Annotated in this window: 102 protein-coding genes and 4 pseudogenes (1 of these 106 running past the window's edge); 51 read left to right on the top strand and 55 right to left on the bottom strand. The window is 42.7% G+C overall.

The genetic code is table 11. From position 1 onward, the window contains the following. Positions 1–721 carry the 3' portion of a flotillin family protein gene (locus tag ACOCD9_RS01900; RefSeq protein WP_419546230.1) on the top strand. The gene continues 614 nt to the left of window position 1, outside the view, so 721 of the gene's 1,335 nt are visible here — the last part of the coding sequence; its start codon lies off the left edge, out of view; the stop codon is at positions 719–721. A gap of 176 nt (positions 722–897) precedes the next feature. Here the strand turns inward: ACOCD9_RS01900 and hemL are convergent, their stop codons facing one another. Beyond that, positions 898–2,199 carry a glutamate-1-semialdehyde 2,1-aminomutase gene (gene hemL, locus ACOCD9_RS01895; RefSeq protein ID WP_419546229.1) on the bottom strand — a complete coding sequence of 434 codons (1,302 nt, stop codon included), beginning with the start codon at positions 2,197–2,199 and terminating at the stop codon, positions 898–900. 404 nt (positions 2,200–2,603) lie between these two features. On the opposite strand from hemL, the gene dnaN reads away from it, so the two are divergent. Then, positions 2,604–3,752, top strand: coding sequence for a DNA polymerase III subunit beta (dnaN, locus tag ACOCD9_RS01890; protein WP_002739977.1), 1,149 nt, complete (start codon positions 2,604–2,606; stop codon positions 3,750–3,752). 276 nt (positions 3,753–4,028) lie between these two features. Here the strand turns inward: dnaN and ACOCD9_RS01885 are convergent, their stop codons facing one another. From ACOCD9_RS01885 to ACOCD9_RS01875, 3 genes are all read right to left on the bottom strand, one after another. Beyond that, positions 4,029–6,080 carry an FAD-dependent oxidoreductase gene (locus ACOCD9_RS01885; RefSeq protein WP_419546228.1) on the bottom strand — a complete coding sequence of 684 codons (2,052 nt, stop codon included), beginning with the start codon at positions 6,078–6,080 and terminating at the stop codon, positions 4,029–4,031. A gap of 243 nt (positions 6,081–6,323) precedes the next feature. Then, positions 6,324–6,887: a Uma2 family endonuclease gene (locus ACOCD9_RS01880; RefSeq protein WP_287700368.1), complete on the bottom strand. Its 564-nt coding sequence runs from the start codon at positions 6,885–6,887 to the stop codon at positions 6,324–6,326. Between the two features lie 58 nt (positions 6,888–6,945). Continuing rightward, complete coding sequence (locus ACOCD9_RS01875) at positions 6,946–8,472, bottom strand: AAA family ATPase (protein WP_419546227.1); 1,527 nt, start codon at positions 8,470–8,472, stop codon at positions 6,946–6,948. An 836-nt stretch (positions 8,473–9,308) separates the two neighbouring features. Here ACOCD9_RS01875 and ACOCD9_RS01870 point away from each other — a divergent pair. Both ACOCD9_RS01870 and ACOCD9_RS01865 read left to right on the top strand, forming a co-directional pair. Further along, positions 9,309–11,123, top strand: a complete 1,815-nt coding sequence (locus ACOCD9_RS01870) for an EAL domain-containing protein (RefSeq protein ID WP_419546226.1) — start codon at positions 9,309–9,311, stop codon at positions 11,121–11,123. 350 nt (positions 11,124–11,473) lie between these two features. After that, positions 11,474–12,475, top strand: coding sequence for a phosphoribulokinase (locus tag ACOCD9_RS01865; protein WP_287700363.1), 1,002 nt, complete (start codon positions 11,474–11,476; stop codon positions 12,473–12,475). A 52-nt stretch (positions 12,476–12,527) separates the two neighbouring features. Here the strand turns inward: ACOCD9_RS01865 and ACOCD9_RS01860 are convergent, their stop codons facing one another. The 5 genes from ACOCD9_RS01860 to ACOCD9_RS01840 all read right to left on the bottom strand — a co-directional run bounded on the left by ACOCD9_RS01860 (position 12,528) and on the right by ACOCD9_RS01840 (position 18,103). Next, positions 12,528–13,241: a response regulator gene (locus tag ACOCD9_RS01860; protein WP_419546225.1), complete on the bottom strand. Its 714-nt coding sequence runs from the start codon at positions 13,239–13,241 to the stop codon at positions 12,528–12,530. Positions 13,242–14,210: 969 nt separating this feature from the next. Further along, positions 14,211–15,272, bottom strand: a complete 1,062-nt coding sequence (mtnA, locus tag ACOCD9_RS01855) for an S-methyl-5-thioribose-1-phosphate isomerase (RefSeq protein ID WP_419546224.1) — start codon at positions 15,270–15,272, stop codon at positions 14,211–14,213. 158 nt (positions 15,273–15,430) lie between these two features. Then, positions 15,431–15,826, bottom strand: a complete 396-nt coding sequence (locus tag ACOCD9_RS01850; RefSeq protein ID WP_287700358.1) for a helix-turn-helix domain-containing protein — start codon at positions 15,824–15,826, stop codon at positions 15,431–15,433. 298 nt (positions 15,827–16,124) lie between these two features. After that, positions 16,125–17,732: an MFS transporter gene (locus ACOCD9_RS01845; RefSeq protein WP_419546223.1), complete on the bottom strand. Its 1,608-nt coding sequence runs from the start codon at positions 17,730–17,732 to the stop codon at positions 16,125–16,127. Positions 17,733–17,815: 83 nt separating this feature from the next. Beyond that, positions 17,816–18,103, bottom strand: a complete 288-nt coding sequence (locus ACOCD9_RS01840) for a YggT family protein (protein ID WP_287700355.1) — start codon at positions 18,101–18,103, stop codon at positions 17,816–17,818. 263 nt (positions 18,104–18,366) lie between these two features. Between ACOCD9_RS01840 and fumC the strand changes: the two genes are divergently transcribed. Continuing rightward, positions 18,367–19,770, top strand: coding sequence for a class II fumarate hydratase (fumC, locus tag ACOCD9_RS01835; RefSeq protein ID WP_287700353.1), 1,404 nt, complete (start codon positions 18,367–18,369; stop codon positions 19,768–19,770). Between the two features lie 120 nt (positions 19,771–19,890). Here the strand turns inward: fumC and ACOCD9_RS01830 are convergent, their stop codons facing one another. From ACOCD9_RS01830 to map, 5 genes are all read right to left on the bottom strand, one after another. Continuing rightward, entirely contained in the window at positions 19,891–22,218 is a 2,328-nt protein-coding gene (locus tag ACOCD9_RS01830; RefSeq protein WP_419546222.1) for a WD40/YVTN/BNR-like repeat-containing protein, read from the bottom strand. Between the two features lie 134 nt (positions 22,219–22,352). Further along, the gene (gene pth / locus ACOCD9_RS01825; protein WP_287700349.1) at positions 22,353–22,979 is read right to left on the bottom strand and encodes an aminoacyl-tRNA hydrolase; all 627 of its coding nucleotides are present in this window, start codon (positions 22,977–22,979) and stop codon (positions 22,353–22,355) included. Positions 22,980–23,028: 49 nt separating this feature from the next. After that, positions 23,029–23,253, bottom strand: a complete 225-nt coding sequence (locus ACOCD9_RS01820; protein WP_002800048.1) for a DUF2811 domain-containing protein — start codon at positions 23,251–23,253, stop codon at positions 23,029–23,031. 709 nt (positions 23,254–23,962) lie between these two features. Continuing rightward, on the bottom strand, positions 23,963–24,364 hold the full coding sequence (locus ACOCD9_RS01815; protein WP_287700347.1) for a universal stress protein: 402 nt from the start codon (positions 24,362–24,364) through the stop codon (positions 23,963–23,965). Positions 24,365–24,432: 68 nt separating this feature from the next. Then, positions 24,433–25,278 carry a type I methionyl aminopeptidase gene (map, locus tag ACOCD9_RS01810; protein ID WP_419546221.1) on the bottom strand — a complete coding sequence of 282 codons (846 nt, stop codon included), beginning with the start codon at positions 25,276–25,278 and terminating at the stop codon, positions 24,433–24,435. Between the two features lie 132 nt (positions 25,279–25,410). Between map and trxA the strand changes: the two genes are divergently transcribed. From trxA to ACOCD9_RS01775, 7 genes are all read left to right on the top strand, one after another. Further along, complete coding sequence (gene trxA, locus ACOCD9_RS01805; protein WP_002739627.1) at positions 25,411–25,728, top strand: thioredoxin; 318 nt, start codon at positions 25,411–25,413, stop codon at positions 25,726–25,728. 33 nt (positions 25,729–25,761) lie between these two features. Further along, positions 25,762–26,046, top strand: coding sequence for a DUF427 domain-containing protein (locus tag ACOCD9_RS01800; RefSeq protein ID WP_004163118.1), 285 nt, complete (start codon positions 25,762–25,764; stop codon positions 26,044–26,046). Next, positions 26,043–26,516, top strand: a complete 474-nt coding sequence (gene coaD / locus ACOCD9_RS01795) for a pantetheine-phosphate adenylyltransferase (protein ID WP_002779868.1) — start codon at positions 26,043–26,045, stop codon at positions 26,514–26,516. Before ACOCD9_RS01800 ends, coaD begins: the two co-directional genes overlap by 4 nt. A 36-nt stretch (positions 26,517–26,552) precedes the next feature. Further along, complete coding sequence (locus ACOCD9_RS01790) at positions 26,553–27,212, top strand: hypothetical protein (protein ID WP_002758055.1); 660 nt, start codon at positions 26,553–26,555, stop codon at positions 27,210–27,212. Between the two features lie 124 nt (positions 27,213–27,336). After that, positions 27,337–28,134, top strand: coding sequence for a hypothetical protein (locus tag ACOCD9_RS01785; RefSeq protein WP_287700345.1), 798 nt, complete (start codon positions 27,337–27,339; stop codon positions 28,132–28,134). Between the two features lie 120 nt (positions 28,135–28,254). Further along, positions 28,255–29,097, top strand: coding sequence for a dihydropteroate synthase (folP, locus tag ACOCD9_RS01780; protein WP_419546220.1), 843 nt, complete (start codon positions 28,255–28,257; stop codon positions 29,095–29,097). Between the two features lie 48 nt (positions 29,098–29,145). After that, entirely contained in the window at positions 29,146–29,604 is a 459-nt protein-coding gene (locus ACOCD9_RS01775) for a cupin domain-containing protein (RefSeq protein WP_419546219.1), read from the top strand. Between the two features lie 17 nt (positions 29,605–29,621). Here the strand turns inward: ACOCD9_RS01775 and ACOCD9_RS01770 are convergent, their stop codons facing one another. Then, positions 29,622–29,822, bottom strand: coding sequence for a hypothetical protein (locus ACOCD9_RS01770; protein WP_104397593.1), 201 nt, complete (start codon positions 29,820–29,822; stop codon positions 29,622–29,624). Between the two features lie 319 nt (positions 29,823–30,141). Continuing rightward, positions 30,142–30,966 carry an Rpn family recombination-promoting nuclease/putative transposase gene (locus tag ACOCD9_RS01765; RefSeq protein WP_287967359.1) on the bottom strand — a complete coding sequence of 275 codons (825 nt, stop codon included), beginning with the start codon at positions 30,964–30,966 and terminating at the stop codon, positions 30,142–30,144. 58 nt (positions 30,967–31,024) lie between these two features. On the opposite strand from ACOCD9_RS01765, the gene ACOCD9_RS01760 reads away from it, so the two are divergent. From ACOCD9_RS01760 to ACOCD9_RS01690, 15 genes are all read left to right on the top strand, one after another. Continuing rightward, positions 31,025–31,912, top strand: a complete 888-nt coding sequence (locus ACOCD9_RS01760; protein ID WP_287700338.1) for a S66 peptidase family protein — start codon at positions 31,025–31,027, stop codon at positions 31,910–31,912. Between the two features lie 64 nt (positions 31,913–31,976). Further along, the gene (locus ACOCD9_RS01755) at positions 31,977–32,954 is read left to right on the top strand and encodes an SDR family oxidoreductase (RefSeq protein ID WP_287700336.1); all 978 of its coding nucleotides are present in this window, start codon (positions 31,977–31,979) and stop codon (positions 32,952–32,954) included. 23 nt (positions 32,955–32,977) lie between these two features. After that, the gene (locus ACOCD9_RS01750; protein ID WP_008201585.1) at positions 32,978–33,895 is read left to right on the top strand and encodes an NAD(+) kinase; all 918 of its coding nucleotides are present in this window, start codon (positions 32,978–32,980) and stop codon (positions 33,893–33,895) included. 155 nt (positions 33,896–34,050) lie between these two features. Next, entirely contained in the window at positions 34,051–34,839 is a 789-nt protein-coding gene (locus ACOCD9_RS01745; RefSeq protein WP_287700335.1) for an ion transporter, read from the top strand. Between the two features lie 309 nt (positions 34,840–35,148). Then, entirely contained in the window at positions 35,149–35,511 is a 363-nt protein-coding gene (locus tag ACOCD9_RS01740; protein ID WP_002739749.1) for an ATP synthase subunit I, read from the top strand. Positions 35,512–35,569: 58 nt separating this feature from the next. Then, the gene (atpB, locus tag ACOCD9_RS01735; protein ID WP_002739857.1) at positions 35,570–36,319 is read left to right on the top strand and encodes a F0F1 ATP synthase subunit A; all 750 of its coding nucleotides are present in this window, start codon (positions 35,570–35,572) and stop codon (positions 36,317–36,319) included. A gap of 230 nt (positions 36,320–36,549) precedes the next feature. Beyond that, positions 36,550–36,795 carry an ATP synthase F0 subunit C gene (gene atpE, locus ACOCD9_RS01730; protein ID WP_002740068.1) on the top strand — a complete coding sequence of 82 codons (246 nt, stop codon included), beginning with the start codon at positions 36,550–36,552 and terminating at the stop codon, positions 36,793–36,795. Positions 36,796–37,025: 230 nt separating this feature from the next. Further along, entirely contained in the window at positions 37,026–37,457 is a 432-nt protein-coding gene (locus ACOCD9_RS01725) for a F0F1 ATP synthase subunit B' (RefSeq protein ID WP_002769600.1), read from the top strand. A gap of 126 nt (positions 37,458–37,583) precedes the next feature. Next, positions 37,584–38,126, top strand: coding sequence for a F0F1 ATP synthase subunit B (locus ACOCD9_RS01720; protein WP_002750068.1), 543 nt, complete (start codon positions 37,584–37,586; stop codon positions 38,124–38,126). Next, the gene (gene atpH / locus ACOCD9_RS01715; RefSeq protein WP_002763366.1) at positions 38,127–38,675 is read left to right on the top strand and encodes an ATP synthase F1 subunit delta; all 549 of its coding nucleotides are present in this window, start codon (positions 38,127–38,129) and stop codon (positions 38,673–38,675) included. A gap of 68 nt (positions 38,676–38,743) precedes the next feature. After that, entirely contained in the window at positions 38,744–40,252 is a 1,509-nt protein-coding gene (gene atpA, locus ACOCD9_RS01710) for a F0F1 ATP synthase subunit alpha (protein WP_002795849.1), read from the top strand. Positions 40,253–40,447: 195 nt separating this feature from the next. Then, on the top strand, positions 40,448–41,395 hold the full coding sequence (locus ACOCD9_RS01705; RefSeq protein ID WP_002763363.1) for a F0F1 ATP synthase subunit gamma: 948 nt from the start codon (positions 40,448–40,450) through the stop codon (positions 41,393–41,395). A 455-nt stretch (positions 41,396–41,850) separates the two neighbouring features. Beyond that, positions 41,851–46,980 (top strand): Calx-beta domain-containing protein, encoded by a 5,130-nt coding sequence (locus tag ACOCD9_RS01700; protein ID WP_419546218.1) that lies wholly within the window; start codon positions 41,851–41,853, stop codon positions 46,978–46,980. Between the two features lie 950 nt (positions 46,981–47,930). After that, complete coding sequence (locus ACOCD9_RS01695) at positions 47,931–48,569, top strand: MotA/TolQ/ExbB proton channel family protein (protein WP_002800075.1); 639 nt, start codon at positions 47,931–47,933, stop codon at positions 48,567–48,569. A gap of 18 nt (positions 48,570–48,587) precedes the next feature. Next, positions 48,588–49,157 (top strand): ExbD/TolR family protein, encoded by a 570-nt coding sequence (locus ACOCD9_RS01690; protein ID WP_104397604.1) that lies wholly within the window; start codon positions 48,588–48,590, stop codon positions 49,155–49,157. On the opposite strand, the gene ACOCD9_RS01685 is transcribed toward ACOCD9_RS01690, so the two are convergent. After that, positions 49,158–49,508, bottom strand: coding sequence for a hypothetical protein (locus ACOCD9_RS01685; RefSeq protein WP_104397605.1), 351 nt, complete (start codon positions 49,506–49,508; stop codon positions 49,158–49,160). It abuts the gene before it with no gap. A gap of 428 nt (positions 49,509–49,936) precedes the next feature. Between ACOCD9_RS01685 and ACOCD9_RS01680 the strand changes: the two genes are divergently transcribed. Further along, positions 49,937–51,130 carry an NAD(P)/FAD-dependent oxidoreductase gene (locus tag ACOCD9_RS01680; RefSeq protein ID WP_419546217.1) on the top strand — a complete coding sequence of 398 codons (1,194 nt, stop codon included), beginning with the start codon at positions 49,937–49,939 and terminating at the stop codon, positions 51,128–51,130. Here ACOCD9_RS01680 and ACOCD9_RS01675 read toward each other — a convergent pair. Further along, entirely contained in the window at positions 51,110–51,529 is a 420-nt protein-coding gene (locus tag ACOCD9_RS01675; protein WP_287700327.1) for a GAF domain-containing protein, read from the bottom strand. The genes ACOCD9_RS01680 and ACOCD9_RS01675 overlap by 21 nt on opposite strands. A gap of 84 nt (positions 51,530–51,613) precedes the next feature. Here ACOCD9_RS01675 and ACOCD9_RS01670 point away from each other — a divergent pair, with 84 nt between their 5' ends. Further along, positions 51,614–52,948, top strand: coding sequence for an AAA family ATPase (locus ACOCD9_RS01670; protein ID WP_419546216.1), 1,335 nt, complete (start codon positions 51,614–51,616; stop codon positions 52,946–52,948). Beyond that, positions 52,945–53,637: a Rho termination factor N-terminal domain-containing protein gene (locus tag ACOCD9_RS01665; RefSeq protein WP_103111532.1), complete on the top strand. Its 693-nt coding sequence runs from the start codon at positions 52,945–52,947 to the stop codon at positions 53,635–53,637. Before ACOCD9_RS01670 ends, ACOCD9_RS01665 begins: the two co-directional genes overlap by 4 nt. Positions 53,638–53,723: 86 nt before the next feature. On the opposite strand, the gene ACOCD9_RS01660 is transcribed toward ACOCD9_RS01665, so the two are convergent. Beyond that, positions 53,724–54,440: a lysophospholipid acyltransferase family protein gene (locus ACOCD9_RS01660; protein ID WP_287700322.1), complete on the bottom strand. Its 717-nt coding sequence runs from the start codon at positions 54,438–54,440 to the stop codon at positions 53,724–53,726. Positions 54,441–54,596: 156 nt separating this feature from the next. On the opposite strand from ACOCD9_RS01660, the gene metG reads away from it, so the two are divergent. Both metG and ACOCD9_RS01650 read left to right on the top strand, forming a co-directional pair. Then, positions 54,597–56,210: a methionine--tRNA ligase gene (gene metG / locus ACOCD9_RS01655; RefSeq protein WP_419546215.1), complete on the top strand. Its 1,614-nt coding sequence runs from the start codon at positions 54,597–54,599 to the stop codon at positions 56,208–56,210. 100 nt (positions 56,211–56,310) lie between these two features. Further along, the gene (locus ACOCD9_RS01650) at positions 56,311–56,916 is read left to right on the top strand and encodes an NYN domain-containing protein (protein WP_002743578.1); all 606 of its coding nucleotides are present in this window, start codon (positions 56,311–56,313) and stop codon (positions 56,914–56,916) included. 227 nt (positions 56,917–57,143) lie between these two features. On the opposite strand, the gene ACOCD9_RS01645 is transcribed toward ACOCD9_RS01650, so the two are convergent. The 3 genes from ACOCD9_RS01645 to ACOCD9_RS01635 all read right to left on the bottom strand — a co-directional run bounded on the left by ACOCD9_RS01645 (position 57,144) and on the right by ACOCD9_RS01635 (position 59,934). Beyond that, the gene (locus tag ACOCD9_RS01645) at positions 57,144–58,340 is read right to left on the bottom strand and encodes a DNA double-strand break repair nuclease NurA (RefSeq protein WP_419546214.1); all 1,197 of its coding nucleotides are present in this window, start codon (positions 58,338–58,340) and stop codon (positions 57,144–57,146) included. A 108-nt stretch (positions 58,341–58,448) separates the two neighbouring features. After that, on the bottom strand, positions 58,449–59,606 hold the full coding sequence (locus ACOCD9_RS01640) for a HigA family addiction module antitoxin (protein WP_419546213.1): 1,158 nt from the start codon (positions 59,604–59,606) through the stop codon (positions 58,449–58,451). Then, entirely contained in the window at positions 59,599–59,934 is a 336-nt protein-coding gene (locus ACOCD9_RS01635) for a type II toxin-antitoxin system RelE/ParE family toxin (protein ID WP_002800095.1), read from the bottom strand. Before ACOCD9_RS01635 ends, ACOCD9_RS01640 begins: the two co-directional genes overlap by 8 nt. 422 nt (positions 59,935–60,356) lie before the next feature. Between ACOCD9_RS01635 and rpsL the strand changes: the two genes are divergently transcribed. The 5 genes from rpsL (at position 60,357) to rpsJ (ending at position 65,375) form a co-directional block, all read left to right on the top strand. Then, a complete protein-coding gene (rpsL, locus tag ACOCD9_RS01630) occupies positions 60,357–60,740 on the top strand; it encodes a 30S ribosomal protein S12 (RefSeq protein WP_002740176.1) in 384 nt (127 codons plus the stop codon). Positions 60,741–60,895: 155 nt separating this feature from the next. After that, a complete protein-coding gene (rpsG, locus tag ACOCD9_RS01625) occupies positions 60,896–61,366 on the top strand; it encodes a 30S ribosomal protein S7 (RefSeq protein WP_002739653.1) in 471 nt (156 codons plus the stop codon). 143 nt (positions 61,367–61,509) lie between these two features. Then, positions 61,510–63,585, top strand: a complete 2,076-nt coding sequence (gene fusA / locus ACOCD9_RS01620) for an elongation factor G (RefSeq protein ID WP_419546212.1) — start codon at positions 61,510–61,512, stop codon at positions 63,583–63,585. A 152-nt stretch (positions 63,586–63,737) separates the two neighbouring features. Next, a complete protein-coding gene (tuf, locus tag ACOCD9_RS01615; protein WP_159290811.1) occupies positions 63,738–64,967 on the top strand; it encodes an elongation factor Tu in 1,230 nt (409 codons plus the stop codon). A gap of 90 nt (positions 64,968–65,057) precedes the next feature. Beyond that, positions 65,058–65,375, top strand: coding sequence for a 30S ribosomal protein S10 (gene rpsJ / locus ACOCD9_RS01610; protein ID WP_002740287.1), 318 nt, complete (start codon positions 65,058–65,060; stop codon positions 65,373–65,375). Between the two features lie 403 nt (positions 65,376–65,778). On the opposite strand, the gene ACOCD9_RS01605 is transcribed toward rpsJ, so the two are convergent. The 4 genes from ACOCD9_RS01605 to fabI form a co-directional block, all read right to left on the bottom strand. Then, the gene (locus ACOCD9_RS01605; protein WP_287701352.1) at positions 65,779–66,966 is read right to left on the bottom strand and encodes a lipoxygenase family protein; all 1,188 of its coding nucleotides are present in this window, start codon (positions 66,964–66,966) and stop codon (positions 65,779–65,781) included. 354 nt (positions 66,967–67,320) lie between these two features. Continuing rightward, entirely contained in the window at positions 67,321–68,196 is an 876-nt protein-coding gene (gene glyQ, locus ACOCD9_RS01600; RefSeq protein WP_004162850.1) for a glycine--tRNA ligase subunit alpha, read from the bottom strand. Positions 68,197–68,346: 150 nt separating this feature from the next. After that, positions 68,347–69,270, bottom strand: coding sequence for a serine/threonine protein kinase (locus ACOCD9_RS01595; RefSeq protein ID WP_287701350.1), 924 nt, complete (start codon positions 69,268–69,270; stop codon positions 68,347–68,349). 293 nt (positions 69,271–69,563) lie between these two features. Continuing rightward, on the bottom strand, positions 69,564–70,340 hold the full coding sequence (gene fabI / locus ACOCD9_RS01590; protein WP_002740281.1) for an enoyl-ACP reductase FabI: 777 nt from the start codon (positions 70,338–70,340) through the stop codon (positions 69,564–69,566). A gap of 214 nt (positions 70,341–70,554) precedes the next feature. On the opposite strand from fabI, the gene ntcA reads away from it, so the two are divergent. Continuing rightward, positions 70,555–71,232 carry a global nitrogen regulator NtcA gene (gene ntcA, locus ACOCD9_RS01585; RefSeq protein ID WP_002793163.1) on the top strand — a complete coding sequence of 226 codons (678 nt, stop codon included), beginning with the start codon at positions 70,555–70,557 and terminating at the stop codon, positions 71,230–71,232. 7 nt (positions 71,233–71,239) lie between these two features. Then, positions 71,240–72,727, top strand: a complete 1,488-nt coding sequence (locus ACOCD9_RS01580) for a DUF3084 domain-containing protein (RefSeq protein WP_287701348.1) — start codon at positions 71,240–71,242, stop codon at positions 72,725–72,727. Between the two features lie 13 nt (positions 72,728–72,740). On the opposite strand, the gene ACOCD9_RS01575 is transcribed toward ACOCD9_RS01580, so the two are convergent. The 5 genes from ACOCD9_RS01575 to ccsB all read right to left on the bottom strand — a co-directional run bounded on the left by ACOCD9_RS01575 (position 72,741) and on the right by ccsB (position 78,348). Further along, positions 72,741–73,325, bottom strand: coding sequence for a Uma2 family endonuclease (locus ACOCD9_RS01575; protein WP_287701346.1), 585 nt, complete (start codon positions 73,323–73,325; stop codon positions 72,741–72,743). 46 nt (positions 73,326–73,371) lie between these two features. Next, a complete protein-coding gene (locus ACOCD9_RS01570) occupies positions 73,372–74,616 on the bottom strand; it encodes an ATP-binding protein (RefSeq protein WP_419546211.1) in 1,245 nt (414 codons plus the stop codon). Between the two features lie 242 nt (positions 74,617–74,858). Continuing rightward, entirely contained in the window at positions 74,859–76,181 is a 1,323-nt protein-coding gene (locus ACOCD9_RS01565; protein ID WP_419546210.1) for a serine/threonine protein kinase, read from the bottom strand. Positions 76,182–76,236: 55 nt separating this feature from the next. Further along, positions 76,237–77,130, bottom strand: coding sequence for an aspartoacylase (locus tag ACOCD9_RS01560; protein WP_287701341.1), 894 nt, complete (start codon positions 77,128–77,130; stop codon positions 76,237–76,239). Positions 77,131–77,361: 231 nt separating this feature from the next. Next, the gene (gene ccsB, locus ACOCD9_RS01555) at positions 77,362–78,348 is read right to left on the bottom strand and encodes a c-type cytochrome biogenesis protein CcsB (RefSeq protein WP_419546209.1); all 987 of its coding nucleotides are present in this window, start codon (positions 78,346–78,348) and stop codon (positions 77,362–77,364) included. A gap of 132 nt (positions 78,349–78,480) precedes the next feature. Between ccsB and ftsH the strand changes: the two genes are divergently transcribed. After that, a complete protein-coding gene (gene ftsH, locus ACOCD9_RS01550) occupies positions 78,481–80,445 on the top strand; it encodes an ATP-dependent zinc metalloprotease FtsH (protein ID WP_419546208.1) in 1,965 nt (654 codons plus the stop codon). 175 nt (positions 80,446–80,620) lie between these two features. Here ftsH and ACOCD9_RS01545 read toward each other — a convergent pair whose 3' ends face one another. The 3 genes from ACOCD9_RS01545 to ACOCD9_RS01535 form a co-directional block, all read right to left on the bottom strand. Next, complete coding sequence (locus tag ACOCD9_RS01545; RefSeq protein WP_419546207.1) at positions 80,621–82,537, bottom strand: hypothetical protein; 1,917 nt, start codon at positions 82,535–82,537, stop codon at positions 80,621–80,623. Further along, on the bottom strand, positions 82,506–82,859 hold the full coding sequence (locus ACOCD9_RS01540) for a hypothetical protein (RefSeq protein WP_287701334.1): 354 nt from the start codon (positions 82,857–82,859) through the stop codon (positions 82,506–82,508). Before ACOCD9_RS01540 ends, ACOCD9_RS01545 begins: the two co-directional genes overlap by 32 nt. 207 nt (positions 82,860–83,066) lie before the next feature. Beyond that, positions 83,067–83,618: a thioredoxin family protein gene (locus tag ACOCD9_RS01535; protein WP_287701332.1), complete on the bottom strand. Its 552-nt coding sequence runs from the start codon at positions 83,616–83,618 to the stop codon at positions 83,067–83,069. A 41-nt stretch (positions 83,619–83,659) separates the two neighbouring features. On the opposite strand from ACOCD9_RS01535, the gene ACOCD9_RS01530 reads away from it, so the two are divergent. After that, positions 83,660–84,064: an NIL domain-containing protein gene (locus ACOCD9_RS01530; protein ID WP_046663094.1), complete on the top strand. Its 405-nt coding sequence runs from the start codon at positions 83,660–83,662 to the stop codon at positions 84,062–84,064. Between the two features lie 236 nt (positions 84,065–84,300). Continuing rightward, positions 84,301–85,710, top strand: coding sequence for an isochorismate synthase (locus ACOCD9_RS01525; protein ID WP_287701329.1), 1,410 nt, complete (start codon positions 84,301–84,303; stop codon positions 85,708–85,710). Positions 85,711–85,721: 11 nt separating this feature from the next. Here ACOCD9_RS01525 and ACOCD9_RS01520 read toward each other — a convergent pair whose 3' ends face one another. The 12 genes and pseudogenes from ACOCD9_RS01520 to ACOCD9_RS01465 form a co-directional block, all read right to left on the bottom strand. Beyond that, entirely contained in the window at positions 85,722–87,098 is a 1,377-nt protein-coding gene (locus tag ACOCD9_RS01520; protein WP_419546206.1) for an aldehyde dehydrogenase, read from the bottom strand. Between the two features lie 30 nt (positions 87,099–87,128). Next, positions 87,129–88,607, bottom strand: coding sequence for a hypothetical protein (locus ACOCD9_RS01515; protein ID WP_419546205.1), 1,479 nt, complete (start codon positions 88,605–88,607; stop codon positions 87,129–87,131). A gap of 56 nt (positions 88,608–88,663) precedes the next feature. Then, positions 88,664–89,455: a TIGR03943 family putative permease subunit gene (locus tag ACOCD9_RS01510; RefSeq protein WP_287701323.1), complete on the bottom strand. Its 792-nt coding sequence runs from the start codon at positions 89,453–89,455 to the stop codon at positions 88,664–88,666. Positions 89,456–89,479: 24 nt separating this feature from the next. After that, positions 89,480–90,490 carry a permease gene (locus ACOCD9_RS01505; protein WP_287701321.1) on the bottom strand — a complete coding sequence of 337 codons (1,011 nt, stop codon included), beginning with the start codon at positions 90,488–90,490 and terminating at the stop codon, positions 89,480–89,482. 336 nt (positions 90,491–90,826) lie between these two features. Further along, complete coding sequence (gene larE, locus ACOCD9_RS01500; RefSeq protein WP_287701319.1) at positions 90,827–91,636, bottom strand: ATP-dependent sacrificial sulfur transferase LarE; 810 nt, start codon at positions 91,634–91,636, stop codon at positions 90,827–90,829. A gap of 215 nt (positions 91,637–91,851) precedes the next feature. After that, on the bottom strand, positions 91,852–92,112 hold the full coding sequence (locus tag ACOCD9_RS01495) for a type II toxin-antitoxin system RelE family toxin (protein ID WP_002780565.1): 261 nt from the start codon (positions 92,110–92,112) through the stop codon (positions 91,852–91,854). Further along, the gene (locus ACOCD9_RS01490; RefSeq protein WP_045359291.1) at positions 92,113–92,328 is read right to left on the bottom strand and encodes a hypothetical protein; all 216 of its coding nucleotides are present in this window, start codon (positions 92,326–92,328) and stop codon (positions 92,113–92,115) included. Between the two features lie 96 nt (positions 92,329–92,424). Beyond that, positions 92,425–93,117: a PEP-CTERM sorting domain-containing protein gene (locus ACOCD9_RS01485; protein WP_287701365.1), complete on the bottom strand. Its 693-nt coding sequence runs from the start codon at positions 93,115–93,117 to the stop codon at positions 92,425–92,427. A 472-nt stretch (positions 93,118–93,589) separates the two neighbouring features. Further along, a complete protein-coding gene (locus tag ACOCD9_RS01480; RefSeq protein WP_024969784.1) occupies positions 93,590–93,976 on the bottom strand; it encodes a hypothetical protein in 387 nt (128 codons plus the stop codon). Positions 93,977–94,137: 161 nt separating this feature from the next. Continuing rightward, positions 94,138–94,397: pseudogene (locus ACOCD9_RS01475) on the bottom strand (element excision factor XisH family protein); the annotation flags it as partial. A 219-nt stretch (positions 94,398–94,616) separates the two neighbouring features. Then, positions 94,617–94,997: pseudogene (locus ACOCD9_RS01470) on the bottom strand (hypothetical protein); the annotation flags it as partial. A gap of 57 nt (positions 94,998–95,054) precedes the next feature. Further along, complete coding sequence (locus tag ACOCD9_RS01465) at positions 95,055–95,969, bottom strand: DUF4351 domain-containing protein (protein ID WP_287701313.1); 915 nt, start codon at positions 95,967–95,969, stop codon at positions 95,055–95,057. 150 nt (positions 95,970–96,119) lie between these two features. Here ACOCD9_RS01465 and ACOCD9_RS01460 point away from each other — a divergent pair, with 150 nt between their 5' ends. Both ACOCD9_RS01460 and ACOCD9_RS01455 read left to right on the top strand, forming a co-directional pair. Next, entirely contained in the window at positions 96,120–97,826 is a 1,707-nt protein-coding gene (locus ACOCD9_RS01460) for a potassium channel family protein (RefSeq protein WP_287714767.1), read from the top strand. Continuing rightward, a complete protein-coding gene (locus tag ACOCD9_RS01455; RefSeq protein ID WP_002776534.1) occupies positions 97,823–98,077 on the top strand; it encodes a hypothetical protein in 255 nt (84 codons plus the stop codon). Before ACOCD9_RS01460 ends, ACOCD9_RS01455 begins: the two co-directional genes overlap by 4 nt. 108 nt (positions 98,078–98,185) lie before the next feature. Here the strand turns inward: ACOCD9_RS01455 and ACOCD9_RS01450 are convergent, their stop codons facing one another. Continuing rightward, on the bottom strand, positions 98,186–98,806 hold the full coding sequence (locus ACOCD9_RS01450) for a Uma2 family endonuclease (RefSeq protein ID WP_419546204.1): 621 nt from the start codon (positions 98,804–98,806) through the stop codon (positions 98,186–98,188). Between the two features lie 230 nt (positions 98,807–99,036). Between ACOCD9_RS01450 and ACOCD9_RS01445 the strand changes: the two genes are divergently transcribed. Next, positions 99,037–99,243: a hypothetical protein gene (locus tag ACOCD9_RS01445; RefSeq protein WP_002740011.1), complete on the top strand. Its 207-nt coding sequence runs from the start codon at positions 99,037–99,039 to the stop codon at positions 99,241–99,243. 78 nt (positions 99,244–99,321) lie between these two features. Here ACOCD9_RS01445 and ACOCD9_RS01440 read toward each other — a convergent pair. The 3 genes and pseudogenes from ACOCD9_RS01440 to ACOCD9_RS01430 form a co-directional block, all read right to left on the bottom strand. Further along, positions 99,322–101,433, bottom strand: a pseudogene (locus ACOCD9_RS01440) (pentapeptide repeat-containing protein). 7 nt (positions 101,434–101,440) lie between these two features. After that, positions 101,441–101,974: a hypothetical protein gene (locus tag ACOCD9_RS01435; RefSeq protein WP_419546255.1), complete on the bottom strand. Its 534-nt coding sequence runs from the start codon at positions 101,972–101,974 to the stop codon at positions 101,441–101,443. Between the two features lie 310 nt (positions 101,975–102,284). Further along, positions 102,285–102,416: a hypothetical protein gene (locus tag ACOCD9_RS01430; protein WP_260441992.1), complete on the bottom strand. Its 132-nt coding sequence runs from the start codon at positions 102,414–102,416 to the stop codon at positions 102,285–102,287. A gap of 290 nt (positions 102,417–102,706) precedes the next feature. On the opposite strand from ACOCD9_RS01430, the gene ACOCD9_RS01425 reads away from it, so the two are divergent. The 4 genes and pseudogenes from ACOCD9_RS01425 to ACOCD9_RS01410 form a co-directional block, all read left to right on the top strand. Next, the gene (locus ACOCD9_RS01425) at positions 102,707–102,943 is read left to right on the top strand and encodes a hypothetical protein (protein ID WP_110544353.1); all 237 of its coding nucleotides are present in this window, start codon (positions 102,707–102,709) and stop codon (positions 102,941–102,943) included. A gap of 2 nt (positions 102,944–102,945) precedes the next feature. Then, positions 102,946–103,386: a hypothetical protein gene (locus ACOCD9_RS01420; RefSeq protein ID WP_287701309.1), complete on the top strand. Its 441-nt coding sequence runs from the start codon at positions 102,946–102,948 to the stop codon at positions 103,384–103,386. 307 nt (positions 103,387–103,693) lie between these two features. After that, the gene (locus ACOCD9_RS01415) at positions 103,694–104,902 is read left to right on the top strand and encodes an RNA-guided endonuclease InsQ/TnpB family protein (protein ID WP_419546203.1); all 1,209 of its coding nucleotides are present in this window, start codon (positions 103,694–103,696) and stop codon (positions 104,900–104,902) included. A 37-nt stretch (positions 104,903–104,939) separates the two neighbouring features. After that, a pseudogene (locus ACOCD9_RS01410) lies at positions 104,940–105,173 on the top strand (VWA domain-containing protein); the annotation flags it as partial. 97 nt (positions 105,174–105,270) lie between these two features. Here the strand turns inward: ACOCD9_RS01410 and ACOCD9_RS01405 are convergent. From ACOCD9_RS01405 to ACOCD9_RS01390, 4 genes are read right to left on the bottom strand one after another with little or no spacing between them, the layout of a single operon-like run. Next, a complete protein-coding gene (locus ACOCD9_RS01405) occupies positions 105,271–107,352 on the bottom strand; it encodes a hypothetical protein (RefSeq protein ID WP_419546202.1) in 2,082 nt (693 codons plus the stop codon). 13 nt (positions 107,353–107,365) lie between these two features. Beyond that, the gene (locus ACOCD9_RS01400) at positions 107,366–110,617 is read right to left on the bottom strand and encodes a hypothetical protein (RefSeq protein WP_419546201.1); all 3,252 of its coding nucleotides are present in this window, start codon (positions 110,615–110,617) and stop codon (positions 107,366–107,368) included. A 24-nt stretch (positions 110,618–110,641) separates the two neighbouring features. Then, positions 110,642–112,108, bottom strand: a complete 1,467-nt coding sequence (locus ACOCD9_RS01395; protein WP_419546200.1) for a hypothetical protein — start codon at positions 112,106–112,108, stop codon at positions 110,642–110,644. A 28-nt stretch (positions 112,109–112,136) separates the two neighbouring features. After that, the gene (locus ACOCD9_RS01390; protein ID WP_419546199.1) at positions 112,137–112,625 is read right to left on the bottom strand and encodes a hypothetical protein; all 489 of its coding nucleotides are present in this window, start codon (positions 112,623–112,625) and stop codon (positions 112,137–112,139) included. 164 nt (positions 112,626–112,789) lie between these two features. Here ACOCD9_RS01390 and ACOCD9_RS01385 point away from each other — a divergent pair, with 164 nt between their 5' ends. Next, positions 112,790–114,226 (top strand): hypothetical protein, encoded by a 1,437-nt coding sequence (locus ACOCD9_RS01385; protein ID WP_419546198.1) that lies wholly within the window; start codon positions 112,790–112,792, stop codon positions 114,224–114,226. Positions 114,227–114,938: 712 nt separating this feature from the next. After that, positions 114,939–115,160: a hypothetical protein gene (locus tag ACOCD9_RS01380; protein WP_235194908.1), complete on the top strand. Its 222-nt coding sequence runs from the start codon at positions 114,939–114,941 to the stop codon at positions 115,158–115,160. Position 115,161: 1 nt separating this feature from the next. Here ACOCD9_RS01380 and ACOCD9_RS01375 read toward each other — a convergent pair. Then, positions 115,162–115,343 (bottom strand): hypothetical protein (locus tag ACOCD9_RS01375; RefSeq protein ID WP_419546197.1); only part of this gene is annotated, 182 nt, incomplete at its 5' end.

Genomic DNA, 115,343 nt, shown 5'->3' with positions numbered 1-115,343 from the left:
TCTCAAAATTCAAAATGTTGCCGATGACGTGGATTATCTTAACTCCCTCGGACGGGAAAGAATCGCTTTAGTCATGCGTGATGCTGAAATTGCTGAATCAAATGCCCTCAATGAAGCTGAACAAATAGTCGCGGAATGTGAGGAACAGGCAACCGTAGCTAAAACCCGCGATCAAATTATCATTTTAGAGCAAGAAAACGAGTTGAGAAAGTTAAAGGCAAAACTGGAACAACAGGCTAAATCGGAAGAAGAAATAACTATCGCCGCCGCTAAGGAAAAACGTGCTATAGTTGAAGAAAAATTTCAACAGGTCAGGGCAGAATTGGAAAGATTACGTCTCCAAGCAGATCAAGTTTTACCCGCAGAAGCGCAGCAGGAGGCCGAAACTTTCCGCGCTAGAGGACAAGCGGCAATTTTTGAAGAAAATGCTAAAGCTGAAGCCTTGGTTAACGAATTATTCGCGGAAGTCTGGCAAAACACCGGCAGCGAAGCAGAAGCAATTTTCTTGATTCAACAGTTAGAAACTATCCTGGAAGAAGCGATTAAAATTCCTAAACGATTACACCTCGAGCGAGTTAATATCGTTGATAATGGTGATGGTAAATCCCTGGCTACCCTGATCAAAGTCTATCCCGAAATCGTTAATCAATTCCTCGCCAGTGTCCATCAAACCCTCGGTATTGATGTGGTGGGAACTCTCACCAATAAAATTGAAAAATAGCAGTCAGAAAACCTACTAAACAGGCCTTCTAAAATAGATTGTAACCGAGATCGAGCAGGGTTAAAACCGCACTCGATCTCACCGATAATAATCCCCGTCTTTTGCAAGCGGGGAGATGTCAACTCATCAATACTTGGGACCCTATCAATCAATTTTCCCGGTCGAAGCAGCATTGACTATAAACTTGCTAAAACCTCCTTAGCGGCGGCCAAAGTCCGTTCGATATCGGCCTCTGTGTGAGCTAAAGAAGTAAAACCGGCTTCAAACTGGGAAGGAGCTAGATAAACGCCTCTTTCCAACATTCCCCGGTGAAAACGACCAAATTTAGCCACATCGGCCTTTTTGGCATCTTCATAATTATGCACGGGGGTGCCAGTAAAAAACATCCCGAACATGGCACTGATATGACCCCCAGAAACGCTATGACCAGCATCTCTAGCCACTTTCAGCAGCCCTTCAGTTAAGGATTTGGTCACTTTATCGAGATATTGGTAGGTGCCGGGGCGCTGGAGTAACTCGAGGGTTTTAATTCCTGCTGTCATGGCCAAAGGGTTGCCGGATAAGGTTCCCGCTTGGTACATCGGGCCGGCCGGAGCCACCATCGCCATAATATCGGCCCGACCACCGTAGGCCCCCACCGGCAGCCCACCGCCGATAACTTTGCCGAGGGTGGTTAAATCGGGGGTAATGCCGAATTTTTCCTGAGCGCCACCGTAGGCGATGCGGAATCCGGTCATTACCTCATCAAACATTAATAAGGCTCCGTATTCCTTGGTTAATTCCCGCAATCCTTCTAAAAAGCCTGCATCCGGCACGATAAAGCCAGCATTACCCACCACTGGCTCTAAAATCACCCCGGCGATAGAGTCGGGATTTTCGACAAAGAGGGCTTTTACCGCTTCCAGGTCATTGTAGGGGGCGGTTAAAGTGTTGTTAGTGGTGGTTTTGGGAACCCCCGGCGAGTCGGGTAGGCCCAGGGTGGCTACACCAGAGCCAGCTTTAACCAGGAACATATCGGCATGACCGTGGTAACAGCCCTCGAATTTGATGATTTTATCCCGGCCGGTAAAAGCCCGCATTAAGCGCAGGACGGACATACAGGCTTCGGTGCCGGAATTGACAAAACGCACCATTTCAATGCTGGGAACGGCATCAATCACCATTTCAGCGAGAATATTTTCCTGGACACAGGGAGCGCCAAAACTGGTCCCTTTGTCCAGGGCCTGGTGTAGGGCGGCAATCACTTCGGGATGGGCATGACCACAGATAGCCGGCCCCCAAGTTCCCACATAGTCGATGTATTCGTTACCGTCCACGTCGCGAATATAGGCCCCTTTGACGCTTTCAAAAACGATGGGTTGACCACCGACGGATTTAAAGGCCCGCACGGGGGAACTGACACCCCCCGGCATTAATTTTTGAGCGGCTGTAAAGATTTCTTTCGATTTTGTTGTTTGATACGAAGATGTGCTAACCAATCCTGTCTCCTTGTCTATTTGAGTCTATCGGTTTCGGGGAATGCCCGGAGCTTTGTTTTGTTAATTTCCTGCTGCTTGTTCCATTTTAAAGATCACCAGCCTACATTTTACGCAATTTTTTCCCTAAGAAAGATGCTGGTCGGCTCAAGTCTCGCTCTTCTTAACTTATAGCCCCAGGGTTAACAGCTGATAGAATTGGCTGAGAAAGGGCGAAAATTTCACTTTTGACCATTTTTCCACAATCTTTTTAGAATTGCCAGAAAAACCTAGCAATGGGCGAAGTTATTGCTATTGATAGATTTTAGACCAGAAAGAGCGATCGAAAAAAGCTCCGGTTTTCCACAGATTTTCCACAGGGGAATTCTTGCTATTATTTTTTAGCGTACAAAAAAACTATTCCTGCTATGAAATTTACCAGTAGTCAAAGCGAACTCAACAGCAATTTATCCCTAGTTAGTCGGGCCGTTGCCAGTCGTCCTACCCATCCGGTGTTGGGCAATGTTCTCTTTTGTGCCGATGAGGAAAAGGGCGAAATTAGCCTGACTGCTTTTGATTTGAGTTTAGGGATTCGCACCAGTTTTCGGGCCGAGGTGGTGGAAGGGGGTAAGATTACCCTGCCGGCAAAATTACTTAACGATATTGTCTCTCGTTTGGGAGAGGGGGAAATCACTATCTCTGTGGAAGAAAACGAGAATGATGAGGAGCATAGTCTCGCTTTCCTGAAAACTGCCTCGGCACAGTTCCAAATTCGCGGCATGAAGGCCGATGAGTTCCCAGAATTGCCCACGGTGGCCGATGGAGAAATTGTTAATTTACCTATAGTTGCCTTGACAGAGGGACTAAAAGGTGCATTGTTTGCCGCTAGTGGCGATGAAACTAAACAGGTGTTGACGGGGGTGCATTTAACTAAAACCGTCGATTGTCTAGAATTTGCCGCTACAGACGGTCATCGTTTAGCGGTGGTACAAACTCCCCTAGAGGAGGTGGAAAGTGCCTCTGGTGGCTTTAATGTCACCATTCCGGCCCGGGCCCTGCGAGAATTGGAAAGAATGATGGCAACAAAACAAAATATCGAGACTATTACTCTGCATGTGGATGATTCTCAAGTCATCTTTGAAATGGGGGAACAGAGGTTAACCAGTCGTAAGTTAGAAGGGGCCTATCCCACTTATAATCAGTTAATTCCTAAATCCTTCGAGCGTTCTTTGGTTTTAGACCGCAAACAATTAATCCGTTGTTTGGAATTAGTGGCGGTTTTATCGGACCAAAAGAATAATTTAGTCAAGTTTAGTCTCGATAGCGAAAATGACCGTTTATCCCTAGCGGTGGAATCTCCTGATTTAGGTAGCGCCAAAGAGTCCATGGCGGCGGAAATTCAGGGAGAAAGTGGCGATATTGCCTTTAATGTTAAATATTTGATGGACGGTTTGAAGGCTTTACCCAATAATGATATCCAAATGCAGTTAAATGCTAGTACCCAACCGGTTATTTTTACCCCCTTGGGAGGTTTAAAGATGACCTATTTGGTGATGCCGGTACAAATTCGTCAGTAATTTTTACCTAGCAACTAGAGAAGGAGAGGGAGACTTTTCAGCTATCAGCTTTCAGCATTTGTTTGGCAATTGATTAGGCAGTTTTCTAGTTATTAAGTAGGTAGGCGTTAAAAGTTGTCAGCTCCCCCCGCCTATCGGCACCCCCCTTATCAAGGGGGGCAGGGGGGATCGAACCTAAAATCCATTTTTAATTTAATTATAACCAGCTACTTATCACAGTCCGAGTCGCTGACTGCTGACTGCTTAAAGACTCCTGACTCCCCCAATTCCTGGTAATTAATACCAATCATCCATCGACCGGAAAATTGAGGCATCGGGGAACACAGTGGGATTACCACTAGCGTCGATTTTTTGCCGTAATTCTCGCAATTGTTGATTGCCGATGAGAAAATCACTTTCTACTAATTGATAGGGCAGTACATTATTATCTAAAGCATACACTGCCGTGATGCCAGCAGCTACCCCAGAGGACCACTCGAAGGAATGGACACGATAGGCGGCCGCGGCAATATGACTGAGAGCGATACTTTTACCCGCTATCAGTAAATTATCGATTTTTTGGGGAATTATAGCCCTTAAAGGGATCTCGAAGGGGTAAGCTTGGCCCTGTCCCTGTCTTTCTCCTGCTTTTTCTGTATTACCCGGTTTTTCGGGGGGATGTTCCGTCATGCAGGGATGAAAATCAATCGCATAGTGACCGATACCGACGGAATCGGGGTAAATAGTCGATCGCTTGCGTTTAACGGCCTGATCGGGGGATAATGTGCCATCAAGCACGGAAAATCCCTCTAATCCTGCCAAGGTGGCAATTAAGCGCCGATATTCTGCCGGAGAAAGATTTTGACGATAGAAATCGCTTTGAAAATTTTGTCGGGAAATATCGATTTCTGTGACGGTAAAACCAGTGGGGAAAGTCAGGGAAGGACGACCGATAATCCGTCTTGCTTCCCGAATATAGGGATATTTTGACAAACCGTGGGCAGTTCCCATGGGAGAATCAAAACCGGACAGATAACGGTTATTCAAATGGGGAACTTTTACCCCGTCCCCTAACTGGGAATCGGTGGTTCCTTCTACTAACCAATAATAGTAGGAAATGGCGTGTTCTTCGCCCCTGGCGAGGGTTTCTGTGCGTAATCCTCCCATCCATCCCCCCGGAGATAACTGTCCTAACTCTTGCAACTGTTCACGGGTGTAGATAAAGTTATCCTTTGCAGTCCCCGGACGATAATCATTTCCCCAAGTCCAATTCTGCATGGAGATATCCCCCGGGACGGGTTCGGTAAAAGTAATTCCCCCAAAGGTTTTCTCTTTACCCAGTTGTGGACTCCAAATACGACGATAGGTGAAAACTAGGTCAAAATCGGCTAATCGCGGCAATTCATAGCTAAAATAGGGGGCATAGCGTTCATAATAAACGGGTTTCTCGTGGGTTTGTGGTTTTTCTGTTTCCTCCATGGCGAAGGTATAGGTAAAGCCTTGGGTACAGTAGGGGTCGCCAGTGACGCTAGAGGAAGAAGGTTCGAGATAACTGCGCTTATCGACACCTAAACGGTAGGGAATATCTGATAATCCGATGATTTCCCCGGTTTCGGTCGCTTCAATCACATACCAATCTGCTAATTGATTCGGTTGGGAGGATTTGGAGACAAAACGGAGGATTTTTTTATCAAAACGGGGAGAATTTTCGTAGCGATAGATATCCTCCATTTTTTGCGATAAAAACTCGGTATTTAGGGGAGGAGTACCTTTTGCGGGACTATGTTGAATGGCAATTACACTGGTAATCTGTTGACCGGTGCCGCGATTGGGTAAAGTTTCAATATTTAATTCTTTGACTACCGTGGAGGGAAACCATTTCAGGGTTCCTTTACCTTTTTTGGCAGCGTCTTCTAACTGTTGAAATAATAATTTATGTCCGTCAAAAGGGAAAAAACAAGACCCACTTACCCAACATTCCCCGGGGTTTTGTTTGCCGTAATGTTTTCTAATTCTTTCCCTAAATTCTAGATAACCTTTCGGGAAAAATAATTTTTCTCTTTGTGTCCGTCTTTCATCTAACGCTGAGGTTCCTTGAGAAGATATCTGTCCCCCCACCCAGTCGGTAATCTCGGTTAAACAGACGGTTTTTCCTAATAATAAGGCTTCGTAGGCCGCACCGGCACCGGCTAAACCACCACCCACCACCAGAATATCACAGCCGACGCTTTGATCCGGTTCTCGTGGGGGGGCTGCTAGGGTAAGGGGAGTGAAAGCTTGTAGGAGAAATAATCCCAGAGAGAGGGATTTAAGAGGAGTAAAGTGATGATTGAAAATTTTAGGGGACATTATTGACAAATATCAATGTTGTGGCTGAGAGTTTCCTCTTTCTTTGAAGAAGTAGCCAGGGCATCTGTTCCTGAAATCCTGATGTTTTTTTTGGGCGATATTGAGAACTTTGTAGCTTGATGCTGGCTTTTGAGAGATTATACACCTTCAAGCTGACAATCGATCGCTTTTCTGGAAATGTTTTGACAAAATAGAGACATTCTGACTCGGTGTCATTCCCTTTGTTATTCCCTGTCATCCTTCCTAGGTTAAATGCAAAACAAACCCGGGTAAGACATCTTCCCCAGATAAAATCGCAGGTAAATTAATAATTTCCACACCGCTATTTAGTCGGTAGATTTCCACCTGCTGCTGTTGAGGATTAATCAACCAACCCAAACGTAAACCACTGGCTAAATATTCGCGCATCTTTTCGCGTAAAGAGGTTAAGGAATCAGTACGAGAACGTAATTCAATCACAAAATCTGGGCATAAAGGTGGGAACTTTTCTCGCTCTTCTGCGCTCAAAGCTTCCCATCTTTCCCGTTTTATCCAAGCAACATCAGGAGAACGATATCCTCCCTTTGGTAAACGAAAAATTGTCGAAGAACTAAAGACTTTACCAGAATTACTTTGACGATTCCAAATCGTTACATCAGCAATTAAATCAGCTTCTCGATTACCACTATTTCCACCCACGGGAGGCATAATTAACAATTCTCCTTTTTGATTACGTTCTAAATTCCATGTTTGATTAGCCTGACAGAGATGATAAAATTGTTCATCGGTCAGATTAACTGTCTCGATATTTAACACTACCGTTTCCATAATCACTTCTCCTTTTTGCTACTTTATAAGAATGGCTATATCGGTGATTCATCTCAACCTATTTACCTAATTGACTCTCTAAAAATTCTCGCCAATCGGGATTAGTAGTGTCTAGGGAAATTAGATAGGGTTGTTCTTTTTCATTAAAAGGTTCTGTTTTCTCAATTTGGGCATTTAAAACCTCGATAGTAGCGTCAGAAATATCACATTTTCTAGCGGCAATCCGTTGTTTTAAAACTTCTATAGGTGCGTGACAATAGACAATATGAAAAGGAATCTGTAAATTTTGGGCATAGGTTAATAAGGGTTCTCGCCAAGCATATTTATCATAGCGTGCATCGAGAATAACTGGATAACCTAAAGTTATTAAAATTCGGGCTAATTCCGCTAGTCTAGCGAAGGTTTTTTGACTCATTTCGAGACTATATATATCTAGACTTCCTGTTTGATTTAAGTCAATTCCAGCCAAATGTTTGCGAACTGCATCGGAACGAATCTGAATAGCATTAAGATTTTTAGCAATTACTTTCCCTATGGTACTCTTACCCGATGCAGAAAATCCCGACATTAGAATTAATCTCGGTTTCTGCGGTTGGGTGTACTGCCAAGCTAATTGATAATAATCTTGTGCATTTGCTTTAATTTTCTCGGAAAAACTGTCACCATCAAGCAAAAAACTATTGACTTTTGCCCTCACATATGCTTGTCTGGTCAGGTAGAGAGGCAAGACTTTTAAACCCTCCCAGTCCGCGGTTTGTTCTAAATAAGTATTGACAAATAAATTAGCGAAATCTTCTCTGCCCCTAGCGGTTAAATCCATGACTGTAAAAGCAATATCATACATGACATCAACGAAGCGAAAAGATTCATTAAATTCTATGCGATCAAATAATTGTATTTCTCCCTGCCACTGACAGATATTATTTAAATGTAAGTCGCCGTGACATTCGCGAATCATCCCTTTTATTTGTCTTTCCTCTAACCAATCTCGGTGTTCTGCGAAGAATTTATCTGTATAAGCTTTCGTTTCATCGTATTGTTTTTGGGTTTGGACAAAATTAATATATTTCTCGGTTTGTTGATAGTTTTCATCAAAAGCTTGTTTAACAATTTCCAAATTGCCAAACTGAGTAATATAGGAATTAGTCACAGCTTGCCGATGAAATTGCGCCACTTTTTCAGCCAAAGACTCGATCACTTTTTCTTTTAGTTCTCCCCGTTCAAAAATTTTACTCAGTAAACATTCTTGGGGAAACTGATTCATTTTTAAAATGTATTCTATCACTTTTCCTTTGCCATTTAAACTTATGCTACCCAGTTCATCATTAATTGACAAAACTTCCAGATAGATATTAGCGGCAACCTTTTTATTTAACTCTAGTTCCTGTTCTAGATAATATTTTCTCTTTTCTAAAGTTGAGAAATCCAAAAAATTATAATTAACTGGTTTCTTGACTTTATAGGCATAATCTCCTGTCAAGAAGATCATTGAAGCATGGGTTTGGATAATTTCAACGGGAATTTTGACAGAATGAGGATAAAAGTCGGGATTTTTTAATTCTTCGATTAATCGGTTGCTATCCATAGGGAGAACTCCTCGGTGGTACATCTCATTTTTGTCAATTTACTAAGTTAGAATTTTTAAAGGGAAAATCTCTGCTAAAATCGGGGTTTATTTCTGATTTTATCACTCAATCTAGTCCCTTGAGGCTTTCTACTCCCCAAACCCCTTGGGGAGTACAGGACTTCGCGACCCACGCGCGTGGTTTTAGATGTCCGTGGAGAAAGTGCCTCCCCTAAAGGTCAGAAAGCATTAGCTTTGCAAGTAGGATGCTTATAGACGGTTGCCCGTACATTTGTATTAGTTTGTTGCTGATAGTCGGTATTTCTGCAAATGTGAGATGCAGCAGGTCTAAATTAATGAAAACTGCATCATGCAGGATGAGAGCTTTGCCAACTCAGCTTTAAGGGACTTGCGGGAATTAGGGATGCAGTTGGTTTTAGATAATTTTGATGCCGGCTATTCCTGATTAAGTTATATTTATAAGTACACCCTCGACAGTATCAATATCGAACCTTTACCCCATCTTTACCATCAAAAACCAAGAATTTAGCCATGTTATCGACTATGATCGGCCTAGGGCAGAATTTGAATTTACGAGTTATTGTCGTTATTGCCGTCGGAGGAGAAAGTTTACAACAGTTGGACACTTGCCCACGTCTCGATTGTTAAGAAGTACAATGGTTTTGGCTGACTCGGACTTTGAACCCCGAAGATGTGACACAATTGCTGTTAAGTAACTGTTCCGAATTACCCCCAACACTTTATTGAGAAAATAAATTAACTTAAAGACGAATAAGCCACAGCTTTTGAAAGAACATATTAACTTATATTTTTAGTTTTGTCGAGGTGCTGAAAAAATGATTAATGGTTCATCCAATTCCCGTTATCTCCTGATTGTGGAAGATCCTCAAGGTAGAAGAACAATTACCCTAGAGGACATGAAATATTCTCTTGGTCGTAAGTCTGATAATCAAATTGTTCTTCGCTCCAAACACGCGTCTCGCTATCATGCGACTTTAATTAAAAAGAGTATTGATAGCCAAAAATTTTCCTATTGGATTCTTGATGGTGATTTAGAGGGAAATAAAAGTCATAATGGCATTTATGTAAATGGGTCTAAATGCTTAATTCATGAATTAAAAGATGGTGATTTAATTAACTTTGGCTGTGATATAAATGCCAGTTTTCATTTAATAGCCAGTCAAGCAAAAATAGAGCGAGAATCAGTTGAAAGTCTAGGACAGTTACAAGGGAACCCTACGGAAAATGAAACCCATTCTAGCGATAATGACCCCCATGCAAAAAGTACCTTAATTCTCCATCAAGCTCCATCGCAAATCATAAGTTTTAATAGCAAGATTCAAGAGGAATATTCTTCGGTTGTTTTCACGGATTTACCTAACCGTTCTCTCTTTAATGAATACCTCTCAAGTGCTATTAATAATGCCCAGAAAAATAATAAACTGATCGGGCTGTTATTATTGGATGTAGGTTGGCTAAAAAATTTCAACAATCAACTAGGTTATCGACTGGGAGATAAACTATTAAAAATCTTAATTGAACGTTTAAGAAAAAGTTTGCGATCAGAGGATATGGTCGCCCATTGGAGAGGGTACGAATTTATTATCCTGCTGCCACAAATTAATGCTGCTAATGATCTAGGAAAAGTTAGTCAAAGAATTATTAAAACCCTAGAAAGTAATTACGAAATCGACAATCACTCCCTGGCCGTGCGACTAAGTTTAGGTTCAGTTATCTATCCCCCCGACGGCACAGACAGGAAAGAAATATTACAGAAACTGGAGGAAAATTTAGTAGCAGTCAAAAATAATATAAATAATAACTCCCAGATAGATTCAGTTAATGTTCCCCCTAAAAATACTCGTAGTTCTAAAGTTGAATATTTTCTCTATCAGGCAATCAGAAATAATGAATTAGCTCTTTACTATCAACCGCAAGTTAATATCACTCAGGGGCAAGTGGAAGGATTGGAGGTATTATTGCGCTGGTTACACCCTCAATTCGGATTAATCCCCCCTAGTCGTTTTTTACCCTTAGTCGAAGAAAGCGAGTTAATGCTTGAGCTTAATCGTTGGGTGCTAAAAAATGCCTGTCAACAGGCACAAATATGGCAGCAGCGGGGATTATTATACACTCCCATCTCGATCAATCTGTCCCCGCACCAATTGCGCGATCCCCAGTTGCTCACCACCCTCAAAGAAGTCTTGACTGAAACCAAAATCGGGCCTTTCTTTCTGGAGGTGGAAATAACCGAGACAAGTTTACTGGAAAATAGCCGCGAAACTGGTCGAATTCTTGGGGATTTGCAGAAATTGGGTGTTAGTATTACCCTCGATGATTTTGGCAGCGGTTACGCTTCGATCGCCTATCTCGGTCAATTTCCCGTCAAAAAACTGAAAATAGAGCAGTCTTTAACAAAAAAACTGACTGATGCTCCCCAAGATACCCGTTTTATCTCGTCATTGCTGGCGATAGCGAAAAGTTTTAACTTAATAGCGATCGCCAAGGGAGTAGAAACCCAACAACAATTAGAAATCCTGCAAGAATTAGGTTGTGAGAGAATGCAAGGCAATCGCATCAGTTCTCCTCTAGCAGTGGAGGAAATGACTAAATTTCTCCACATCCACCGCACCCTCTCAGTTGGGGATTAGGAGTTAGTCCTGATGAAAAAATTTTCACCAGCACAGATGAAAGAGGTTTCTTTCCCCACACCCTCTTTCCAGTCAGGAGACAGGAGACAGCTTTTGTGTATTCTCCCCACTTGCCACTTTCCACTGATAACTGATAACTGATAACTGATAACTGATAACTGATTTTGGCCACTGATTCCGGTATGATCTGAACAGAATATCTAGTATCAAATACCTACTCATTCTAGCGTAAGGCTCTTGCCGAACCTGTCAGCAGCAGAAATTTGTGGCGGCGGGTTACTGCTGGATCCAGAGTCTGGTTTAATTACATACTATGGGTTAACAATTAGTTGTGTATTTAGAGGGAAACTATGGCCAATAAGCCAGAGCGCGTGGTTCTAATCGGTGTAGCTGGGGACTCCGGTTGTGGGAAATCTACTTTTTTACGTCGTTTGACCGATTTATTCGGGGCCGAGTTTATGACAGTGATCTGTTTAGATGACTACCATTGCCTCGATCGCAAACAGAGAAAAGAGGTGGGTGTCACCGCACTCAATCCGAAAGCGAATAACTTTGACCTGATGTACGAGCAGATTAAAGCTCTCAAGGAAGGTCAAGCCATTAATAAACCTATTTATAATCATGAAACGGGGATGATCGATCCCCCCGAAATCATCGAACCGAATAAGGTAATCGTGATCGAGGGACTACACCCCTTATATGATGAACGAGTCCGGGCCCTATTAGATTTCAGCGTTTATCTCGATATTAGCGATGAAGTCAAAGTTAACTGGAAAATTCAACGGGATATGGCCGAGCGCGGTCACACCTATGATGATGTGATGGCGGCCATTAATTCTAGAAAACCCGATTTCAGTGCCTATATCGATCCCCAAAGACAGTACGCTGACGTGGTGATTCAAGTGCTGCCCACCAAATTACTTGAAGATCACGAAAGTAAATTACTGCGGGTCCGTTTAATCCAGAAAGAAGGGGTAGAAAACTTTGAACCCGCTTATCTGTTTGATGAAGGTTCCACCATCGATTGGCGGCCCTGTGGTCGTAAATTGACCTGCACTTATCCCGGTATTAAACTCTACTATGGTCCAGATGGCTTCTTGGGAAATGAAGTGTCGATTCTGGAACTAGATGGTCAATTCGATAACCTCGAAGAAATGATCTACATCGAAAGCCATTTGAGCAAAACTGGCACTAAATACTACGGTGAAATGACGGAATTACTGCTCAAACACAAGGATTATCCCGGTTCCACCAATGGTACGGGTTTATTCCAAGTATTGGTCGGTCTCAAAATGCGTGAAACCTACGAAAAACTAATGGCAGCCGAAGCAAAAGTGGCAGCGTCAGTCTAGTTTCTAGTTTTGACCGAACTGGCATCCTATATGGTTAGGGTGCCGGTTTTTTTTAATCTACTAATCCCGATCGCAGGGCCAGCACTGCCGCTTGAGTGCGATCATCCACAGAGAGTTTATTTAAGATATTGCGGACATGGGTTTTCACCGTGCCGATGGTGATATAGAGTCGACTGGCAATCTGGGCATTACTACAACCCGCAACAATCAGATCGAGAATTTCTAGCTCTCGTTCCGTTAGGGGCGCATTTTCCAATAATTGACGATATTCTGGGTCAAGGCCGTGAATTGCCACTGTTTTCGACCTGGCAGCCCCACCCACGGGAACTGTTTGGCGCACTTGTTGCAGGATAATATTGGCGATCGCAGGATCGATCCAGGGATTGCCTTCCCAGGTGCAATAAATCGCCTCGATTAATTTGTCGACGCTGGTATCCTTCATACAGTAGGAATCAGCCCCAGCAGCAAAAGCCGCTAAAACCTGTTCTGGGGTTTTGTGCATGGTTAGGATCAGGATTTTCGTGGCCAAGCTGTCTTCGCCCTGATTTTGTTGGAAGCGTCGCACTAACTCGATCCCATCGATCATGGGTAAACCTATATCGATGATCGCCACATCGGGTTTAGTCTCCTCTAGCAGTTTCAGTCCCTGTAATCCACTGATCGCTTCCCCTACGACTTGAATTCCCTCCCGATGCTGGAGAGCCGCCACTAACCCCATGCGCGTTAGATCGTGATCTTCTACAACGACAACCCGCACTATATTCATATTTTTTGACGAGTTCCGCCGAATTGGACGTTGCTTTGCTAATTTTGAATTTTGGATTATTAGAGTCCCCCCCCAACATTGACTTCACTCCGTTCTCCCTTTCTTGAATTCCACTTTCTTATCTTCATCCGGCAATTTCCTTTTTCCAGTTGATTTTATTTCTACTTACTAAAAGTAAGGCCTGCCAAGATACTTAAATCCTCCTCAAATCTACCTAAATCTACACTTTACCGTTCGGAGCTTGGTCTTTACCCTTCCATTATAACATCGTTTAAATCTCGATTAGGTAAAGATTTAACAGGAATAAATTTTCGAGCTGCTTGGGTTTTAAGAGAATAAAACCAAGCTCTGGTTCATTTAATTTTTTTAGACTATTTCAACACAAATCTTTTAAGTAAACAAAAAGATCTATCTGGGGATTAACTAAGATTAATTAAGCTGAATATAGCGTTTCTGATTCACAAGAGGTACATTCCCGATCCTGAACAGCTTAATCAGCAAAGGTTTAAGCGTGCCGCACAGATGCGAGAACTGCTATAATAGCGTTTCCTAAGCTAGTGAGGTACACCTGTTTTTCTTCCCCTTTGCCTTTTGCCTAAAACCCATAACTTTTGTACCTCAGCAGACTGAAAAACGCTATAGATAAGCTAAGACGCATTTAACCCGCTTATTCTTAGATTAGCCGAACCTCCCCCAATCCCTTGACTGTTGCCTTTTGCCGTTCGGCTGAGCTCACGGCCGAAGCCTCTTGCCTCGTCTCAACAAGCAATTTAAATTAGGAACAGCTTAAAAGCAAATCCTAATCATTGTCTTCCTTGATGTTATGCCCCTATGCCATTTCGGTCTATTTGTCAATAGTGATCTTACCCATTTTCTCCTTGGCCGTCACCTCCAATTAGATTGAGGCGGAATTTTTCCCCACTGTGGCAATCCAGATAAAAATGGTGTGAGTGGGGAAAAAGCTCACCCCTAGTATTCCTGTAAAAAAATTAATTCAGCCGGCGTTACCGCTCCTTTTTCCGTAATGATAGCGGTGATTAAAGCGGCCGGAGTAACATCGAAGGCAGGGTTATAAAAATTAACATTTCTAGGGCAAAGGGTAGTGGTTCCCACCTGATAAATTTCGGCACTATCGCGCTGTTCGATCGGGATACCCGTACCATCCTTAAGGGAAAAATCCACCGTCGATAGGGGGGCAGCCACATAAAAAGGCAGATTATGAGCTTTTGCCACCACTGCGAGGGAATAGGTGCCGATTTTGTTGGCCGTGTCCCCATTGGCCGCAATGCGATCGGCCCCAACGATCACCGCATCGATCAGTTTTTGCTGCATACAGTGGGCCGCCATGCTATCGGTGATCACGGTGACGGGGATTCCCTCCCGCGCACATTCCCAGGCGGTTAATTTTGCCCCTTGCAGCCGCGGCCGGGTTTCGTCTGCATACACTTGTATTAATCTCCCCGCCGTCCAAGCGGAACGAATTACCCCTAAAGCAGTACCATAACTGGCCGTGGCCAGGGAACCAGTATTACAGTGGGTTAAAATTGTCAGTTTTTCTGGTTGCTCTGGCAGCGCCAATAAACCATGATGACCGATCGCCCGACAGGTTTCCACGTCTTCTTTTTGGATATTGTGGGCAGTTTCCAGGAGATTTTTGCTAATTATTGCCACTTCTGGGCCACTTTCCCTGGCCACTTTTAACATTCGCTCGATCGCCCAGAATAAATTCACCGCCGTCGGCCGGGTTTGGGCTAATCGATCGGCTATTCTAGTTAAATCGGCCAGAAACTGCTCTTTCTGGTTGGTTTTAATTTCCTGCGCTCCTAAAACCATACCGTATGCAGCCGCTACCCCGATCGCCGGAGCACCACGGACAATCATCGTTTCGATCGCCCGGGCCATGGCTTCACTGCTGGTGATCTCAACTTCCCCATACTCCATGGGTAAACGGGTTTGATCGATCAGCCAAACTTTGTTATCTTGCCAACGCACGGGATAGATTGAGTTATTCTCGGCATTGTTTGTGGTCATAATTAGTAATCTCCGTAATAGTTGCAAAATTTTGGTTTTTTTGAAGAGGTCTAGTCTCGTGCGCTCTAGTTACTTTAAGCGATCGAGCTTGGATTCTGGTCATAGCTAGATTCGAGTTTAATCTTATACATCCCGAATTTTATCCTTTATATTCTTGTCTAAGTTTTTGGACTCTTTCTATCTATTTTTCGGTCGGTTGTAGAGTTTTTTTTGCGGGTGATTCTCAAGCGTTCGGCTATTCTTGCCACTGTGGCCACACTTAACACTATACCGGTTCTTTCTAGGAATAGTTTCGATAGTTCGGCTAGAGTTGCGTCATTATTTTCCTCAATCAAATCACCGAGGGCGATCATCTGTTCTGGCGTAAGTTTTAAATGACGGCCACATCGATAAGTCTTCGGTCGAATATCTCCCGTTTCTCGAGATTGCTTCAAAAGCTTTTGTACGAAACTTAAGGTTACGCAGAATCTTTTCGCTAATTGTCTTTGAGAGATGGGTTCGTTATAATAACAGTCTAGGATTTTCTGACGGAACTCTACTGGATAGGGTTTCATTTTTTTTACAATTTAGCTATCGATAACATTATACTCATTGAAGACATTATGCTGCTGGGTCGATTGTACCCAGTAATCAGTAGTTCAAAAGTCAATACAAGTGCTTTAGGGTAAAGGTTTACTGATTTTTTTGGGCAGGAAGTTCGGGAATAAATAAAAATAATTTCCTGTCTCCTGACGGCGGACAATTGATGTTTAAGTACCTAAGCAAAATTAATTACACATATCTAACCACCTCTTGCCTCTTGCCTTTTGCCTTTTGCCTTTCTTCACTAGGAAATTTATTTTACACGACTACTTACTTTTCCGCTTGTCTTCTTGCTGCTAATTGGTCTAAAATTTCGGCGTGAACTTGGCGAGTAATTGGATAAAAATAGGCAAGAATTAAACTAATGATCAGAAAAAATGCCGGTAAAGGGGCAATTGCTAGGCGAATTGCTATTAAAGCACTATCCGGCTGCAGGGGAATTGCTTCTCCTGGTATTCTCGGTTTAAACCCCGATGTTTCTAGAGCAATACCGACAAGAAATAACCCCAAAGCTAAACCAATTTTTTGCAAAAGTACCATAAAAGCATAAAAAATACCTTCTCGACGTTTTCCTGTTTCTAATTCGTCTAATTCAATCACATCAGGAACCATTGACCAAGGAATTAAATAAGCCACAGATACGCCAAATCCCGCCAAAACCGCCAAAGTGTACATTAAAGTTATTTCTCCTGGTTGGAGCAAAAATAAACCAATTTGGGCGATAATCCAGACTGTCATCCCTAAAAAATAGACTATCTTTTTGTCTAATTTCTGACTAACTGCTTGCCAGAAAAATAACATCACTAAAGCTGTTCCCTGTACTGCTAAAGCGACTAAACCCGATTCTGCTTCCGATAGCCTCATGTAGCTGACGACGTAGTAAACCAAAATTGAGGCGGTTAATTGTACTCCTAACCAAGCACAAAGATAGATGCCAATAACGTATAAAAAGGGACGATTACCAAAAACTATTTTTAATTGTTCTTTCAGGGGAATAGTTTCAGTATTATTATCCGCTTCTCTCTGTTTAATTGCTGCGCTATCCTTGAGATGATTTTCAGTTTTACCATAGTAAATAGTTAAACCAGAAACTATCCCTTGTATTCCTAATAAAATTGTGGAAATAGCGATAAAGTCTCTGGGATTTCCCCCAATTTTTCCTACTCCATAGACCAAGGAAAGCGCACCAATAACTATAAAAGCAATTGCCAAAACTCTTTTCTGAGCGGGATTGAGAATCGCTTTTGCTCCTCGTTCTTGTAAAACTAAAGCGCACCAAATAACTGCTATAATTGAGATTAAAGCACAAACTACACCTAACAATAAAAAAGCTTTATGGAGATCATTGGCATAGGACGATGAGACGAGAATATAGAGAATTAATGAGAGAATGCTACCCCCGATCGAAAAGGCAAAACGAAAACTATTTAAGCGGGTTCTCTCATTATAATCATAAGTTAATTCAGGGGTGAGCGCCTGGTAGGGAAGATTGACTACCGTGTAGGTTAAATTAAAAATAATGCCGATAAAAATATAATATAAAAATAACCATAATTGGTTATTGGTCGGGATTAACCACAGTAAAAAATAGCTAATTCCGAAGGGAATCGACCCCAATAACATCCATGGTAAGCGACGACCCCAGATAGTACGAGTTTGATCGCTCCACATACCAATGATCGGATCGTTAATAGCGTCGAAAATTCTCACCACCATCAGCACACTACCGGCTAATCCTGCCGATAATCCTGCCACATCAGTGAGGAAAAATAGCAGGTAAAATACTGAGATATTGGCAGTGATAGCTGGTCCCAAATCGCCAGCACCATAGGCGATTTTTGTGGTTAAATTGAGTTTTTCAGAACTTAAATGAGCCATAAACGCAATTACAGAGATTAAAATAAGCTTAACTGTTCTGGGGGCATTGTCAACCTTTTTCACCCAATATCCAAGAGGTCTAATTATTTTAAGGCCATGGTAATTAAACCCTGTTGACCGAGAAGAATTTCCCGCAGCAGCGTACAAATTCCCACCCAAATAATCGGAGAAATGTCAACTCCTCCCAAGGGGGGTATGAGTTTACGCACGGGGATTAAAAAAGGTTCTGTTGGCCAAGCAATAATATTAAAGGGAAAGCTATTTAAATCTACCTGTGGATTCCAAGTCAGCACGATCCGTAAGATAAACAAAAGGGTCATCAACCCTAAGATAATTCCCAATGTCCAAATTAATGCGATCGCTGTGTCCATAGTCTCCAATCCCGTCTTTTTTACCGATTATTTTCCCTACAATATAACAGTTTTTGTCTCATAATCGCCCCAGCACCCTGCCAGTTATTCTTGTCAACCTCCCAGGTAAAAATGCCGCCAATAAAAAGTCCCCATAGGGCTTGACAAATCAGCCAGACTTGACTTATACTTTTCTTATAATGGGAATCCGTGCCGACTTGGAGACCCTCTCTTTTCAGTCCAGATAACGACCATCTTTTGCTGACCTCAGAAGTAACTTAAAGATGACAGAATTTCGCATCGAGAAAGACAGCATGGGAGAAATTCCCGTACCTACCGATAAACTTTGGGGAGCGCAGACCCAAAGATCCCTACAATACTTTAGTATCGGTGATAATCTCATGCCCCGGGAGATGATCGGGTCCTATGCCATTCTCAAAAAAGCCTGTGCGATTGTCAATCAGCAAAAAAATCGTCTCAGTCAGGAGAGAAAAAACCTTATCTGTCAAGTCTGCGATGAAATTTTAGCCGGACAACACGCAGATAACTTTCCCCTCTACGTTTGGATGACGGGAAGTGGCACTCAGTTTAACATGAACATCAACGAAGTCATCTCCAATCGTTGTAGTCAACTGACGGGGAATCCTCTGGGGAGCAAAACCCCCGTGGATCCTAACGATCATGTTAATATGTCCCAATCGACTAATGATTCCTTTCCCTCGGCCATGTATATTGCCGTTGCCTTGGCAGTCAAGGAAAAATTAATTCCCAGTCTGCAACTATTACGGAATAGTCTCGATGAAAAGGCGCAATTATGGGCAAATATAGTTAAAATTGGTCGCACTCACCTACAGGATGCCACCCCTTTAACCCTCGGACAAGAATTCTCCGGTTATGTGGGTTTATTGGATGATGGCAGCGATTGGCTAGAAAAATGTCTAGAAAAAGTCTATCGTTTATCCTTGGGAGGAACTGCCGTCGGTACGGGAATTAATGCTCCCCCAGATTTTGATCGAGATGTGGCTGCCGAAATCGCTAATCTGACCAAATTACCCTTTATTACGGCTCCTAATAAGTTTACCGTGCAAGGTTCCCACGATGCTCTGGTTTTCTTGAGCGGGGGACTGAAAACTATCGCTAGTTCCCTCTATAAAATTGCTAATGATATCCGTTTACTTAGCTGTGGTCCCCGTTGTGGAATCGGAGAATTACAGCTGCCGGAAAATGAACCGGGTTCTTCAATTATGCCGGGGAAAGTTAATCCCACCCAATGCGAAGCTTTATCGATGATAGCAGTGCAGGTGATGGCTAATGATTTAGCGGTGACGATGGGAGGCGCCGGAGGACATCTGGAAATGAATGTCTATAAACCGCTGTTGATTCATAATCTCATGCAGTCTATCCGGCTGCTCACTGATGGTTGCAGTAATTTCTGTCAGTTTTTGGTTAAGGGGATGACTGCTAATCAAAAACAAATTGAGACTTTTTTAAATCAATCCTTGATGCTGGTGACTGCCTTAAGTCCCGTGATTGGCTACCAAAAGGCTGCCTACGTCGCTCATTATGCCCTAGAAAAGGATTTAACTCTGAAAGTGGCAGCCTTGCAACTAGGATACATCGAGGAAGCGGATTTTGATCGCATTGTTGACCCCGCTAAGATGGTCAATCCCTACGTTGCCGATGGTTAATTCTCTGAAGGGATAACTGCCACAAAAATCAGAGGTCGCAGGAAGGCACAGATTCCCACTATACATATAAGTATATGGCAAGCGGCGGGATTTGTCAAGCCCCGCCGGTCAAAATTTCCGCTAAACTTGGCTAATGATAGCGAAGAAAACAAAGAGAAAAACCATAAATGCCCCTGCCATGCGGAAGAAGGATTTAGGAAGATTAATAACTTTCTCCAGTTTCAAGAAACCCACCAGAAAATAAGCGGCGATTGCCAGGAGAATCGGGATAACTAAGCGCAAGATTGTGCCAAGGGGACCAGAGAAAAATTCACCGATTTTATAGCGGGGTGTATTTTCTTCCGCGTGAGGAGGAATAGTTACACTTGTCCAAGTTTCTCCCCCATCGGTGGAACGAAAAACTGTAGTTTTAGCGCCACCAAAACCGAATAAAGTTCGATCTTGAGCGTAATTAGGAGAAAACTGGACGGAAATACCAGAAGAAGGGATACTATGAATTTTCACTAGAGGTATTTTAGGATCACCAATTGATTTAAAAGTTTCTCCTCCATCGGTAGATTTAAACAAACCATCTCCCTGTAAACTAACTATTACCGTGCGATCATTGGCATAATCAGGAGAGATAGCAATGGTTTCTACTGATGCCTGAGGATTAAACCCCGGTTTCTCTAATTTTGTCCAACTTTTAGCCCCATCTTTGGTGACAAACAAACCAGAAATTGTCCCAGCAAAAATAGTTCCATCACTGGGATAATTGGGAGACATTGCCAACTGCACATTAGGGGTTTTTGATAGAGGTGTTCCTTGGCTGACATTTTTCCAAGTTAGTCCACCATCAACACTTTGATAAATACCCTCTTTTCCCGTGACAAACAAAGTTTTATCCTTAGCAAAATCAGGGGAAGCTACCATGGCAGGGGCATAATTACCGGAAATTCTGCCCACTTCACTGATATTTTTAACCGTATTTCCTCCATCAGTAGAACGAAATATTCTACCCTGCTGATTGGTGAGAAAAAGAGTTTTATCCTTGGCAAAATCTGGGGAAGGAACTATCCTCGGACCGCGGACTTTCTGATCGATTTCGATAATTTTCCAGAAATCACCACTGTTATCGGATTTGGCAAATTTATTGCGTAAAAACCCCGCAAAAATAGTTCTATCTTCTCCATAGTTAGGAGAAAAGGCAATGTCAAAGAAACGCCGGGGATCTTGTCCTGATTCTTCGGGATCTTTACCAAGTCGATAAACCTCTAAACCGCGATTAATTGGAGTCCAAGTTTCCCCTTTATCCCGACTGATGAAGATATTGCCTACATAATTAGCCATGACGACAGTGGCATCCTGGGCATAATTAGGAGAAACCGCCATGGCGATAACTGTTGCCCGGGCTAACGTTTCTATTTCCTGCCATTGTTTGCCGCTATCTGTGGTTTTAAATAAGCCATTAAATCCCCCTAAAAACATCGTATCTTGAACTATTTTTAAATCCATAAAATGGGGAACCTTATAATCATCAGCCTGTTTATCTTTGGTTAAACCCTCGCTCATTTTTGTCCAACTTTTGCCCCCATCTTGAGAAACATACATTCCGTCATACCAAGTGATGGCATAAAGGCTTGAATTTTGGGCATACTGGGGAGAAATAACGATGTCTTCGATGATTTTATCCTTAATTCCTTCGTTAACAGCTTGGAAGGTTTTACCATCATCAACGGTTTTAAAAATACCTGCTTCTTTTGTGCCGACAAAAAAGGTTTTATCCCTGTCTAAATTAGGAGAAAAAGCAATTGTATCTACTGCCCCCATATTAGCAGGTAAGGGGAGATTCTGCCAAGTTTTTCCCCCATCGGAGGAACTGTATAATTTACCCTGTTCATCCCCGAAAAAAATGCGATCAGGATTGTTGGGAGTAATAGCTAGAGAGGTTATCAGTGCCGTGGTGGGGAAAATATTTGACCAATTTTTACCGCCATCTTCGGTTAAATAAACCCCTTTTTCTAATCCCACTGCCGCTACTATATTGGGATCGGAAGGGGCAATTTCTACGAAGTTAATAAAATTAGTTTCTAAACCCTGATTAACTTTCTGCCAAGATTCCCCCGCATCTTCACTTTTATAAATACCATTGGATCTTGAAGCTAAATAGAGAATATTTTTATTGAGGGGAGATAGGGATAGGGAACTTAATTCCCCCGTATAATCTAAACCTTGAATTAATCTTGTCCAGTTGCTGCCTCCATCCCTAGACTTATAAAAGTTATTTCGCACTAATATATATACCGTATTATCTGTCTGGAAATCGGGAGAAACTTCCAATTGACTAATCACATCATGGGGACGATGGGCAAAAGCGGGATTACCCCAAAGACAAAAAACTGTAGCGATTATCAATAAAATGAGATTAAACTTGTGGGCGCATCTCAGCAAACTTTGGCGATTAATCATAGTTAAACTGCTAATATCGAGGATAAAAATTGACCTAATCTAGCAAAGGGCGATCAAAATTTGACCAAGGGTTCTGTAAGAGTATAGACGAAAATGGCGATTATAACCATTACTAAAATCGGGCTTATTTGCTATCAGCATAGATCAGAACCAATCTCTACACTTTGATTATTGTAGAGACTCATTGCCTTTTGTAACCCTTGTTTGAGACCAAGTTCGATCGCTTTTCTGGACAAGTCTAACACTTTCAAGATCACTTGGTTTTCTTGGGGGGTGAATCGGCCTAAAACGTGGGAAATTGTCGCTTTTTCGGTTGATTTACCGATTCCTATGCGTAAACGAGCGAAGTTTTCCGTGCCAACGTGGGCAATCATTGATTTAATACCGTTGTGTCCGCCAGCCGATCCCGATAGACGGATTCTCAACCGGCCTAGGGGCAGATCCATATCATCGTAAATGACTAAAATCGACTCTGGGGCTAGTTTATACCAGTCCAGAACCGATCGCACCGATTGCCCAGATCGATTCATATAGGTTTGGGGTTTCAAGAGACGAATTTTGCCCGGGAGAGAACCGTCACCCTCGGCAATAAAACCTTGAAATCGCTTGTTTTCCTGCCAAGATAGCCCCCAATCCTGTGCTAATGAGTCCACAGCTTCAAAACCGATATTATGACGGGTGCGATCATATTTGGGTTCGGGATTGCCCAAACCGATAATTAGTTGAGGAATGATTAAATTAGGGGTTTTATCGGAATTCATAGGGAGAAATCGGGCTTTTAACCATGACCCGACTCTTATTATCCCCGAATTAGCACTCCGAGCGCTGGAACAAAGTTTCTAGATAAACCTTGGCACAGCTATTTTGCTCCTCAAAATTCATCCTTTCGGAGGATTGACAATTAAGTAGAAAAAATGATAAAGCCGCCGTAAACACACCATCTTGATCCCAACCGGGGTGGGTTTCTAGATATTGTTGTAGGGATTGGTGGAGGATTTCGGGGATTTCTGCCAAGATACTGACTGATGTATTCATATCGTTTACCTCTGAATCTGAAGTGGGGAAATCCCTGACTGGTGCAGTGGACAGTAAGGACTATTGTGAGCCAAGTTGGGGGGAGTTGCAATATTACCAGATGTAAAGGAATGCTTTAGAAAAACTTAATATTTACGATCAAATAAGGGTTAGAGCTAGATTTTATTTACTCAACTTAACAGTAACTCAGTATCTATCGATGGGAATTTTGACAATCAAGATTAATTTTTTCTCGAAGCAAGTGCCGATTCTATCGCTGTTGCCTGTGGAAAAGTCTGGGTAAACTGTGGAAAACGTGGGATTGAGTGGGGAAATACTGGGGAATGTATGGGGGAAAACATTGGGGAAAAATAAGATTTGCAAATTTTAGTCAGCAGTGCTGCTCAAGACTACTTAGGGTTTGCGGCAAAAAGTTTTTCGTGGGTGCAGGGTGTGGGGTGTGGGGTGTAGGCTTCGGCCGTGAGCTCAGCGTTCGACCGAGCTCACGCCGAGGTCCGAACGGGTGTAGGGTTTTACCGATTTTGAGGTAGTCAGTTACCTAATTTTCAGGGAAAAAGTCCAGGAATTTTACCCCCGATCACTCCAATGGTCAGCACTTTTTGAGGTCAAAAAAGTCTAAAAGCCTTATCTAACAAGGTTTTTAGATTTATTCAGCCAACCCTACTTAGGCGCTCTTGCCAGAGTACCTTTTCTAGCTGAATGCTGGCTGCTATGCTTTCACCACCAATACTGAACAGGTAGCTTCTGCCACCACGAGACTACTAACAGAATCTTCGATCACCCGTTGAACTCCCGTTAATCCCCGGCTGCCGATCACGATCAGATCAGCATGATAGATATTAGCTAAACGAATAATTTCCTCCGCTGGATCGCCAAAGATGACCTCGATTTCACTAGGGGTAGCAATCTGGGATTGATAGCAGCGCAATTGATCTTCAATGATCTCACGGGAGGGGTGAGGGCGATCCACTGCCGATTCATCTCCCTTCTTACCAAGAATATGGGTGATGATGATGGAAGAATTTGCCGTTAGAGAGAGGGAATTCAAAGCATGAAGGACTCGATGGGATGATTCCCCACAATCTAAGGCAACAACGATATTTTTAAACATTTTGACTAAATCCTGCCACTAAATAAATTTTCAATTAAGATTCCGGAGCAAAAAATCTATAGACAATTTTATAGGTTATTGCGATCAGTTAAGATTTCGTAACCTGTGGCGGTTACTAAGACGGTATGCTCAAATTGAGCGGAGAGAGCATTATCCATCGTCACCACCGTCCAACGATCGCGCAAAGTTCTGGTATGTTTGGATCCCGCGTTGACAATTGGTTCAATTGCCAGAGTCATCCCGGCGCGGAGTTTGACATTGGGTAACTGATTAGTGCGAAAATTAAACACCGAGGGTTCTTCGTGGAGATTTCTGCCGACTCCATGGCCGGTAAAATCTTCTACCACTTGGAAACCGTTAGCTTGAACGTGATCTTCGATCGCTCCCGCAATATCGAGCAGATAATTGCCCGCTTTTACCTGATTTATGCCTTTATATAAAGCTTCTTCCGCCACGCAGATTAATTTTTCGGTTTTTGGAGAGACGGAACCGATCGCGATCGTGATACAGGAATCCCCATGATAACCTTGGTAGTAGGCCCCCGTATCTACCTTTAACACAGAACCGGCCTTGAGGCGTTTTTTCGGGCTAGGGATACCGTGAACGACTTCGTTATCGACGGAGGCACAAATCGAGGCAGGAAAGCCATAATAACCTTTAAAACTGGGAGTAGCACCCATTTCGCGGATACGTTTTTCCGCATAGGCATCCAAATCCGCCGTCGTCATCCCGGGTTGAGCGATCTCGGCAATTTCCTTAAGGACTGTAGCGGCAATTTTACCCGCTTGTCGCATAATAACGATTTCTGCGGCGGATTTGGTTTCGATTCCCCGGCGGCTTTTCTGTACTCGCGGCGAACCTACTTGCTCTGGAGTTTTAGTTTCGGGAAAAAGCAGCTTGGTTAGGATGTTCATGGAAAGTTGGCTGTCGAGTCTTTACCTAACTTAGCATTTTCCCGGCGATCGATGACCACTCTGGAGAAATCAAGGGACATCTAGAAAAGCTATAGTAGGGAAAAGCCTATTTTTCTGGCGAGGTGACAATTTATGGCAGTCAAAAAAGAGTTTTCCAGTTTTGAGGAACTGTTGCAAACCACTAATCTTCCCGTGTTAGTGGATTTCTATGCCACTTGGTGTGGTCCTTGTCAAATGATGGCTCCGATTCTAGAACAAACGGGAATGTATTTCAAAAATCGCCTACAAATTGTCAAAATTGATACAGACAAATATCCTAATTTAGCTACTAAGTACGGTATTCAAGCTTTACCGACTTTAGTAGTCTTTAAAAATGGTCAACCGATCGATCGAATCGAGGGAGTGGTGCAGGTTAACCAACTGGTTCAACATTTACAAACTCTGTTGTAAGATAATTTTGAACCAGAACTAGGAGTTAGTGTCATGGCAAAGGCGATTTGGAATGGTGCAGTGGTAGCGGAAAGCGATAACTGTGAAATTGTCGAGGGAAACTACTATTTTCCCCCCGATACCATCAAAGCTGAATATTTTCAATCCAGTAACACCCATACCATTTGTTCTTGGAAGGGAGAGGCTAGTTACTATACTCTCAGGGTAAATGGACAAGACAATAAAGATGCCGCTTGGTATTATCCCGATCCTAAGCCAAAAGCCCAAAATATTAAAGGATATATCGCTTTTTGGCGAGGTGTGCAGGTTGAGAAATGATCGCCATCTACCCCGGCAGCTTCGATCCAGTTACACTCGGTCATTTAGATATTATCGAACGCAGTGTGCCACTATTCGAGCGAGTAATCGTGGCAGTTCTCTGCAATCCCCATAAAAACCCCTTATTTAGCGTCGAAAAACGCATAGAACAGATCAGCTACTGTACAAAACACCTGAAAAACGTTGAGATAGACAGTTTTTCAGGATTAACGGTTGAATATGCCAGATTAAAAGGTGCTAAGGTACTTTTGCGGGGGTTGCGAGTCCTCTCAGACTTTGAAAAAGAACTGCAAATGGCACACACCAATAAAACTCTCTGGGAAGGAATCGAAACGGTTTTTTTGGCCACCACTAAAGAATATAGTTTTTTAAGTAGTAGCGTGGTTAAAGAAATCGCTCAATTCGGTGGCTCTGTCACCCATCTAGTCCCGGAAAACGTTTCTAGGGATATTTACTCATACTACAGTTAACATACTAAAATACAGTAATGAGGACGATCTGAACCTATGGCGCGCCGAGAACCTAATGATCCCAGAAAAGCAGTACCTAACACTTCTAATAGTGGGGTTCCCAGTCCACCCGTCGATTTCGATATCTATCAGGATTTGGCGCGTCTGCAAGAGATGATTTTTGATAGTTTCCATATCCCCCTCACCCGTTGGACAATCATCGATGAGGGACAGATCTCCGAACAGATCGATCTTATCTATGAAACCGTGCCACCAGCAGTACAGAAAGCTTTAGCAATTTTGCAGGAAGAACAGGAAATTATCACTAAAGCGGAGGAATACGCTCAACAAGTGCTTCGTTCCGCTCAACAAAGAGCCGCCCAAATTCTCGACGAGTCTGGTATTATTCAACAAGCAGAACGGCAAGCGGCCCAAATTCGTCAACGGGTTCAGCAGGAGTGTGAATCCTTGCAACAACAAACCCTCGATGAAATCGAACAGATGCGTCACAGCACCTTGCAGGAAGTGCAACAGTTACGACAAAAAACCCAAGCTGAATGTCATGAAATTCAAAAAGGCGCTGACGACTATGCTGAAGCGGTTTTAGAACATCTCGATCGAGAATTAGGGGAAATGTTACAAGTTATTCGCAACGGTCGTCAACAGGTAAGATCGAAACCAACATCGTCAAAAAATCTACCCGGAGAACGTCCTTAATCAGTTATCAGTTATCAGTTATCAGTTATCAGATGTAAGTTTTAAGTTAATTAGTTAGTTATCTTTATCCCTGATTACTGTTTACTATTTACCGATCACTACTGATAAATGATAACGGAATTTCATGAATAACTCCTCCTCGAATTCCCATCTATTCGGACGCTTTCTTAGCGGGTTATTCAGCTGGAAAATTTGGTTATTTGCCCAGATATTTCAAGGTAGTAAAAGCTTTTATCGATTCCTGTATCATTATTTATATCGTCGTCCTAAAATTGATCGCATTCTCGGTAGTGATGTCATCTATATTCCCGATAAAAAACTTTATAGTATTCCCCTTGATGTCCTGAAAATGGAGCAGCAAATGGTTAATAGTGATCGCCAACAATTGACTTCTGTTACCACTTGGAAAGTTAAAACAATTCATCCCACCATCACTGAAACCGAGATACAATTCCACGATATTACCGTCGATTTACAACAGGTACACCTGATTAAATCAGACTTTAATAACTACGATTATACTAACACTCGCCGCTTGGCTCCTCTGGTGAAAACCTTGCTTTTTGAAATTAACCCCAAAATTGCCAGTTTAGTAGAAAAGAAAAATCAATTACATAGACTGCGAAATCTGGCCGCATCTTCCGAAATTTTTCATTCACAAACTCCATTATATGATCGAGCAATTAATCAAGTCCAGCTAATTATCGATCAAGCGGAAACTTTGAGACAAGAATGTTTAAAGTTTATCCGAGAAACTCTGATCGAACGGGAATTAGTGCAATCCGATATCGATACCAATCTCGTTGATTTGCCCCTCGATTTTGCCAGTCAATATCAACTAATTCAAGAAAAATTTCAACTCTGGAAAGAAGAAGTACAAGCTTATTTTGAATTAAAAGATTCTTCTCTACCTAAAAATTAACTATCACCGTTAGTAATCAGTTATCAGTTATCAGTTATCAGGAGATTATTTTGATTTATTCTTCACACTTCATAATTCATAATTCATAATTCATATACTTTTTCAGCAGGATTTAGTATTATGTCTAATTTAACGGTAATTCGTGAACATATTTTTGCTTGGGGAAAACGTACTTATATCATGGGTGTTTTGAACGTTACTCCCGATAGTTTTAGTGATGGGGGAGAATTTGACAATGTTGAAAATGCTCTGCTACAGGCGATGAAAATGATCGAGGCCGGGGCTGATATAATCGATATCGGTGGTCAATCCAGCCGTCCGGGAGCCGAAGAAATTAGCCTAGAAGCAGAATTATCGCGAGTTATCCCCGTAATCACCGCTATTCGACAACAAAGTTCTATTCCTATCTCTCTCGATACCACTAGGGCAATCGTAGCAGCCCAAGGTATCGCCGCCGGGGCCGATTTGATCAATGATATTTCTGGGGGAACCTTCGATCGCCTATTATTGCCTACGGTGGCTAAATTGGCTGTTCCCATCATCCTCATGCACCTGCGGGGTAATCCGCAAACGATGCAATTCCTAACACATTATGATGATTTAGTCAAGGAAATTAAAGAATTTTTACAGAATCGCGTTAAGGAAGCTGTACACTGGGGCATTGCTAGGGAAAATATTATCATCGATCCGGGGATTGGTTTCGCCAAAACTGGGCGACAAAATCTTGAGTTATTGCGAGAATTAGGGCAATTTCGGGATTTAGATTTACCTATTTTAATTGGATTGTCGAGAAAACGCTTTATCGGCGAGATTACAGGCAAAGATGATCCAAAGGAACGAGTTTTCGGAACGGCGGCGGCCTGTGCCATAGCGATCGCTAAGGGAGCCGATATCCTGCGGGTTCATGATGTGGCTGCGATCGTAGATGTGAGTAAAGTGGTGGACGCAATCGAGCGAAGTTGAAAATTTTTGCTAGTCTTAGAATCATCCACAGTTCGATCGAAATTAGCGATGAATAGCCAACTAACCAGCGATCATTGTATGCTACCCGTGATTCGATCTCCCCGGGATTATCAAGTTTTTCGCATTAGCTCTGGGGATACGAATCGTTTAGCGATCGTCTTCGATTCTACCGTAGCGGGGGATTCCTTGACCGTCTGTGTGGAAATTTTCGATCCCCACGGTTGCACCCCTACCCATCGTCATCATTTTGCCGTAGAAATGTTTTTTATCCTCAAAGGGGAGGGAATGGCTATCTGTGATGGTAAACCGATTCCCCTCGGTCCGGGGGATAGTTTATTAGTCCGTCCCACGGGTATTCACGAGATTAGAAATGTGGGGGACGGAAGACTTTATGCACTATGTTTTATGGTTCCCAATGAGGATTTTTCGGAATTAATTCGCAATGGTATCCCAGAGGAGTTAGACGCAGAAGATTTAGAGGTGTTGATGGGAACTATTAAAGGATAATCAAGCCATATTATCCCTTAAATTTTGGTATTTTTTTTCAGGAAAAGAGCGATAAAAAAGGTAAAGGTTCCTCCCAGAAGTCCGAAGATTAGCCAATTTAATCTTGGATAGCCTTTATTGATAGCGATGACTGTAGCAATGCCACCGATGAGACAATGCCAGAAAAAAAGCAACAAGAATAAATCCAAACTCGGGGAAATATCACCAATTAGTTTCATATTTTATCAGTAGAGCGATCGAGTTAATTTTTTAGATAGCAAATCTCGAGAATTTTTCCAATGACCGAATCCCTTAGCCTGTGTTATGTTTACTCACATCGATTAAGTATTTCTCTTATTTTTTTGTCCAAGGCCATTTTGTTCCCATCTCGGTTAAAGCTGAAAAAACTAGATAGAGAATGAGAAAAGCAACACAAAAGAAGAAAGTCAATAAGTCGTTATTCATCGAGTTATCCCTGATAGCTTAAAGGTCACTGATTCACTACTATCCATTCTACTTAGCAATTACTGCTTTTCTAGATTGTTGAAACAGGTTTGATTATTGTTGCTGTTGTGCCAAATAGTTAAGCACTGTTTCCAGATTCAAGTCTAAGCGTTCTGAGATTTGTTGTGGGGTTAAACCGAGGTCTTGCAGTAGAGGAATTGTTTTCAATTTTTGCAAGTTTATTCCCCGTTCAATTCCCTGTTCAATTCCCTGTTCAATACCATCTCCAAAAGCTTCTTGATAGAAACGAGTTTGTTTTAGGTCTTGTAGTTCCAACATAGCTTCAATTTCCTCTCGACTTTTTTGGGGTAATTTATAAATGATTATCGTTTCGATTAAATCAATGACATTTTTCTGTACTAAGCGATCGCTCACTTCTCTTTGAGCCTGTTTAATTAGAATCTTAGCAGAATTGACAGCTTGACTCTCACTTTCCGTGACCAATTTGATCATGGCGATCGCTAAAGAAGGAGTCTCGTCATTTGGCAATTCATCCAGATAGATTCGTTTAATCCTAGCCAAGGATAACAAATCTGCAAATTGCTGGGGATGTTCTCGCTCAATTTCTCGACTAGGATAAATAACAACTATCTGCCAGGGTGACAAAGGTTTATACTGTCTAAGATACAAGAAAAGTTCCGAAAATAATCGATAATATAGGTCTTCATCCTTTTGAAACTGCACTTCTACCAGATAAAAGGGCAAATTTTCCAGATTATCGAGCGGCAAAAATAAACCATCCAATCGAAAAGCTAGTTGTTTAACTTCTTGGGAAGTAAATCGATAATTGCTAACGATAGCATCGGGTCGTTCGATTAATTCAAAGAACGAATCGGGAAAATCGAGAAACATTCGATAGAATATGCTGTCAGTTTTCATGCTGTCACAAAATTACCTGTAATTTCCGCTTAATCCGCCAACAAAAGAGAATTAACCTATGATCATCCCATCGTTTCTGCAACCCGGTGCTAAAGTTTCTCTGGTGGCCACCAGTGGTGCCGTCAAGGAATTAGCCGCCCTCGAAAAAAGCGTAGAAATCTGGCGATCGAGGGGTTATCAAGTGGAATTTAGCGAGAATTGGGGCAATCGTCTCGGTTATCTCGCCGGTAGCGACGAGCAACGTCGTCAAGCTTTAGCCCAGGCATGGCAAGATCCCGATTGTCAAGCAATTCTCTGCGCTAGGGGGGGTTACGGTAGCGCTCGCCTCTTAGAAAATTGGACATGGGCAAAAACTAACCCGAAATGGTTAATCGGTTTTTCCGACGTGACGGGGATTTTATGGAGTTTAGCGAAACAGGGCATCTGTAGCGTTCACGGTCCAGTTTTAACCACCTTAGCCCAAGAAAGTCCCCAATCAATTGATCGCCTCTTTTCTCTCCTAGAAGGTCGTCCTTTAGCCCCTCTTATCGGTCAAGGTTGGGGTGGGGGCAAAGTGCGGGGACGCTTATTACCAGCTAATTTAACCGTAGCCACCCACCTCCTCGGAACCTCGGTTCAACCCACCCTAGAGGGGGTAATTTTAGCCCTAGAGGACGTAACCGAGGCCCCCTACCGGATCGATCGAATGTTAACTCAGTGGCGAATGCTGGGCATTTTCTCCCAAATTAAAGGCATTGCCCTCGGTCGTTTTAGCCGTTGTCTGGCAGCTCCCGGCAGTGATAGTCAAACCGTAGAGGAAGTCTTAAAAGAGCGTTTGGGCGATTTAGGCATTGCGGTTATTGCTGAGTTACCCTTCGGTCATGATGGCGATAATGCCGCTTTACCGGTGGGAACAATGGTAGAACTGGACGGGGATCGGGGAATCTTAGAATTTTTCTATCCCTAATGATCCACTTTTTTGATAGTATCTTAGAGAAGTGTTAACAAATGTAACAAAAAATTAATTATAGATGAAAGTATTAGTTGTCGGTGCGACGGGAACCCTAGGGCGACAGATCGTGCGTCATGCCATCGATCAGGGACATCAAGTGCGTTGTTTGGTACGCAGTCAGAGAAAAGGGGCTTTTTTGAAGGAATGGGGCGCGGAATTAGTCGGGGGAACCCTGCGGGATAAAAGCACCATTATTACCGCTTTAGAGGGAATGGACGCGGTGATCGATGCCGCTACTGCCCGGGCGACGGACTCGGCCAGCATTAAACAGGTGGATTGGGATGGTAAAGTTAATCTGATTCAAGCGGCCAAAACTGCGGGAGTTGATCGCTTTATTTTCTTCTCGATTCTCAATGCCGAAAAATATCCCAACGTGCCTTTAATGGAGATAAAACGCTGTACCGAGAAATTTCTAGCAGAATCGGGTTTAAAATATACAATTCTGCGTCCCTGTGGCTTTATGCAGGGTTTAATCGGTCAATACGCCATCCCGATGTTAGATAATCAAACGGTCTGGATCACGGGGGAAAGTACGGCGATCGCCTACATGGACACCCAAGATATCGCTAAATTCGCCGTTCGCGCCCTAGAAGTCCCCGAAACCGTCGGTCAATCCTATCCCGTGGTGGGCAGCAAAGCTTGGAAAGCTGAAGAAATTATCGAAGTTTGCGAACGCTTATCGGGTAAAGAGGGGAAAATTTGGCGTTTACCCATGGGATTACTGCGTTTTATGCGGGGAATAAGCCGTTGTTTCCAATGGACCTATAATATATCCGACCGACTAGCTTTTGCGGAAGTTCTCGCTAGTGGTCAAGCTCTTGATGCTCCAATGAAAGAAGTTTATCAAGTATTTGGCCTTGATCCGAGTCAAACAACTACTTTAGAATCCTATTTACAAGAATACTTTAGCCGCATTCTCAAGAAGCTCAAGGAAATCGACTTCGAGAAACAAAAAGCTCAGAAGAAGAAGAAAACTCCTTTCAAAAAGAAAGCGTGATTCAGCAGTAGGAAAATTTGTCAATGCCCAAAATCGGCATTATTTACAACGATATTAAGCCTATCGCTTGTAAAACAGCCCATCAGATACAAGATCAGCTACTTTCCCTAGGTTGGCAGGTGTTTATGGCTACCGGCAGCGGTGGCCTGCTAGGCCATTCTAAACCCTCTCGTCCGGTTTGTTTTACCCCGATCGATCAGTTAGTCCCCCCCCACTTCGAGCAAGATTTAAGTTTTGCGATCGTGTTGGGGGGCGATGGTACAGTCCTATCGGCGGCCCGGCAGTTGGCCACCCTCAATTTGCCCCTGTTAACGGTCAATACGGGACACATGGGCTTTTTGACCGAAATTTACCTAAATCAGCTTGAACCTGCCTTAGAACTGGTTTTAGAGGGGAAATACACCATCGAAAATCGCTCGATGATCACGGTGCGACTATTTCGCGAAGATACCCTCCTCTGGGAGGCACTTTCTCTCAATGAGGTGGTCGTCCACCGGGAACCCCTCACCAGTATGTGTCATTTTGAGATTCAAATTGGTGAACACGCACCCGTCGATATCGCTGCCGATGGGGTGATTCTCTCCACTCCCACCGGTTCTACTGCCTATGCTCTCAGCGCCGGCGGCCCGGTAATAACTCCCGATGTGCCGGTATTACAATTAGCTCCCATTTGTCCCCATTCTTTAGCTTCCAGATCCTTGGTATTTTCTGACAAGGAAACGGTGAATATTTTCCCAGCAACTGCTAACAGGATGGTGATGGTGGTGGACGGTAATGGCGGTTCTTATATCTTGCCAGAAGATCGAATTAATGTGCAGAAATCGCCCCACCAAGCTCATTTTATTCGTCTGCAATCGACGGAATTCTTCCGCATCCTCCGGGAAAAATTGGGTTGGGGTTTGCCTCATATTGCTAAACCAACTTCGGTGGAATTACCTTAATCAGTTATCAGTTATCAGTTATCAGTTATCAGTTATCAGTTATCAGTTATCAGTTATTAGTTATTAGTTATCAGATATAATTTTTCAGTTCACTGATTACTGGTTACTGTTTACTGAAAAATCTCCTGACTCCTAAATGGCTGATAGCTGAATTTATGCTCTCTTTTCGTGCCAAGATAGCTTTTTATTTAGAGGATGTCACCACGGCGATCGGACTGACGGTAAATCTGCTTATCTTAGCATTAATTTTACTCTCGTTGGGGATTTATGTGGCTCAAACCTATCCCTTATCCGCCACTTGGCAAATGTGGTTACGTCAGCTTGATGGGGGAATTTTAAGCTTATTTTCCCTAGAGTATTTAATTCGGTTTTGGTGTGCGGAATCAAAACTAGGCTTTGTTTTTAATATTTTTTCCATCCTAGATTTATTATCAATCCTGCCTCTATTTTTTGGTTTTTTTGATATTAGGTTTTTTAGAATTTTTCGCTGGTTTAGAATTTTGCGAGTGATTCGTTTTTTTGGTTCCGATCTTTCTATTTTTCAAATTAAAACTTCCGATCAGATAGTATTTATTCGCATATTACTAACTCTATTTTCGATTATTTTTGTTTATGCTGGTTTAATTTATCAGATCGAACACCCAATTAATCCCCAAGTTTATCGGACATTTTTTGATGCTTTTTACTTTGCTGTCGTGACTATGACTACCGTGGGATTTGGGGATGTGACTCCCCTTTCTGATGGGGGCAAAATGGTGACAGTTTTAATGATTTTAACGGGAGTTTTGTTAATTCCCTTGCAAATTAGCACTCTGACTAAACAAATATTAAAATCTGGCACTCAAATTGATTATCCTTGTCCAGATTGTGGTTTACCCCGTCACGATATAGATGCCAATTTTTGTAAAAACTGTGGCGCAAAACTCTTAAAAAGACCTGATTGAGACTAATTCTGGCGAAATGGGGAAATGGGGAAATGGGGAAGTGGGGATAATCAAAAAAAGTAATCTCCTGTCTCCTGACTCCTAACGACCGACGACCGACGACCGACGACCGACGGAATCATGACAATTTACAATTGCTTAATAATTGTTGCCACTGCCGTGATAATATGTCTTGTGGCTCACCTGAGCGTCATAGCTCGGAAAGCAATCCAGATATTGAGATTAGTCTATCGCTGATTTAGGTGTACCTTGTCTGACCCATCGATCGCATCTCCCCCAACCCCAGAAACCAACCCGCCGTCAGATCCGATGCGGGAATACTATCAACTACAAAACACCTTATTGATCACCACCCTGATCTTAAGCGGTCTGATCTTTATACCCGTGTGGCTGTTTTATTCCCTCAATACTGCCCTTAATTACCTATTAGGGGCAATGGTGGGAGTTGTTTACCTAAAACTCCTGGCCGGGGAAGTGGAAAAATTGGGGGTAACGAAAAATCGGGTAGGCAAAAAAGGATTAGCCCTATTCGCTGGATTAATCATCATCGCCAGTCGTTGGCAAGAACTGCACATAGTGCCAGTTTTTTTGGGTTTTTTGACCTATAAAGGCGCGATCATCGTCTATACCCTGCAAACCATCTTCAAGCTGGAGCAGAAAGCCGATTCCTAAACCCTTTGACCGTTAAAAATAACCCTGATTTGCGAACCCGAATCTCTCTAAGGTAGAAATGTTAGACAGTTTAAGTGTGCTTAATTTTTATAGCCTCGCTTCCCTGGAAGTGGGACAACACTGGTACTGGCACATCGGCGGACTAAAAATTCACGGGCAAGTGATCGCGGTCTCCTGGATCGTCTTCGCTATCTTAATCATCGCCTCGATCGCCGCTACCCGCAAAATCCAGAAAGTCCCTAGCGGTATTCAAAACCTCATGGAGTACGTTCTGGAATTTCTGCGCGATTTAGCCAAAAACCAGCTAGGAGAAAAGGAATATCGACCCTGGTTGCCCTTCATCGGCACCCTATTTTTATTTATTTTCGTTTCTAACTGGTTAGGGGCTTTGATTCCTTGGAAGTTAATCGAACTGCCCGAAGGAGAATTAGCCGCCCCCACTAACGACATCAATACCACGGTGGCGTTAGCCCTACTGACTTCTCTCGCCTACTTCTACGCAGGCATCAGTAAAAAAGGACTCGGTTACTTCGCTCACTACCTAGAGCCGATTCCCGTGCTATTACCGATCAAAATTTTAGAAGACTTTACCAAACCCCTCTCCCTCAGCTTCCGTCTTTTCGGAAACATCCTCGCGGACGAGTTGGTAGTAGCCGTATTAGTCTTCCTTGTCCCCCTAGTCGTACCCCTCCCCCTGATGGCTCTCGGTTTATTTACCAGCGCTATCCAGGCCCTTGTCTTCGCCACCCTTGCGGGGGCCTATATCCATGAGGCCCTGGAATCGGAACACGAAGAAGAACACGCTTAAAAGCGAGGGACGAAAACAGAAAAATTTCTTAGGGAAAAGTGTCCAAATAATAGGATAATAACTAAGAAATTATTGGTCGAATTCAGGATGAGCAACTGAATTCCAGGATCGTTCTTTCCCAAAAACTCTTTCGGGAGTTTTGATCAGAAAACCAGCCATTTTTTGAGGCTGAGAACGCGCTCTGTAAACAACAGATTGAAATTGATTAGTAAATAGAGGAAAAAATCACCATGAACCCCACAGTAGCTGCCGCTTCCGTTATCGCCGCCGCCCTCGCCGTTGGTTTAGCCGCTATCGGCCCCGGTGTTGGTCAAGGTACCGCTTCTGGAGAAGCTGTTTCCGGTATCGCCCGTCAACCCGAAGCTGAAGGAAGAATTCGTGGTACCCTTCTCCTCAGCTTGGCATTCATGGAATCCTTAACCATCTACGGTTTGGTTATCGCTCTCGTTTTACTGTTCGCTAACCCCTTCGCCTAATTAAAAAAGCAGTGGGCTATCAGCCCCCAGTCCCCAGCTTGGCAGCAGAGTTTTCAAAACTCTCAAAAAACGCCGAAGCAGCCAACTAAAAAACCTAGTTTTTGGGACAGAAGGCTGATAGCTAATTAAGGGAATTTTAGTGATTCCCCCTGACTGTTTATTGTTAAAGCAGGGGGATCATATTCCTTTTTTGAACCTGTCTATAGCTTCTATTTATCAGGAATAAATCAATGTTTGATTTCGATGCCACCCTGCCAGTGATGGCACTACAGTTTATTCTTTTGGCAGTGATCCTGAACGCCGTTTTTTATAAACCCCTCAGTAAAGTTTTAGATGAACGGGCGGAGTATATTCGGCAAACGGAAGGCGGAGCCAAAGAACAACTAGCCAAAACCGAAGCGCTGGTACAAGAGTACGAATTGCAATTAAGTTCGGCTCGTAAACAATCCCAAGAGATTATCGCCCAAGCGCAAGCCGAGGCCCAAAAACTAGCCAGCGAACGAGTTGCCGCAGCCCAAAAAGAAGCGATTGCCCGTAAGGAAGCCGTCGCCGCCGAAATTGCCCAACAGAAAGAAGAAGCCTTTCGTTCTCTAGAAGGACAAGTGGCCTCTCTTTCCCGTCAAATTCTCGAAAAACTACTAGGCCCCGAACTCGTTCGCTAAACCCCAGCCCTTGGTTAATAACAGTGATCAGTAAAAAGATAGAACTCAGTCGTCAGAAGTTAGAAGACTGATAACTTACCTCTGATAACTGATAACTGAATAACCTACTCCCCGCCCTCAATAACCATGATCATCGACACAGTTTTATTATTAGCCACGGAGGCGAAGGAAGCGGCAGCAGAAGGATTCGGCATCAACACCGATATCCTAGGAACTAACCTATTTAACCTCTCGATTCTGCTCGGTTTAGTCATCTTCTACGGCCGCAAAGTTCTCGGACAAATCCTCGGAGAACGTCAGTCGAAGATTGCTGAAGCTTTAGCCGAAGCTGAAGACCGGAAAAATATTGCCGCTAACGCCCTCGCCGAAGAACAGAAAAAACTCGCCCTAGCAAAACAAGAAGCGGAAAAAATTATCAATAATGCTCGATCTAGAGCTAAAACTGTCACCGCCGACATCGCCGCCCAAGCCGAACTCGATATTCAAAGAATGCGCGAAAGTGCCGCTAAAGATCTCTCGGCGGAACAGGATCGCGTTTTAGTAGAATTACGCCAAAGAATTACCGCTTTAGCCTTAGCTAATGTGGAATCCCAATTAAGCACTGGCCTGGAAGAATCGGTACAACAAACCCTAATTGATCGCAGTTTGGCCAACCTAGGAGGTAAATAGATGCAGGGAAGTTTAATCAGTTCAGAAATAGCCGAACCCTACGCCCAAGCATTACTTTCCGTCGCCCAAAGCAGCGGACAATTAGAAGCGATTGGCGGCGAAATTAAATCCCTCTTAGAATTGTTGGAAAATGCTCCCGATCTAAGAGCTTTTATTGGCAATCCCGTCATCAAAGAAGAAGCTAAAAAAGCCGTTCTTTCCCAAGTAATGGGGAGCAGTGCCAATCCCTATTTAACTAACTTCATGATGTTATTGGTCGATAAACGTCGGATTCAATTTTTAGAACCCGTTTGTCAACAATATCTCACCCTGGCTAGAGTGCTGACTAACACCGTTTTAGCGGAAGTTTCCTCGGCCACCGAATTGAACGATAGCCAAAAACAAATCGTCATCGACAAAGTGAAAACCCTGACTGGGGCAAATGTGGTCGAACTGAAAACCAAAGTTGATGGCAGCCTCATCGGTGGTGTGGTGATCAAAGTCGGTTCTCAGGTCTTTGATGCCAGCATTCGCGGTCAACTACAACGCCTCAGCCTCTCCCTGCGCTAAGGTCATCTAATCTCTCTTTTTTGCTGTTTTTTCACCTTCTAATTTTTTACTTTTTCCCAGATTAAACTATGGTAGCTATCAGACCCGACGAAATTAGCACGATTATTCGTCAACAGATCGAATCCTATAACCAAGAAGTACAGGTCTCCAACGTGGGAACCGTCCTGCAAGTGGGTGACGGTACTGCCCGCATCTACGGCCTACAACAAGCCATGTCGGGAGAACTATTAGAATTTGAAGATGGAACCGTCGGCATCGCCCTTAACCTCGAAGAAGATAACGTCGGTGCAGTGTTAATGGGTGACGGTTTCGGGATTAAAGAAGGCGGTACGGTGAAAGCTACCGGTAAAATCGCTCAGGTTCCCGTGGGTGAAGCCTTAGTCGGCCGCGTGGTTGATGCTCTCGGTCGTCCCATCGACGGGAAAGGGGACATCCTCGCCAGCGAAACCCGTCTGGTGGAATCCCCCGCCCCCGGTATTGTCGCTCGCAAATCCGTCTGTGAACCGATGCAAACCGGCATTACCGCTATCGATGCCATGATTCCCGTCGGTCGTGGTCAACGGGAGTTAATTATCGGTGACAGAAAAACCGGTAAAACAGCGATCGCCATTGACACGATCATTAACCAGAAAAGCGAAGACGTGATCTGTGTCTATGTCGCCATCGGTCAAAAAGCCTCCACCGTCGCCCAAGTAATCGACACCCTCACCCAAAGAGGCGCCATGGATTACACCGTAGTGGTGGCCGCTAACGCTAACGACCCCGCCACCCTCCAGTATATCGCCCCCTATACCGGAGCTTCGATCGCCGAATACTTCATGTATAAAGGCAAAGCGACCCTAGTTATCTACGATGACCTCACCAAACAGGCTCAAGCTTATCGTCAGCTATCCCTGCTCATGCGTCGTCCTCCCGGTCGGGAAGCTTACCCCGGCGACGTTTTCTATCTCCACTCCCGTTTACTAGAGCGCGCCGCTAAACTCAGCGATGCCCTCGGTGGTGGTAGCATGACCGCCCTGCCGATTATCGAAACCCAAGCCGGTGACGTTTCTGCCTACATTCCCACCAACGTAATTTCGATCACTGACGGTCAGATATTCCTCTCCACCGACCTCTTTAACGCTGGTTTCCGTCCCGCTATTAACGCTGGTATTTCCGTATCCCGGGTGGGTTCGGCGGCCCAAACGAAAGCGATGAAGAAAGTTGCCGGTAAATTAAAACTCGAATTAGCCCAGTTTGACGAATTAGAAGCTTTTGCTCAATTCGCTTCTGACCTTGATGCGGCAACCCAAGCACAACTGGCTCGCGGTCAACGTCTGCGTCAAATCCTCAAACAACCCCAAAACTTCCCCCTCTCCGTTTGGGAACAGGTGGCGGTGGTTTATGCCGGTTTAAACGGTTATCTCGACGATATCGCCACCGATAAAGTTATCGATTTCTGCGCCGGTTTACGCGAATACCTGAAAACCAGCAAACCTCGCTACGTTGAGATCGTCAGCACTGAAAAACAACTCAACGACGAAGCGGAAGGCCTGCTCAAAGATGGCATCAATGAGTACAAACAGGCTTTCAAGTAAACTTCTGTGAGCTTTAAGCTGTCAGCCTTTTCAGTTATCAGTGATCAGTAAACAGTGATCAGTAAACAGTGAAAAGATGGCCAGAAACTGCTATTTAGTACTGCTCACTTAACACATACTGCTCACTTAAAACTCCAATCTGATAACTGATAACTGATGACTGATAACTGATAACTGATAACTGATAACTGAATTATGCCTAATCTCAAAGCGATTCGCGACCAAATTCAATCGGTCAAAAATACCAAAAAAATTACCGAGGCCATGCGTCTGGTGGCGGCAGCAAAAGTGCGTCGCGCCCAAGAACAAGTTCTCTGTACCCGTCCTTTTGCCGATGCCCTCGCTCAGGTACTTTATAATCTGCAAGGTCGTTTAGCCTTTAGTGATGTTAATTTACCCCTACTGGCCCAACGGGAAGTAAAAACCGTGGCTCTGTTAGTAGTCACAGGCGATCGAGGTCTTTGTGGCGGTTATAATACTAACGTCATCCGTCGTGCCGAACAACGGATGAATGAATTAAAAGAGCAAGGGATTAAGTATCAATTAGTGGTTGCTGGCCGGAAAGCGGCACAGTATTTCGAGCGCCGCAATGCTCCCATTGCCGCTAAATTTATTAACCTCGAACAGATTCCCACTGCTGACGAAGCTGGCACTATTGGGGATGAATTGCTTTCCTTGTTTTTATCGGAAACAGTCGATCGAGTCGAGTTAATTTATACTCGTTTTATCTCCCTGATCAGTGCCACTCCGGTGATTCAAACCCTGTTACCTTTAACTACCCAAGGTTTAGCGGTACAGGATGACGAGATTTTCCGTTTGGTGACTAAAGAGGGAAAATTTAAGGTACAACGGGAAAAAATGGCCAGCCAACCGGCGCAGGTTTTTCCCCAAGACATGATTTTTGAGCAGAATCCCGTTCAAATTCTCGATTCTCTCCTACCTTTGTACTTAAATAACCAATTACTGCGCGCCCTCCAGGAATCGGCAGCGAGTGAATTAGCAGCCCGGATGACGGCGATGAGTAACGCCAGCGAGAACGCCAGCGAGTTAATCGGGACTTTGAGCCGGACTTACAACAAAGCGCGTCAAGCCGCTATTACGCAAGAATTGTTAGAAGTAGTAGCGGGGGCGAACGCGCTCTAGATTTAAGCCTGTTTTTCTTTTGATTATCAGTGGGAGTGATTATTTTCACTCCTTTTTTTTCGTTTAGATAGCGGTAAACTATTAGCCTTAGTTACCAGAAGGCGGCTCCCCTATCATATTTGTAAGATATTGTCAAGGAATTTTTGTTAATGTTAAAGGTCACATTTTTTCAGACATTTGTAGCAATAATTTACAAAAAAATTAGATGATCTATATTGATCGTCACTTAGAATTTTAAGAGTGGCTTGTCTGGAGTAAAACTACCAGCATTTTCTTCCCTAACCCATTCAAAAATTTCGATCGAGTTGTTACTTCTTAATTGTTTTTTTGGGATCGGTCGGATCTACGGCTCTCCCACAATTATGAAATTATGTAACAAGTTTTCTGGCCACTGCATAAAAATCAAGCCTCCTCCGCAACAAGTAATAGAGGCCAAACAAAAAGGAGTTTTTACCATGACTAGCGCGGCTAATTCTGGCAATATCTTGATGGGATTGGGACTAGAAGCCATTCTTGCTAAATTTGCCAATTCAGAAACCTATTATCAAAACTTAACAGCAATTTTCGGCAATCAGTACGACACCAGCAAAGCGGAAACCCTACGCATTCAATGGCAAAGAGGAGATTTTAGCAACTTACCAGCGATCTTAGTCCTCCCAGCTGATCGCTTAGCAGGCGCACGCGGGGCTTACTCGATCACCACCGATACTATTTATATCGCTGATCGCCAGACGAGTTTCGAGGGATTGGTGAACCTTCTTCTCGAAGAAATCGGTCACGCGATTGATCGCTCTTTGAACCCGATCGATACAAAAGGAGACGAGGGCGCGATTTTTGCCGCTTTCGTACTCGGACAGGAGCTATCGCCCGAAATTCTGAACCGATGGCGGGAAGAAGACGATCGCGCGACGATCGTGGTGGACGGACGAGGGCTAGTGGTCGAAAAGCAGGATATCGTCGGTACGAACGACAATGATAATCTACAGGGAACCGCAAGCGCAGATATGATCGAGGGATTGGCCGGAAACGACACAATTTTCGGCGGGGGGGGTGACGATACCCTGTACGGGGACGGCGGATTCGACTTCTTCTTTACCGAGGCGGGGAACGACATCATCGACGGTGGGGGGGGAACCGATACCTTCGTCGGCAATTATCGGAACGCGATCAGCAACGTCATCATGACCTACAGTATCGCGACTGGGAGCGGGACGATCCAGGTGGGGGGAGAAAGAGATGCCTTTACCTCGATCGAGAGTTTTAGCGGTTTTCTGGGTTCCGCATTTGACGATTATCTATTCGGCGGGACCGCCAACGATAACAATATCGACGGGGGCGCAGGCAACGATAAGGTTTTCACCAACGGCGGCGATGACTCGGTGTACGGTAAGAACGGGAACGATTACCTCGACGGGGGAAGCGACAATGACGAACTCTACGGCAACGAGGGAAACGATTCCCTCTACGGGAGCGAGGGAAACGATGAACTCTACGGCGGTAACGGGAACGATCTCGTTGACGGCGGCGCAGGGGGCGATATTCTCTACCAAGACGCGGGAAACGATTATCTCTACGGCGGTAACGGGAACGATACCTACCGCGCCGACTATAACGCCTCCGCAGCGCGGGTAGTAATGACCTACTCGATCACGTCGAGTAACGGGACGATCACCGTCGGGAGCGAACGGGACTTTTTCTACTCGATCGAGAAATTCGATAACTTCATCGGTAGTTCCTTCAACGATGTCCTCTTCGGAGGGTCGGGCAACGACTTCAATATTCAAGGTGGTGCGGGCAACGATACCATCTCCGGCAATCAGGGCAACGATACCCTCTCCGGCGATAGTGGCGATGATATCCTCAACGGCGGTTCCGATAACGATTATCTCCTCGGTGGGATCGGGAACGATGTCGTGAACGGCGATGGCGGCGATGATATCCTCGTCGGCGGTAGCGGCAATGACATCCTAAACGGGGGTTTAGGAACCGATCTCTACGACACTACTTACAATAGTCTGCCGACGGCGATAACGATGGACTACGGCGGTACTGGGGGAAATCCGCGGATTATCGTCGGGAATCAAACAGATTTATTAATCTCTGTAGAACGCCTCCTTCTCATCGGCACGGAATTTAACGATTCCCTCCTCGGTGGCGGTGGTAACGACCCCAACGTAAGCGGGGGAAAAGGAAACGATACCGTTGTCGGTAACGGCGGCGATGACGTTCTCTACGGGGATGACGATAACGATCTCCTCTACGGGGGCGAGGGAAGAGATACGGTATACGGCGGCGATGGGGTCGATACCCTCTACGGCGACCCTGGCAATAATGTTCTCTACGGTGGCGAGGATAAAGATCTACTCTACGGGGGGAACAATGCTGATAACCTCTACGGCGAGAATCACGACGACACCCTCTACGGCAACGGGGGAAACGATGATCTCTTCGGCGGCAATGGAGCCGATAACCTTGACGGGGGTGACGGGGACGATGATCTTGACAGTGGGGAGGGCAATGATTACCTCTTCGGTGGCGCAGGAAACGATCGATTGTTCTCGTCGAATGGAAACGATACCGTCGATGGCGGTGCGGGAACCGATACCTACTCGATCGATTTTTCCGGTAGCCCAGTTTTCATGACCTACGATACCGTGACAGGTAACGGTATGGTAATTAGTGGCAATAAAGTCGATACGCTGATCTCGATCGAGCGTTGCAATCTATTCGGTACGGAGGATAACGATTTTATTCTCGGCGGTTGGGGATCGGATAGTTTTCTTTTTAGCTTGACCTTCTGGGATGGCGGCCTCCGCGGCAACGGCGGCGATGATACCATCGACGGTAATAGCGGGAACGATTCGCTTTTCGGGGAGGACGGGAACGATTTTCTCATCGGCGGTTGGGGATGGGATACCCTCGTCGGGGGAGATGATAACGATCGCCTGATCGGGGTCAACCCCAACGCATCCACCCCCGGACGGAACGAACAGGACGATCTCTACGGGGGAGCGGGGGCGGATCTGTTCATCCTCGGTGACGCGAACTGGAGCGGCTACGATGACGGTAGTACCAGTAGTTCGGGCAGTGGAGATTACGCCGATATCGAAGATGCTAATTTCTCCGAGGGCGATCGGATTCAACTACGCGGTTCGCGAGCGGACTATCTCGTCCAGAAGGCCCCTTTCAGCAATGACGTGGAAATTTACCTGATTAAACCTTTGGGGGAACCCGATGAACTGATCGCTCGGGTCAGAGGCTATATCAGTCTAGGCGACGAGGTTTTTGTCTTCGTTCCTGCCGGTCCCGTAACCACGATCACCGTGGCTGTTAGCGATGGCAGTGCGGGGGAACCGGCCAACGCGGGCGTTTTTACCCTCACCCGAAGCGGGAATATAGGGAACGCGCTGACCGTGAACTATCTCCTTGCTGGGTCGGCTACCAACGGGGTAGATTACAGTAATCTCACCAGAAGAGTTACTTTCGCGGCGGGAAGTAGTACCGCCACCGTCACGATTAACCCGCTCGAGGATACGGCAATCGAGGGGAACGAAGTCGTGCTTTTACAGATCGTCGAGGGAACTGGCTACACCCTCGGAGCCACGAGCGGCGCGGTTATCACCCTCACCGATAACGATGTTTACACAGCGATCGAACCTGCGAGTCTCGGCAGTAATATCACCCTCGTCCGCGATTCGGCCAATCGTCTCTACGCGGGATCAAGCGAAGAAACCCTACCGCTTTATAGCCTAGAGGATACACCGCTCCGGATCGGTCAATATCCCGATTGGCAAGCACTCGCAGTCGAGCGGATCGACGGACTCAACCAGATTTTATGGAAAAATACCCGCAATAACTATCTTCAGGTTTGGTACACCGATACGAATTGGCGCTGGCTCGGCGGGGATAGTACAAACGGATTAAATACCCTAGATGCGTACAATCTAGAGAAAAAATTCCAGTTCGACGCCAACGGAGACGGCCGGATCGGTATGACCTTCAGCAACCTTGAAGCGGCGGGGTCGGTCGCGATCGTCCGGGATACCCTGAACCGACTCTACGCCCGAACGAGCTTAGGAGATACGGCGATCGGGGCGATTAACGGTACACCCCTGACGGAAACCTCGAATCCCGGACGACAGATTCTCGGCGCGGAAACGCTAAACGGAATTAATCAGATCGTCTGGCGAAACACGACGACGAACGCGCTCGAACTTTGGACGATGGACGGGGACTGGCAGTTTGCGGGAAATGACGCTCCGATCGCCCCCACCTCCCCGACCGCGCTACAACTAGAGCGGGATTTCGAGATGGATCTCAACGGCGACACCGTGATCGGTCGTTTACCGAACCTATCGGATATTACCCTAACCCTCACCCCAGCTACTGTCACCGAGAACGGTACGCCGAACCTCGTTTATACCTTCACCCGTCGCGGCCCGCTCACCAATCCCCTCGCGGTGAACTTCAGTGTCTCGGGAACCGCGACCTTGACCACCGACTATACCCAAACTGGGGCGCTCACTTTTACCGCGACTGGGGGAACGGTACGCTTTAACGCGGGCGCAAGTACGGCGATCATCACCATCGATCCCGTCGGCGACGCGCTCATCGAACCCAATGAAACCGTCTCTCTCGCGATCACGCCAGGAGTCGATTATACCCGCGGGACGACGGAAGCCATCACGGGAACGATCGCCAACGACGATCTACCGACCCTGACGATCGATAACCTGATCTTCCTGGAGGGATTGGAAGCGAACGCATTGATCCCCGTCCGTCTTAACGGCCCTTTCGGTGAACCGATCCGCGTCAACTACACCACCGCCAACGGCACGGCGATCGCGGTCGCAGATTACACCGCGTCCTCAGGAATTTTGACGATTCCGGCCAATACAACCACCGCTTTTATTCGCATCCCGATCGCTAACGATACCCTCAACGAAGCGGACGAAACCTTTACCGTTACCCTGTCCAACCCAGTCAACGCCACGATCGCCCGTGCGATGGCGACGATCACCATCACCGATACTCTCGAAAGCGATGTCAGCACCGTCCTCACAAATGGGTTAGAAAACCTACAACTGACTGGCACGAATCCGATTAACGGCACTGGTAACGCAGGTAATAATCGCATCACAGGTAATAGTGGCAATAATATCCTCAATGGTGGTTTAGGGAATGACACTCTCGCGGGTAATGCGGGTAACGATACCCTCACCGGTGCAGCGGGAGTGGACAGATTTGAATTCCGGTCTATCCGTGCTTTTGTTGCCAGCGATTTTGGGGTAGATACGATCAGCGATTTCGTAGTTAATCAAGATAAAATTGTCTTGAGTAAAACTACTTTTGCCGCTTTAACCAGTGGGGTTGGTAACGGTTTTAGTCAAGCTAGTAATTTCGCCGTCGTTGCGAATAATAGTTTAGTTGCCGCTAGTAATGCTTTCATTGTTTATAGTCGTGGCACTGGTCATCTATTCTATAACCAAAATGGTGGCGCAGCGGGTTTGGGAACCGGTGCTAATTTTGCAGTTTTCACTGGTAATCCTAGCCTAACAGCCAACGATTTCCTCTTGGTGGCTTAATCAAAAACAGTAGTCAGTTATCAGTTTTTGTCAAATTTACAGTTTTAGGAAGGCAGGATCGATCACCAGTTTAATAGTTGAATATTCCTAGCATTATCGGGGAAAATCTTAGCCAAGTTTTTCGGCAGCGAAAGCCCAAAATTAACCGCAACATGGACTTGCGTTAAAATAATCTACCAAGTCTTAAGGCGGACTAGATTAAGCCCAAAAGAGTATAGACTCAAGTACATATACTCTAATACACTTAGTCCCAATATATACCGTTTCCTAAGCTAGTGAGGTACACCTATTTTTCTTCCCTTTTGCCTCTTGCCTTTTGCCTAAAACCCATAACTTTTGTACCTCAGCAGACTGAAAAACGCTATAGTTTAAGCGAAGTGCTGTTGAGGGAATTTTCCTTGATTAACCCGAAAATAGAAGCCCTACAAGTTTTTCAAGCCCTAGAGACGAGGATTTTCATAGTCATTGGCTAATCGATATCTAGAGACCTAAGATTTGGACTTCTCCGGCAAGAATTAGGTTCAAATAGAGTCGGGCCAATCATTAGACCTCTTGTAAAAATCAAAAATTGTCGAGGTTGATTAGGAGTCAGTGGCCAGTAGTCGGTCGTCCGGAGAACTAAGAATGAATAATAATCAATTAAATGCTCTATTTACATATTTTATGCCACTTAATCCTTATTTTTGACGTTTTTGAACCACTAAAAATTGATTATGCCAGAGGTTTACTGAAATCGTTAATATTAATTTTACTCTTGCCTTTTTAGATCTCCTGGCCCCTTGAAAAGCCCCATCTCATCCTGTATTCTGAGTCAGCGTAAGAACTATAAATGTCAAATCTCAATTGATCGACTTAAATCTTAAACTATAATCATTACCCGATCGCCCGGTATTGGAGGGACAAAACAACTCGTGAGTATAACTGATTTAATCCAAAAAGGCGGAGTGGCTATGTGGCCGCTGCTTTTTCTGTCTATTTTAGCTCTTAGCACTATTATCGAACGAATTTGGTTTTGGAGTCGCACCCTCCTTAGTGAGGGCCAGATTTTAAATCGCATTATGGAATCCGCCATCCGTAACTGGGATTTGGCCGCAAAAGTCGCTAGGGATTCCCGCAATCACCCCATCGGTAGCTATCTTTATGCTCCCCTGCGCTTAGAAAATCCAGATCCAGAGGTTTTTCACTTTGCCCTCGAGTCAGCTGCCGATGAACAATTATCTCTAATGAAACGGGGCGATAAAATCCTTGAGGCAGTCATCGCCCTTTCTCCCCTGCTAGGATTATTAGGAACGGTACTCGGTTTAATTACCTCTTTGGCTAATATTCAACTGAGTGACCTGGGAACTTCCTCCACAGCCGGAGTAACTTTAGGTATTAGTGAAGCTTTAATTTCCACCGCTACCGGCTTAATTGTCGCTATCTTTAGCCTCGCTTTCTATCGCATTTTTCAGGGACTCTGGTTCAATCAAGCTAGAATTTTTCGCAAGGCTGGCAGTGATTTAGAAATTATCTACCGTCAACGTTGGCTAGATGGAGAAGACCAACAATACTCCCTCAGTGCTAACCTAGAAAAACCCCTCGATCGCTAAGTCTCCCCCTTATAACCCATGGCCGAAACTAAATCTCTTAACCACAAAAAGTCAAAAAGTAGCCATATCACAGCCCGTCCGCTCAAATTATGGCATGATCAACACCGCATTCAAGAGGATGTGCAGGTTAATATCATTCCCCTGATCGATGTAATTTTCTGTATTCTCACCTTCTTTATTCTCGGTGCAGTGGGATTATCTCGCCAACAGGCTATCAGTCTTGATTTACCGAAAGCTAGTACCGCTACCACCCCGATGCGGGAAATGTTGGTGGTTAGTCTCGATGATTTCGGACAACTCTACGTCGAAAAACAGATGGTGACTCGCCTCCAGTTATTCGAGGCAATCAAGAATTATCATCAATATAGTCCCAATGGACTGATGGTACTGAATGCCTCCAGAAATGCCAGTTATAACGAAGTGGTTGGGGTTTTAGATCTACTGCGACAGGTGGGCGGCGATCGCGTGGCTTTAGCGACTCTATCGGGGGAAGCTAACAATCCCACAATAGAAAATAGCAATCCTTTGCCCAATTTGCCCACTAATCCTACCTTACCCGGTTTAACCAATCCTCTAGGCAGAAATTAACTAGGAATGGATGCGATAGCTGAGTAATTGTTCTTCGAGAGCTGCAATGCGATTGTAAGCCGCCGTCAATTGTGCCGTCAATCGGCGAATTTGGATTTCATCGGCAAAAGAATTTTCTCCACTGACAGCCGGGGCCTGTTTGCCACCGTGATCTCGGAGAATATCTTTATGATCGTAGAGGCTATTATCGGATAACTCGGAAAAACCGACCATTTCCAGTGATTCTCGCGGGGAACGACTCGATTTATCCCCAGCTAGGATAGCAATTTGCTGGCTGAGGCTTTCGACAATATCCTGTAGATGATCGACTTTCCGATCAAGACTGATAATCTGTTGTTGTAGTCCATTCATACAATTACCTAGAGATTAAGGGGGCTTCCCCTCTATGCTAGGCTCTAGAGGAGATGGACTATAACAATTTATGATTGATTTAACGATCCCTTTACTGCCCTTAACTAATCTTAATATATTGCCAGAGTCAACCAGCTGCCCCCGATAGCACTTCTATTAGAAATTAAGGTAAGCTGTTGAGCGGTAAGCCTCGATTTTAAGGAACTAAATTATGTTTAAAAATTGGTCTTTCGATGATTGGATGAATCATATCCTTTTTCTGGCTACAATTGTGGCTTTGCTGACGATTTGGCTGGGCAGATAATTAAACTATGATTGCCAATCTAATTTTAGGGATGTCAAGATAACTGGAGTCATTGCACCGAGAATCCCCGTCCATTTTAGGGCAGGGAGTGTCAAAATAAGAAACAAAACCCTCAGCGATCGATATGACTGACTCAAACCCAAAAATTTGTATTCTCGGTGGTGGTTTTGGTGGACTCTATACTGCTTTACGTTTGAGTCAATTGCCTTGGCAAGATCAACACCCCCCCCAAATTACCTTAATTGATAAAAACGATCGCTTTTTATTTTCTCCCCTTCTCTACGAATTAGTCACCTCAGAACTACAATCCTGGGAAATTGCCCCCCCTTTCAGCGAATTGCTCGCTAATACCCCCGTTGACTTCCAACAGGGAACCGTCACGGCGATAGATGTTAATAATCATAAAATAACCCTTGACAATCAAAACGATATATGCTATGACCGCCTCGTGATCGCCCTCGGTGGTCAATCCTCCCTTGAATTCCTACCCGGGGCCAAAACCCACGCTATCCCTTTTCGTAGTCTAGAGGATGCCTATCGTCTTCGGGATCGACTCAAAACCCTAGAACAATCCGATCGCGATAAAATTCGGGTCGCCATTATCGGGGGCGGTTATAGCGGCGTAGAATTAGCCTGTAAGCTGGCTGATCGCCTCGGAGAAAGGGGAAGAATTCGTCTGATCGAAAGAAATAGCGATATACTTGGCCCTTCAACCCAATTTAACCGCGACACCGCCAAAAAAGCCCTAGAAAAACGTCTAGTTTGGTTAGACCTCGAAACCACCGTCGCCGACATCCAAGCGGATCGCCTCTCCCTTGACTACAAAGGACAGATCGACAATATCCCCGTTGATCTAATTCTCTGGACCGTTAGCCCGATCGCCTCCCCACTGCTCGCTAATTTGCCCATAGCACATAATGAGCGCAAATTACTAAAAGTTAATCAATATTTACAAACTGTCGAAAACCCCAGCATCTACGCGATCGGCGATGCGGCCGATAGTCGCGACCAAGAGGATAAACCATACGCTGCCACGGCCCAAGTAGCCCTTCAACAGTCCGACTACTGCGCTTGGAATATTTGGGCGAGTTTCCACGATAAACCAGCTTTACCCTTCCGTTATCAACCTTTAGGCGAAATGTTGACCCTCGGAGTCGATGAAGCTACGATTAGCGGTTTAGGACTAGAATTAGCCGGTCCCCTTGCCCATCTTACCCGTCGCTTAGTCTATCTCTACCGTCTGCCTACCCTTAACCATCAAATCGCCGTAGCATTCAACTGGATTACCCAACCGCTTCTATCCCTCATCTCTGAGTAGCGAGTTCAGATATTCCTCCACTAATAAACTATCTCGATCGGTCAATTCCTGACCATCGAGACGATTTAAAAGCATTACTGCACCAAATAACCGATTATTAACCCTAATTGGCACAGCTAAAGCCGTTTTTATCCCCAAAGCCACCGCTATATCCTGACGAATGCGATTATCTCCGAGGGTTTGTCCTACCACCACCGGACAACTCCCCTGGTAAACCACCGTACACAATCCCGACGTGGCAATATCACCCCTTTTGCCCACAATTGCCTGGGTATTTTTACCCGCACCCGCACGATAATCAATACTATCACCGTCAAATTCGGCAATGATAACCGTTTCTGTTGGAATTAAACCTAAAATTTCTTCAGCAATGCGATCGAGATTAGTTAATTTTTCCATAATGGTTTAGGGGTTGAGGAAATGGGGTGTTATACTCAAAAAAACAGCAATTCATTAACTTTAGTCTATAGTTTGTGAACTCAAATGAAAGATAACACCCCCAAAGTAAAAAGTCTCAAATCTTATCTTCAGCATTTGCCTCAAGATGCGTCTGAAGCGATCGTTAGCACCAACTTTGCACCTTACCTGATATCATATTTAGGATTTTCAACCACGGAGATAATCCCACAGTACGACACGGGAGGCGGTGGGATTACCGACTTTGCCACTCGGAGAAACCTAGAAAACGATATTTTTTTGCAGACAAAGAGTAATCCTTTTCTGCTGATAGAGTTAAAAGGTAGAGATATTAACCTAACTGAAAATAGTCCAAGTTATAAGGCAACTGTCAATCAGTTAAAGCGTCAGTTATTAGGGAATAACTGTCAAGCAGCCCAATGGGGAATTATCACTAACGGTTCGCACATCCAGTTATTTAGAAAACATGGTAAAATCATTTTTCCTGCCACTACTTGCATAGAGCTAACTCCTGAGAACATTGATGAGACCGTAGCTCTGATCAAGACAAAAATTGACAATACTCCCAAAGCATTAACGGTTACTGTTTACAATAATAAAGGCGGTGTAGGCAAAACCACCACAACCGTAAATCTTGCCGCTATTCTTGCTTTTTTAGGTAAAAAAGTTTTAGTTTTAGACTTTGATTTTAATCAACGAGATTTAACTAAATCTATCCTAACTATAAACCCAGAAGATGGACTACTAGAAAAGGCTTTAACTGACCGCAATATTGATCTAAAATCAGTGATTATTCCCTATACTTTTAAGAATCCAAAACGACAAATTACCTTCGACGTTGTTCCTGCTGATCCTAAAATGGCAGACTATCCGGACTTTCAGTATAATTCTCAAATGAAAATATTCACTCTCCATAGAAAATTAGACTTAGCTAGATATGAGTACGATTACATCTTTATAGATGCAGCTCCCAATTGGCGATTTCCTAGCCAGCTGGCTGTTTATGCTGCTGATGTTGTCCTCTTACCCACAAAACATAACAATTCATTCTCCCTTCATAATGCAGCTATTGCCATCAAGGAGTTTCTGCCGCCAATGCAAAAATTAAAAAAAGATGGGACTCCCATAGCCTTACCAATTTTTTTCAACGGTGAGAAGATTACTCAACCACAGTTAGAGATTGCCCAAAAAGAAATTAATCAAATACTAAAAAATGACAAAAACCTTGTACACTATTTTTATCCCAAATACACTCCTGCCAGTAAAAATTCACATATTCATCACCTGCCAGAATACGCTATTATAGCCAGTGCTGCTTTCGCTCGCGTGCCGGCCGTTTATAAACATATTTCCGTTTATGACTATTACAAAGACTTAGCAAAGGAGTATTTTTTACAATGATGGAATATACCGATATTGGTACTTTAAAGTATCTCTACTTAGATGAAATAGAAATTACCAATGGGACCGATGCTGATAGTTTTTTAATTGAAGCTACTGCTAAACTATTACAGCAGACAGGTGGACGCAATTGGCTGCCTGTAATCGTCAAAGAATTATCAGAGGATCGCTATGAAGTTATCGGCAACTCATTTGTTTATGCTGTGGCTGAAAGGGCTGGACTAGAAAGAATTTGGTGTATTATTGCCGATGGAACAGAAGATGCTAGGAATATATCCAGAGTTTTGGCAAGAGAAGAAACCCCAAAACTAAATCTGTCAACAGCTTCAAGAGAAGAAATTAAATCTGCTTTACAGTTCTTGATTGAACAACCGAATAGCCCCCTAAAAACAGTTAAATTAGCTACTGCTACTGCTAGGATTGATGAGGCTCCCCGTCAATTCTGGAAGAGTTTAGACTCAATTGTTGCCCTCAAGTGTGGAATTACAAAAGGGAAGGGATTAGATTTACTCAAAACTGTCTTTTATCTCACTCCTCAATCTCAACAAGATGCAGTGATTGAGGAATTTTCAGAAGAAACTCTCAAACTCAAGACTGTTTCCGAATTAAAGACTCTAGCCAAAGAAAAAGGAATCGTTGGTTTAAGCAAGATGAAGAAAGCAGAGCTAGTCAGAATATTAGCGCAATAAGAAAAAGGAGTATGAATTATGAATTAGGAAGTGGGGAAGTGGGAAGTGGGAAGAAAAAAGCTGCCTCCTGTCTCCTGTCTCCTGACCTACCCTTTCAGCAATAAATCGCTAATTTCCGACTGACAATGACCAATTAAACGATTAAGGGCTTTTTTTCCTTGTTTACCTTGATAATCTGAGCGATCGCTCTCAGTAATTCCATAGGGACGACCGATCGCCACCTTGACACGATGATAAAAGACAACGGGATGCCAACCATCTTGATCGAATAAAGGTTCTGTGGTATCTAACCAGCGCAGCAAACGCACGGGAAAAGGACTAATAACAGTTTCCGACTCGGAGAGAATAGCCACAGGTAAGACAAATAAATTCTCCACGGGACAACGCAGGGCTAAATGGGCAAATCCGCTCTGAAAACGGCTAATTTGACGAGTAGCAGTCAAATTTAACATCGGCGATCCACCTTCTGGAAATAAACCGATCCATCGTCCGGACTGTAAAAAATCCGTTGCTTGCCGAAAAAAAGTCCGGTGGCGTTTTTCGGGGGTATCAAAGGGAAAACAGCCCAATTCTCCGATTAATTCCCGCAAAAGTGGCGTTTTTCCCATGTAGTGATGACAGGCGATCGGGAGAGTTTTGCCCAAAGCTTGAATTAAGATCGGCGCGTCCAAAAAGCTACGATGGTTACTTACCACGATCGCCACTCCTTGGCCGGGTAGATTTTCTTGACCGACGGTAAACAGACTCGTGCGCGTGGTATCAAGAATTAAACGAGAGGTGGATAGGGGGGTAAGCAGCTTCATGGAAAAAAAAAATCGGCCTTAAGATTGTTTTTATTGACTTAGACTACAACTAAAGGATAAAACAGAATTAGAGGATCATAAAATATAAGGGATTATGTCCCAATCATCTACGGATCAGCCTCGGGGCAGCCTCGTCTATTTAAAAAAATAAATTTCATGAATGATTTAAATGAGCGAAAAACATTTGCTTTAACAACACCTCTTTATTATGTCAACGATATCCCTCACATCGGTAGTGCCTACACAACGATCGTAGCGGATGTTATGGCACGATGGCAGCGGTTACAGGGGAATTCTGTTCTCCTAATTACAGGGACCGACGAACACGGACAGAAAATCGAACGGACTGCGGCAGCCAAAGGACTCAATCCCCAGGAACACTGCGATCGCATTGTCACCAGTTTTGCCAATCTCTGGGTAAAGCTACACATCCAGTATGATCGCTTTAGTCGCACCACTGCCCCCCGTCATCAGGCAATTGTTAACGAATTTTTTGAAAGAGTCTGGGAAAAGGGCGATATCTATCTCGATCGCCAACAGGGTTGGTATTGCGTCGCCTGTGAAGAATTTAAGGAAAAAAGAGAACTGTTAGATAATGGCTGTTGTCCCATTCATACTAATCTGGCCGCCGAATGGCGCGACGAGGAAAACTATTTTTTCCGCCTCTCTAAATACCAAGCACAACTAGAACAACTTTACCAAGAACAACCCGATTTTATTCAACCGGAAAGCCGACGTAATGAGGTTCTCAACTTCGTCAACCAGGGACTACAGGACTTCTCCATCTCTAGGGTTAATGTGGCTTGGGGGTTTCCTATTCCCCACGATGGTAAGCATACCATCTACGTTTGGTTTGATGCCCTTCTTGGCTATGTTACCGCCCTTCTCGACCCCGAAGACGAACCCACCCTAGAAAATGCCTTGGCCAAATGGTGGCCGATCGATCTGCATCTGATCGGTAAAGATATATTAAGATTCCATGCCATTTATTGGCCAGCTATGCTAATGTCGGCGGGTTTACCCTTGCCCAAAAGAGTGTTCGGCCATGGCTTTTTGACCAAAGACGGGCGGAAAATGGGCAAAAGTCTCGGTAATACCCTCGATCCCTTCGATTTAGTTGATCGCTACGGGGCCGATGCCGTCCGTTACTATTTCGTTAAAGAGATTGAATTAGGACAGGATGGCGATTTTCAGGAAACCAGATTTGTTAATATTCTTAACGCAGATTTAGCCAACGATTTAGGCAACCTCCTCAATCGCACCCTAGGCATGGTCAAAAAATACTGCCAAAATATCCCCCCCCAGTTGACTGGCGTAGATATCCCCAACGATAATCACCTTAAGAATATGGGGATCAATTTAGGAGGCATTGTTGAACAGAAGTACGATGCGCTACAATTTAATCAAGCCTGTGAGGAAATATTGGCGTTAATTCGCGCTAGTAATAAGTTTATCGATGAGAGTGCGCCCTGGAGTTTATTTAAACAGAAACAACAAGCAGCGGTAGAACAAGTCCTCTACGCAGTTTTGGAATCAGTAAGACTCTCTGCCTACCTACTCTCACCGATAATACCGACCTTGAGCAGTAAAATTTATCAACAACTAGGTTTTGTTATTGATTTTAATACTTTCAGGTCGGAGGATGGGGAAAACTTCCCTGATGGTGTCTCTTTTTCCCAACACTGTCAATGGGGATTACCCACAAATCCACAACTAGGAACACCTGAACCGATCTTTTCTAAACTAGAACTGCCGTTAAACGATTCCTAAAGGAATTTTTTAATAACTCTATTTTTTAAGGTCTGTTGTCCTTTGGGACACAACTGGCAAACAATCAACACTAAACTTTTAACAAACGAGGAAAAATAAAATGTTTGACGATTATGACACAGCCCCAGTCTTCACCCCCGAACAAGTGCTAGAAAATCGCGGTCGTGTGGCGATTTTCATCGATGGTTCTAATTTATTTTATGCGGCTCTGCAATTAGGTATCGAAATTGACTACACCAAATTACTTTGTCGTTTAACTGCCGGTTCTCGTCTCTTGCGCGCCTTCTTTTATACTGGAGTTGATCGCACTAACGAAAAACAGCAGGGATTCCTCCTCTGGATGCGTCGCAACGGCTATCGAGTCATCGCTAAAGATCTAGTACAATTGCCCGATGGTTCCAAAAAAGCCAATCTCGACGTGGAAATTGCCGTAGATTTAATGGCGCTAGTGGGTTCCTATGATACCGCAGTAATTGTCAGTGGTGATGGGGATTTAGCCTATGCTGCCGATTCCGTCAGTTACCGTGGTGCGCGAGTGGAAGTGGTTAGTTTGCGATCAATGACCAGTGATAGTTTAATTAATGTAGCCGATCGCTATGTTGATCTAGATCAAATCAAAGAAGAAATTCAAAAAACCAGCAAGCATCACGTTAGTTATAATAATTTCCCCGTCAGCGTCTTGGACCAAGATCGGAGCAGTCGCTAGAAAAATTCGGCAAAAATCAAGTTTAAGGTGGGTAATTCCCACCTTTTTCAGTGACCAGTTATCAGTTATCAGTTATCAGTGACCAGTTATCAGTTATCAGTGACCAGTTATCAGTTATCAGTTATCAGTGATCAGTTATCAGTGATCAGTTATCAGTGATCAGTTATCAGTTATCAGTGACCAGTTATCAGTTATCAGTGACCACTCCCCATCTGCTGCCTCCTCAATTAAGCAATACTACTGCGTTTTCTCGCTTCCTTATAAGATGTTCCCACATCCTGTAAACCGACTTTAATCATCTGTTGTTCCAAAAGGGCAAAAAAACGCAAGCGATCGCCACCTTTAATCACCGCTAAATTGTGCGCTTCCGCTAAGGCGATCGGATAACCATAACCTTTTAACACTTGGGCCAGTAAAATACTCAAAGAGCGATCGAGTAATTCTCGATCCTCCACCACCCAAGCAGGAACCTCTACCCTAGCGATTTCCGTCCCCACATGGAGATAACAGAAGTAAATGCGATGCTCATCCCCATAAAGATCGAGTATTTTCAAAGAACTGCGCCAAAAAGGACTTCTTTGCCCCGGTTCCAATAAATAACCCCAGAGAGAAGCATCTCGGAGAGGATCGACAACGCGACAAGGGGTTTTTTCTGGGTCTAAATCACCGCAATTGATCAAGCAATTGGGAGTATCATGGGGACAAGATTGTAAACGCAGGAAATTTAAGCTTTCCGTGCTACGAGAAGCACTAATATAACCCATAAGCGGGATTCTAGCTGATTTTAAATCGTCCCAAGACTGAAAAATCGGTGGCAAAATTAAATCTTTTGCTTCCGGGGGGAGACTATCGATAAACCAATAGATCAAAGAACCATCCACAAGGGCTAAATTTGGTTCATAATGGGCCCCAGGGGGTTTTACCCAACGGGTAGCCATTTCTGCTAACATTTGGCTTTCTAATACCGTCCGACGATAACTCATCCACTCATCCACGCGAATACCCCACTGTTTAGAAATGTAGAGGTCTTCTGATTTGTAATAGACTTCGGGAATGCTATCGAGGAGAGGGTGCAAATTTTGACCATAGTGCAACATAATCCTACCGATATTAATTAGATAACAGTAGGCGATTTCGTGGTGAGAAGGGGCAATTTGGGAACCATCCGTGGCAAAAACGCTATGACTTTCGGGAGCGGGAAGGATAGTAATGCGGGTGTCGAGAGGTTCGATCGGTAGTGCAACGGAGAAAATTAGGCGATCGTGCCAGTTATGATAGAGTTCTAGCAGTTTTTCCTGTTGCTGTTGAGCCTGTTCTAAAAGAATTTTAGCCCGTTGCACGCGCTCGCGACTAGCTGTCACTTCCTGTTGAAAATGTTGACTGATTCCTGGCATTTTTGCCGCTAATTTCGCAAGATCGAGCATAGCTATCCTCTCCCTGACTTTTTTTGATGTTATCGCAATTTCCTGTCTCTAATGCTAATTTTGTCAATTATGTCCAAATTTATCCTTAGTAATCTCCGCTTACAGCAGTTATCTTAATGGTGAGATAGGAAGTTTTCCTTTTGGGGAGTCGCTCGTCAATACCAAAAAGGAATTCTGCGTATTTAGACAATATTTCTCCTTAAGATCATTATAGTTTTGATAAGAAATAATTTGCTCATGTTGCATTCTACCAACAATAATACCAGGGTGTATTCCTAGTTGTTCGGCAAATTGATTAATAGCTTTTCTATTCAGAGAATTATTGGCGATAAATCTCTGCCAATCTCTGGGAGCAATTAAGAAATTAGCCGCAAAAACATCCGCCTCTTTTTCTTTAATTGTATCTTGAATATCTTGCCCCTCTAAAAATAAAGTTCGTTTCCCATGTAATAAAATATGACCAGCTTCATGAAAAAAAGAAAACCAAAAATGATCATTTGTTTTGTATCGATCGCTCAATTGAATTAAAGCTCTGTGAGAATCTAACCAACGGGTAGCACCGTGTACCCTTGTTTTCGGAAGTTCAGGGACAAAGGCTAAGGCAACCCCCGCTGCCGCACAAAGCTCGATCATTTGCGGTTGAAATACCTCGATAGACTTAATAGTTAACGAACGAATTTGTCGCAAGGCATCTCTGAATTTCAACTCGTTGTAATCAGCACAATTAATTTTCGATGCTTCTATTTCTCCTTGACGTAACCATGCTGTTATTGCCCCTCGATCGCTATCAAATGCTTGAGACTTTCTAAAATCAATCGATAAATTTCTCCCCCAAATCTCCTCCCATTGCTCAGGGGAGACAACGGCAAAAAAATTCAAGCTCTCTCGTAATTGCTCTATTTTATCCTCATCAAACTTGAGCCAGCCTAATTCAGTCATCTGCCGATAAGGAATTTGTTTTAACCAGCCTAAATAACCTTTTAATCTTTGATTCTCATTTTTTCTCGCTAAATATTCCCGATAAAGTCTTTCGCGCTCTATCCAGAAACTGGCGGGAGTTCCTAACACTAACTCTATCTGTAAGGCGGTATCGATAGTAATCTCCGCTTTACCTTTTATGATCTCATTGATAGTCTTTTTTGGTCTGCCCATGCGTTGGGCAAGTTCCGATTGAGACATATTTCTTTCTTCTAGGATTTCGGCAAGGGTTTCTCCCGGTGGAGAAATAAAATCCGGTGCATATCTGTTCTCAATAGTATTAGTCATGGGTGTCATCTATGCCAATAATTACGACTGCGGTTACTTTCTTCCAATCAATTCCCCCGTCTGCTTTTTGAGGAATCGGTATATTAGCTGGCTCAAAAATTAGTCTGAGAGGATGAACTAAATCTAGAGATAGTTGTCCAGCACGGTTATGTAACAATTCGTGGCAACGTCCCGGCAGCGATCGCATTTCCTCCAGGACAATAACTGCTTTTAAGTCGTCGAGTCTTTGCCTGATTTTCTTAGCCATCTTCTCTCCATACTGTTTTTTCAGTAGTCTTTGGCTATTGCATTCGTTCTCAAATTTTTTTTCCTTAAATACAATATCCATTGTAGATGACCCTTGTAATATTGTTAACCTCAAAGGTTAACAATATTTTATGGCAGCACACCTGGGTTGCATCCAGTACAAACGCTCTAAATATATCGTTAAGAGCTAATAGTCTAGACACCAGTTCTGAAAATGAGGTTAGCTAGAGACAGCTTTTCAGATATTGGCCGATTAATCAGGTGATAATTATCGCTAAAATTGCACCATCAAGCCAAAACAACGAAGCTGTAATTTTATCGCCTAATAACGCCCGAATTGAGTGCCGCAGCCGCCCAAGAAAAAGACAATCTCTAACATCTAAACCGGAGAAAAGCACAATCGCGGACTTGACAACAACAGCAACAATTTGCTATAATGACCTTTTGTCAACGATTTGACCTTCGGTAATAGGAGTTCAGAGTAACCTTAGATACAGCCCTATCATGCCCACCATTCAGCAATTAATACGCGACGAAAGATCCAAAGCGAAAAGAAAAACCAAATCTCCCGCCCTCAAACAATGCCCCCAACGTCGGGGAGTTTGTACAAGAGTATATACCACCACACCGAAAAAACCCAACTCAGCCCTGCGGAAAGTGGCTAGGGTACGTTTAACCTCTGGATTTGAGGTGACAGCCTACATCCCGGGCATCGGTCATAACCTACAAGAACACTCGGTCGTCCTCATTCGGGGCGGTCGGGTCAAAGATCTACCCGGAGTCAGATATCACATCATTCGCGGCACCCTCGATGCCACCGGGGTGAAAAACCGTCAAAAGGCGCGGTCTAAGTACGGAACCAAACGCCCCAAACCCGCCGCTAAATAAACAGGAAATTGATTAACCAAAAAAATACTCCCACCGAGTCGGTCAAAGTTAACCCAAGAGACTTAAGACTCGCAGGAGAGGGTTTGAGATGGGCTGTAATCATCCGACTGTCAAGCAAAAGTTAAAGTTAACCTAGAAAATTCAGGAATATTCCGATGTCTCGCCGTAAAAACGTCAAAAAACGTCCTATTCCCCCCGATCCCGTTTACAATAGCTGTTTAGTCAGCATGACCATCCGCCGGATCATGCGATCGGGCAAGAAATCCCTGGCCGCTAACATCGTTTACGATGCCCTGAAAACCGTCGGCGAACGTACCGGCCAAGAACCCCTAGAAGTATTTGAAAAAGCCGTTAAAAACGCCACCCCCCTAGTGGAAGTGAAAGCCCGCCGGGTCGGTGGAGCCACCTATCAAGTCCCGATGGAAGTACGCACCAACCGTGGTAGTACATTGGCACTGCGTTGGTTAGTCCACTATGCTCGGACTAGAGGTGGCAAAACCATGGCAGGTAAACTAGCCAACGAGATCATGGACGCAGCCAATGAAACCGGCGGCACGATCAAAAAACGGGAAGAAACCCACCGGATGGCAGAGGCAAACAAAGCCTTTGCCCACTATCGTTACTAAGAAAGATACTTTAAAGATACTTTAAGGGCGGTGGACTACACCGCTGCCGCCAAAAAACTGTCAAGAAAAGTATAGAATTGTAAATAGTGTAAAAAATCCTAGAACAAAATCCCATCACTGGCAAGCAAAGCAAGGAGGTTGCTGTGGCACGGACTATCCCGCTAGAGAGAGTGCGAAACATCGGAATCGCCGCTCACATAGACGCGGGCAAAACAACGACAACAGAAAGAATCCTGTTCTATACGGGAGTCGCCCATAAACTGGGCGAAGTCCACGACGGAACGGCAATTACCGACTGGATGGAACAGGAACGGGAGCGAGGAATCACCATCACCGCCGCCGCCATCAGTACCAGTTGGCAAGATCATCGCATCAACATCATTGATACCCCTGGCCACGTCGATTTCACCATTGAAGTGGAACGTTCCATGCGGGTACTCGATGGAGTAGTGGCGGTTTTCTGCTCTGTTGGTGGTGTACAACCCCAATCGGAAACCGTCTGGAGACAAGCCGATCGGTACAAAGTACCCCGGATTGCCTTTATCAACAAAATGGACAGAACGGGAGCGAACTTCTTCAAAGTTTACGAACAATTAAGAGATCGCCTTAGAGCTAACGCCGTTCCCATCCAAATGCCGATCGGCGCAGAAAGCGAACTGAGCGGGATCGTTGATCTCGTCAAGATGCGCGCCTATATATATAAGGACGATCTAGGCAAAGACATAGAAGAAACCGACATTCCCGAAGACTTATTGAAAAAGGCCGAAGAATTCCGCGTGCAGCTGGTGGAGGCTGTAGCGGAAGCGGATGAAGAACTCCTAGAAAAATATCTAGAAGGTGAAGAACTCACCGAAGCCGAAATCAAACGCGGTCTCAGGGAAGGGACGATTGCTGGTACGATTGTTCCCGTCCTCTGCGGCTCGGCTTTCAAAAACAAAGGGGTACAACTGCTCCTTGATGCCGTGGTAGATTACCTACCCTCGCCCTCGGAGGTAGCCGCCGTTAAAGGAATTCTTCCCGATGGCAGCGAGGCCATCCGGGAAGCCAAGGACGATGCGCCCTTCTCCGCTCTCGCCTTCAAAATCATGGCTGATCCCTTCGGTCGTTTAACCTTCCTACGGGTCTATTCCGGTGTGTTAGCCAAAGGCAGCTACGCCTACAACTCCACCAAAGGAACCAAAGAACGGATCGCTCGCCTGATCGTCCTCAAATCCAACGAACGGATCGAAGTGGATGAACTGCGCGCCGGTGATTTAGGAGCGGCGATCGGACTGAAAAACACCATTACCGGGGATACCCTCTGTGATGAGAAAAACCCAGTTATCCTAGAATCCCTCTTTATCCCCGAACCGGTTATCTCCGTGGCGGTGGAACCGAAAACCAAACAGGACATCGAGAAACTCAGCAAAGCTCTGCAAGCTCTCTCCGATGAGGATCCCACCTTCCGGGTCAAAGTTGATCCCGAAACCAATCAAACGGTAATCGCCGGCATGGGAGAACTGCACCTGGAAATCCTCGTCGATCGAATGCTGCGGGAGTACAAAGTCGAAGCAACCGTGGGCGCTCCCCAAGTTGCCTATCGGGAAACCGTCCGCAAACCTGTACGGGCCGAGGGTAAATTTATCCGTCAAAGTGGCGGTAAAGGACAGTACGGCCACGTCGTCATCGAACTCGAACCGGGTGAACCGGGATCTGGCTTTGTCTTCGTCTCCAAAATTGTCGGTGGTGCTATCCCCAAAGAATACATCAACCCGTCAGAACAAGGGATGAAAGAAGCTTGCGAATCGGGGATTGTAGCGGGTTATCCCGTTATCGACCTGAAAGCAACCCTTGTGGATGGTTCTTTCCACGATGTGGACTCCTCCGAGATGGCCTTTAAGATTGCCGGTTCCATGGCGATCAAGGAAGCGGTGATGAAAGCTGGTCCCGTTCTCCTAGAACCAATGATGAAGGTCGAGGTGGAAGTACCCGAAGACTTCATCGGTAACGTCATCGGTGATCTTAACTCCCGTCGGGGACAAATCGAAGGTCAAGAAACCGAGGCCGGCATCGCCAAAGTCTCCGCTAAAGTTCCCCTAGCGGAAATGTTTGGTTACGCCACTGATATTCGCTCCAAAACCCAAGGACGGGGCATCTTCACCATGGAATTTAGCCATTACGAAGAAGTCCCCCGCAACGTGGCCGAGGCGATTATCACCAAAAGTAAAGGGAACGGCTAATCAGTAACCAGTGACCGGCGAGCAGTGAAGATAAACCGATCATTTAAATTTGGTCGGTCAACCCTAACAACTGCTAACTTAAAACTGATCTCCGGTGACTGATTACTGTTCACCCACCTGAAGAAGAAAAAAAACAAAGGAACAGAAAGTAAATGGCACGCGCTAAATTTGAACGGACGAAACCCCACGTTAACATCGGTACGATCGGTCACGTTGACCACGGCAAAACTACCCTCACCGCCGCTATCACTATGACCCTAGCGGCCCTGGGTAATGCCCAAGCTAAAAAATACGATGAAATCGATGCCGCTCCCGAAGAAAAGGCTCGCGGGATCACCATCAACACCGCTCACGTTGAGTACGAAACCGCCAGTCGCCACTATGCACACGTTGACTGCCCTGGCCACGCCGACTATGTAAAAAACATGATCACTGGTGCGGCACAGATGGACGGTGGTATTCTCGTGGTCTCGGCCGCTGATGGCCCGATGCCCCAAACCCGGGAACATATCCTGCTGGCTCGTCAGGTGGGTGTACCTAACCTCGTGGTCTTCCTCAACAAAAAAGATATGGTGGACGATGAGGAATTACTGGAACTGGTGGAACTGGAAGTGCGCGAACTTCTCACCAGTTACGACTTCCCCGGCGACGATATCCCCATTATTGCCGGTTCTGCGAAAGAAGCCCTCGACTACATGACCAAAAATCCCAAGGCCAAAAAAGGCGACAACGAGTGGGTAAATGCGATCTATGAATTAATGGAAGCGGTGGATAGCTATATCCCCACCCCCGAACGGGCGATCGATAAACCCTTCCTGATGGCGGTAGAAGACGTATTCTCGATTACTGGTCGGGGGACGGTGGCTACCGGTCGGATCGAACGCGGTGTTGTGAAAGTGGGTGATAACGTGGAATTGGTCGGGATCAGAGAAACTCGCCCCACCACCGTCACCGGGATCGAAATGTTCAAGAAAAGTCTTGATCAAGGGATGGCCGGTGACAACGCTGGTATCCTCCTGCGTGGTATCCAAAAAACCGACATCGAGCGCGGCATGGTGATCGCTAAACCGGGTACGATCAAACCCCACACCCAGTTTGAAGGTGAGGTGTATGTGTTAACTCAAGCAGAGGGTGGTCGTCACACTCCTTTCTTTAAAAACTATCGTCCTCAGTTCTATGTACGGACAACTGACGTAACTGGCACTATCCAAGACTACACCGCCGATGATGGCAGCACTGTAGAAATGGTCATGCCGGGAGACCGGATCAAAATGACCGTGGAACTGATCAACCCGATCGCTATTGAGGAGAAGATGCGCTTCGCTATTCGCGAAGGTGGTCGCACCATCGGTTCTGGCGTTATCTCGAAAATTATCAAGTAGGCTAATCTACTAATTAACGGGGCAGTGAATTTAAAAGCTGCTCCGTTACTGTCTTTATTTTGTACCTTGACAATTGCAATAGGTGAAATTATGGCTACGCTACAACAACAGAAAATTCGCATTCGTTTGAAAGCTTTTGACCAGCGCTTACTCGATACTTCCTGTGAGAAGATTGTCGATACTGCCAATAGAACTAACGCCACAGCGATCGGACCGATTCCCCTACCGACAAAAAGAAAGATTTATTGTGTCCTGCGTTCCCCTCACGTTGACAAGGACTCCCGTGAACATTTTGAAACCCGCACCCATCGCCGCATTATTGATATTTACCAACCCTCTTCTAAGACAATCGATGCTTTGATGAAATTAGATTTACCCGCAGGGGTTGATATTGAAGTTAAATTGTAAAAAATGCCAAAAAGATGTTATCGCTAACATCTTTTTTTCTTAGAGACTCTTTGTCATGATGTTTCTCGTCTAGTTTTTGTGGACGAGAATCGCTATTGATACGCCAGCAGCCCATCAAGGTGGCGGTTGCTCTTTAAATAGGGTTGGCTGAATAAATCTAAAAACCTTGTTGGATAAGACTTTTAGACTTTTTTGACCTCAAAAAGTGCCAGCCATTGGAGGGACCGGGGCGAAAATTCAGGTACTTTTTCCCTGAAAATTAGGTAATTGACCGTCTGAAAATGGGTAAAACCCTACACCCCACACCCGTTCGGACCTCGGCGTGAGCTCGGTCGAACGCTGAGCTCACGGCCGAAGCCCACACCCCACACCCTGCCCCCACAAAAAACTTTTTCAGCAGACCCTAAATATTGATACTATTGGGGATGCGAGAGGGTTTCAGGAAAATATAAGGCGTAAATCGGGTTATATTGCGCCGATCAATCTCATTTTCGATCGCTTTTAATTTAGCTTGGAAAACCGCCAAAATCGGGTAAGTGCGTTGATCTGGGAAAGCACTTCGGGATGGATAACCAAAACGGTTAAATTGAAAAGCTGTTAAAGTCTGCATAATTTCCAATTGATAAGCGGCCTGGGCCTGGGGCGGCAAAAGACGGAGAATATAATCTATATCCACCTCTTCAGCTGCTTTGGGAGGGGATTGATAACCCGCTAGGGGAATATTCGGGCAAAAGGCGAGATAATCGTATTGAGGATAATTAACCGCCGCGTGTTGTGGTCCGGCCACAAAAATTATCTGGGTGACAACTTCGATTAATTTGGCTAAAGTGTCTAATTGTCCGTCAGAAACTAATTTTTTGATGCCTCCACCTTCAGGTGACATCAATTTTCGCGCCCAAGCTTGTAATTCTGTATCCCCGTTTACATCCGCGTCGGAAGTATAGATGCGCTGATTAGGTTGGGTCGGATCTTGATACAATTGAATGGCAACTGGTACTAATCCCCCTTGACCGCGTAAACCTCTAGCACGCCAACAGAAAAGGACAAGAGGTGCTGTCACAGCTTTCATCCCCCGTTGATAACTGCCTAAAGTTAGGTTGTTTAGGGGTGCATAATCTGCTAGAAATAAGTTACCCTTAGCGGCTTCCGAGGCAATGGTTTTATCCGGTCCCATGGCTTTTTGGAAGATAGTATCGCTGACGGGGAAATTATTTGGTAAGCTGCTAATCCCGCGAATTACCATGGGATTTGCTCCCGCTAATCTTTGGTAGGCAAAACCTGTGTTAGATTGCCAAGTTTTAATGCTTGTGGGTTGGGGAAGGATGGGAAAAAGTTCTTCGTAATCTTCTAATTTGTCGAAGGGATCAAAGATATTTTCTACCCTTGTGGCGACTCCATTGGCAATTAAAGCACTGAAACCTTTACCCCGCATTACTTGATAGGAAATAGAAAAGTTTTCGTGGGTAGGTAAATCTTTGACGAGGGTGATACCATTAACGGAATCATAAACGTACACTTGTTTTTGTCGTCTTAATAGATCTTGTCTTTTGACTGGATCAGGATCATTTTGGGGTAGCGATGGTGTCAGCAAAGTAACTCCTTATCTAAAAAATTAGAACTTAAAAAGTTTAGTCTTTTTCATGGCACTAATAGGCTAGTCAAGGTAAGGAATTACCTCTGAGAAAAGGAGCTTTTGAGGTAAATTACTGGCTAGATATAGTGTCATCTATTATATACAGTTATAACTGGGTTAGATTCCCGAAATATTGCCTCTGTTTGCAAAACTTAATATATTAGTTCTTGGACTTATGAGGTTTAAAGTTGCTGGTTTGAGGTTGGGGAGATTTTATCAGTGAACAGTAAACAGTGAACTGAAAACTCGCATTTGATAACTGGTAACTGATTACTGATTACTGAAAATGATGACGGCTAGAATAACTGATTGCTAAACCGTTTGTAGGGGAAAACCTAAAGCTTCTCGTTGCTGTAAATACAATTGAGCAACCTGTCGAGCTAAATTGCGAATTCTGCCGATATAACGGGTTCTTTCAGCTACAGCAATCACACCTCTAGCATCGAGTAAATTAAAAGTATGGGAACATTTGAGAACATAATCTAGACTGGGAATCACCAGAGAACGATCGATTAATTGTTTAGCTTCCTGTTCGTATAAACTGAATAAACTAAATAATAACTCAGGATTAGAAGCCTCAAAATTGTAGGTACATTGTTCGATTTCATTTTGTAGAAAAATATCACCGTAGAGGATATTTTCATTCCATTGAATTTTATTAATTGCCTCTACATCTTGCAGATACATGGCCAATCTTTCTAAACCATAGGTAATTTCGATTGCCACGGGACGACAATCGATGCCCCCACACTGTTGAAAGTAGGTAAACTGGGTGATTTCCATACCATCTAACCACACTTCCCAACCCACACCCCAAGCACCGAGGGTGGGAGATTCCCAGTTATCTTCCACGAAGCGAATATCGTGATCTTCCGGGTTAATTCCTAACACCCGCAGGGAGTCTAAATAGATTTCCTGAATATTATCGGGAGAGGGTTTAATTAGGACTTGATATTGATAGTAATGCTGAAAACGATTGGGATTTTCGCCATAACGGCCATCCGTAGGACGACGACAGGGTTCCACATAGGCAACGGCCCAAGGTTCCGGTCCAATTGCCCTTAAAAAAGTGTGGGGACTCATGGTTCCTGCACCTTTTTCGGTATCATAGGGTTGAGCAACTAAACAACCGCGATCAGCCCAAAATTCATTTAATTTAGCGATAACAGCCTGGAAAGTTAAAGACATGGGAAAAAGTAAAAAAGCGGATTAGGGGTTGGGGAAGTGGGGTGTAGGGTGTGGGGTGTAGGGTGTAGGGTGTGGGGTGTGGGGAGATGGGGGGTTGGGGAGAAAAAAGCTGCCGACTGTCTCCTGTATCCTGTCTCCTGACGGTTAAAGTCATTGACTTACTTTTAACTGTAAGCGAAAGTGGACGGGGGTAGAAGACTGGGGGAGAACAACTAATTCATAAAATCCCTCTTCGGATAATTGACCGGACCATTGCCGATCGCTAGACTTATCTAAAAGGGTAATATTACCCGTGGGAGAGTAGAAAGATAGTAAAACTTGGCCTTCCGCCTCTAAATTTAAGTTTAACCGATCACTGGAACGCAATTTTATTGCATAGGCTTTTCCTTGTCCCTGGCTGAGAATTGCCTCGATAACTTCCTCTGCCCCCGCGTCTAAACTTTCGATCGCTTGGTAAGATAGGCCAGACTGTAAAGATTGTAACTGATTCCAGGCCAAGCCACTCCACAGTTGCCCTAGGCTTGTATCAAAACTTGGTCTTTCTGTCAATTCGGGAAATAGCTGAAAAAAAAGAGTATCAGTGAGTAAATTGAGGACTCTACCGCTTAAGCGTAACTGATTTACTTGTTCTCGCCATTTTTGTCGCTGTTGCTCGTTGTAACTACCTAATGCTTCTCTAGTGCCAAAATCGAGACGTTCTAAGCGATCGAGTATTTCTGCTGCTAGAATATCTCTTTGTTCCTGTTTCTGTTTTTCCTCTTTGATCTCCCCATAGCGGAGGCTAAACAATTCATTGACGAGATTTTTAAAAAACTGACCATCAATTCCCAACTCTAGACGGCGCTTTCTTATCTCGGCTTTCCGTTGCCATGCCCGATCCGTGGCAGAATTAAAATTATTTTCCTCCGTGGCAAAAACTGGTTTAACGGTTTCGGGTTGATTGCTGTGTTTAACCCACTGTTTTCCGATTAACCAGCCTATTGCCGCCGATAATAGCATCAAGAGGCAAAAAATAGCGATTCTGCCAGAACAGCCGAGAAAAACGGGCGATTTATTCCGAGAATTGGCGGCCATTGTCTTCTTAGACGATTTAGGGTTTTGGTCTGTAAAGATGAGATTAACACAAATAATAGGCTAAGACGCATTTTAATCGCCTATCCTGAGATTCGCCGAATCTTCCCCAATCCCTTCACCAATGCAAAAATGAAAAGCATCATTGAGAAATTGTTTGAAAATAGGGAATAAATTGTTAAAAAATTAAACGAACCTTCAGACCGATCACAATTAACCCCAAAGCAGTCAAAAATCCCCCTTCAGAACCCCGTGACACTAATAACTAATAACTAATAACTAATAACTGAATAAAACTACATTCCCATAATTTCGTAACCGGAATCTACATAAATAATCTGACCGGTAATACCACTAGAAAGATCACTGGCTAAAAAAGCGGCCGTATTTCCCACCTCAATTTGTGTCACCGTGCGATGTAAAGGGGCGATTTCTTCCACATGATGGATCATATCAAGAATTCCCCCCACGGCCGAAGATGCTAAGGTGCGAATTGGACCGGCAGAAATACCATTAACTCGTATCTTTTGGCCACCTAATTCCGCGGCTAAATAGCGAACACTCATTTCTAAACCGGCCTTTGCCACCCCCATTAAATTATAGTTAGGAATTACCTTGACACCACCGAGATAGGTAAGAGTAATAATACTTCCCCCTTCCGTCATTAAAGGTTTAGCCGATCGAGCTAGACGGGTTAGGGAAAAAGTGCTAATATCTAGGGATTTAGTGAAAGCTTCCCGAGGGATGGCGGTAAAATCGCCCGTTAAACCCTCTTTATCGGCAAAAGCGAGACAGTGAATCAAAATATCCAGTTTGCCCCATTTTTCCGCCACTGTAGCGAAAGTATCTTCTACCTGTTGGTCATTTTGGACATCGCAGGGGACATAAAAAGCGGGATTAAGTTCATCGGCCAATTCTCGCACTTTTTTCTCAAAACGGCCCTTTTCGTCGGGGAGATAGGTGACACCGATATTCGCACCAGCTTGATGGAGTTGTTGGGCAATTCCCCAAGCGATCGAGCGATTATTGGCAATTCCCGTCACTAGGGCGTTTTTTCCCGTTAAATCTAACATAGTTCTCGTTTCTCTTACAAAAATCTCCCCAATAGCCGACCCCAGCGAGATTCGGTATAATAGGGATACAGATAACGGGGCAGCAATGATCACCCCTCCCCCATTGTCTGGCAAAAAGCGCCCAAAACTTTTCCCAGTTTAGGGAGCGGTTGTGTTTAATAGAGGTGACACTCGTTGGATAATAAAAACAATTTTCCCCTTTTTTGGATGTGAGATGGACTTATCATTAATACAAGATAAACCCCTAGCAGATGTGTTCCGTCGAATCGGCAGCGGCAATTTCCCCCCGGTGGTGGAGTTGTTCGAGCGTGGCAAAACGATCTTTTTCCCGGGAGATCCCGCCGAAAGAGTCTATTTTTTGCTGAAAGGAGCCGTTAAGTTGTCGCGAGTCTATGAAGCGGGAGAGGAAATTACCGTGGCTCTACTGCGGGAAAATAGCGTCTTTGGTGTGCTATCCTTACTCACTGGTCAGCGATCGGATCGTTTTTATCATGCTGTGGCTTTTACTCCGGTAGAATTACTCTCGGCCCCGATCGATCAGGTAGAAAGGTCCCTCCGCAATAATCCCGATTTATCAATGTTGATGTTGCAGGGGTTGTCCTCGCGGATTCTGCAAACGGAAATGATGATCGAAACTTTGGCTCACCGGGATATGGGTTCACGTTTGGTCAGTTTTTTATTGATTCTCTGTCGTGATTTTGGGGTTCCCACCACCGATGGCATCCGGGTGGATCTAAAATTGTCTCACCAAGCGATCGCAGAGGCGATCGGTTCTACCCGCGTCACTGTCACCCGTTTATTGGGGGAGCTGCGGGATCAAGAAATGGTCTCAATTTACAAGAAGAAAATTACCGTCCATAATCCCGTCGCTCTCAGTCAACAATTTACTTAAATTCTGGATGACTAGCGCTTATATTTTGGTTTTGGCCATCGTGGTTTTAGGTGGTCTGATAGCGGTGATTGGCGATCGCATAGGTAGCCGTATCGGTAAGAAAAGGATGCGTTTATTTAATCTGCGTCCGAAACAAACCGCAACTTTGATGACGATTGTAACGGGAATTTTGATCGCCGGTTCCACTTTAATTGTCTTGTTTGCTTCTAGTAAATCCCTGCGTCAAGGAGTTTTTGAACTGGATCGCCTGTTAAATGAACGTCGTGCCGCTATTAAGGATTTGGAAAGTCAGGTAAGAAAAACCACCGAACAAAAAAATCAGGTGGAAAAAGCGTTAAAAACGGCTAAAAGTGAACAGATAGCCGTGCAGAAACGTCTAGAGGTTCTTAACAAAAATTATCAAGCTTCTCGTCAACGTTTGCGGTTAGTTTCGGGACAGTTGGAAAAGTTTCGTAAGGAAGTGGCTAATTTAAATAATGAACGAGTTATTTTAACTAATCAAAAGGCACAGTTAATCAGTCAACGGGAGCAATTGTCCCAACAAAAATCAATTCTTTCTAGTCAGATCAATCAACTACAAACCACCGTTAAAGTTAGAGATAAAGAGTTAGCTAATCAACAAAAGTTATTAACAGCCAGACAAGCGCGACTTCAACAGTTGGAAACCCAACAAAAAACCCTACAGCTAGAAATTGATCGCCGCGATCAACGCATTGGAGAACTCGATCAATCGATTGTGGATAAAAATTTAGCTTTGGAACAGCGCGAGGGAAAATTAAAAGATTTAGAAACCCAAATGGCTTTTCTTAAGCGGGAAGTGGAAGTTTTAGAACAATACTATCAAACCTATCAAGAATTGCGGGAAAAACAAATCGCTATTTTCCGGGGACAGGTGCTATCTTTTGGAGCTTTTCGTATTGTTGATCCCCAAGCTATTGTCGCTGTTATTGATAAGTTATTGCGAGAAGCGAATATAAATGCTATCCGTGCCACCCAACCGAATCAGCCTAATTTTGACCAGCGTTTAGTTAAGATCACAAAAGCACAGGTAGAACAGTTAAGTCAACAATTACAGGACGGTAAAGAATATGTGGTGAGAATCCTTTCAGCAGGTAATTATGTCTTAGGAGAAACCGAGATTCGTGTCTTTGCTGATGTGGTTCCCAATCAAAGAGTTTTTGAGGAGAAACAGGTCATCGCTGCCGTTTCCATTGATCCCCAAAATATGACAGAAGAAGACCTACAAAAGCGTTTAGATTTACTCTTAGCTTCGGCTCAATTTCGCGCTAGAAGTGCGGGAGTTTTAGGATCAATTCAAGTGGAAGATGGTTTATTAACTACCGTAGTTAACTTTATTGGTCAAGTGAAAAAGTCGGGTAATTCTATCGAGACACTTGAGGCAGTTGCCGCTAGTAAAACTAATACTGCTGGCCCCTTAACTTTGCGTTTAGTAGCGGTAAAAGATGGTAAAATTGTTTTTAGTACGTCTTCTTAAAAGATAGCTAAAGTTAGGAGTTGAGACTAAAATCAATTCCTTCGTAAATATCGGCAAGATTTAAGCTAATTCCTAAAGAATCTAGGGATATAATTCCCCTAGCTGGGGTGTATTCTTGCAGTAACCAATTATTCTCTGATGTTTTGCTATAGGATTCTATTAGTATCTCCCCTTGACTGACGAGAAGATATTGGTTTAATTGGGGTATAGAACGATAATAACGAAATTTATCACCCCGATCATAACCGGAGGTGGAAGGGGATAAAACTTCGATAATTAGGCAGGGATTTAAAATTTCATCGTTGCGATTATCACTCAATAATGGTTCCCCGGCAATGATCATTAAATCTGGGTATAAACCGCGATTATATTGGGGTATCCATAGACGTAGATCACTAGATTGAAGACGATAATTAGTTCCTCTTAAAGCTAATTTTAGCAGGACAATAAGATTAATGAGAATACTATTATGATTGATGCTTCCCCCTGTCATCTCGATAATTTCCCCGTCGTGATATTCGTGTTTAGTTTCTGCGCTAGTTTCTAGGTTGCGATATTCTTCTAAGCTGAGAATTTCGGGAGGAGATTGAGTCAACATTTTTCCAGATTAGAGCTTATTTTATTTAATCATAACACAATTAATGCTACCTATTTAATTCTAGTTCCCCTTGCAGAAAATCAACAAATTGTCTAGCAGTTCTTCCCGATCGTCCATTATGTTGGGTTGCCCATTGTTTGGCACGAAATTCTAAGTCTTCTAAGCTAATTTTTAATTTAGCTAAACTTGCTAAATGACGCACTATTTTCAAATATTTTTCTTGATTAGCGGGTTCAAAAGTTAGGGTTAAACCAAAGCGATCACTAAAGGATAATTTTTCTTGTACTGTGTCCCAATTATGCACTTCATCACTATCTTTTGGTTGGGGTCGATCGGCAAAAAATTCTCTGACTAAATGTCGGCGATTAGAAGTGGCATAAACTACGACATTTTTCGGTCTAGCGGTGATGCTTCCCTCTAAAACAACCTTTAAAGCTTTAAAAGCTTCATCGTCCTCTTCAAAGGATAAATCATCGACAAAGATAATAAATTTTTGGGGCAAATCTCGCAAGATTTCAATAATTAATGGTAGGTCTTTTAATTGGGATCTGGCCACTTCAATTAAGCGTAATCCTTGACTATGGTATTTTTGCAATAATCCCTTGACTAGAGAGGATTTTCCCGAACCACGACTGCCATAGAGTAGGACATTTAAAGCGGGATAACCTGCTAATAAAAACTCAGTGTTTTTAATCAAGGTTTCCTTGGGCATTTCATAACCGACTATTTCTTGAATCTGCACGGGATCGGGATGAGTAATCCCTTGTAATCGGTTTTCTTGCCACCTTAAAGCTTGATAACGGGCAAAAATTCCTGTACCACATTCGCGATAATAATCGGCTAGATCTTCGACTAATTCCGTCCAATCTAAACCGGAATGTAGAAAACTTTCTAATTTATTGTCCACTTCCCAAGCGGGGAAACTGAGAAATTTAATTCGTTCAAAAATTGTCGAATTGCTGAGGCTATAAATGCTAGAATTATAGAGAGATTGGAGGATAGATAAATCCTGTTTCACGCCATTAATTAAAGATTCGGGTAACTCCCAAACACTTTTTTTCTGTACCTGTTGACTAAAGGGATTGTCATCTAATAAAATTTGTTCGACTAGAAAATCATTCCAACTAATATTTTTAGATGCTAAAGCTTGAAACCATTGACCATAGGCTTTGAGAAAATCGGCGATATTATCCGTAGATAATAGGGTAATAAATGCCTTGCCAATAGCATTATCAAAAACCCCTTGATACAAAACTAACAAGCTGACTTTTTGGTAAATTTCAGATATCATTTTTTATTCTCCACTAATAACTAACATTTCATGGCCGCCTTTTTACAATTCCTAATCCGATTTAATAATTGCTGTCTTCTAGCTGAGGGAATGTAAATCAGTTATTATTCTATCAAGATAGGGTAATCTCTGCAAGATTAAGGTTAAAAAAGGGAAAATGCCTACCGACTAATTCCCAAGATTTCTTGAGATGAGGTACAAGGTTTTCGTTTTGGGGAGACGGTTGATAATACCCTGTCAGGTTACACTTCATCTTGATGAGAAACACTGTATTTAATAAAATTTAACCAATCTTGGATTTCCTGTCCTAACCAGAGACATTCATCCTCGCGGAGATTCTGGCCGATCAGATAGTAATTTTTAGCTGTCCGCAGACGAATCTGATAGTTACCTTCTGTACCATTGCTATGAAGAAAAATACCCCATAAATCTTGAGTTTTGAAAGCAAATTTTTTGTAGATAAAATTGAAAAGTTTATATTTAATTAAAACTTCTTGAGGTGTAAGAATTAATTGCATCTCACGCAAACAAATAAAACCAATTAGAGCTATAATAAAGGTAAGAATCGGGGAGATAAAAACAGTGACAGTAAGGACAATCGCTAAAGACCAGAGAGTAGCTGCATCGGAAGGTAGCTTAATTTTTGGGGGTAAATTAATCTCTAAATTATCCTTATGTTTAGCGATGCGGATGGAACTGTGGGGAGGTTTTGGTAATTTCTTAGGATCGATTAAACTTGATACTTGGCGATAGTAGGGATGTTGGAGAAATTTCAGGGCTTCTCTGGCACTTTTAAACCGCTTTTCTACTGCCATATCAGTCATAGTTTCTAACCAATCGATTAAATCATCATCGATTGTCACCAGTTGGCGAAATTGAATTTTAGACTCGCGGTGGGGCAGTTCTATCGGCACAATTCCCGTCAATAAATGAATTAAAGTCATGCCCAAGGCATATAAATCAGAACTGGGAACCGCCCGGCCCCAAAATTGTTCTAGGGGTGCATAACCACTCGTTCCCACCACGGTAAAAGTAACTCCTGTCACTGCACCGCGGGACTGGACTGCGCCAAAATCCACTAAATAAACGTTATTTTCCGAGTTAATAATTAAATTACTAGGTTTAATATCTCGATGTAATACTGGGGGCGATAATTCATGCAAATAAATGAGAATTTCGAGAACTTCTTGGGCAATATTCCGAATTACCGTAGGGGTGAAACGTTGCCCCCTTTCTAAGCGATCGCTTAGAGATTCTCCCGGTATATAATCTTGTACAAGTACAAACCAAGGAGTCCCGTCACCTTGATTTTTATCGAGGGAAAAATAATCGCGATAGCGGGGAATACGGGGATGATAGAGAGAAGCTAAGACGGCTGCCTCCCGTTCAAATAATTTTAATTCTTCCCACTCCATCTGGGGACTAAAAGCGAGGAGTTTAATAATTACCGATTCTTGGGATAATACATCGATAGCTAACCAAGTTTGACGACCGATAGCGGTATTGCCTAGGCGTTGTTGCAGTTGGTAACGTTCAGCTAAAAGAGAATCAGAAGTAAAGGTCATAGTGGCTTTTCCCTTATTTAGACCGTTTTTTTGTCAGGAAAACTACTGTCTGGCACTAATTAATATCGATTTGTTTTTTGGCCGTCCAACAAAGGGCGATTCCTTTTTCTTTATAGGAAGATTCTCCAACAAAGATAGGATATAATTCAGATTCCCCACGATAGATAATTTCCTGGCCATCAAATCCTAGAAAAATCGGTTGATTGGGTTGAATTGCCTGATAATCTCGTTGGAGAATCCGAGGATGTAACATGGCTTTAATTTCACCCTGTTCATTCCTAGGATAATCGATCGAGCCTAAACGTTGGTAAACTGTTAGGGATTCGCTGAAAGTATCGAGATGGGCAGCGAGATAATTTTCCTGTTCGATGTAGTCTAGGATTTGATAGATGAGTGTTTCGGTTTGACGAAAAAGATAGGGACAGATGACACCATGGTTAACCGGACCGATTTCGAGGGTAAAAGCTAGGGGACAAATTCCTTTTAGAAAATGATTTTCTTCCTCGCTGACGGGATGATAAATTAAGCGCACATCAGGATTAATTTTAGTCAGATAGGTAAAGAGTTTTAATAGCCAAGGATGGGGGTTAGAATAAATAATCGCCAGCATCATGTTAGATGTGGTGCTGTGAATATCGATTAATAAATCAATGGATTTTTCTCGGATTTGCTGATATATATCTTTCGCTATTAGTTGCTCATGTTGCTGATAATTAGGATTGGCTAAATCTGCTCGGTTAAAACAACGATTTAAATCCGTATCGACATATCTAACCCGTTGCTTTAGGGCTAAGGGATTGGCGATGAGAGTGTGGGATTGAAAACTGCTGCGGGCCAGGAGATTAGCTGAGTTTTGCAGGTATTTAACCAAATAAGCGGGAGTTAGTTCATTGCCATGCACACCGGCAATTAAAGCCAGATTTTTAATAGTAGTTTTCTGCTCGATCATTTTTTATAAGTTTTGAGAAGTTGCCATTATCTATCTAGGGCAAAATTGCCGTAGATAAATAACAATTATAAGCCTTAAAAAAGGGGAGTGAGGAGGGGCAGGTTTACCAACCTACCCCTATAAGTAGCTAGACACAATTAATTACACATATCTAACTACATTTTGCCTTTTGCCTCTTGCCTTTTGCCCATCCTAACCAAGAAGTTAATTTTCTCCTATTACTTAACTGATTTAGAAAAACCAGCCGTAGGAATGAAGACCTTTACCTAAAAGATTCACCCCTAAATAACATACCCAAACCACAACAAAACCACTGGCAGCTAGAATAGCCGGTTTTCTTCCCTGCCATCCCCGGGTAATGCGGGCATGGAGATAAGCGGCAAACACTAACCAAGTGATTAGCGCCCAAGTTTCTTTCGGATCCCAACTCCAATAGGAACCCCAAGCTTCATTGGCCCAAACTGCCCCGGCGATGATACCGATAGTGAGAAGGGGAAAACCGAGACCGATGACCCGATAACTGATATTATCGAGGGTTTCCGCCAAGCTAAGACGTTGGGGCGAAAGAGTCGCCATCGCTGTTAAGGTGGGAGTTAAAAGGGCGGTTGTGCCACCGTTAGCCGTTTCCATGAAAACTGGCGCGGAAAGAGTGGTAGATAACTTATTTTGGAGACGATAGCCCCCCGTACCCACGGAACTGCCTTTTAACTCAATATTTTGACCTCTAGTGACGATCAGAAAAGCGATCGCCATCAGGGAACCCACCATCAAAGCAGCATAACTTAACATCATGACGCTAACGTGCATCATCAACCAATTCGATTTTAAAGCCGGAACCAAGGGCGCCGAAGTTTGCATTTCTCCTGGTAAGGACAAAGTGGCAAAAGCAGTAATCCCCATGGCTACAGGAGTCGTCACCACCCCCACCAGGCGACTGCGGCTAGTGTACTCAGCAATTAAATGAACCGCAGTTACACCCCAAGCGAGAAAGAATAAAGATTCGTAAAGATTGCTAATGGGGAAATAACCCGCTTCTAACCAGCGCGCCCCCAATAAAGCGGCGATACAGAGGTTAGCGATGGCCACTCCCGTGCTGCCCAGGCTGGGCAACAAAGGTATGCTAGGAAAGGCTGCCCCGGCCCAATAAACCAGCATGGTTAAAAACAGGACTAAAAAAGAAGTGTTATCGAGAAAGTTCTCTAAGCTAACTAAATTCATGGGATTTCTCTCGTTTGTCGCTCGCTCGCTACCAAGTATTCCATCCTCTATCCTATCCCATCGGTAAGGCGATCGAGACAGGGAATTGTTAGTATAAACTTTGCATTTTCACTCTCACCTGCCCTAAAAATTATGGCTAATCAAGAAGATAATCAATTTTCCTGGTCGCGTTTGCCTCTGTTAGGCAAAATCCTGATCATTTGTTCTGGTGTTGCCGCTTTAGGCTATTTTCTTATCCCTCGTCCCTCAGAATTATCCAATATTCCCCTCGAACCCTACAGCGAATTTATCAATAAAGTGGAACGGGGCGACATCAGTAGGGTCAGAATTGGCAATCAAGTTATCTATTATCAATTAAAAAATCCTTTAGAATCCCTGCCTATTCCGGGTAATCCCCGCGTTAATCCCCCAGAATCAAGTAATCCCCTTCACGGTGATTCTAGTTCTCTGGCGGGCAAACCGAGCAGTAATCCAGCCCCCGGACGAGTCTTGGCAACAATTCCAGTCGATAACCCCCAATTACCCCAACTATTACAGCAAAAAGGCGTAATCTTCGAGGCGATTCCCGTGGCCGAAAACAGTTGGATCAGCACTCTCCTCGCTTGGGTGGTTCCTCCCTTAATTTTAGTCGCCGCTATGCAGTTTCTGTTCTATCGCAACGATGACACGCGTAAATCGCTGCTTTTTAACAAAAATCTCGCTAAAGTTTACGGAGACGGCGAAAAATATCCGATTACCTTCAGTGATGTGGCCGGGGCTGAGGAAGCAAAAACCGAGTTAAAGGAAATCGTCGAATTTCTCAAGGATGCCGAGCGCTTTAATAAAATCGGGGCGCGTATTCCTAAGGGTGTTCTCTTGGTTGGACCGCCGGGGACAGGAAAAACCCTCTTAGCGAAAGCAGTCGCGGGAGAAGCGGGAGTGACTTTTTTTAGCATTTCGGCCTCGGAATTTGTGGAATTATTTGTCGGCACTGGGGCGGCCCGGGTGCGGGATCTATTTGCCCAAGCGAAGAAAAATGCCCCTAGCATCATTTTTATTGATGAATTGGACGCAATCGGTAAATCGAGAAGTTCGGGATCGGGAACTAGCGGCAGTAATGATGAGCGAGAGCAGACTTTAAACCAACTTTTGACAGAAATGGACGGTTTTAGCCCCAAAGAAGCCGTTGTCATCGTTTTAGCCGCCACCAATCGCCCAGAGACTCTTGATGCCGCTTTATTGCGTCCGGGGCGCTTTGATCGCCAAGTTCTGGTGGATCGTCCCGATTTAGCGGGACGATTGGCAATTTTGGAAATATACGCCCAACGAGTCCAGATGGGTGAAGATGTTAATCTCAAAGCGATCGCCACCCAAACCCCCGGTTTTGCCGGTGCCGATTTAGCCAACCTCGTCAATGAGGCCGCTCTTTTGGCTGCCCGCAATAATCGGGAAAAAGTCAGTCAAATTGATTTTAAAGAGGCGATAGAAAGAGTTATCGCTGGTTTAGAAAAGAAAAGTCGGGTTTTATCCGAAAAAGAAAAGAAAATCGTCGCTTATCACGAGGTTGGCCATGCTTTAGTCGGTGCTGTTATGCCGGGAGGTGGTCGGGTGGAGAAAATTTCCATCGTTCCCCGGGGTTTATCCGCTTTGGGTTATACCCTGAAAATTCCCACGGAAGACCGTTTTTTGATGACAGAAACCGAATTTAAGGAACAAATTACTATGTTATTGGGCGGTCGGGCAGCCGAAGAATTAATCTTTGGCAGTGTGACTAATGGCGCTTCCGATGATTTACAAAGGGCGACGGATATTGCTGAAAGAATGGTGACAATGTATGGTATGAGTAAATCCCTGGGACCCCTAGCCTACGATAAAACAGGACAGGCTAATTTTTTAGGTAATAATCAGGGTAGTCCCCGCCGTTCGATCGGGGAAAATACGGCCAAAGCGATCGATGAAGAAGTTAAACAAATTATCGACGCTAGTTACCAAAAAGCCCTAGCAATTCTTAGTCACAACCGCAATTTATTAGAGTCGATTACTGCTAATCTTTTGACCACGGAAGTAATCGAAGGAGAAGAATTGCAAGAATTCTTAAATCAAGCGCAAATGGTCTGATCAATCCCCATAAATAGGGTCTGCCGAAAAAGTTTTTCGTGGGGACAGGGTGTGGGGTGTGGGGTGTGGGGAGAACAAAGCTGCCTTTTGCCTTTTGCCTTTTGCCTTTTGCCTTTTGCCTTTTGCCTCTCCTCATAACTAGGGTCTGCTGAATAAATAGTCGAGAATATCTAACTTAAGGAGAAGACAGAATCAAAGCATTAGAAAATTGATATTTCCCTGCTTTGACGGTTAATTTGCCCTTTTTCCATCCCAAAGAAACGGGAGAGTTATCTCGACTTAAACTGTTATAAAGGGCGAAATTTTTTGACCAATCGTGCTTTTGACCGTTACGAATTAACATCGGCAGTAGATTGATTTGATTATAGGTAAATTGTAAACTCTGCCCTTGACTGCCTTTAAATAAAACCCTGCCTTGCTTAATTTGAGTTAAATTTACTTGACTTTTTTGCTTAAATATGCTCTTGAAATTCTCATAACTACCCTGGGTTGCCGCTTCCCCCACTTCCAGAGCAAAACCCGCATAATTGTTACCTGTGGGTAAAGCTTGGTAGGTATTATCATCGGGATAAGGGGAATTAGGAATCTCGATCCTTTCAGGAGAAGAAAGATTTATTAATCTTAGGGCTAACCAAGTTTTTTCTAATTGAATAAACCAGATATTATCATCTTTTTCTACCTTGGCGGTTTTCGGTAATTGCCAGAAAAAAGCTTGATCTGCCGGTCGTAACCAGATTAAAAGATTGCGATATTGTCCGATTTCATCCCCGGGATTTTTGCCCGGTTTTACGCCATTGTTGCCAGTGTTAGCCACAAAAAAATCCACCCCTTTGTGTTGATTAAAGGCCATTAATTTAAACGGGGCTACATCACCATCGGGGAAAGTTCCCGCCAGACTACCCATTTGATAACTAGCCCCGATAAATTGAGTTTCCCAATAACCCGGACTTTGATTATTGCCCGGTTTCCAGTTTTCATATAGGGGTTTACTGGCGAGAATTTCTACCGGTTTATTAAAGTTTTTTCGGGCTAATTCCATCACTGCTAAAGGAGGACGATAACGACTGGTAATTAGATAAAGAGAGTCCAATTCCGGGCGATTATTGGCGACAGGAGTATCACCAAAGTATAACCAAAAAGCGCGGCCTGCGTGTGATCGCATTACGCCGTGGCCATCACCATAATCACGTTTTACAGGGCCACCCCAACCACCGCGATAATATTTAACACTAGCGGCCATGGATAACCAATCTAAGGCCATTTTTGCCCATTGTTTAACTTCCGTATCTTGAGCGAAATCGTAGAGATTAAGATAGGAAGCAAAGGTGTGACCGTGATAAACTTCTGAATCCCATTCTCCCATACCGATGTTATATAAAGCTGAAACATAGCGCTTAATTTTACTTTTATACAGTTGACGAGTTGCCTCATTTCCTGTTTCTTCGGCCATCAGATAAACCGATGTTTCGCGCATTGCTCGTAGGTTATCAGTATTGCGACTATCTACCCATAAACCCCGTCTTTTCATACTCCAATCATTACCCGTTCCTTGGCCAGTACCATGGATAGGATGGGGCTGTTGTAAAGGGTCGGTTTCTGTCCAAATTTTTGCCGCATTATACATTCTCTGACGATAAACTGGATCTAGATACTTTCCGAGAAGAAAATATTTTCTAATTTGTCCTTTCAGGGTAAAACAAAAATAATAATCTATATAATCAGTGTGGGCCTGTTCCCGTTTTTGTGGGTCATCCTGCTGCAGGAAATCTAGGGCTTTTTGCCGGTTTCCTGCCAAAAAATCAAACATGGCCATAGGATAGGATTTTTTCTCGTTTTCTCCCCACAAATTGCCATAACTTTCCCGATTAGCAAAATAGTTAATAGTCTGCTTGGCCCTTTGTTGAAATTCTGCCTCTAATTGCGGTGTCCAATCGTTAAGATATTGGGTTTGAACTTCGGCAACAGGAAAGGAAGCGATCGAGTTTTGAGAACCCGAATAGAGGGAGTTAAAGCCAATAGTAAATAGGGCAATTATTCCCGCTAAAATTAGGTATTTAATTCTAGATCCAATCGTCATCTTCGGCAAATTCATCGATGTTTTCTTGATTTTCTGGGGACTGAGTTTGATTCTCTTTATCCAATTGTAAAGGAACTGGTTCAGGAGCGATAATTTCCGGTAATAATTCTTCGGGTTTTTGACCATCTACCTCCACGACAATCATTTCTGTGACAGGAAACCAAAGTAGGCGGCCTTGATCGTCACAAACCGTCACCGTTCGAGGTTTATCCGGAGCCTCCGTTGCAAAGAAATCTCCTAACATTTTGGTGGGCAAAATACTCTTACTTTCACCCCCACTAACTCCTAGAAATATATATTCGTTACCCGTGGTCAAATGTTGAACAATAATCGCCATAGTTAAAATAATTCAGTCAATGAAATGTAAGTAGTCGTGTAAAATAAATTTCCTAGAAAAGATAGGCAAAAGGCAAGAGGTGGTTAGATATGTGTAATTAATTTTGCTTAGGTACTTACCTATTGATAGTTAACTCTTGAATTATAGCTTTCAGCCATAAGCTTTCCACTGATAACTGATAACTGATAACTGATAACTGATTACTGATTACTGCTTAACTTGACTGCCGTGACTGCGGGGATCGGTTTGACTAGCACCCGCAAGGACATTAAAATCAGAAGTCTGTCCCGTAGTGGTGGCATAGGGTAGGGTAGAATTAGTTAAAAGTGCCTCTAGATTAGCAGTTAAAATTGATTTTGGTTGTTCTCCGATCGCTTGGGCAACCGGTTGTCCTTGGTTATTTAAAAAGACAAAATGGGGAATCCCATCCACACGATAACGGAGAATTTCCGGCAACCATTTATTATTATCAACGTTGAGCATAACAAAATTAATGGCATTACCGTATTGTTTTTTAATTTCGGCAATTTCAGCGGCCATCGCCTGACAACTGGTACACCAATTAGCATAAAATTCTGTCAGGGTGGGTTTACCATTGCTGAGGGCAAGATCGAAAGGTGTCGCTTTTTCCGCTTGCGCTTCCAAAGATACAGAACTAGCGGTGGTTTGAAACCCGAAGAAAATCGCTACACTAAGGATAACTGCCGTCACTGCCAGCAGCAGATTTCTGATTTTATTGGTGGGTGTGGTGGCTGTCATGGATAGTCTCTCAAAAATTATTCCTATCCTATCCTATCCTCATGAAAAAACGTATTACTCTCACTTTTCCCAAAAAAGCCGTCCATATGCCCGTTACCTATCGACTGGCGAAGGATTTTAACGTCGCCGCTAATATTATCCGCGCCCAAGTTGCCCCCAATCAAGTGGGAACATTAGTATTAGAATTATCGGGAGATATCGATGAGTTAGAAGCGGCGATCGAATGGTTACAATTACAAAATATTGGCGTTTCCCAAGTTAGTCGCGAAATCGTCATTGATGAAGAAAAATGCGTCGATTGTGGGTTATGTACGGGAGTTTGTCCCACGGAAGCTTTAACCCTTGATCCCGAAAGTTTTCGTCTCAAGTTTTTGCGTTCCCGTTGTGTGGTTTGTGAACAATGTATCCCCACTTGTCCCGTGGTGGCAATTTCCACAAACTTGTAAAGTAGCAGTTATTAAATTAATTTTTTTGCCCATTTAAATAATAGCCCTCTCTAGAGATTTTAAGCCTTCATTTGTCGTCAACGCGGTTAATCGTCACAAATATCCGGCTCCTTTTCTGCCTAAAGACCCTTTCTCCGATACCATAGTTAAAAAGAGATCGTTGACTCTGGCCACACCTGTGGGGATTACATACCATTAATCATGGTTTTTTTTGCAAAAAATACAAAAAACTTGACATGACTTCTGCCGTTCCTCGCCTTTCCCATCCTGATAGTCCAATTGCTGATCTTCGCAGCCTCTATGACTTTATCCTCAACCCGCAACTGTTAGCCGCAGAAAAGGGAAATCGGTCGATCGTCAGTTTTTGTCAAAAAATTTCCCCCCTTGATCCCCTAGAAATTCTCTCTCGGATTGCCCCTAGCTATCCCACCCATTATTATTGGGAAAATCCCGAACGAGAAACCGCTTTTCTCGGCTACAGCATCGCCTTTACTGCCAATTTCCACGGCAAACAACGTTTTTTAAAAGCTCAAAAATTTATTGAAACCTGTCAACAAAGAATTATTAAAATTGATAACTATAGCGAGATTACTCCCCGCATCTTTTGTAGTTTCACTTTTTTCGACTCGGCAACAGCTACCCCCTTTCCCTCAGCTACCCTAACCCTGCCTAAGTTTCAAATTATCAAAAAACAGTCGGAATATTTTTTCCTGACCAATCTCTTAATCACCGGCACAAAAGAAATAGAAAACTCCCTCGAAGAAACTATTAATAACCTCAAAATTATCCAAAATAACTCGAGCAATTGCCGACAAAATCCCCACCAGGATTCCTGTAGTTACTATATTCATCCTACCTATAATTTTCAAGCGGCTGTTGCCGATGCACTCCAATCTATCCAGGCTCAAAATTTTAGCAAAATTGTCCTCGCTCACGCTCTTGACGTGATTTCTCCCCGTCCTTTTCATCTGGTAAACTGTCTCGATAATTTGCGTCAGCGTCATCCCGATTGCTACACTTTTTCCCTCGGCAATGGACGGGGAGATCATTTTATCGGTGCTAGTCCCGAACGCTTGTTAACTGTCCATCAGGGGCAATTAATCACCGATGCTTTAGCGGGATCCGCCCCCCGGGGAGAAAATGCGATCGAAGATGCTCTCTTTGCCAATAAACTCCTCGCTAGTGAAAAAGAACAACGGGAACATCGGGCCGTTAGTGACTTTATTAACCAAAAACTGCGACAAATTGGCTTAAATCCCCAAAATTCTCCCTCTAGATTGTTAAAACTCTCCAATATTCAACATCTCTGGACTCCTATCCATGCCAAACTAAAACCCTCTATCCATCCCCTCGAAATTGTTGCCCAACTACACCCCACTCCTGCTGTTGCTGGGGTTCCCACCGAGATCGCTTTAGCACAAATTCGTCATTATGAAACCTTTGATCGCTCTCTTTATGCCGCTCCTTTGGGTTGGATTGATTGTCAAAATAATAGTGAGTTTATTGTTGGTATTCGTTCGGCCTTAATTGAAGGCGATCGAGCGCGATTATACGCCGGTGCGGGTATTGTTGCCGGTTCCGATCCGGAAAAAGAACTAGCAGAAATTCAGCTTAAATTTCAAGCTCTCTTAAAAGCTTTAACCTAAACTATAGCTTTTTACCGAACCAATAACTTAAATAAGCCTAATTTACCCTTAAAAGGCGGATATTTTAAAGCGGGATTGAACCAAAGAGGTGTTTTCATAATCGCTTTTTGGTGACTAAAATTATCAAAGGAAAAACGACCATGATAGCTACCAATACCGCTATTTCCTCGACCACCAAAGGGTAAACTAGGATTAGTAAAATGAAAACTATTGTTATTAATACAACCTCCCCCAAACTGGACTGATTCTAGCCATTTCTTTTCGGTATGTGCCTCGGTAGTAAACAGATAAAAAGCTAGAGGGTTAGGGTTTTTAGCAATAATTGCTAAAGCTTCCTCAAAAGTGCTAAAGGCAATGATCGGTAAAATTGGACCAAATATTTCCCCTTGCATAATAGGAGCATCGAGGGAAACATTAGTTAATAAAGTTGGTTGAATATATAAATTTTCTCGATCGGTTTTGCCTCCAAAAACAATCTCACCATCTTTGAGAAAGTCAATCAAGCGATCAAATTGTTTCTCATTGATTATCTTACCATAATCAGCACTTAATCTGGCATCTTCACCGAAAAAATTAACAATAGTATCAGCTAATTCTCTGATCAAATTCTCCTGCTGGGATTGATGTACCAAAACATAATCAGCTGCGATACACATTTGACCACAATTAGAGAATTTTGTCACGGCAATGCGACGGGTTGCCACGGAAATATTAGCATCAGCTTCGATAACACAGGGACTTTTTCCCCCTAATTCTAGAGTAACAGGAATTAACTTTTCTGCTGCTAGTTGATAAATAATTTTTCCTACTCTTGTACTGCCAGTAAAAAATATATGATCAAAGGTGAAACTGTCTAACATATTCGGAATTACTTCCGCACCATCTCCGGGTACAATTAACACATATTCTTCAGGGAATATCTCTTTAATTATTTTAACTACTAATTTTTCCGTCGCTGAGGCAAACTCACTCGGTTTTAATACCGCACAGTTACCGGCAGCAATAGCACCAACTAAAGGCACTAATAACAATTGGAGGGGATAATTCCAAGCAGCAATAATTAAAACTACTCCTAAAGGTTCCTGAATAACTTGACTGGAGGAGGGGAAATTTAAAAGATTAGTTTTAACAGGTTTGGGTTGCATCCATGAGCGCAAATTTTTTAATGCGGTATTAATTTCCACCAAAAGGAAGCCATTTTCAGTAATCCAACAATCTTCGGGACTTTTCTTTAAATCCCTATATAAAGCTTCATAGATATCCGCTTCATATTTAATGATTGCCTGTTTTAACTTCTCTAACTGCTGACGACGGAATTGATAAGAACGAGTGGCACCACTGGCAAAATACTGACGCAATTTGGCTAATTTTTCTGAGTTTGACAGCATCGAAATAATTCCCAAGTTAATAATGAAATTCTATGGCATCCACTGGGGACGAATTCCCGCTAGAGGTAATTCAATTAAATCAGATTTACTTGCTTTTACTCCATCTTGTAGGGGAGGAATTAACATCCACAAACGACCACCGATAATTGTTTCTCCTGAATCGGTAGTTAGGGGATTAGTCGGATTAGTATCATAACTGGTGCGAAGTTGATCAAAAATAATCGCTAAACTATCGGGAGATAAACTAATGTGAATATCACGATAATCGGCTAATTCTAGTAGGGGAGTCACTTGACCGGTCTTCACATCTATTTTAGCAAAATAGGGTTTTTCTTTGTACTCTTGACTGTTAGTAACTAACTCAGTTAACAAACAATACAAATCACTACCAGTGGCATTAAATTGACAATCTATAATCGAACCTTGTAGATTGAGTAAGCGTTTTTGTAATCCTTGATTATTGACATAAAAAAGTGATCGAATATAACGCATTTTGGCATTATCAGTATTAAAATTCACCATTGCCGCAGCTGTACCATCAGCAGAAAAATTCAAAATTCGCCCAAATTTTGGTAAAAAATCTAGGGGTTTTGTTTCGGTTTTTAAAGGCAAAAGGGCGATTCCTTCCCCCTGGGTGACAGCTAAAGTTTTACTATCAGGTGCAATCAAAAATTCCCCGCCTTGGATGTTTAATTGTTGGGGTTTTTCCCCCGATTTAACTGCCCATAAATCGAAGTTAATCGGATTGCGGCGCTCAATTCTCTGCACGACAATAGTTTCCCCATCTTTAGCTAAATCAAAATGATTATTTTGATAATCTTTATTGTCTAGCACTAACTCAATTTTTGCTGGCGATTGACTGCTATCAACTTGATAAAGCTGCAGTTCACGAATTCCCTCTATCCCCTGATTTTTCGCCACGGCCGAAAAGAGGATTTTTTTACCATCAGGGTAAAATTCAAAAGCCATAACGGTCAAATCTGCGGGAGTTAAGACGGTTTTCTTCTCCTCGGTCAAGTTATAAAAAATTAATCTTCCCTGTTCTTCCCCATTAGTGCCAATATAGGCAAAAGCTCGATCGCGACTTTTAAATTCTCTTTCAAAAATTGCCAGGGTTTGTCCTAATCGATTACCGCTGCGAAATTGTTCCCGCGCACCTTCAATTTGCAGATGATATTTTTCTCCGTAGGGAATGGGAGAAGTGAGGGTATAAGCTAATCGTCTTCCGGCCCAACTAAACTTCCCCGGCAGCGCAGGATCGATAACTAGATTTTTTTCTACACTAGCATGATCCATGGGGCGATCAAAAGTGATAATAAATGCTTGATCTTCCGCACCAATTTCTCGATTTTCCCAGCTAAATTCCTTGACCCTTGGGCCAGTTTGTAAAAGACATTGATTACCACAGCTATTACCTAACCAAATTAAACCGCCAATTACTAAGGTTAGGGATACAATTAATGTTATCGCTAATTTATCAATTGGTTGTAGTTGTAAGGTTTTCAGCATTATAGTAGATAGTTAAGAACAATAACTGATAACTGATAACTGATCACTGATAACTATTAATATCCGTAGGGATCCACAGGAGTGGGTATAGGTTTCACGGATTTGGCCTTAATTACTAATTGTCTTCTGGTGGTTGATTTTCCCACCTCTACGGGTAAGGATTCCGTGGTCATTTCTCCAGTGATTTCTAACCAAGTGTCATTGGGATATTGACTGCGACTTCCTGATAGTTTCACCGGCAAACCCACGGGATAAGCATCCACGGCACAACAGGTAAGAATAAAGCGACTAATTAATAAATAGTTATCGGGTAATTGCGGCAATTGTACCACAAAACCTGTGACTTTTACCGGTTGTCCCGTGTAGGCATCAGGTTCGGGGTAAGCATTCAAAGTTCTTACCCATTCAATTAAACTTTTTTCCTCCGGTTTAACGGTAGTGCCAAAGGATTGAGTTTGCACGCGAGTTAGGGGTAAAGATTCACTAATTCCCCTCTGTAATGCGATTTGACTGCTGAGGGGCTGCGGGGAGATAAATAGGCCTAAAAGGGCAGTTATTACTAATAAACCTGAGCCAAAATGTTGAGGAAGAATGGTAATATGCGATCGATTATCGTTACTATCTAAATTAATCTTTTTTCGCCACTGTTTTAATAATGTCCAAAGCTTGACTATTCCAAGGGCAAATAAAGCCATACTGGTGATGAGAACCAGAATAAAATAATTAGGATGTATCAGTAAATTTAACTGTCCAGTTATCCAGTATTTAAATAGTAACGAACCCCAACCGATTAGGGCAATAACATCGATAAATTGGGGGGCGATTATTTTTAGACGTGATGAATTCATGGGAAAAACTATCCAGGTACTGACCTAAAATAAATAACTGTGAGCCAAGGTGAGTAAAAAAGTCATTTGCGCTGCTAAAGCAAAGAGATAAATTAACATTCTCGGTTTAAAAATAGACAACATTAAACCAATCCCTTTCAGGTCAATCATCGGACCGAACACTAAAAAAGCCAGTAGGGAACTACTGGTAAAACTAGAGGCAAAGGAGAGAGCAAAAAAAGAATCAACCGTGGAACAAATCGAAACAATTACCGCTAACAGCATCATGGCCAAGATCGAAGTAATCGGATCCTGACCCAAATTAAGAACAAATTCCCGGGGAACAAACACCTGTAAACCGGCCGCTATAGCACTTCCTAAGATTAACACTCCTCCTAATTCGCGTAATTCCATCACCACGTTTTCCAGAAAAGTTAACCAGCGCTTTTTCATCGGGATAGCTTGCACTGCTGGTAGGACAGCAGTAGCGGCAAAACTTTCGTCTAAGCGCAAAGTTTTGCCAGAATTACCGATCAGAAAAGACCCAGATTGTAGTAGTAGTGGGATAGATTCTTTTTCTGGTGTTTCCGGTTGCCAATTGAGACTTTTTGCCAAAGAGGTTTGGAGGAGTGGTCGCGGATCTTTTTGGATACTAAAGATAATCCCGATAACCGTAGCGATGAACAAAGAAAAGATAACTCGATAGAAAACAATTTCCGGTTGATCGCGAAAAGCTACCCAAGTGGACCAGATAACAATCGGGTTAATTGTCGGCGCTGCTAAGAGAAAACTAACCGCTACTGCATTCGGCATTCCTTGCACAAGTAAACGTCGCGCCACCGGTACATTGCCACACTCGCAGACGGGGAACAAAAACCCAATACATCCCCCCACAAATGCTCCTAAAATAGCATTTCGAGGCATCAGAGCAACTAGGCGACGTTCATCGACAAATATTAAAAGAATACTAGAGAGAATCACCCCTAGCAGCAAGAAAGGCATCGCTTCCACCAACAGGCTCAGGAATAGGGTAAAGGCATTTTGTAGTTGACTCATCTATCCTCGCCTTGGGAATTAGAGGTTTAGGGATAAAGACTTAGGAACCCCAGAAAAAGGTTCATCAGTCCGCTCCCCGGCTTTTTAACATTTTTTTAATATATCCGATCGAGTGACCGGTTATCAGTTATCAGTGACCGGTTATCAGTTATCAGTGACCAGTAGTTATCAGTTATCCGTTACAGCTTTTCTCGTCAAGATGAAGTATAACCCAATTTGGTATTGACGACCGACTCCCCAAAAGGAAAACTTCGTACCTCACCATTAAGATAACTGTTAGAGCAGATTTGAGTTTTCAGTCCACTGATTACTGTTTACTGATCACTGATCACTGAACTAGAGGACTCGATTAAGCTTGCCGCTTTGATAACCTTCTAGATCGAGGGTGACATAGATAAAGCCTAATTTTTGCAGATCAGCGACTAATTCGCTTAAATTTGTCCGATTAATAAAGTCGGGAATTTCCGCTGCCGGTAATTCAATCCGTGCCGTATCGCCGCTCGATCGCACCCGTAATTGACGATAACCTAATTTTCGCAGATAAATCTCCGCCCGTCCGACTCTTTGCAATTTCTCCAGGCTAATTTCCTCCCCGTAGGGAAAACGGGAACTTAAACAGGGTTGCGCCGGTTTATCCCACCAAGGTAAATTTAAGTAACGAGATAGTTGACGAACTTCGCTTTTTGTGATACCAATTTCCGCCAAAGGTGAACGAGCGCCGCGCTCCCTAGCGGCTTGGATCCCGGGACGATAATCCCTTAAATCATCAGCATTAACGCCATCAATGACGTAGGAATAACCACGAGCGAGAGCAAGGGGTTTAAGGGTGTCGTGTAGCTCACTTTTGCAGAAATAACAGCGATTAACGGGATTACTGGTGTAATTAGGGTTATTCATTTCCTCGGTTTCCACCAATTCATGCCGAATACCGATATAATCGGCCTGAGCGGTCGCTTCTTCCAATTCTTCCGGCAGTAGGGAAGGGGAAACCGCCGTAATTGCCAATGCTTGACCCCCTAGCAGATCATAGGCCACTTTTGCCACTAGGGTACTATCTACGCCCCCAGAATAGGCAATCAGAGCTTTTTCGCTGGTTTTTAAGAGGTTTTGTAATTGTCCGAGTTTATCGAGTAATTGACTGTGCATGGCGGCGATTTTGGCAACTGGTTTAGGGAGACCGTTTTTTATTATATGCCGTGCCGTAATTAATCAGGGCTACCGCTCGATTTATACTGCCATAATTTTGTCAATAATTGGGCTGTCTTTGGCAATTTTTACTAGAAAATAATCTCGCTATCATAAGGATAGGCGGTTAAAATGCGTCTTAGCTTATTGCTGATCCCAATTATTTTAGTAGGTATTTAGTCATAAACTTCACTTCTATGACCTACTCTAACAATAATAATTATCCTACTCTCTCGATCAAATTCATAAATAACCCGATAATCTCCTACTCTTAATTTGTAAAACCCTGACCATTCTCTCGTAAGAGGTAGGGGAGTTATCTGTTCAAAGTTGATAGCTAACCATTTAATTTTATTAAGAATCCTCAGTCTGATAAAATCTGTGATCAAATCTAAATCAGTTATCGACTCTGGTTCAAAAGTAACAGAATAGCTCATTTAAGGTTCTATCCCATATCTTTTATCCACCTCAGCTGCGGGAATAGTCGCTCTTCCTTGTAGTCTTTTTTGTCGGATTTCTAATAACTTTTCTTTAAAAGATTCCTTAACTTGTTTTCCCTCATCTGGATCACCAAAGTATTCATCTAGAGTATCATCTACTGTATTACGGATTAAACTTTGTAACTCTTGGGGAGTCATGTCTTTTATCTGCATATTTGCCCCTATTCAGAAAAGATAATTGACCTATCACTCCCGATTATATCAAGATATCGGGACAACTCCTCTGTAGTTGCCCCTGCCAAGGATAATTTATCCCCGACGACGAAGGGAAGCGGCACCCAAGGCACCAACAGCGATTAAACTCACTATACCACTAGGTTCCGGGGTTGATACACCACCGCCACCAGTAGGAGTAATATCCCCATTAAGAGCCACAAACCCACCCCCGGCAACATTAGCAGAGTTTGTACCATAGAAGATGACATTAGGTTCACTAGCACTCAGTCCATAGAGACGGAACTGCACCGGGCCGGTTTGGGGTGCTAAACTGCTTAGGTCAAAGCTGTAGGTATTAAAGCTATTTGTTAGTCTAACTTGTGTCCCTAAATTATTGGTGAACCCATCAACACTAGAGCGCAAGACTAAATCTATCCGCTTTTGATCCTGCCGCGCATTGAGTTGTAAGTTAGTAAAATCGACTTGAAAACCTGCACCCGGTTGTACGGCAAATTCGACGTATTGGCTGGTATTAACAGTGCCACTTGTATTCCACCCACCATTATCACCACCTAGCTGGAAAGGACTAAAGGGCAGCCGAGCTATCCCGGCGGTGTTTAACCCAGTGCTGGTTATATTCGCACCTACATTATCCGCCGCTTTGGGATAGGATGCCCCAGAAGCGGTAAATTGATTCCAACCAGCTACTATTGCCGCTTGAGCAGGAGCAACTCCAGTTAATCCCATCAGAGTCAAGGGGGTTAAAATTGTCAGTAATTTTTTCATGGATTCGATGGCCATAATTAGGACAGAAATATGGTCATATTTAACGCTAGTTTTGCGCCAATATCCCACAGCAAAAATATCACAAGGGAGGGGGGAAGTCAAGGGTTATTTAATCATAATTTTTTATTGATCTTTATATTTAAGATAGTTATGGGTTATATAAATATTTTTGACTGGTTGCAAGGTTATAGCTTGGAATGCAGATAAGCGAGGTTCTACCTCTACTTATTTCTTTGACAGAAATGCTCACCTTTGCTCCTAGGTTCCGCCGCAATAAATTGACCTGGTGCATCTCACATTTGCAGGAATACCGACAATCAGCAATTATACTAAATCCGTTGAGTATAGGCTACTTATAAAGGAGAGAACCTCATGCAAAAGGGGGAATAAATAATCAGTTTTTAATAACCAGATTTAGTATTAGCTTGTTGGCGAATTTTATCTTTAATATAGTCGGGAATAGGGCTAGGATTCATGCTTCTAATGGTGAAATTAATCCTCTTTTAACCGCTTCATTTAATCCTTGAGACTTCTTTAACAAGTTTATTTGATAAATTTGCATCAATGACCAAAGTTCCCTATTTTCAAAGGTTGATAAATCCCCCTCTTGTTGTTGATTGAGCAACTCGCTTAATCTTTGATCCTGTTCTGATGCCATTTGTAATTGAGTTAATTTGATAATTTCTTCATCTGATAATGAATTTAGGGATGAGATTTTTTCGCCTTGATAATTGGGACTAATAGAAAAAGCGATCGCTTCTACTAATATATCATTAAGATCACGGTTAATTGAATGGGCTAAGGATTGAGCTAGATTAAAAATCTCATCAGGTAGGGTTAAAGTAATTGAAATGGCCATAAGCCTTTTTTATGCGGGGTTATAGAGATATTATGATTATAGCTCAAATTCTTGTTAACCATAGGGATAAACTGGTTAAAAAGTAACAGAATAGCTCCTTTAAGCTTCTTTTATAAACCTCAGATTTCGAGGCAAGATTTACCGATAACTTAACTCACGGCAAGACTGATTAAATTTCGATATAAAATATATTGTCCTAAAGCTATTTCAAAATATCTCATAGGTGAGGGACTTAAAAAGCTTTTGATTTCCACAACAATTTTACGTCCATTTCTTTCAGCAGCCAAAGGTTTTTCTGCTGCTAAATCAGCAAAAATTCAACATCTTTATATTTAATTTTATAAGGATCAGCTAAAATACTCCAACCGTCTTTAATTAAGGCATTTTTCACGGCTTCATGGTAAATATCTTTTGCTGGCATGGTTCTAAAAAAGTAATTTTATTAGTTATATTTAATTTTATTAACAATCCTAAGTCTGATAAAATCGGTGATCAAATCTAAATCAGTTATCGACTCTGGTTCAAAAGTAACAGAATAGCTCATTTAAGGTTCTATCCCATATATTTTATCCACCTCAGCTGCGGGAATAGTCGCTCTTCCTTGTAATCTTTTTTGTTGGATTTATAATAACTTTTCTTTAGCGGAAAAAGCAGTTATAATCCTCTGACTGGCAGTAGGAGTTAGTATCCATAGTCTAGGGATATTTTCTGCTAATAAGGGTTGTTGATGACGGTGAGCTTCTCTTTGTAATTGTTCCCGCACTGTCAACATTTTAGATAAACAGGCAATAATGCCATCAATCGTGACTGGATTGCGATGGGGTTCCAATAAACAAGGGGTTTGAGCTAATTTGCCCAATAGGCCTAATTCGGGCGGCATTTCTGGGGAAGTCGGTCGAAAATACACATCGATTTCTTGAGTTTCTGCCGTCACATCAAGGCTAGTTTTCACGTCACCGGAAGAAGCAAGAAAAGTTTCGAGGTAATCTTTACTAAATTTATCCCAAAGAAAGTGAGTCAAGGCTGAAGTGATTCAATCAATGATGATGGTTATTTTATCATCTTCAAAGCCTATTTATTAGTTCAGCCAATTAATTAAGTCAGCTTGAGTCTCAAAGTCTAGTAATGCTTCTCCTAAGTCTTCTAATTTTTCTACTGAGAGTTTTTGAATAGTTTCGGTGATATGCGGGGGCAATTCACCAAAACGTCGCTTTAGTTGACGTAGCACTAACTTGGATGCTTCTTTTTGAAGTCCGATAGCTTCTCCTTGTTGAATCCCTTCGATTCTACCCTTTTGAATCGCTGCTTCTCTATCTTGTTCGTATAAAGGGGCTAAACGCATAATAAATTTCCTCTCCTCCTGGGTTCTTTTGGGTAAGGCTTGCAAGTTCCTACTCAAATTGTATAATAATTTTAAGGAAGCTGATTTAAAGGGATGATGAGGAGACAAGGCTTCTAATTCATCAATCGCTCTGCTTCTGGTTCCCCCTCTACCTAATAATCTTAACCAAAGGGTTTCAGGGGTTTCAGGTAATTGATGCAGGACAATAAGGGATGTGGTTAATGCTGGGGCTAAAAAGTAAATTCCTTCTCCCCAATCTGGGTTTAATTGACCTGAAAAAGCAGTTATAATTCTTTGACTGGCAGTAGGAGTTAGTATCCATAGTCTAGGAATATTTTCTGCTAATAAGGGTTGTTGATGACGGTGAGCTTCTCTTTGTAATTGTTCCCGCACAGTCAACAGTTTAGATAAACAAGCAATAATACCCTCAATCGTGACAGGATTGCGATAGGGTTCCAATAAACAAGGGGTTTGAGCTAATTTTCCCAATAGGCCTAATTCGGGCTGTATTTCTGGGGAAGTCGGTCGAAAATACACATCGATTTCTTGAGTTTCTGCCGTCACATCAAGGCTAGTTTTCACGTCACCGGAAGAAGCGAGAAAAGTTTCGAGGTAATCTTTACTAAATTTGTCCCAAAGAAAGCGAGTCAAGGCTGAAGTGATTCAATCGATGATCAGGGTTATTCTATCATTTTAAAAGCCTGATTAGGAAAATTAGCAGCATTGCAGCTTTAGTTACAGATTTTTCCTAGTTTTTGCGCTAGAACTGAAAGGTTAATCAGCAAAAAACGCGCTCGACGAATGAAACCGCAAATCATCGTCTGTGGATTAGGTCGCACGGGTTATAAAATCTTTTGTTTACTCAAACAACAATCTGCGGCAGTAGTAGCGATTAGCGATCGCCAAATGGTCTGCGAATACCAGTCTGATATTATTATCGGCGATCCCTGCTCTCCTAAAACTCTCCTGCAAGCTGGTCTCCCGGATGCAGAAACCCTAGTTTTGGCCATCGATAACGACGCACTCAATCTGGAAATTCTCACCCGCGCAAGGATAATTAACCCGAAAATTCGGATAGTTAACCGACTATTTAACGAAACTTTAGGAGAAAGACTCGATCAAACCCTCCCTGCTCACGTTAGCATGAGCGTTGCTTCCCTAGCATCCCCGATCTTTTCCTTTGCTGCCCTTGGTAATAAAGCTATCGGTCAATTACAGCTATTCGATCGCCTTTGGCCGATTCAAGAGATAATTATTGAGGAAAATCATCCTTGGTGGGGATTACCCCTCTACGAACTTTGGGACGATCCGGCCCGGATGTTAATCTATTATCTCCCCGCTCACGACGAAATCGATCTGGTTTCCGCAGTTCTGTTAGGCAAAAAACTCCAAACTGGCGATCATCTCATTATCGGCAATAAACCGACAATTAAGGCAAAACAGCGTTTTAAACTGCAAAAGTGGCTGAGAAATCTGCTCAATCTCCGTCCCTATCAGCACTATGTCCAACCGGTAATTCTTGTCACCCTTTCCCTCCTGGGGATGATTTCCCTTGCTACCATTACCTATCTCAGCGTTAATCAAAAAATTTCCCTCGTCGATTCCCTCTATTTCTCCGTCGGGATGATTACCGGCGCCGGAGGTAACGAAAAAGTGGCCGAATCTACCCCCGATAGTATCAAAATTTTTACCGTGGTCATGATGATTGTCGGTGCGGGGGTTATCGGTATCTGTTATGCTCTCCTCAACGATTTTATCCTCGGTAGTCGCTTTAAGCAGTTTTGGGATGCTACCCGCATTCCCGTCCGCAATCATCACATTATCTGTGGTTTAGGAGGTATCGGCACCCGGATCGTGCGACAATTGCACGACCAAGGCTGTGAAGTGGTGGTGATTGAATCGGACCCCAATAATAGATTTTTGCATTCCGTGCGCTCCTGGGGAATCCCCGTCATCATCGAGGATGCGCGTCTAGTGGCTACCCTAGAAACGGCTAATATTAACAACGCCGAATCTTTGATCGTGGTTACTTACGAGGATATGATTAATGTGGAGATTGCCCTCACTGCTAAAGCGATCGCTCCTAAAATTAATCTAGTTTTACGCTGCTCTCAGGAACAATTCGGGCGATCGATTCAAGAGGTTTTTGATTTTGATACGGTATTATGTCCCCGGGATCTGGCTACCTATTCCTTCGCTGCGGCCGCTTTGGGCGGTAGAATTCTCGGTAATGGCATGACCGATGATCTCCTCTGGGTTGCTTTGGCTACATTAATCACACCTAATCATCCTTTTATGGGGCAAATTGTCAAGGAAGCGGCGATGAATGCCGATTTTGTGCCACTTTACTTAGAAAAACAAGGTCAAACTATCCACGGTTGGCAATTACTGGAAATCACTCTCGATCAAGGTGATATTCTTTATCTAACTATGCCGGCTATGCGTTTACAACAGGTTTGGCAAAATACTTCCCTAACTATTCCCCAATCTTTCCCCGATTTAAAATGATTTCTGGTCTTAATTATCTGAGCAAAGCTAGTTATCGCTGTATCTTGAGTTTAGGCAGTGCTGGCAGTATTTTAAGTCTCGCTAGTGCCAGCAGCATTTTAAGTCTGGTTAGTATCGGCAGTATGCTCAGTATTGGCAGCGTCGGCAGTATTCTTAGTATTGGCAGTGTTGGCAGTATTCTTAGTATTGGCAGTGTCGGCAGTATCTTTGGCATTTTTCAATATCATTCTCTGCCTAACTATCCTGAGTAGTTCTAATGAACTACTTCTCACCGCTTCTTTGTCGATGGCGGTTTTATAAGTTTAAACTGTGGGGCGATCGCTTTTTATGCAAACAAAATAGAAAGGTTATTAATCGGATTAACCGATTTGTGAAACTGCGGCAAAACTAACACGACGATAAATTTCTAGCAAGGGAAGTTCAACGTTTAAACTCTCCAGAAGGATTATTTGACTAAGTTGATCGTAGGTTTGTAGTTGCCAGCGATCGCTCTGTGCGAGTCTAAAATATTGCTCAATGTAGGGTTCAGTTTGGCTAACGAGCAGATATTCACAAAAACTTGGCAGGGAACGATATTTTCTAAATTTATCACCTCGATCATAGGCTTCTGTGGCGGGGGAAAGCACCTCTACAATAAATAAAGGATTAAGAATTTCGTCTTTGCGATCGCCGTTAAATTCTGGTTCATGGTTAACAACCATGAGATCGGTATAGGTTCCACAATTATATTCAGGAATCCACAACCGCAGATCGCTGTTATACAGACGAAAATCCCTATCTCTCAATAAAAATCCCAAAAAAACCGAGATATTGATCGCAATTGCGCTGTGGGTTGCGGTTCCTCCAGGCATGAGAATCATTTCTCCATGGCAATATTCATAACGTTCCTGAGAATTTTCAGCGATCGCCCGATATGCTTCCAAAGTGACAGGGGTTTTGGTGACTGTCGCAATAGTTGGTTTTTCTTGAGCGATAATCATCTTTGTCTTTCTCCGATATTCTATTAATTAATTTTATGGTTATTTTTTAGGGATTGTGGGGAAGCGATCGCTTTTTATCCAAACAGAATAGAAAGAGCGATCGCAGTTTTTCTGAGGTGAGAGAGAAAAATTTTTTAAGAGCAAACTATCGTTAATTTGATTGTATGTATTATAATTTAGTCGTTAAATTTAAACAAAATACTATACTGTCCTCATCGAGGTTATTGTTGATGAAATCAGAGTATGATCTCGCTAATATGAAAAGTCGTCCTAATCCTTTTGCTCAACAACTCAAGCGGCAGGTCACTTTACCTTTAAGGATTGATGTCATTGATTTCTTTGAAAAAAAAGCAAAAGAAAAAGGAATTTCTTATCAGGAATTAATTGATTTATATCTTCAGGATTGTGTGACAAACGACCGAGAAATTTCTTTTTAGCGATCGCTTTTTATCAAAATAGAATAGAAAGAGCGATCGCCTTGTGAGCATCAGTTAATAAAACAATAAAGTTCGGGGTCAGGTGCTTAGGTTTGCTAATTGTTCCTGAATATTAGCTTGAGTAGAGAGTTTTTCGGATTTTTCCCATAGAGCGTTAAAGATACTTTTATCTGTCTCGACAACTCTTGTTTGATAGGAAATATAACCTGTTTCTGTTTGACGATTCATAGTTCTTCTCGCTGTAAAAGAATTTCTTGGAACAGATAAGTTTTCGCTAATCAATAGGTTGGTATCATCCCAACGATAGCCTTCAACATCTTTGGCTTTTTCCTGACAAATCCAAGCAACTTCTATGCCAGAGTTAAGTTGTTCCTGAATCACCTGTAAATGCTTTGGATTCCGAGCTTCAGGAAGAATAAAGACTCGTTGAATAGAAATCCCTCTTTTTATTAGTTCTTGGTTCACTTCCCAGAATTTTTGACCAAGGGGATTATCCCACCAGATGCAATCTGTCATGGAGTGAACAGCCAAGATTCGAGATTGACTTTTAGGATCAATGTGTTTGAGTAGTTGAGCAACCTTTTCTAAACGGGATTCGCCGCTAATTTCAATGTTAATTTCAGGCATAATTGTGTTAGTCAAAATTGTGCCATCAAGGAGGGTTAGATTATTTTCATCTAATTTAACATCGGTCAAGTTAGCTCCCGTTAAATTAGCTTTGCTCAAATTGGCATGACTTAAATCGGCTCCTGTTAAATCAGCATTAGTTAAATTAACCTCCGAAAGATTAGCCTGACTGAAGTTACATCCCATCAATTTTGCGTCAAAAAGATTGGCCTCACTATCCATTAAATTAACTTGGCTGAAATTCAGTCCCCAAAAATCTCGTTCGCCAATTTTGTGCAAATGTGTCAATTCTTTTGTGCTATGAATATCGGGGTGATATTCCTTGGGTGCATAAACGGCAATCATCGCTTTGACGTAGGCGAAAAAATAAGCCTTGATAATATTTTCATGGGTGTAGATGGTAATAACTTCTTTACCATCATACTCAACCACCGCCTTGACAGTTACTTCTCCTTCTTGACCCGGTGTCAAGTTGGCTAAATAGATAGATTTAAGGGTATGTTTAACCTCAACTAAATGAGCTAGAGCCTCATTAAAAGCAGTACAAAGTGCATCTACTGAACCTTTTTTAAAGGCCGATTCAGTGTAACGCTCTTGGGTTTTTGTATTACATAGAATAACTGTCGCAGCAGTTAAATTGTTGTTAGCACAAAGAATTTCAAAGTTCTCAATTTTCCAGCCTTGAAAAAGCAAAAGATTATCTTCAAAGAATAAGTTTTGTTGAGGCTCGTTTTCTAAAAGCTGATTGAGTTTTACTTTTTCATTTTCCATTGCCGCTTTACCGAGATTTTTGAGAGTTCTTTCGATAGATGCCGGCGAGGTATCTTTCCCTAAAGACTGTAAGAATAAGGCAGGAGAACCCACAAAAGGATATCCACTGGCAATGAATTCTCGATCTCTGATGGTGATAATACCTGCTATATACTTTATGGCAATCTCAACTTGAATGGCCGTTTTTAAATTAACGTTGGGATATTTTTCTAGGTCAATTTCTTTCAAGTTAACTTGACCGACGTTAATCTTACTCAGAAGTTCAATGATCAAACGATTGGCATATTCTTGAGATTTCAGATTTTTGATATTATGCCAAATTTTGATTAATCCCATTTCGCCAATGTAAGGATTAATTTTTCCCTCTAAAACAAGTCCCATAACCCTAGTAGCTTCCCTGTTAAGAGTCGTCTGATTTCGTAATAAAAACTCTTCAATCAGATCAGCATCAATTAGGACTTTTGGAGCTTGAGAATTGTTATCTTTTGATTGGAATACCTCCAAGTTATCAAGAAAAAAATCAATATTTATACTAGGATGATTAGTCACTTTACGCAAACTAAGCTTGATTTAGTACTGCACAAAATCATCAGATTCGCTTTCGAGATTATTTCTCAAATCCCAAAGTTTTTTAATAACTTGAGGCTCAGGATATTCTCCCAATTTCCTTATGATTTCAGCACGGCGATCGCTATCCTGTTCATTGTCTAGTTGAGCTAACAACCTATTAATAATGTCAGCATGGGGACTGGCCGATGTTGTTACCTCGCACAATAACTCTGTGTTTTCCATTTTTAAATCAATCTCCTTGATTGGTAGTTTTCTGATCAACAAGAATTGGGTCTAAAGCAGAAGGCTGCTCTAATTGAGAATTTTCAGCGTAGCGTGTTGGCAAAACTTTCACTGATTCATCGTCATTAATGTCAACAAAATAGCCCTTTTTAAAGAGAATCCTTCTTAGAGAAGTAATTCCCACACGCTCACTGTCATCTAAATCAAGGTAAAGTTTAAGATAGGATCCTAGATTTTTGTTGAAATCTGTGTTGAGATTTTTGCCGCTGCTATGATTGAACATTTCAGCCAAATCATCGGCGGAATAAAGTCCTGTAGCCGCCCGATAAAATATCTCCTTATATTTATCAGATAGGGGTTCGATTTCTTTCAATAAAGCTTCTAGCTTGGGTATATCCAAACCACAGTCTCTTGCCAGATTTTGGGCATCATACAGTGATGGGGGCATTGACGAGAGCGTCTTCATGGCTGTATTACAGTTTCTTGCCTGCCTTTCGGCATCGGATAGGTTTTGGGGCATTTCGGATAGGTTTTGGGGCATTGACGAGAGCGTCTTCATGGCTGTATTTTCGAGCTAGTTAGCATATTTTGAAATGGAGTACCAACAATTATTGGTTGAATTCTCTTTTGTCTCATGTAATCCTAGTAGCAACATAACTTTCTGGTTGTTGTTGTAATCCACTTTGAAAAAGTATCGGTAACTACAAATACAGCTATGTTGATTACCTTAAGATCGAGGATCCCCCTAACCGAACGAGAATCCCCCTAACCGAACGAGATAGAGTGATAGGGCAAAAAAGCTGGATCGAGTGTTGGCGCACTGCCCAGCCTGAATTAAATAAACGTTCTACCTACCGCTTCTTCCCGTCTTGATTATCTCCACCCTGACGTTTTGCTAGTTCGTTGATGGTGTAGATAAAAACGTAGTCATAGGGATGAATCTTCCCGACAGCTACGCCGTAAGCAAGGGAGCTTAGGAGCATGACAGTGAGTAAGTTCTTCATTGATTGACCTCCTGGCTTCTTGAGTCCACTTACTAAGGTTTTTAAGTCTCCTGGTGGGCTAATTGAGAGGGTTAATCCCGATGATGCGAAGCTAGGAGAGGGCCAGTATCCTCGCGGGTGCTGGCTCTTTACTCATCATTATCATCCCCGCATCTTAGCCCATGAGGGTAGATTGAGTAAAGCTAAAATGTTAAGGATTCATGACACGATGAGCGAAACACTGCTAGGCAAAAACAAAGATCCTGATCAAATCAACTGCCACCCTAGCCATGAAAACACTTAGCCACAAAACAGAAGATTTGAGTATAGCCGATGTCTCATCCGATTACCCCGATCAATGGGTGGTCTTAGAGATCACTGGTCGCGACAAATATGGCTGGCCAGAGAAAGGTAAGGTTATTGGGTATTCAGACGATAAACATAAGCTTATACAAGAAACTAAACATTTGAAGGGAGACTTGTATTTGTTTTATACAGGTCTTGTTGACGGTGGTAGGGTTGCTTAAAAATGTTAGAATCTATACAAAAAACACAATCTCCTTTAGCTTTAGCCCCTCCGTTGGCAGCTGCTATTAAACGAGGCGAAGAAGCGAAGAAGCGGTTCCTATCTAAGCAAGGCGGAACCTTAACCAGCGCTGAGATTTGTAGTGTTTTAGCCTGTAGTTCTTTGGAATTAGAAACTATGAGGCTCAATCATCAGGTCTTAGGTTTATCTGTCAACGAAGAATTAGTTTATCCTGCTTGGCAATTTATTGATGGCAAAGTTTTGTCTGGTTTAGACCAAGTGTTAGCCGTCCTAAAAGAAGACGGTGCTTGGACACAAATGCTCTTTCTGCTCACGGGTGATATTCGTTTAGACGGAGCAACCCCGCTAGAAAAACTCCAAAAGGGAGAAATCGAGCCAGTGGTTTTGGCCGCTAAGTGCTACGGGAGTCATAGCGCGGTGTAATGGGTTTGCCTCCTTCTGTTTGTGGGTTAGTACGTTTGAGAATTAGTTCACCAATTTTATCTTGAATGTCGGGGTGAAGACCGTTCGGCTGAGCTCACGGCCGAAGCCCTCGCTTTTAGCGACGGGATGAAACCCCGACCAGTATAAAACAGCACTTCGACAAGCTCAGTGACACGAAGCACGACATTTCGACACATTTCGACAGGCTCAATGTAAAGGCTCAATGTAAAAGCTCAGTGTTTACAAAATCTTGACAATTTGTGCTATACAAGTTAGAATAAAATAAGTTGTTTGAGGTCGATAAACAATGATTGTCTTAGAAATGAAAGCCGTGGTCAAACCAAGTCAGTGTTCTGCCATTGATGAAGCTATTCGTACAGTACAATTCATCCGTAATAAGGCTTTAAGGCTTTGGATGGATGCCAAGAGAGAAGACAAAATCGATAAATATTCTCTCAATAAATATTGTGCGGTTCTTGCCAAACAGTTCAAGTTTGTCGATACTCTAAATTCTACGGCCAGACAAGCATCGGCCGAACGAGCTTGGTCAGCTATTGCCCGTTTCTATGATAATTGTCAGAAAAAGGTTAAAGGAAAAAAAGGTTATCCTAAATTTCAGAAAAATAATCGTTCTGTGGAATATAAAAACTCTGGATGGAAACTATCGGAGGATAGAAAGAAAATAACTTTCACAGATAAGAAAAATATTGGCACGGTTAAACTGAAAGGAACCAGAGACTTAAACTTTTGCCCTCTAGACCAAATTAAACGAGTTAGGATTGTTAAACGAGCGGATGGTTATTATGTCCAATTCTGTCTAAGTGTTGATATTCGGGAATATGCTAAACCCCTAGAACCAACAAAGAAATGTGTGGGATTGGATGTAGGTTTAAAAGTTTTCTACGCTAACAGTGATGGGGAAACGGTAGAGATACCGCAATACTATCGCAAGGCAGAAAAAAGATTAAATCGACTGAATCGGAAGAAATCTAAAAAGTTTAGAAAAGGTCAACCCCAATCAAACAACTACCAAAAAGCTAGAAAGAGATATGCTAGAAAGCATTTAAGAGTAAGTAGGCAACGTAAAGGCTTTGTCGAAAAAGAGGCATTGCGCGTCATTAAATCTAACGATTTCATCGCCTACGAAAACTTAAATATTCAAGGCATGGTAAAAAACTCTAAACTAGCTAAATCTATTAATGATGTGGCTTGGTCAACTTTTCGGCAATGGTTAGAATATTTTGGTTTTAAATATGGTAAGGCTACGGTAGCAGTAGCCCCCCATAACACGAGTCAAAATTGTTCTAATTGTGGTCAAAAAGTACCTAAATCTCTATCTACGAGAACCCATGTTTGTCCCCATTGTGGCTATGTAGAAGATAGAGATATTAACGCCGCTATCAACATTCTCAAAAAGGGACTAAGTACGGTAGGGCATACCGAAACTAATACGCTTGGGGAGAGATTCCCTCTGGTTTGGTTGGATACGTCCTGCCAGACTAAGGAAACTCAGTGAACCAAGAATCCCTCGCTTTTAGCGATGGGAGTGTCAATTAGTTCCCTTTGCTGATAATGTCCAACCGATTGCAGAACCGATTTTAATTCGCGGAAAGGAAGATATAGACGCGGTTTTAAAAGCGATTCCTTGGCAATCTAGCCAAAGTGCTAAAAATACCGATATTCAGCGAGCAGAATGGCACGTTTATCCCCGACTGGCACGCTTAAATCAGTGTCGTTTAACTGCCAATCAAGCTATCAAACCCCAGTCGGTAGTTTGGATTTCGGATTAGGTGGTACTGATCGAGATGTGTTAATGAGAATTCGTCGCTTTATTATTGATAAATACGGGAAGTTATCTAAAATATTTGAGCTTGTTAGCTTACATTAATTGTATTCTAATTTTCCTTTGTGTTTCAGTTGCCACATCCCACTGCTACCAACCGGGGTAACTTGTGCAGGTGAAATTAAGGTAAATTTACTGGTGTTGCCGCTTTTATAGCCATCAAATAAAGCAGATACTGTAAACTTTTGAGAAGCGGCAATAGCGTGCTGTTTCGGAAAGAGTAAGTAATCGTTTACTACTGATACGATATAAAATCCATCAGGGGACATATTAGATGTCAAAACCACAGGCTTACTAGAATTATTCCGTCTTTCTGCTCCTTTATCTTCATCCTCGACCACTTCTCCCTGTCTTTGCACCCCATGAATATTAAGGATAGCATCTGGAGACTGATTATAGGAATTGATTATGTTTTGCCATTGCCAGGGAATATCTACTGTCTCAATTGCCTCTTTTTTAAGCAGCTTTATTAGTCGATCAATTTCTGTTTTAAGTTTTTGAATCTCCTCGACATTTTCATTAGCTTTTAACGCTAAATTTTCTTTATCTTGCTGTAACTGGTTTACCTGACTATTTAGAGTTGTAGCTTTTTCTTCTAGTTGTACTTTTTCATTGTTTACTATGTTCAATAGTCTTTCTAGGTTTTGATAAGAACTAGAAAGTCCCTGATTTTCCTTACGCAACTGTTCCACTTCTCCTGAACTCAACTGCTCGATTTGCTGACGTTGTTCTGCTAAGTTCTGCAATAGTCGATTACGTTCGTTCTGTAGCTCTCTAATTCTTGTCAAATGACGTTCTTTTTGATCCTCATATTCTTTAATTTTAATATCTAATTGATCAACTTTTTCTTTATGTTGAGATATACTCCCACCCTCTTTACCTATACTTAAACTACCAACTATTGCTTGAATATTACTAACTTTATCGCTTAAATCTTTCAGTGTATTTTGCTTAGTTTCATCTAGGGAAGTCGATTTTACATCAGTGATTATCTCTTTTTTAATAGATTGAAGTTGTGCCTCTAGCCAATTTTGAAAATAAACTGCTTTTGTATCTTCCTCCTGCTTATCGTTATCACTTTCAACAAGAATCGATTGTGATATAATTATTTTCTCATATAGTCCATTGAATTGTTTCCTAACGTTTTCTAGGCTTTTTTCTATTTCTTTTACTTCTGAACTACTAAGTGGTTTTTTATTAAATGGTAGAATTTGTAGCCAAGAAACTTTTTCTTGCAAACCTTCAATTACGCTTTTGATTTTTGGCAATTCTACTAAAATTTTTTGCTGTTCATCAGATGAATCTGTCGGTTTCTTAGTTTTATAAGTGATAAGAACGCCAGTCATTCTGCTCCATAAAAAAATAAAACTAATGGGAACAGAAAGTAACGCAAGAGTATTGAATAATGGCCATACCCAATTATTACGATTAATATCCTTCTTAAGTTGTTCTAATTGAGTTTTTAAATCATCTGTAGTTAAAGTAGGTTGCTCTGATGAATTATCAATTTTTAAAGTTGCGAGAGGTTGGGTTACATTTAGAATTTGCTTTAATAGCTCTTTAGTCGCAATTCGTTGGTTGTCGCCATCTTGACCTGGATCAGTGCTATCAACTGTTTGCGTATAGAATCCTAAATTCTGTAATTTTATTTGTGCTTGTCTATGTTGTTTACTTGCTAAATCTTCTAGAATTTTTCGCTGTTGAGAAGTTCCTTCTAGGATAGGTTCAATCTTTGAATCAATATTATTAAAACTGATTTTCGTTTTAATATCATCAGATAAACTATCTTTAAATGTCTTGTAAGCAGTAGCAAGTTCATCAACAATTTTTTTTGCTTTAGCATAATCTACAGGATTTTCTACTTTTGCTTCATTTTCTGTAACTTGAATATTTGCAACAAAAGTATTCAGAGCCTCGCGTTTTTCTCGCAGTGCCTTTAAATTGTTAATAGCGGCAGTCTGTTGATCGTCTGCAACTGTTGTTGATTGCCCCATTGAACTTCCTGTCGCTGATGAAGAAGAAGAGTGTTGTGCTTGATGCCCAGAAAGATTACAACCACTTAACAACCCCGCAGATAATCCCGTTGCTAAATAAAGTATCAGAAATGTTTTTCTAACCCTCATCGTTCCTTTCCTCCTATAGTCTGCTATTTAATTCTTTTAATAAGGCTTTTAACCCTAAGATAAAGGGAGGTTCAACCCTGACATCCTCTGAGTTACGACCTTCTAAATTCGTTAAATTGGATTCTACCGAACGCTTAACCTTTGTCCAGAGACTATTGCGCCATTGCTCATCGTCATACTGTCTGAGCGGTTTAATACTGGTGATTTTTAACTCCTTAAAAGCTTGTTGAAAATCCTCTAGAAATTTCTGAAGATTGGCTAATCCTACCTCCTCATCATCTGATCCAACCAGCTTAAAGCTTTCAATTTTTTGAAATTGAGTTAAATCAAGGCGATCTTGCCAGCCAAAAGCCACCCCATTCACCTCACAATCTTCTCCTGCGAAAATCACTTCATCATCATCTTGTAATCCCGTTAAACGAGTCACATTTTGATCTAAAACTAAGCCACAAGCGACTTCTGCTTTCGGTTTAGAACTGAGGACAGTGGGTTCTTTTTTGTTCTCAAATCCTGATGCTTTACTGAGCAATCGGCTAAAAAGAAGAGAAGTTTCACAATCTGGACTAAATCTTCCACTTAAATCCAACCAATTAAGAATCCGAGAGCCATTTCCCCCAATATAGACTGGCGTATTCAGCTTACGAGTGTATTTTTCCTCAATGTCTAAAGCACGCAATACAAGACCGATATAGTAATACACACCTGAAATCCCTAGTGTAGAAAGTTGTACAATCGTTTGCAGATCAGTATCGTCGTCCATCAGCGTTCGATTGCGTTCTAACCACTTGCTTCCTTCGGCCGCCAATAAGCCATCAAGTTTCACGAAAAAGGGTTCATCCCGCAAACTACTGCTTAAATCACTTAAATCTGTATTAAATTGCTGATTAAGAAAATCAGGTCGGTTTTTCCAAAATTGGGAAAAGAGGAGTCTTCCTGCTATCTGTACCGAACATTGATGAATCAAACGATTACCAACCCAGATAGAAATATCGGACGTTCCCCCTCCCATATCAATGCAGGTGGTATAAAGGAGGTCTTTTCCTTCTTCATCGGCAAAATAATGGGCTAATGCTAAACTTTCTGCACGATAGGGGTTGCCTCTGTCTAACCATTTATGGTCAATTCCCGTCGTTTTGCCTAAATCCTCGATAATTCGTTGCCACGTCACTTTATAGAGATTTTTGTCACTGCGAGAAAAGGCCGAGGGATAGGAAATAGACCAGTTGATCTTTTTGACATGATTTTTCGCCGCTTCAGCCGTAATTAAAAGAGCTAAATGCTTTAGAAAGGTGCGAGTATAGGCAATATTCTGAGGGTGCCATTTAAGATCGGTTTTAATATCATCTTGAGTGGGGTCAAACGCTCTGACATCTTCCAGAATATAGAACCGTCCATCTAGTACAGGTCTTTCCTCTTCTTTACTCCCTCTAATGGTCAGAACGGATGAAAGGGGAAATTTTTCAGCTTCACCCGACATGAAGTAGTCATACAAAATGCTGAAACGCTCAATCTGAGTAGCTTGAGTGATTTGAAGATGCAGCGGCGTTAAGGTGACACCTTCGCGCACATTATTAATGTGATAATAGACATTGGTGAAAGATGTACCAAAATCAACGCCCACTGTCCATGTTTTATTGGGATTTTGATCCCCCACTTTAGGAGGTGTTTTCAACAAAATTAACCCTTGAGAAATCCCTGTTTCATCCTGACAAAGAATATAATCGGGAAAACTATCTAAACGAGTAATTTGGAAGTCTTTAAGATCAAGGGGATGAATTTCTCTTGCTTCAGGAAAAACGGCTCGAAAGATTTTATTTTGTTTAGTCGCTTCGGTGCGGTTGTCGAAATATAGCGCATAATACGCTTTCCAGTTCGGGGCTTTAAAATTCGGCCAAATTTCTAAGAATGGTTTCGCTGTAATTGCATTGTTAACTTCAATAGGATACTCTCTGTGAATGGTAAAGTCTCCCCCAGATAAGGGTAAAGTTAAAGATACTCTGACGGCTGATTGGTTGCCAATGGTCGTCGGATTAAAAGCAAGACGCTTAATGAGTTCTTCTGAGCTAAAATAATTAAGCACTTCAGATTCTAGCGGTAATAAAGGGGTTAAATGACGTTCTTGTTCATCAACCGTATAAGTGATCTCCCTTGTGTCTTCAGGGAGTAATGCCCCTGGTAAGTTTCCCTCTCCTTCCAAATAGAAAAAGGTTTTTGTAAAGATGTCATCTTCTGTGAGAAACTTGACTTTTCCTTTATATTGTTTGGTAAACTCGGCTTTATCAAAAATAGCGGCACTGACCGTATCATAGATCCAAATATCAACAGATTGTTTGGTTGGCCATTGTTTTTTCAATTGCTCAAGGTCTGGAATGAAAATAACCTCTTCATTCATTGACTTCCCTAAAGCTAAAATACTCACACTGGAAGGATTTCTTTTCGCTTGAATTGGAATATTGAGAGCATCTAAATCCCCTAAAGTAAGCGGTACTCCAAAATAGGCAACATTTCTACTAGGTCTAAAAGTTTGCCCTCTAGGATCAATCGTTAGCTCCTGTGCCAGTTCATTTTTATATTCATTCAAAAGTTCTTTAAGTTTGGCAGAATCTACCCCCCTTTGACTGTCAAGCTGAGTTTTTAAGTTATCTAACCACAACCATAATTGAATTTTGTCATCTTCTGTTAAATATTCACTGGAGTCCAAGGGGGAATGTAAGCGTCCATCTGCATACCAAGGAATACCTTCCCAGTTCCCCTCTTCGGCAGGACAGACTAACGTTGCGGGAGAAGTCATGCCCACAGACTGTCCATTCAGCAGAAAAACATAGATTTTGTGCCAAGGATTACGATTTTCCCCCCTAATTCTTTCCGTTGACTGATAAACCGTTCTTTGACTGGAAGGTGATAGAGCGATTAATGCTTTGATCAAAGCATCGGCTTGGAGCGTATCTAAATCTAGTAGTTGGGCTTGTAGTTTAAGCCGTTTCACCTCTGCTAGGGCGATCGCCGCTAACATCCCCTTCCATTGGGCTTTAATGGCACTATGAAGCGGATATTCTTGATCCCGTAACACCATATCCACAAGTAACGGTCTTGCCCACATATCGGGAATTGAACTAATACTTTGAGTATTAGTCCCAATCTCGGGGCGGGTTAAACTATCTGCAACCTCTGTATAAGCGATTCCTGCTTGGGGTTGCCATTTTCCCGCTTCTCCTGGTTTGACACGCGCTTGTGATTTCAAGGGGGGTAAAAAAGAGCTACTCATTGAATCCATCTCCTCTTAATGCTTTTAAATACTTTTTTCCGATAAAACCTTATACAGAGCTTTAGCCAGTCCCGTTGTCCCGTTGTCAATTCCTTGTAAGTCCTTCTTGCTTAAATCTCTAATACGAATGTTAATTTCTTTATCCAGACCTTTCTCTACTAGATCGGGAAAGTTGGAACGGTCTATGATCAAATTGCCTTGATTGTAAAAAGCTGTAACATTAAACCATCTTAAACCGATACCATTGGCATGAAGAATTCCCAGCCATTTGAGATAAGCTTCACACCAGACTTTAATCGCATTAATTCGATCCCATTCGCCCGATTTTTTAATGCTTTCCCGATCATAAAATTTAAGTGCAAAGTCAACCTCACCTAATTTGGTTTTAGCGTGTTCTAATCCTGGAACAATTCTCGATAACCAAATATAGGCAAATCGGACGGCATTAGTTAACTTTCGACGAACTTCATCCTTATCAGGTACATCCTCCCAACTGATCTCATTATCTTTGTTACGACTCAGCAAAATAACCTGTCTTTCATTAGGTTTTGAGGTAAAAATAAAATCTCTTAGGGCTAAACCTGCATATAATTCCAAAACGTGAGGATCATTTCTCTGGTCACTTCCCCCTTTACTAAACTTCTCTACATTAGTCATGGTAGGCATTCCCAACAGATAAATAGTATCAAACTTCAAATCTTGTGTCCCATAATATCTTAGGGCGGCCTCTGTTTTCAGAATAAATTCCTCAGAACGAGCAAAAACGGCTTCTTTATCTTCCTTAGAGGGAAAGCGAAAATAAGGCAACATTAATAAGCCACCCAATTTTACTTTTTTGAGGAGATTTCCTGTCTCTCGATTATCCAATTCTTTAGCAATTAGACGACCCAATGTAGGAAATCCCGATGCACCTGTTCCCCCAAAAATTGAGCCACAAAGAAAAACTTGCGGAGGGTTATTTGCTTCTGTTTTAAGATCGCTATCAATCTTGCCGATCAATTCCTTCCAACTCTCATTAGTGGCCACATTTTGCCGAAGTTGAGTCATAATCGCTGAACCAATAGCGGGTCGGCCTAGAAACCCATCTTTTAACAAGACATCTCGCTCTTTTTCAGTGTAAAGAACATCGAATAAATGACGAATAACTTCCCTGTTTCCATTGTAGTTATCGTATTTAAAGACATCTCTTAAACGAAATTCATCTGCTTTTTGAAAGGGAGTCCACAACCCTAAAAATTCGAGTTTTGTCTGCATCCACCAATTAAGAGTGGGATTAATTCCTTGATCGATATTTTTAGTACAATTTTGGTAGGTCGCAATCGCACCATCGGCCTCTTTAAGATTGCCATTACCTTTGTCAGGATCAACAAAGAGAATTTCTATTTTTGGAATACGCTCACCTTGAGTGTAAATACCCGCTGCTGCTAGATGACATACGGCTTCAACAATTTTTGTCCCTGTTCCACCAATGGCAATAACGTAAACTGACATAACGTTTTAATAACCTCTAAACTAATTTCTAACGAGAACGAGGAAACAAACTAAATAGGGGAACAACACGACGCATATTTGGAGGGGTACTAAAGGCGGTAGATAGCCAGTAACTGGAACACATTCCTAATAGTAAAATCAAGCTAAAAAAAACCAAAGTTATGGTTTCTAGATTATTGTTACCATCCTTTCCCCAGATAAACAAAGAAATAATGAAACTCAAAAAGGGTAAGACAAACAACAGCAACCAAAAAAATTGAGCTTGGCTGAATTCTTTCTCGGTAAACGTTCGCCACCACTTAAGAGATATTAGATACCAGATAACAGCAAACGCACTAGAAGTCGCCCACACAACGAGAACGGCAGGATCATAATTACTTTGTATCCAATTGCTGGTATAGGTGGGAATGATGCCATTGCCAAATAGCAGCCGACCGATTACCATTATCATCGCACCGATAATGATGCCAGCCGCAAGACCTGTAATTTCTGGTAGAATCGAATTCTGCTCATTCATTACTGTAATAACTGGGATTAATGAGTCTAAGAAAAAATCGGGATAAATAAAATGATCTAAACCCGCCGCTTTGATGTTATCCTAGCAAGGGAAAGATTTTTTGTCCACAATAATTAAATTTACTTAATAATTTTTTTACTTTTTCGCAACAATTCTTTACATTCATGAAAAAACTTGTCTTGCCTGTCCTTCTAATTTTACTTGGAACAGTCCTAGTCGGTTGTCCTAGTCCTAAGCCTGAAAATTGGTCATGCCCTGAGCTATCAACTCCGACTGTCACTGCCAAAATATCATCAAATCCTGACAAACCAGAAAAAATCATCATTCAAATTGATGGTACGCCGTCTATGAAAGGGTTTGTCAGCGATCGCAACAGTCGCTACATTAGAACCCTAAGATTATTAAGAAGTGCGACAAATACAGCTTTTCCCGTCACGCCATCTCCTACCTTTTATGTTTTTGGGACTCAGCGACTCAAGGAGCCGATCAATCATCAATCAGCTGAAACTGCCTGGTTTTATAGTGGGGGAAGACCTGAATTAAGAGATGCGGCCACTCATAAAATTATCGCACCCCAAAAGACTGATCCGCCCAATTCTCTCTATGTAATTGTCACAGATTTATATCAAGAAAAAGCTCAATGGGAAGACTTAGTAGCACAACTCAAAGATCATTATCTCCTGAAGGATGACGCCGTCGGTATTATCGCAGTCAAAAGTGAATTTTTGGGGGATATTTATGATGTCGGATTAGATAATATTCGTTATCCCAGTGTTAAAACAAATCATCCCTTTTATATCTTAGTGTTAGGTCGCTATTCTCAGGTTAAACAATATTTCGATAAAATCAAATCGGAAAGTCAAAATACAGGACTTGATTTTCCTGCTGAAAATTTTGTTATTTTCTCCACTAAAATTTTTGAAAAACCTGCTTTACTGCAAATTAATGACAATGAACAACCTACCCCTTCATCTTCTTCCCCGACATCAGATAATCCTCAGAAATCAGGAATTAGACGAGTACAAGTAATTAATGATGGTAGAATAGTGATCAAAAACGTGGAGAATCCTCAAAATGTAGAACGACTTATTATTCCTAGTCAAACGAGCAATGATAGTCCAAAAGAGACTTCTTTAAAATATAGACTCAACTATAATCCTCTGCCCTATACTTTGCCCCTAGGGAATTCTGCTAGTTATCAACTCAATGGTAATAGTGACTTTAATAACAACAAAGAAAAATTTGAAAGATTAGATCCCCAAAGTTCACTGATTCCCCTTCAACTAACGAATTGGCAATCTACGAATAATCAATTAGAATTTAATGCTTTAATAAATCTTGACAATAATCCTCAAGGAATTGGCGTTTATCGCTTAATTTTTGATGTGTTTCCCGAAAAAATTTCTGGCTCATCAAGACCATATCAAGCCCCGTCTTGGTGGAAAGATTGGAGTTTTGGCGAAAACGAAATTTTTGCAGGAGATAGAACTTACAATTTACAACCCTTTTTATATAATCTAGGAGATACGACTTTTAGAATTATTGAAAATAAGCCAAATGTTGCTCTTGGCCGTCTTTGCTTTATTATCCACAAAAAGTAGGGGTTTGTCAATCAATCAAAACACGGGAGCATCGAGAGCATCCCATTTATGCAAAAATATAAGAGAGAACACCAAAAATAAGTGATTAAATTTATTCAATAGGACAAGCAGACATAACGAATTTATCTTCATTATCGCCTCTAAGAAGGAATTAAGGAAGAGATTTAGACAATTTATTCAACTGTAAGCGATTAAATAGCCAGTTGACCATTAGACACCTCCATAATATTATTTTAAGACTGAAAATGTTTCCAGCAAAGGAGTTGGGCTAAATAAAAATTATTTTATTTGCCCCATAGTTTTTTTATAAAATTAAATTAGCAATGAAAGACATACATTTCAGTCGTTGCACTATTTTGTTAGTACACAGCATAAAAGCAAGCTTTGATTGGTTTGTCACTCTTGGAGATATCTACTGATTAGGTATCTCGAATAAGCAAATCGAAAACTTCAAAAACTGCAAACAGCAACCCCGATAGTTATCGATGAAAAATCAGGAAAATTCAAATTTCAGTCAGGAAGTGCTGAATTAAACCCCGCTTTAAAAACCTATATTCGTCAGCGCATTATTCCCGCTATCGAAACCATTACCAAAGACAGAGAAATCGACTTTATTCAAGTAATTGGACACACGGACGGACAGGGAATACAAAAGACAAGTAATCTCGATAAAAATATCGAATCGGTTGCCAGCAGAAAACAATCTGTTAAAATGCTCGTACCCGGTTCTAACACTGATTTAGGATTAATGCGCGCTTTAGCAGTAGTGCAAGAAATCGAAAGCACAGGTAAACTCAAAAACGTCAAATTTCGAGCTTTTTCCGCAGGACAGTTATACCTCCCATCGGGTAAATTAGCTGCGGTTAATCGTGACGCAGATGCAAGCAGACGCAGGATTGAAATCCGTTTTATTCCCCCCGGTAGAAAACAATGATTTATTCTATTTCTTCCACGGAATAATTAACCGTTTCTAGGGTGACATCCTCGTATAAATCCCGAAAAGATGCCGTCAGATTAATACTCTGCAAACTAAAACTTTCTTGCTGATAGGTTTGCAGAATCCATAAACCCTGTTCACCCCGTCGAAAAGTTTCCACTCGTTGGTGTTTACTATTCA

Source organism: Microcystis sp., from assembly GCF_048564745.1.
Lineage (GTDB): Bacteria > Cyanobacteriota > Cyanobacteriia > Cyanobacteriales > Microcystaceae > Microcystis > Microcystis ichthyoblabe_A.
The sequence above is the reverse complement of the archived record's forward strand: the minus strand, read 5'-3'. Positions and strand labels throughout refer to the sequence as shown.

Bases quoted from the DNA above. Each gene is read 5' to 3' on its own strand.
- dnaN (WP_002739977.1), top strand. From the start codon at position 2,604: ATGAAATTTACCAGTAGTCAAAGCGAACTCAACAGCAATTTATCCCTA.
- ACOCD9_RS01885 (WP_419546228.1), bottom strand. From the start codon at position 6,080: ATGTCCCCTAAAATTTTCAATCATCACTTTACTCCTCTTAAATCCCTC.
- ACOCD9_RS01880 (WP_287700368.1), bottom strand. From the start codon at position 6,887: ATGGAAACGGTAGTGTTAAATATCGAGACAGTTAATCTGACCGATGAA.
- ACOCD9_RS01875 (WP_419546227.1), bottom strand. From the start codon at position 8,472: ATGGATAGCAACCGATTAATCGAAGAATTAAAAAATCCCGACTTTTAT.
- ACOCD9_RS01870 (WP_419546226.1), top strand. From the start codon at position 9,309: ATGATTAATGGTTCATCCAATTCCCGTTATCTCCTGATTGTGGAAGAT.
- ACOCD9_RS01865 (WP_287700363.1), top strand. From the start codon at position 11,474: ATGGCCAATAAGCCAGAGCGCGTGGTTCTAATCGGTGTAGCTGGGGAC.
- ACOCD9_RS01860 (WP_419546225.1), bottom strand. From the start codon at position 13,241: ATGAATATAGTGCGGGTTGTCGTTGTAGAAGATCACGATCTAACGCGC.
- mtnA (WP_419546224.1), bottom strand. From the start codon at position 15,272: ATGACCACAAACAATGCCGAGAATAACTCAATCTATCCCGTGCGTTGG.
- ACOCD9_RS01850 (WP_287700358.1), bottom strand. From the start codon at position 15,826: ATGAAACCCTATCCAGTAGAGTTCCGTCAGAAAATCCTAGACTGTTAT.
- ACOCD9_RS01845 (WP_419546223.1), bottom strand. From the start codon at position 17,732: ATGGCTCATTTAAGTTCTGAAAAACTCAATTTAACCACAAAAATCGCC.
- ACOCD9_RS01840 (WP_287700355.1), bottom strand. From the start codon at position 18,103: ATGGACACAGCGATCGCATTAATTTGGACATTGGGAATTATCTTAGGG.
- fumC (WP_287700353.1), top strand. From the start codon at position 18,367: ATGACAGAATTTCGCATCGAGAAAGACAGCATGGGAGAAATTCCCGTA.
- ACOCD9_RS01830 (WP_419546222.1), bottom strand. From the start codon at position 22,218: ATGATTAATCGCCAAAGTTTGCTGAGATGCGCCCACAAGTTTAATCTC.
- pth (WP_287700349.1), bottom strand. From the start codon at position 22,979: ATGAATTCCGATAAAACCCCTAATTTAATCATTCCTCAACTAATTATC.
- ACOCD9_RS01820 (WP_002800048.1), bottom strand. From the start codon at position 23,253: ATGAATACATCAGTCAGTATCTTGGCAGAAATCCCCGAAATCCTCCAC.
- ACOCD9_RS01815 (WP_287700347.1), bottom strand. From the start codon at position 24,364: ATGTTTAAAAATATCGTTGTTGCCTTAGATTGTGGGGAATCATCCCAT.
- map (WP_419546221.1), bottom strand. From the start codon at position 25,278: ATGAACATCCTAACCAAGCTGCTTTTTCCCGAAACTAAAACTCCAGAG.
- trxA (WP_002739627.1), top strand. From the start codon at position 25,411: ATGGCAGTCAAAAAAGAGTTTTCCAGTTTTGAGGAACTGTTGCAAACC.
- ACOCD9_RS01800 (WP_004163118.1), top strand. From the start codon at position 25,762: ATGGCAAAGGCGATTTGGAATGGTGCAGTGGTAGCGGAAAGCGATAAC.
- coaD (WP_002779868.1), top strand. From the start codon at position 26,043: ATGATCGCCATCTACCCCGGCAGCTTCGATCCAGTTACACTCGGTCAT.
- ACOCD9_RS01790 (WP_002758055.1), top strand. From the start codon at position 26,553: ATGGCGCGCCGAGAACCTAATGATCCCAGAAAAGCAGTACCTAACACT.
- ACOCD9_RS01785 (WP_287700345.1), top strand. From the start codon at position 27,337: ATGAATAACTCCTCCTCGAATTCCCATCTATTCGGACGCTTTCTTAGC.
- folP (WP_419546220.1), top strand. From the start codon at position 28,255: ATGTCTAATTTAACGGTAATTCGTGAACATATTTTTGCTTGGGGAAAA.
- ACOCD9_RS01775 (WP_419546219.1), top strand. From the start codon at position 29,146: ATGAATAGCCAACTAACCAGCGATCATTGTATGCTACCCGTGATTCGA.
- ACOCD9_RS01770 (WP_104397593.1), bottom strand. From the start codon at position 29,822: ATGAAACTAATTGGTGATATTTCCCCGAGTTTGGATTTATTCTTGTTG.
- ACOCD9_RS01765 (WP_287967359.1), bottom strand. From the start codon at position 30,966: ATGAAAACTGACAGCATATTCTATCGAATGTTTCTCGATTTTCCCGAT.
- ACOCD9_RS01760 (WP_287700338.1), top strand. From the start codon at position 31,025: ATGATCATCCCATCGTTTCTGCAACCCGGTGCTAAAGTTTCTCTGGTG.
- ACOCD9_RS01755 (WP_287700336.1), top strand. From the start codon at position 31,977: ATGAAAGTATTAGTTGTCGGTGCGACGGGAACCCTAGGGCGACAGATC.
- ACOCD9_RS01750 (WP_008201585.1), top strand. From the start codon at position 32,978: ATGCCCAAAATCGGCATTATTTACAACGATATTAAGCCTATCGCTTGT.
- ACOCD9_RS01745 (WP_287700335.1), top strand. From the start codon at position 34,051: ATGCTCTCTTTTCGTGCCAAGATAGCTTTTTATTTAGAGGATGTCACC.
- ACOCD9_RS01740 (WP_002739749.1), top strand. From the start codon at position 35,149: ATGCGGGAATACTATCAACTACAAAACACCTTATTGATCACCACCCTG.
- atpB (WP_002739857.1), top strand. From the start codon at position 35,570: ATGTTAGACAGTTTAAGTGTGCTTAATTTTTATAGCCTCGCTTCCCTG.
- atpE (WP_002740068.1), top strand. From the start codon at position 36,550: ATGAACCCCACAGTAGCTGCCGCTTCCGTTATCGCCGCCGCCCTCGCC.
- ACOCD9_RS01725 (WP_002769600.1), top strand. From the start codon at position 37,026: ATGTTTGATTTCGATGCCACCCTGCCAGTGATGGCACTACAGTTTATT.
- ACOCD9_RS01720 (WP_002750068.1), top strand. From the start codon at position 37,584: ATGATCATCGACACAGTTTTATTATTAGCCACGGAGGCGAAGGAAGCG.
- atpH (WP_002763366.1), top strand. From the start codon at position 38,127: ATGCAGGGAAGTTTAATCAGTTCAGAAATAGCCGAACCCTACGCCCAA.
- atpA (WP_002795849.1), top strand. From the start codon at position 38,744: ATGGTAGCTATCAGACCCGACGAAATTAGCACGATTATTCGTCAACAG.
- ACOCD9_RS01705 (WP_002763363.1), top strand. From the start codon at position 40,448: ATGCCTAATCTCAAAGCGATTCGCGACCAAATTCAATCGGTCAAAAAT.
- ACOCD9_RS01700 (WP_419546218.1), top strand. From the start codon at position 41,851: ATGACTAGCGCGGCTAATTCTGGCAATATCTTGATGGGATTGGGACTA.
- ACOCD9_RS01695 (WP_002800075.1), top strand. From the start codon at position 47,931: ATGTGGCCGCTGCTTTTTCTGTCTATTTTAGCTCTTAGCACTATTATC.
- ACOCD9_RS01690 (WP_104397604.1), top strand. From the start codon at position 48,588: ATGGCCGAAACTAAATCTCTTAACCACAAAAAGTCAAAAAGTAGCCAT.
- ACOCD9_RS01685 (WP_104397605.1), bottom strand. From the start codon at position 49,508: ATGAATGGACTACAACAACAGATTATCAGTCTTGATCGGAAAGTCGAT.
- ACOCD9_RS01680 (WP_419546217.1), top strand. From the start codon at position 49,937: ATGACTGACTCAAACCCAAAAATTTGTATTCTCGGTGGTGGTTTTGGT.
- ACOCD9_RS01675 (WP_287700327.1), bottom strand. From the start codon at position 51,529: ATGGAAAAATTAACTAATCTCGATCGCATTGCTGAAGAAATTTTAGGT.
- ACOCD9_RS01670 (WP_419546216.1), top strand. From the start codon at position 51,614: ATGAAAGATAACACCCCCAAAGTAAAAAGTCTCAAATCTTATCTTCAG.
- ACOCD9_RS01665 (WP_103111532.1), top strand. From the start codon at position 52,945: ATGATGGAATATACCGATATTGGTACTTTAAAGTATCTCTACTTAGAT.
- ACOCD9_RS01660 (WP_287700322.1), bottom strand. From the start codon at position 54,440: ATGAAGCTGCTTACCCCCCTATCCACCTCTCGTTTAATTCTTGATACC.
- metG (WP_419546215.1), top strand. From the start codon at position 54,597: ATGAATGATTTAAATGAGCGAAAAACATTTGCTTTAACAACACCTCTT.
- ACOCD9_RS01650 (WP_002743578.1), top strand. From the start codon at position 56,311: ATGTTTGACGATTATGACACAGCCCCAGTCTTCACCCCCGAACAAGTG.
- ACOCD9_RS01645 (WP_419546214.1), bottom strand. From the start codon at position 58,340: ATGCTCGATCTTGCGAAATTAGCGGCAAAAATGCCAGGAATCAGTCAA.
- ACOCD9_RS01640 (WP_419546213.1), bottom strand. From the start codon at position 59,606: ATGACTAATACTATTGAGAACAGATATGCACCGGATTTTATTTCTCCA.
- ACOCD9_RS01635 (WP_002800095.1), bottom strand. From the start codon at position 59,934: ATGGATATTGTATTTAAGGAAAAAAAATTTGAGAACGAATGCAATAGC.
- rpsL (WP_002740176.1), top strand. From the start codon at position 60,357: ATGCCCACCATTCAGCAATTAATACGCGACGAAAGATCCAAAGCGAAA.
- rpsG (WP_002739653.1), top strand. From the start codon at position 60,896: ATGTCTCGCCGTAAAAACGTCAAAAAACGTCCTATTCCCCCCGATCCC.
- tuf (WP_159290811.1), top strand. From the start codon at position 63,738: ATGGCACGCGCTAAATTTGAACGGACGAAACCCCACGTTAACATCGGT.
- rpsJ (WP_002740287.1), top strand. From the start codon at position 65,058: ATGGCTACGCTACAACAACAGAAAATTCGCATTCGTTTGAAAGCTTTT.
- glyQ (WP_004162850.1), bottom strand. From the start codon at position 68,196: ATGTCTTTAACTTTCCAGGCTGTTATCGCTAAATTAAATGAATTTTGG.
- ACOCD9_RS01595 (WP_287701350.1), bottom strand. From the start codon at position 69,270: ATGGCCGCCAATTCTCGGAATAAATCGCCCGTTTTTCTCGGCTGTTCT.
- fabI (WP_002740281.1), bottom strand. From the start codon at position 70,340: ATGTTAGATTTAACGGGAAAAAACGCCCTAGTGACGGGAATTGCCAAT.
- ntcA (WP_002793163.1), top strand. From the start codon at position 70,555: ATGGACTTATCATTAATACAAGATAAACCCCTAGCAGATGTGTTCCGT.
- ACOCD9_RS01580 (WP_287701348.1), top strand. From the start codon at position 71,240: ATGACTAGCGCTTATATTTTGGTTTTGGCCATCGTGGTTTTAGGTGGT.
- ACOCD9_RS01575 (WP_287701346.1), bottom strand. From the start codon at position 73,325: ATGTTGACTCAATCTCCTCCCGAAATTCTCAGCTTAGAAGAATATCGC.
- ACOCD9_RS01570 (WP_419546211.1), bottom strand. From the start codon at position 74,616: ATGATATCTGAAATTTACCAAAAAGTCAGCTTGTTAGTTTTGTATCAA.
- ACOCD9_RS01565 (WP_419546210.1), bottom strand. From the start codon at position 76,181: ATGACCTTTACTTCTGATTCTCTTTTAGCTGAACGTTACCAACTGCAA.
- ACOCD9_RS01560 (WP_287701341.1), bottom strand. From the start codon at position 77,130: ATGATCGAGCAGAAAACTACTATTAAAAATCTGGCTTTAATTGCCGGT.
- ccsB (WP_419546209.1), bottom strand. From the start codon at position 78,348: ATGAATTTAGTTAGCTTAGAGAACTTTCTCGATAACACTTCTTTTTTA.
- ftsH (WP_419546208.1), top strand. From the start codon at position 78,481: ATGGCTAATCAAGAAGATAATCAATTTTCCTGGTCGCGTTTGCCTCTG.
- ACOCD9_RS01545 (WP_419546207.1), bottom strand. From the start codon at position 82,537: ATGAATTTGCCGAAGATGACGATTGGATCTAGAATTAAATACCTAATT.
- ACOCD9_RS01540 (WP_287701334.1), bottom strand. From the start codon at position 82,859: ATGGCGATTATTGTTCAACATTTGACCACGGGTAACGAATATATATTT.
- ACOCD9_RS01535 (WP_287701332.1), bottom strand. From the start codon at position 83,618: ATGACAGCCACCACACCCACCAATAAAATCAGAAATCTGCTGCTGGCA.
- ACOCD9_RS01530 (WP_046663094.1), top strand. From the start codon at position 83,660: ATGAAAAAACGTATTACTCTCACTTTTCCCAAAAAAGCCGTCCATATG.
- ACOCD9_RS01525 (WP_287701329.1), top strand. From the start codon at position 84,301: ATGACTTCTGCCGTTCCTCGCCTTTCCCATCCTGATAGTCCAATTGCT.
- ACOCD9_RS01520 (WP_419546206.1), bottom strand. From the start codon at position 87,098: ATGCTGTCAAACTCAGAAAAATTAGCCAAATTGCGTCAGTATTTTGCC.
- ACOCD9_RS01515 (WP_419546205.1), bottom strand. From the start codon at position 88,607: ATGCTGAAAACCTTACAACTACAACCAATTGATAAATTAGCGATAACA.
- ACOCD9_RS01510 (WP_287701323.1), bottom strand. From the start codon at position 89,455: ATGAATTCATCACGTCTAAAAATAATCGCCCCCCAATTTATCGATGTT.
- ACOCD9_RS01505 (WP_287701321.1), bottom strand. From the start codon at position 90,490: ATGAGTCAACTACAAAATGCCTTTACCCTATTCCTGAGCCTGTTGGTG.
- larE (WP_287701319.1), bottom strand. From the start codon at position 91,636: ATGCACAGTCAATTACTCGATAAACTCGGACAATTACAAAACCTCTTA.
- ACOCD9_RS01495 (WP_002780565.1), bottom strand. From the start codon at position 92,112: ATGAGCTATTCTGTTACTTTTGAACCAGAGTCGATAACTGATTTAGAT.
- ACOCD9_RS01490 (WP_045359291.1), bottom strand. From the start codon at position 92,328: ATGCAGATAAAAGACATGACTCCCCAAGAGTTACAAAGTTTAATCCGT.
- ACOCD9_RS01485 (WP_287701365.1), bottom strand. From the start codon at position 93,117: ATGAAAAAATTACTGACAATTTTAACCCCCTTGACTCTGATGGGATTA.
- ACOCD9_RS01480 (WP_024969784.1), bottom strand. From the start codon at position 93,976: ATGGCCATTTCAATTACTTTAACCCTACCTGATGAGATTTTTAATCTA.
- ACOCD9_RS01460 (WP_287714767.1), top strand. From the start codon at position 96,120: ATGAAACCGCAAATCATCGTCTGTGGATTAGGTCGCACGGGTTATAAA.
- ACOCD9_RS01455 (WP_002776534.1), top strand. From the start codon at position 97,823: ATGATTTCTGGTCTTAATTATCTGAGCAAAGCTAGTTATCGCTGTATC.
- ACOCD9_RS01450 (WP_419546204.1), bottom strand. From the start codon at position 98,806: ATGATTATCGCTCAAGAAAAACCAACTATTGCGACAGTCACCAAAACC.
- ACOCD9_RS01445 (WP_002740011.1), top strand. From the start codon at position 99,037: ATGAAATCAGAGTATGATCTCGCTAATATGAAAAGTCGTCCTAATCCT.
- ACOCD9_RS01435 (WP_419546255.1), bottom strand. From the start codon at position 101,974: ATGCCCCAAAACCTATCCGAAATGCCCCAAAACCTATCCGATGCCGAA.
- ACOCD9_RS01430 (WP_260441992.1), bottom strand. From the start codon at position 102,416: ATGCTCCTAAGCTCCCTTGCTTACGGCGTAGCTGTCGGGAAGATTCAT.
- ACOCD9_RS01425 (WP_110544353.1), top strand. From the start codon at position 102,707: ATGAAAACACTTAGCCACAAAACAGAAGATTTGAGTATAGCCGATGTC.
- ACOCD9_RS01420 (WP_287701309.1), top strand. From the start codon at position 102,946: ATGTTAGAATCTATACAAAAAACACAATCTCCTTTAGCTTTAGCCCCT.
- ACOCD9_RS01415 (WP_419546203.1), top strand. From the start codon at position 103,694: ATGATTGTCTTAGAAATGAAAGCCGTGGTCAAACCAAGTCAGTGTTCT.
- ACOCD9_RS01405 (WP_419546202.1), bottom strand. From the start codon at position 107,352: ATGAGGGTTAGAAAAACATTTCTGATACTTTATTTAGCAACGGGATTA.
- ACOCD9_RS01400 (WP_419546201.1), bottom strand. From the start codon at position 110,617: ATGAGTAGCTCTTTTTTACCCCCCTTGAAATCACAAGCGCGTGTCAAA.
- ACOCD9_RS01395 (WP_419546200.1), bottom strand. From the start codon at position 112,108: ATGTCAGTTTACGTTATTGCCATTGGTGGAACAGGGACAAAAATTGTT.
- ACOCD9_RS01390 (WP_419546199.1), bottom strand. From the start codon at position 112,625: ATGAATGAGCAGAATTCGATTCTACCAGAAATTACAGGTCTTGCGGCT.
- ACOCD9_RS01385 (WP_419546198.1), top strand. From the start codon at position 112,790: ATGAAAAAACTTGTCTTGCCTGTCCTTCTAATTTTACTTGGAACAGTC.
- ACOCD9_RS01380 (WP_235194908.1), top strand. From the start codon at position 114,939: ATGCTCGTACCCGGTTCTAACACTGATTTAGGATTAATGCGCGCTTTA.